A 95,249-nucleotide genomic window follows, 5' to 3' on the forward strand; every position below is an offset into this window, starting at 1 on the left:
CAACCCACCCAGCCCAGCTCAAGCCCCCTGCCCTACCTCGCCCCCGTCCCCCGTCCCCCGTCTCCCGACACACCCGCGCCCCGCTCCAGGGGGACGGAGCGGGGCGTCGGTGGCGAGCGGGGACGGCGGTGTCGGTTACCGCCGCGGTGCGGTTACCAGTCGCTCTTGGACGAGGACGTGGCGGAACCACTGAACCTGCGCACCAGATAGATGACGCCCGCGATGAGGGCCACCGCGATGAGGACCTTGAACAGGAGGCCGATCAGGAATCCGACCGCGCTGGCGATCAGCCCGCCGAAGACGACGAGCAGAACCACGGGCACCACGACCCAGGTCACCCACCACGGAAGCCCCGCGAATATTCCCTTACCTGCCACTGCTCTGCCCTGCTTTCTGTGTCCGCGGCGGGCCCGGCGCGGCCTGCCGTGTACCGCGCCGGATCCTTGCCGTCGTCAACCGCTGCTGTGTGTACTGCTACTGCCGTATCCGGAACTGCCGTTGACCGGAGATGGTCCGCTTCGCCCTTCCCGGTGCGGAGTGTGTGGTGCCGCTCCGTGTGGGGTCGGGCTCTGCGTCCCCCTTCACTCACGATGCTAGGGGTGGTGGGGGGCGTGTGGGGGCTTCGTATCCCTGGGGGATCCCTGAACCGACCCTTACGGGTTCCGGGTGGCGACCCTCAGCTTTCCGGGGGAGAGAACACCACCATGACCCTCAGGTCCTCGCTGATGTGGTGGAACTTGTGGGGCACCCCGGCGGGGACGTAGACCACGCTGCCACGGGCGACGGACTGGGTTTCGGTGCCGACCGTGATCGCGGCGCGGCCGCTGACCACCAGGTACACCTCGTCCTGGTGGTGCGGCTGCTGGGGGTCGGCGTCGCCGGCGTCGAGCGCGTACAGCCCGACGGACATGTTGCGTTCCTTGAGGAACTGCAGATACGCACCGTTGTGGGCGGCTCGTTCCGCCTCCAGCTCATCCAGTCGGAAAGCCTTCACGTCCTACCCCTCAGTCATCCAGGACTCGTCTGCGACGATCTCACCATGAAGAACTTCTTGGTCAAGACGATCGCCAACGCCGCGGCGCTTGCCGTGGCCGTCTTCCTGCTGAAGCCGGACATCTCGCTGACCGGCGACAGCACCGGTCATCAGGCGCTGACCCTGATACTGGTCGCGCTGATCTTCGGAGTGGTGAACTTCGTCGTCAAGCCGATCGTGAAGCTGCTGTCGTTCCCGCTGTTCATCCTGACGCTCGGCCTGATCACGCTGGTCGTCAACGCGCTGATGCTGATGCTGACGTCCTGGCTCGCCGGGACGCTCGACCTCGCGTTCCACGTCGACGGTTTCTGGACCGCGGTGCTCGGCGGCGTGATCGTGTCGATCGTCTCCTGGGCCATGCACATCATGCTGCCCGACGAGGACTGACCGGCGCCGTGTCCCGTACGCCCCGTCGCCCGTTCCGCGTCTGCTTCGTCTGCACCGGGAACATCTGCCGTTCGCCGATGGCCGAGTCCGTCTTCCGTGCCGAGGTGGCCGCGGCCGGGCTCGGGGACCGCGTCGTGGTGGACAGCGCCGGTGTCGACGGCTGGCACGAGGGCGAGGGCGCCGATCCGCGTACCGTCGGCGTGCTGACCGCCGCCGGTTATCCGGCGGAGCACCGTGCCCGCCGCTTCGACGCCTCGTGGTTCGCCGACCGCGACCTGGTGATCGCGCTGGACGGCGGCCATCTGCGGGCGCTGCGCCGGATGGCGCCCGGCCCCGACGACGCCGCCAAGGTCCGGCTGCTGCGTTCCTACGATCCCGCCGGGCCCGCCCCGGAGGAGCTCGACGTCCCCGATCCGTACTTCGGCGGCCCGGCGGATTTCGCGGGCTGTCTGGAGCAGGTCGAGGCGGCGTGCGCGGGTCTGCTGGCGGCGGTCTCCGACGCCGTGACCGGGGGAGCGCCGACGGTGCCGCTCCCCGGGGACGGCACCCCTTCTCCCCCAGAGGAGCGCTCATGACCGGTGACGGCACCCGCGCCGTCCGCGCCGGGCTTCCCGAGCCCGTCGCCCACGAACCGTCCCTGCCCGGGCCGGTGTTCGCGGCCCATTTCCATCTGCCCGGCGACGTCGGCGGCCCGTACACCTACGGCCGGGACGGCAATCCGACGTGGACGCGGCTGGAGGAGGCCATCGGCGCACTCGAATCGCCGCACGCCCCCGCGCAGACCGTGACGTTCGCGTCCGGGATGGCCGCGATCAGCGCGGTGCTCTTCTCGCAGCTGAAGTCCGGGGACGCGGTGGTACTGCCGTCGGACGGCTATCAGTTGCTGCCCGCGGTCCGGTCCCGGCTGGAGAGTTACGGGATCGAGGTCCGGACCGCGCCGACGGCGCACGATGCGCAGCTCGACGTCCTGGAGGGCGCCCGGCTGCTGTGGCTGGAGACGCCGTCCAACCCGGGTCTGGACGTGTGTGACGTCCGGCGGCTGGTGGCGGCGGCGCACGAGCGCGGCGCGCTGGTGGCCGTCGACAACACCCTCGCCACTCCGTTGGGGCAGCGTCCGTTGGAGCTGGGTGCGGACTTCTCGGTGGCCAGCGGCACCAAGGCGCTCTCCGGGCACGGCGACGTACTGCTCGGCTATGTGACCACCCACCGGGCGGAGCTCGCGGACGCGGTGCGGCTGTGGCGGAAGACGGTCGGTGCGATTCCGGGGCCGATGGAGAGCTGGTTGGCGCACCGTTCGCTGGCGACGCTCGCGCTCCGGGTGCGGCAGCAGTCGGCGGGTGCGCTGGCGCTGGCGGAGTCGCTGGGCGGGCGGGCGGAGGTCTCCGGGGTGCGCCATCCCGGGCTGCCGTCCGATCCGTCGCACGCGTTGGCCGTGGCGCAGATGCGGCCGGGGCGGTTCGGCTCCGTGGTGTCGTTCACGCTGCCGGACCGGGCGCACGCGGAGCGGTTCCTGGCGGCGCTGACGCTGGTGGACGATGCGACGAGTTTCGGGAGTGTGCGGTCGACCGCCGAGCGCCGGGCCCGCTGGGGCGGGGACGCGGTGGCGGAGGGCTTCATCCGTTTCTCGGTGGGGGTCGAGGACCCGGACGATCTGATCGCGGACGTCCACCGGGCGCTGGACGCGGCGCTGCGCGACGCCTGACGCGGGGCCCGCGCCGCCGTCACCGGGTGGGCGGGGTCTGCGTCGTCCGGTGGTCACGGTCGGTGGCGGTGTGGACGGCGGGGACGGCGGCGGTGGCTCATCCCCGACGGGGGTGCGGAACCGGGGGCTCCGGTGGGGTTTCGGTCGCCGGTGAGTGCGGCATCTGTCCTCTATGACCGTACGGCCAGTCGTCAAACGGACCGCCCGGGCGATTCTGCTCGACGGCGCGGATCTCATCCTGATCAAGCGCACCAAGCCGGGTCGCGCCCCTTACTGGATCACTCCCGGTGGTGGTGTCGAGCCCACGGACGCCACGGTGACCGACGCGCTCCACCGGGAGTTGGACGAGGAGTTGGGCGCGAAGGTCAAGGACGTCGTGCCGGTGTTCGTGGACACCGTCGAGCACATCGGCGACAGCGGTGTGGACGGCGTGAAGGTGCAGCATTTCTTCGTCTGCCGGCTGGACACCATGGATCTCTCCCGGCGGCACGGCCCGGAGGTCGAGGAGCCCTGCGGGGAGTACGAGATCGTGCGGGTGCCGTTCACCCGGGTGGGGATCGCCTCCGTCGAGGTCGTCCCGCTCTCCCTGCGGCACTATCTGGACGGCAACATCGAGGGCGTACGCGCGATGCACGCCCCTGACCTGGGGTGATCCGGCGCCGGGCGGAGCCTGCGCGTACGGGTGCGACGGCGGAGGACGAGGGGCGTGCGGGAGTACCCGCGCGCCCCTCGTCCTCCCGGGGCCGGGGGCTCAGCCGAACCAGCCGCGGAACTCCGGGTCCTCGGCGGGGCGCCGCTGGCGGGCGCGGGCCAGGACCCGTTCGACCTCGCCCTGGAAGCCCTGGTTGAGCGCCTCGACGATGCCGTCGGGCTCGCCGCGCAGCCGGGGTCCCGGGGTGTCCTCGTGGCGACCGCCGCGCAGATGCTCCTGATCGTGGCCGGGGCGGCGGAACGGCGGGCGGACGGGGGCCTCGGCCGCCGCGCCGAAGAAGTCGCCGCCCTTGCGCCGCTGGTCGTCGGTGCCCCAGGCGCGTGCGCCGCGCTCCTGCCGGGGCACCTTCTGGAGGTGGGGTATGTGCTTGGCGCAGTGGATGTACGCCTCCTCGACCTCGACGGCCACCCACAGCTGGGCGCGCCGCCCGGGGACGGGGTCGACGGGCAGCCAGGGGTACTGCTGCCGCATCTCCTCGTCGAGGACCACCCGGGCCCGGCCGTTGATGTGCAGGCCGATCCGGTCCCGGAGGAAGTCGACCATCAGCAGGCCCAGGCGGGGGTTCTCCGAGAGGTTGCCGACCGAGGCCATGACGCCGTTGCCGCGGTACTCGGGGTAGGCGAGGTGGCGGTTGCCGAGCACCTGGACGAAGCCGGGCGGTCCGGCCCGGAACGACGAGTCGCATTCGCCGTGCCGGTCCGCGGTGGCCAGGAAGAACATCTCCTGCCGGGCCACGAACTCCTGCATCGCGCCGTTGAGGTGGTCGAGGACCTGGTCTCTGTAGAAGCGGTCGGCCCGCTCCGTCGTTCCCAGCCGCTGCTGGACGAGGTGCTCCCCGTCGCTGCCCGGACGCGCGTCGTGCATGCCGTGTCCCTCCCGTGAACCGCCGGGTTCACCCTGTACTGCCAAGACCTCACTCCCCCGCCGGGACCAGTTCGTCGACGGAGTCGTGCCGGATGCGGTCGGTCGGGACACCGGCCCCCACCAGCGCCGCCACACCGCTGCGGATCAGTCCGGGCGGGCCGGACAGATACGCGTCGAACTCCCGCCACGGGCCGTACTGCCGTACCGCGTCCGGCAGTTCACCGGTGACGCCGTTGGCCCGGCCGACCGCCGGACCGGTGGAGACGACCGGACGGACCTGCAACCACGGGTAGGAGGACTCCAGCCGCAGCATGGTCTCCATGTCGTAGAGGTCGTGGTCGCTGCGGGCGCCGTAGAAGACCTCGACGCGGCGCCGGACGCCATGGGTGGCGACGTCCTCGATGAGCGCCTTGATGGGCGCGATGCCGGTGCCGCCGCCCACGCACAGCAGGCCGTTGCGGGTGGTGTGGTCGACGGTCATGGAGCCCACGGGTCCGCCGAGGCGCAGGACGTCGCCGGGGCGGGCGCGGTGCACCAGCGCGTTGGAGACCCAACCGGCCGGGACGGCCTTGACGTGGAAGGAGAGCAGACCGTCCGAACGGGGCGCCGAGGCGAAGGAGTAGTGCCGCCACACCCGCGGCCACCAGGGCGTTTCCAGGCTGGTGTACTGCCCGGCGCGGAACGGGTACGGCTGGTCGGGGCGGACGGTGACCACCGCGATGTCGGGGGTGCGCAGCTCGTGGGAGACCACCTCGGCCTGCCACCAGGCGGGCGCGACCGCTTCGTCCTCGGCCGCCGCGTCGATCATGATCTGGGAGATCGCGGTGTACGCGCGCACCCACGCGGCCTCGGTCTCCGGGCCCCAGCTCAGCGTCGCGTACCGGGCGAGCGCGCCCAGCAGGCTCTCGCCGACGGCCGGATAGTGGTCGGGCAGCGTGCCGTACTTGCGGTGGCCGCGGCCGAGGTGCGAGAGGTACGCGGTGAGCCGGTCGCTGTCGTCGATGTGCCGGGCGGCGGTGAGCAGCGCCTTGAAGAGCCGGTCGCGCTGGGTGTCCATCGCGGCGGGGAACAGCGCCCGCAGATCGGGGTGCTGGACGAAGAGCATCGCGTAGAAGTACGACGTCACCTTGTCGGAGACCGGTTCGATCTCGGTCAGCGTGCGCCGGATCAGCGCCGCGTCGGCGGACTCCGGCGCGTCGGGGGAGGCGGCGGTGACGAGGGACTCCAGGGCGGCCGGAGAACCCTGCGGCACGGCGGCGGGCGCGGGCTCCACCGGGGGCGCGGGGGCCGCGGGGGCGGGGGTCGCCGGTGCCGGGGCCGCCGGTGCCGGGGCCGCCGGTGCCGGGGCCGCCGGTGCCGGGGCCGCCGGTGCCGGTACGGCCTGGGCCTGGGCGGTGGGGGCCGGGGCGGCCGGGGCCGGTCTTGTCGCGGCGGGTGGCGGTGCGGCCGGGGCGGGGCTCGCCGGAGCCGTCGGGTCCGGGGCGGCGTCCTGGGCCGAAGGGGCGGCCGGGCGGTTGCCGAAGGCGGAGAACGGCGCGGGCTCGGGCGGCGCGAAGGGGGCGGCGGCGGGCCGTGCGGTGGCGGCGTCCGGCCCGGGGGCGGTGCTGCGGGCGGCGGCGTTGCCTACCGGGCGGACCGGGGTCGGCCGACGTTCGGGTATGCGCTCCTGACGGGCGGCGGGCGTCTGCTCGGGCACCCGCAGCCCCGGCCCGTCGAACGGGGTGTCGTGACGGTCGGCGAACCAGTCCGGCCCGGAGACGTGGCCGCGCCCCGCGGCAGGTGCGGGTCCGCCGTCGTCCGGCTCGGGTCCGCGGTCGTGGCCGTGGGAGCCGTCGTCGGGGATGCCGCCGGGGTGCGGGGTGGTGCCGTCGTCCTCCCGGGCGGGTGCGGCGCCCGGTCGCTCCTGGTGTTCGTCGGAGGACTCCTGCGACGGTTTCGCCGGAGTGAACCAACCCCAATCGCCACTGCTGCCTCCGGAAGAGCCGTTATCGGCCGTCGCGGTGGTCGGAGCGTCCATGGTTTGCCTCGCCTCGAACGTCTTTCGCTTGTCGTCGCACTTTCCGTCGGCCGGAACGTGCCTGAATTCCCCCAGCCTGCCCCGGAATTCTTCAACGCCCCACGTCATTCCGGCAATGCCCGCCAAGGCGGACAAAATTCACATCTCCGCTATAACGCCAGCAGACGCCCTCCACGCGCCTCAATCTCCCGCTCCGCCGGAACGGACAGATGCCCAGAAGTCCGGATACCGTGGGTCACCTCACCGCCGGACCGCGTCGCTTCAGCGCCCGTCAGGCAGGCACACACGCCGCCCCGCCGCCGAACCGCCCCGACCATACCGGCAGTAGTTGAAACCACAAGTCCCCTTCCGCACCAGATCTCTGCACCACACCCGCGCACCCTCCACACGCCGCATCCGATATCCGCGGTTCCCGCCGGAGGGAAAAATTCATCCTGTGCAACGGACGAATCCGGCGGGAAATCCCGAATTACCAAGAGGTGGCGACGAGTTCATATGCTTCCCGGAGATCGCGCCCGGTGTACGCCCATGTGGCGAGGCCGCTGACATGGTGATCGGCGTTGACCGCGACCGATGTCGGCACCGCCGCGAACAGCGCGCTGTCCGACATCGAATCGCCGTACGCCACGCAGTCCGCGCGGGTCAGTCCGTACCGTGCGCACAGTTCGTCGGCTATCTCGACCTTCGCCGCCGTCGTGAGAATGCCCGCCGGATCCACCTGCTCCCGGATCGGCACCGCGGGCCAGCGCGAGCCGCGCGCCACGTCGACGCCCCACTCCAGCAGCCGCTCCACGAAGAAGCCCGGCGAGAGCGAGATCACGGCGCACCGCTCGCCGCGCGCCCGGATGTCCGCCCAGACCTCCCGGATACCGGCCAGCCACGGCGCTCCGTCGAACGCCGCCGCCACCAGCGGCTCCGTCAGCCCCTCCGCCCACAGGTCGCACGCCCGCTGCGCGAACTCCGACGGCACCAGTTCCCCGGCCGCGAACGCGCGCTCCAACTCGGCGATCTCCCGGTCGAGCCCGAGCAGCCGGGAGATCTCCACGGCGGCGGCCGATCCGTGGAGCAACGTCCCGTCCATGTCGAACAGATGTAGCTTGCCCATGCCGCGGAGCCTAGGCGCTCCACCCCGCCCCGCGACGCCCCCCGTACCCCTACTTCTCCCCCATCCCGACCCCTACTCGCCGGTACGCGTATCCGGCCCTCCCCAGGGGCGGAGGCTACGGAGCCTCGATCTCCGGGAAAACTCCGGGGCGCCGACGGGACGATCCCGGAGACGGTGTCAGGGACCGGATCAGGGATCGGCCGAGGACGGGCCCCTATACCGGGCCCTGAACTCCGGGCGCCGAACCGGCCTCCACAGGCCGCCCCGAGCCCTCTTCCCCACACCTCCCCGGCCCGTCCACAACGCCAACGGCCCCCTCCCCCTCCTTTCCCCGCACTCCTTTTCCCCCGTGACCTACTCTGCTCCGCACACCCCCGAGGAGGTCTTCGATGACGCAGCCGGTGCCCCGCACACCGCAGACCGATCCCGTGGCGGAGCCGGCCCCGGACTGCCCGACGCCCACTCCCCGAGGTCTCGCCCAGCGCTGGTGCGCGCTGTCCGCACTGCACGGCCGCACCGAGTCGTACATCGAACGCGCGCTACAGGCCGCCCACCGCCTCAGCGTCCGGGAGTTCTCGGTGCTCACCGTCCTGAGCGAGCAGCACGACGGACCGGGCGGCCATCTGCGGATGCATCAGGTCGCGGACGCGGTCGTGCTCAGCCAGAGCGCGACGACCCGGCTGGTCACCCGCCTGGAGGAGCGTGACCTGCTCTCCCGGTACCTCTGCGCCGACGACCGCCGCGGCATCTACACCGACGTCACCGCCGACGGCCTCGCCCTCCTCGCGCAGGCCCGCCCCACCCACGACACCGCCCTGAGCGAGGCGCTCGCCGCAGCCGCGCTCCGCCCGGAGCTGGCCCCCTTGGTACGCGCCGTCGAAACGCTCGCCCCGACGGGCTGACGGAACACCGATACGGGCCGGTGGCGCCCACGAACGGGCGGCGGCACCGGACCACCACCGCGCCCCGGAAACGGACAACTCCGTCCCGGGGAAAGCCGTTTCCCCTCTCCGTCCCAGGGAAAGCCGCTTCCGCTCTCCGCCCCATGCCGCCGTGCGGCCTCCCGTAGGGTCGCGCACATGAGCGATATCGAGATCCGCCGCGCGACCGAAGCCGATCTCCCGGACATCGTCGCGATGCTCGCCGACGACCCGCTGGGCGCCACCCGCGAGTCCCCGGACGACCTGGCCCCGTACCGCGCCGCGTACGAGGTCCTCGCCACGGACCCGCATCAGCACCTGATCGTCGCCGACCGCGACGGCCACGCCGTCGGCACCCTCCAGCTCACCGTCGTCCCCGGGCTCTCCCGGCGCGGCGCCACCCGGTCGATCGTCGAGGGCGTCCGCGTCCACGCCGATGAGCGGGGCAGCGGTCTCGGCACCCGGCTGATCGAGTGGGCCGTCGACCACTCCCGCGACCTCGGCTGCCACCTCGTCCAGCTCACCTCGGACGCCACCCGCGTCGACGCCCACCGCTTCTACGAACGGCTCGGCTTCGAGGCTTCCCACCTGGGCTTCAAGCGTCAGCTCTGACGACGCGAGCCGCCCCGCTCACCCCTGGGACCGGCCCGATGCCCCGTCGCCGGTCCGCTCCCGTGCCCGCCGCGCACGGTGCGCCTTCTGCCGACACGCCCCGCCGCAGTACCGCGCCGGTCGGCCCGTACGCGCCACCGCCACCGGCGCACCACAGACGCCGCACTCCGTAGCGTGACGTCTGCGCGGACCGGCCGGAAGTTTCGTTACGGTCCGGGTCGCCCTGAGGGCGTCGCACGCCAGTTCCGTCATCCGCCCCGGAACACCGGCCGCATCCCCCTCCGCCACCCGCCGCCGCTCCATCGCCAGGCACCCCACCAGCAGCGTCCGCACATCGCTGATCACGACATCCGCCCGTACGACACCGGCGTCCTGGGCCCGTCGCAGCAGGACCTCGAAGGCTGCGACGAACTCCCGCCCAGCCTCCGCCGCCCCGTCCGCACCATCCGGCCCGGCCGCCTCCAGCGCCTCGCCCAGGGCCCGGTTCTCCGTGGCCAGCCGCACCACGGAGGCGAAGAACCGGAAGAACACCGCGCCCGGTTCCGTGACGTCCGACAGGTCCCGCGCGGTGTCGGCGAAGAGCCGGAGACGGTCGGTCACCGCCGCCGCGAACAGCTTCTCCTTCGACGGGAAATGGCGGTGGACGGTGCCCGCACCCACCCCCGCACGCCGCGCGATCTCGTCGAGCGTGACCGCCAACCCGCCCTCGGCAAAGGCGGATCGGGCCGCCTGAAGCACCAGCGCACGGTTGCGCCGCGCATCCGCCCGCGCGGCTCCCGAGCCTCCGCCAGACATCCGCATCCACCTCCGGACTCAGCCCGCACACCGCGGATTCAGCCCCTATTTTAAACGGGTCGATCAGCCCGTTTTATGGATAGCCGCAAAACCTGTCCGCGACGGAGCGCCGGACGGACCTGAAGCGCAAAACGAGAAGCGGAGAGAAAAAGCGGGCGCCGGACGAGAGCCCTGAGCGGCCACGGACGAAATCCGCGAACCGAGGAGATGAGGAGCGGAGGACGGGGAACAGAGGGCCTGGAACGGCGGGCGGAGAGGAGGAGGGACGCAGAAGACGTACGCGCGTGGGGGAGCGCGATACGAGGTGGAGGAGTCCGCAGAGCAGAGCAGAGCGGAGACGGGGAGAGGGGGCCCGTAGAGAAGCTCCGACACATGCCGACGCGTCAGCCATCCTCGGCGTGGCCCCTGGAAGGACCTCGGACCTCGCGCCCCGCCCTTCGTATCCCGCCCACATCGCCACCCCACCCCGACCGCGCATCGCTCCCTTGCGGCCACTCCGAGAAGACTCCCTCTCTCCTCTACCCCTCCCTCAATCCCGCTCAACTCACTTCTCTCGCACGGAAGTTGTAGCCACCACCCGCCAACTCCCTTGCAGCACAAAGGGGTGGGGCCGTGTTTCACGTGAAACACGGCCCCACCCCTCGGGGTTCACCGTCGGTCGGCGCCTCGCGGGGAGGCGCTGCCGCTCCGCGTCAGCTGCCGAGCACCTCGCGCCAGGCGGACTCGGCGGCCTCGGTCGCCGCAGCGGTGTCGGGCGTCACGCCGTGGGCCTTCAGCCCGGCGGCCAGCGCCGCCAGCGAGGACCGCACCACGGAGAGGTCCGCGGCCCGGCCGTAGTGGTTCACCCGGATCATCTCCGTGGCGAGCGTCCCCGCCGCGGCCTGGACCGGGACCGTGCCGTCGGCCGTCAGCGCGGCCGCGACCACCTCGCGGGCGTCCAGCCCGTCCGGCGTCCGGAGCGTGGTCGCCGCCGGGGCCGCGTCCTCGTCACGGGTCACGTACGGGGTGAGCCCACCCAGTGCGCGGACGCCCGCCCGGGTGGCGGCGGACGCCGCGCGGTGCCGGGCGATGACCGTGTCCAGCGTCTCGGCGTCGACCCGGTCGACGGCCTGCTCCAGGGCGAGCATCTCCAACTGGGCCGGAGCGTGCGGGAGTGCGGTGCGACCGCCGTCGATCCAGCGGTGCTTCCAGTCCAGCAGCGAGAGGTACGAGCGCCGGGGCGCCTGCGGGTTGGCCTCGATCTGCTCCCAGGCGCGGGCGCTGACCGACACCGCGGAGACGCCCGCCGGGCCCGCCAGCGCCTTCTGCCCGCCGATCACACAGAGGTCCACGCCCCACTCGTCGGTGAGCAGCGGCTCGGCGCCCACCGACGCCACCGCGTCCAGCATCAGCAGCGCGCCGTGCTCCCGCACCACGGCGCCGATCTCCGCCACCGGGTTGGTGTTGCCGGTCGCCGCCTCCGCGTGCACCAGGCTGACAAAGCTGATCTCCGGGTGCTCCCGCAGCGCCTCCGCGACCTGCTCCGGGGTGACCGCACCGGTGAACGGCGCGGTCACCGTCACCACCTCGGCGCCGCAGGACCGCAGCCAGCCGCCGAAGGTCTCGCCGTACGGGCCGGTGATGATGTTGAGCGCCGTGCTGCCGGGCCGTACCGCCGAGCGGATGCATGCCTCCAGCGGCAGCAGCGCCTCCCCCTGTGTCGCCACGACATCGCAGCGGGTCCGCATCAGCGCGGCGACCTTGTCCTCGATCCGCGCGAAGCGGGCCGCGTCGAGCGGCGGCAGATCCAGCAGAACCGGGGCTTCGGCATTCGCAGTCACGGCAGTCACAGTGGCCTTCCAGCGGTAGCGAGCCGCACGGTGGCGCGGCTCCTGACGTCTCGCTCGACTGTACGTCCGGGCCCGCCGCCCCCGCCGTACGGGCCCGTAACGCCTGGTGGAGGCCCATCCGCGCGCTGGACGGACCCCGCCGACCGGCAGGGGTCAGACCCGCCAGCCCGCCGGATCCACGCCGCCCGGCACCGGTGCCTGCGGGTCGTACGGGCCCCGGGTGAGGACGAAGGTCCCCAGGTCGAGATGGCTGACGGAGCCGTCGGCGTCGCGCACCACGCGCAGCGTCTCGCCCGCGTAGTAGCCGTCGAGACCGGTCCAGGTGCCGTCCGGTTCCACGTGAAACCGTGAGGCGCGGCCGGTGCCGGAGAGCGGCGACAGCTCCAGCCACCGCGCCTCGCGCAGCCGCAGCGCGAACGGGTTGGCTCCCCAGTACCAGGGGCCGGTGAGCGCCAGCAGCTCCTCGTCCAGCGGTCCGGTCAGCGGCCGCCACGGCTCCGGGATGCGCGGTTCACGGTCGGCCACCGCCTCCAGCAGACCGGTGGCGATCCCCGAGACGGACGGTCCGTGGGTGCAGTTGGCCAGTGCGACGGCGGCGAGGTCCTGGTCCGGGTCGCACCACAGGGAGGCGAGGAAGCCGGGCATCGACCCGTTGTGTCCGGCCAGCAGCCGCCCGCCGGGCGCCCGTGCCGTCCCGTCCGGTGCCGTACGGGGGCTCGTCCGCGCCAGTTGCAGGCCCAGGCCGTACCCCGCGCCCCAGCTGTTTCCCTCCGGCGGCACCGCGGGCACCCGCATCTCCGCGAGGCTCGCCGCGGACAGCACCCGCTCGTCGCCGCGCAGCAGGAACGCCGCCCACCGGCACAGATCCTCCACCGTGGACCACAGCTGACCCGCCGGACCCATCAGCCCGGTGTCGTGCGCCGGTTCCGGCAGCAGCGCATCGGCCCACGGGTGCACCGCCCAGCCGCGCGCATACGGCTCCCGGGGCCGCGTCGCCGTCTCCTTCATACCCAGCGGCTCCAGCACCTCCGCGCGCAGCACGTCGTCCCAGGTACGGCCGTCCCGGTAGCGTTCGACGAGCGCACCCAGCAGCGCGTAGCCGAGGTTGGAGTAGTGGTGGCGGACCCCGGCCGGCAGACGCTGCGGGCGGTCGCCGAAGAGGTCCGCGGGCTCGGGGCGCAGCGTGCCCGCGGTCCGCTCCCACCAGGGGCCGCGCGGCTCGGCGGCGAGCCCGGACCGGTGTGCCAGCAGTTGCCCGATCGTCGCGTCGGGCGCCTCGGTCCCGTCGAGATGACGCCCCAGCGGATCGTCCAGCCGCAGTGCGCCCTCGTCGCGCAGCCGCAGCACCAGTACCGCGACAAAGGTCTTCGTCAGCGAGCCGATGCGGTACTGCACGGTGCCGTGCGCCACGGGCGGATCCGCCGCGCGTACCCCGCTCCACACCATGCGGCCGCCCCGCACCACCGCCCCGACCACGGACGGCGCCCGCCCTTCCCGCTGCCCGACCGCGAGCCGGTACGCCAACTCCCGCCGGGTCTCCGGCAACAGCCCGGCGAACTCCTCGTCCCCGGGACGGGCCGATGCGGCCCCGCCTCCCGGCGTGTGGACGGACTCAGGACCCGAACCCTCGCACGGCACGGTGGACATGCTCCTCCTCGACAGCGGCCGACGGCGGCCCCGACCCGGCCCGCCGTCGCCCACTCTCCCCCACCGCACCTGCTCAAGAACACCCCGGAAGTGTCGGCCTGACCGGTCATCCGTCCCGCGTGACCAGCCCCGATACGTCGTCCCAGGCACGGTCGGGCCGCTCGCCACGGCCCGTTGCCGTGACCCTGAACCGGGCCGTGCCGTCCTCCTGTAGGTTCTCAATTTCGATGTCCTACGAAGACGCCGTGACCTCGGGGTTCTCTCGCTGTCTCACGTCGTGTCAGGCGCTGTCGGTCTCAGATCCGTGCATTTCCTACCGGCGCCCGCGTATGTCCGTCAGACAGTCGGCCGACGAGCGCTGAGACTCAACCTGCCCCGGCGCGTCATCTGGGGACCGCCCCGTTCCGGGGTGCACGGTCGCGCAGGACAAGCAGGGTCCAGCCGCGACCGGCTGGATCGAGTGGTCTCGTCGCGGCGGTGAAGAGTTCGGCGGCCCTGCGGTAGGAAAGCCGTCCTCGGCCGGTCACCGGGCAGCGGTCAGCTACCGGTGTGGCGGCGGGGGCCCTTCGGTCGGTAACGAACACCGGCCCCGCGGTGCGCCCGGCCAGCAGCATGGGCAGCAGGCGCGCCGTGCCCCGTTCCCAGCTCAGGGATGCTGCCGCGCGCGCCCGGGTGCGGCGACCAGGCAGGTCGAGGTCGTCGATGTTGAGGGCAAGCACCTGTTCGACGGGGGCTCTCGACTCGTGGAGGAGGTGCCACAGAGTCAACTCCCGGAGCGGAGACCGCAAGGCGAGGGCGGCGCGGGCCCGATCCGGGTCTGCGGCAGTCGCCCTCGCAGCCGCGGACGCACCAGAAGGGTTCGGTGCTGGTCCAGGACACAACGTCGGCGGTGTCAATCCGGCGGCCGGGTCTGCGGTGATCCAGCCCTCTGCCAGCCACCATGCCGTAGCGGCTCGAAGACAGGCCAGTTCGCGGGCGAGTGTGCGTGGTTCCGCAGTGGCAGCACGGTCGGCCAGTGCCCGTTGCAGCCGCTCCGGGGCCTTCGGGTCGTCGAGCAGGGCAAGAGGAACGACGGGCGGATGGGCCCCCCGGCGCTCGCGACCGGTCGGAGCCCGGCGATCGACCAATGGCCAGGACCACCCGAGCAGCGAGATGCGGTAGACGCGGCGGGAGGCACTGCCGAGGACGGCCGCGGCGAGATAGCGATCGACAGCGGCGCTGTACTCGACCGCCGCCGGGCGAGGTGTTCCCACTCCGTCGGTTTGGTGCTGACTCATGCTGGCCATCCGCAGTAAATGAGTTCCATGGAGTCTGCCCTATCCTTCTGCCGCTGAGCCTACCACCAGGCATGTTGCAGTAAATACGAGCCATTTACTGCGCCAATAACCCGGAAGAGAAATTACCTTTGGAAGACTCAGATATATTTCTCGGAAACGCTTGCAGGAAATAGACTGACGGAGGAAAAGTGCGGAGCCATGACGCTTCGCACTCGCCCGCCCGCTGCCTCCAAGCCCTGGACAGCCACTCACCGCCTGCGCACACTGCGGTACTCCCGGTTCCGCCGCTTCCTCATCGGCCAGAGCACGTCGCTACTCGGTACCGGGATGAACACGATCGGTACGACCTTCGCCGTGCTGCAGATGCCTGGCGGCGGGGTCGACGCCGTCGGCGTGGTAATGGCGGCGCGGATCCTCGCGGTGCTGGTCGTACTGCTGCTCGGCGGTGTGTTCACCGATCGGCTCGGAGCCCGTGCGGTCATGCTGACAGCGGATCTGCTCCGGTTCACCGCTCAGGGCGCGCTGGCCGTACTGCTACTCACCCATAGCGCGAGGGTCTGGGAAGTGATCGTGCTGGCAGCGGTCCTCGGAATCGGTGAGGGAGGGTTCAGCCCGGGCCTGACGGCTCTGGTGCCCGGCCTCGTTCCTGCAGATGACCTTGCGGACGCCAACGCGCTGCTGCAGATCACCCAGGCTGTGACCTCGGTCGCAGGCCCAGGTCTGGCCGGTCTGCTCATCGCTGTTTCTGATGCGGGCACCGTGGTCGCTGTCGACGCGGTCAGCTACGGCGTGAGCGTCCTGGCCTTGGCCGGGCTGCCCCTGTCGCAGTTGACCACGCCTCGCCATGGATTGTTCACCGACCTGGGACGCGGCTGGAAGGAGTTCACCTCCCGCACGTGGTTGTGGGTCACGACCCTCCACATCAGCCTCTTCAACTTCGTCCTCTGGGCACCGTTCCTGGTGCTGGGCCCGACTCTTGCCCAGCAGCGGCTCGGCGGTGCCAGTTCCTGGGGGCTGGTGCTGGCCCTGTACGGCATCGGCTCAATCGGCAGCGGCCTGGCACTGCTCGGCAGGAACCCCAGCCGGGCACTCGTCTGGTCCGTGGCCGCATCCGCGGGCTGGGCACTCCCGGCAGCAGCGTTGGCGGCGCGATTGCCGCTGGGCTGGGTGGCCACGGCCGCACTCCTCGCAGGGGCTGGTGCAGCGGTTTGCAACACCCTCGTGACGACCGTGATCCAGCGTGCGATCCCCGCCGAGGTCCGCGGACGAGTCAGTGCCTTCGACAGCCTGGGCGCCTTCGCCCTGGGGCCGCTCGGGCTGGCGCTGGCCGGGCCGGTGTCGGGTGTCGTAGGGGCAGAGCAGCTCCTCGGGCTCGGTGTGTTGTGGCAGCTGACTGCGGTCGGGGTGGTATTGGCGTTCCCGTCCGTTCGACGGCACGGCGCAAGGTGACGGGGGGGGTGCGACCGAGCGCGGTCGCGGGCTCGGAGGGCAGCGTCGTGGCTTGCTCCACGAAGGGCCGCACTCCCAACCGGGTAGTGCGACGTCCGGTCTGGGCCAGCGCCGCATCCCGCCTGGCGTCGCCCTCACTGAACAGGCCCTTGTCCGCGAGGCCGACACCGATCATCAGCAAGGTCACGGGAAATCGGAGAACAACAGCTCCTTCAAAGACAGCCGCCGGACACAGCCATGCCCGTCCTTGAGGACCACCTCGTTTCCCCCGGTTGTCGCCGCCAACTCGACCACTTCTACGGTCTCTCCGTCGTAGCGGAATCGCGTACCGAATCCGACGCGAACCCCGGGCCCTGCTCATGCCGCCCGCCGCAGCGTGCATGACGGGCCGAGTGGCTGGTCGAGATCGGTAACAAGACTCTGCGTCCAGCAGGGCGGCGCTGAACAGCCAGTCCCTGCGGTAACCCGCCAGGAATCGGACATTCTCCGGCTCCACCGTCGGAGGCTCGCTCCAGACCTCGTACTTCCATCCGCGCGCCTCCACCGCCTGCCGGGTCCAATCGAAGGCGAACGCGACCTCGGGCTTGGACACGCGGTGCAGTGGCTTGACGTCAACGATCACCGGCACCTGGTCGGTGAGCAGGAGACAGTCCGGGATGTGCTTGCGGACCTTCCCTTCCGGCACGGTCTGAAGCAGGAACGGCTGAGCCACGATGCGTGGTCTGTACGACCAGACTGCCCGCCCGGCCCCTTACGTCTGCGCCATGTCCACGAAGCGTGAGTAGTGGCCCTGGAACGCCACCGTGATGGTGGCCGTCGGGCCGTTTCGGTGCTTGGCGACGATCAGGTCCGCCTCACCGGCGCGGGGGGACTCCTTCTCGTAGGCGTCCTCGCGGTGCAGCAGGATGACCATGTCCGCGTCCTGCTCGATGGAGCCGGATTCACGCAGGTCGGAGACCATCGGCTTCTTGTCGGTGCGCTGCTCGGGGCCACGGTTCAGCTGGGAGAGGGCGATGACCGGGAGCTCCAGCTCCTTGGCGAGCAGCTTCAGGTTTCGGGACATGTCCGAGACCTCCTGCTGACGGCTCTCGGCGCGCTTGGAGCCGCCCGACTGCATCAGCTGGAGGTAGTCGATGACCACCAGCTTCAGTTCGTTGCGCTGCTTGAGGCGGCGGCACTTCGCGCGGATCTCCATCATGGAGAGGTTCGGCGAGTCGTCGATGTAGAGCGGCGCGGCGGACACGTCCGGCATCCGGCGGGCCAGCCGCGTCCAGTCCTCGTCGGTCATCGAGCCGGACCGCATGTGGTGCAGCGCCACCCGCGCCTCGGCGGAGAGCAGACGCATCGCGATCTCGTTGCGCCCCATTTCCAGGGAGAAGATCACGCTCGGCAGATTGCTCTTGATCGAGCAGGCGCGGGCGAAGTCCAGCGCGAGCGTCGACTTACCCATCGCGGGACGCGCGGCGATGACGATCATCTGGCCCGGGTGCAGGCCGTTGGTCAGCGCGTCGAGGTCGGTGAAGCCGGTGGGGACGCCGGTCATCTGGCCCTGGCGGGAGCCGATCGCCTCGATCTCGTCGAGCGCGCCTTCCATGATGTCGCCGAGCGGGAGGTAGTCCTCGCTGGTCCGCTGCTCGGTGACGGCGTAGATCTCCGCCTGGGCGCTGTTGACGATCTCGTCGACGTCGCCGTCCGCCGCGTATCCCATCTGCGTGATGCGGGTACCCGCCTCGACCAGGCGGCGCAGCACCGCCCGCTCGTGGACGATCTCGGCGTAGTACTCGGCGTTGGCCGCCGTGGGGACGGACTGCACCAGGGTGTGCAGATAGGAGGCGCCGCCGACGCGGGCGATCTCGCCGCGCTTGGTCAGCTCCGCGGCGATGGTGATCGGGTCGGCCGGCTCGCCCTTGGCGTAGAGGTCGAGGATGGCCTGGTAGACCAGCTCGTGGGCGGGGCGGTAGAAGTCCTCGCCTTTGAGGACCTCGACGACGTCGGCGATGGCATCCTTGGACAGCAGCATGCCGCCGAGGACGGACTGCTCGGCGTCCAGGTCCTGCGGCGGGACGCGCTCGAAGCCGCCGGACCAGGAGCCGCTCTCCTCGTCGCGCTCGGAGCGGTCGCCACGGCCACGGCCCTTGCCGTCGCGGCGGAAGCGGCCGGTCGGCAGCCGGTCCCCCGGACCGGAGTCCGCCCAGGGGTCGTCCATGGGCTCTGCCACGCTCACCCCGGCACCTCCTCCCGTCCGCGGCGCGGACCTCGCCGTGCCTCTTCCTTCTTACGGCACGGCTCCGACAATTGAGACGCCCGACTCCGGTTACGGCGCGTCGAGTTCGCTGGACACTCGGGCCGAAAACAGGTGGCGGGCGCCGGTCAACGGTAGGCCCGTACGCACCGTCCGCCAATCTGGTTATCCACAGGCGGTGTGGATGAGTGGCCCTCAGCTGTGGAGAACTCCCCCGTTCCTGTGCACGGCCTGGGGGAAACCACTGTGGACAAGCACACAATCAACCCGATCGCACCCCTGCGACCTGCGGATTCACCATCCATAGGCTGTGGGGGAGAAAAACTTCGACAACCTGTTCATGATCGACGCCGCAGACGTGTGCCCCCTCACCCCGTCCAGCGAAAAGTAAGGATCACTATCGCCTTGCATCTATTACCTGTGGAAGATTAGATTGTGCGCATGACACAGGCTCCCGCGACGCCACGGCGCTCCGTCCGCCGCCACGACCGCGAGATCATCGCACTCGCCCTGCCTGCCTTCGGCGCCCTCGTCGCGGAACCCCTGTTCGTGATGGTCGACAGCGCCGTCATCGGCCACCTCGGCACCCCGCAGCTCGCCGGTCTCGGCGTCGCCGCCGCACTGCTGACCACCGCCGTCTCCATCTTCGTCTTCCTCGCCTACGCCACCACCGCCGCGGTCGCCCGCCGGGTCGGCGCCGGTGATCTGCCCGCCGCCATACGGCAGGGCATGGACGGCATCTGGCTGGCCCTCCTCCTCGGCGCCGCCGTCATCGCCGCCGTCCTGCCCACCGCCCCCGCGCTCGTCGAACTGTTCGGCGCCTCCGGCACCGCCGCCCCGTACGCCACCACCTACCTGCGGATCAGCGCCCTCGGCATCCCCGCGATGCTCGTCGTACTGGCCGCCACCGGCGTCCTCCGCGGTCTCCAGGACACCCGCACCCCGCTCTACGTCGCCATCGGCGGTTTCACGGCCAACGCCGTCCTCAACATCGGCCTGGTCTACGGCGCCGGGCTCGGCATCGCCGGTTCGGCCTGGGGCACGGTCATCGCCCAGTGCGCCATGGCCGCCGTCTACCTCGCCGTGGTGGTCCGCGGCGCCCGTCGGCACGGCGCCTCGCTCCGCCCCGACGCCGCCGGGATCCGGGCCAGCGCCCAGGCGGGCGTGCCGCTCCTCGTCCGTACCCTCTCGCTCCGCGCCGTCCTCATGATCGCCACCGCGGTCGCCGCCCGGCTGGGCGATGCCGAGGTCGCCGCCCACCAGATCGTCCTCACCCTCTGGTCGCTGCTCGCCTTCGCCCTGGACGCCATCGCCATCGCAGGTCAGGCCATCATCGGCCGCTACCTCGGCTCGGGCGACGAGGCAGGCGCCAGGGCCGCCTGCCGCCGCATGGTGCAGTGGGGCATCGCCTCCGGCGTCGTCCTCGGCATCCTCGTCGCCGCCGCCCGCCCGCTGTTCATCCCGCTGTTCACCAGCGATCCCGCGGTACGCGGACCGCTGCTCACCACTCTTCTGGTCGTCGCCCTCACCCAGCCCGTCTCCGGCATCGTCTTCATCCTCGACGGTGTGCTGATGGGCGCCGGGGACGGCCCGTATCTGGCCGGGGCGATGCTGGTGACGCTCGCGCTGTTCGCCCCTGCGGCGCTGGCCGTCCCGGCGCTCGGCGGCGGGCTCACCGCACTGTGGTGGGCGATGGCCCTGATGATGACCGTCCGGATGCTCACCCTCTGGCTCCGGGCACGCTCCGGCCGGTGGATTGTGACCGGCGCCTTCCGCTGAACCACTACCGATCTTCGGAGCGTTGCCGATAATGACGGAGTGCGCCCGCTTGCCTGGAAATCGCTGCTCCCCCTGACGCTCGTGGTCATCGGGGCAGGCGTCCTCACGGGTTATGCGACCGAGGAGCCTCCACCGCCCCTCGCCGCGCCGAACGGCTTCGGGAAGTCCGGCACCGGTGACGAGCCGCCCCAGGACCAGGACCCCGCGGCGACCGCCCCCGCGTCCGACGGCAGCGCCTACACCCCGCGCCGTACGGAGGAGAACGCCCGGATCGGCGCGGTCTTCGAGAAGGACGACAGCGGCAACCACTTCTGCACCGCCAGCGTGGTGCAGAGCCCCGGACGGAACATGCTGGTCACCGCCGCGCACTGCGCCTTCGACCCGGAGACCGGAAAGCCCGTCGACGATCTCGTCTTCGCCCCGGACTACCGCGACGGCGACGAGCCCACCGGCCTGTGGAAGGTCCGGAAGGTCTTCGTCGACCACCGCTGGGCCTCCTCCGACGATGAGGACCTCGACGTCGCCTTCCTCACCCTCGACGGCAAGGGCGACAAGCAGATCCAGGACGTCCTCGGCGGCAACACCCTCGGCATAGACCGCGGCTTCGACAACGAGGTCAAGGTCACCGGCTATCCCAGCAGCCGGGACACCCCCATTTCCTGCCAGAACCGCACCACGAAGTACAGCAGCACACAGATGCGCATCCAGTGCGACGACTTCGCGGGCGGCACCAGCGGCAGCCCCTGGCTCGCCGACTACGACCCCAAGAGCCAGACCGGCACCGTCATCGGCGTCCTCGGCGGCCACCTCGGCGGCGGGGACGAGGACGACGTCTCGTACGCCGCCTACTTCGACGACGACATCGCCGCCCTCTACCGGCGCGCCCAGGCGGGCGACTGAGCCGCCCCGGACACGGCGAAGGGCCGCACCCCGTTCCCGGGATGCGGCCCTTCGGCGTTTACTGCCCAGCTCAGGCGGCGACGACCTCGACGCCGACCTTCGCGGTGACCTCGGCGTGCAGACGCACGGAGATCTGGTGCGCGCCCAGGGTCTTGATCGGCGAGCCGATCTCGACGCGACGCTTGTCGATGTCCGGACCACCGGCAGCCTTGACCGCCGAGGCGATGTCGGCCGGGGTGACGGAGCCGAACAGACGGCCGGCCTCGCCGGCGCGGACCGCGAGCTTCACCTTGACGCCCTCGAGCTGGCCCTTGACCTCGTTGGCCTGCTCGATCGTGGCGATCTCGCGGATCTTGCGACCGCGACGGATCTGCTCGACGTCCTTCTCGCCGCCCTTGGTCCAGCGGATCGCGAAACCACGCGGGACCAGGTAGTTGCGGGCGTACCCGTCCTTGACGTCAACGACGTCGCCGGCGGTGCCGAGGCCGGAGACCTCGTGGGTGAGGATGATCTTCATGTTTCGGTCACCCTTCCCTTATCGCGCGGTGGACGTGTAGGGCAGCAGCGCCATCTCACGGCTGTTCTTCACGGCCGTGGCGACGTCGCGCTGGTGCTGGGTGCAGTTGCCGGTGACTCGGCGGGCACGGATCTTGCCGCGGTCGGAAATGAACTTCCGCAGCAGGTTCGTGTCCTTGTAGTCGACGTAGGAGATCTTCTCCTTGCAGAACACGCAAACCTTCTTCTTAGGCTTGCGAGCAGGCGGCTTCGCCATTGTCTCTCTCCAGTGAGTTCAAGAAGTTTGTGCTGACGCCCTGAGGCCGCGGGCCGTAACTCCGCAACGTTTCACGTGAAACGTCGCGGACGGCCGCACGGACCTAGAAGGGCGGCTCGTCCGAGTAGCCGCCGCCGGAGCCACCGCCCCAGCCACCGCCGCCGCCACCCTGCTGGCCGCCGCCGGAGGGGCCGCCGGTCGCCCACGGGTCGTCGGCGGGAGCCCCGCCGCCGCCCTGCTGCTGGCCGCCGCCGGGGCCGCCGCCCCAGCCGCCGCCACCCTGGCCACCGCCGCCGCCCTGCGGACCGCCGCCGAAGCCGCCGCCCTGGCCACCGCGACCGCTGGTCTTGGTGACCTTGGCCGTGGCGTTGCGCAGGCTCGCGCCGACCTCGTCGACATCGAGCTCGTAGACCGTGCGCTTCACGCCCTCGCGGTCCTCGTACGACCGCTGCTTGAGGCGGCCCTGCACGATCACGCGGGTGCCCCGCGTGAGGGACTCGGCGACGTTCTCCGCCGCCTGACGCCACACCGAGCAGGTCAGGAACAGGCTCTCGCCGTCCTTCCACTCATTGGTCTGACGGTCGAAGGTGCGGGGAGTGGACGCGACGCGGAACTTCGCGACCGCCGCACCGGACGGGGTGAAGCGCAGCTCGGGGTCGTCGACAAGATTGCCGACGACCGTGATGACGGTCTCGCCTGCCATTAGGGGAACCTCTCGGCGGGTGTGCTGCTGGCTGCTGGTGTTGCTGCTACTCGGACCCGGTTACCGCTGACGCCGAAGCGTTCAGTGGGTCTCGGGACGGAGGACCTTGGTCCGGAGGACCGACTCGTTCAGGTTCATCTGACGGTCGAGCTCCTTGACAACCGCAGGCTCGGCCTGCAGGTCGATGACCGAGTAGATGCCCTCGGGCTTCTTGTTGATCTCGTACGAGAGACGACGACGGCCCCAGGTGTCGACCTTCTCGACCTTGCCGTTGCCCTCACGGACGACGGAAAGGAAGTTCTCGATCAGGGGAGAGACAGCGCGCTCCTCCAGATCGGGGTCGAGGATGACCATCACCTCGTAGTGACGCATGTGGAACCCACCTCCTTTGGACTCAGCGGCCACGGTCGTTCCGTGGCAGGAGGGTCGTGATGCGTTCCGCGCCTGCCCTGCCGGGATATCCGGACAGAGATGGGCGCAGACCGTACAGCGTACCCGCTGCCATGCTTCCGGTTGAAATCCGACCGCGAATCCCCGCAATCTGGAACACATCGGGTGTGAGCGGCGCGACACCGCGCCGCCTCTCATGGGAGGTGCCGCATGGCACAGGCAGTAAGGACCCAGCGCAACCGGCTCGCGTTCCTCAACAGCGACGGCAGGTCACATCCCGTCGAGAACACGCTGGCCACCGTCACCCTGGTGCTCGGCGCCATCGCCGTGTTCACCACCCTCGCGCCCGGACTGCACCTGGTCAGCTCCTGGGTCGGCATCGTCGGCATCGCCACGGGGCTCTGGAGCCAGTTCGTCTCGTCGACGACCGGTGAGCGCTTCATGACGATCATCGGCCTCGGCGCCTCGGCCGTCGGCCTCTACATCGGCATCGCCCACGGCGGACCCTTCGGCGGCCTCTTCTGACCCCGCCGGACCGCTCCGTACCCGAGGCGGCGCCCCGCGCGGGGCGCCGCCTCGGCCCTGGCCCGCGGCCCCTCCGCCGCCCGGCGGGGCGGGTACCGACGCGGCTCCCGTACGCCTGAACGGGATGCTCCCCAGTAGGCTTCGGCGCGAGAGCCGGAGCCCCGACCCTGGGGACACACCTGCCGAGGAGCGCCCCGCATGAGCCTGACCCTGAGGACCATCAGCCGAGAGCAGCATCTGGCGTACATCCAGAATCTGCCCGCGGCCAGCCACTGCCAGGTCCCGGCGTGGGCGGATGTGAAGACCGAGTGGCGCTCGGAGAACCTCGGCTGGTTCGACAGGAACGGCGAGCTGGTCGGTGTGGGCCTGGTCCTCTACCGCCAGCTCCCCAAGATCAAGCGGTACCTCGCCTACCTGCCCGAGGGCCCGGTCATCAACTGGTACGCCCCCAACCTGGAGGACTGGCTCCAGCCCATGCTGGCGCACCTCAAGCAGCAGGGCGCGTTCTCCGTGAAGATGGGCCCGCCGGTGATCATCCGCCGCTGGGACGCCCCCGCGATCAAGGCCGGTATCCAGGACCCGGACGTCAAGCGACTGCGGGACGTCGAGGCGACGCACATCGAGCCGCGCGCCTTCGAGGTCGCCGACCGGCTGCGCAAGATGGGCTGGCAGCAGGGCGAGGACGGCGGCGCCGGTTTCGGTGACGTCCAGCCCCGCTACGTCTACCAGGTGCCGCTCGCCAACCGTTCGCTGGAGGAGGTCCACAAGGGCTTCAACCAGCTCTGGCGCCGCAACATCAAGAAGGCCGACAAGGCCGGTGTCGAGGTCGTCCAGGGCAGCTACGAGGACCTGGCCGAGTGGCAGCGGCTCTACGAGATCACCGCGGAGCGCGACAAGTTCCGTCCGCGCCCGCTCGGCTACTTCCAGCGCATGTGGACGGCCCTCAACTCCGAGGACCCCAACCGTATGCGGCTCTACTTCGCCCGTCACAACGGCGTGAACCTCTCGGCCGCGACGATGCTGGTGGTCGGCGGACACGTCTGGTACTCCTACGGCGCCTCCGACAACATCGGCCGCGAGGTGCGCCCGTCCAACGCCATGCAGTGGCGGATGCTGCGGGACGCCTACGCGCTCGGCGCGACCGTGTACGACCTGCGCGGCATCAGCGACTCGCTGGACGAGAACGACCACCTCTTCGGTCTGATCCAGTTCAAGGTCGGCACCGGCGGCCAGGCGGCGGAGTACCTCGGCGAGTGGGACTTCCCGCTCAACAAGCTGCTCCACAAGGCGCTCGACATGTATATGTCGCGCCGCTGACCCTCCTGCGTACGTCCTTCCGTCACACCACGCCACAAGAAAGGTCCCGGGCCCGGCCATGGCGCTCACCCTCTACGTCGACACCGCGCGCTGGCGGGCGCATCACCAGAGCGTTCTCCAGCAGTTCCCCGGGATCGTCCCGGTCTGCAAGGGCAACGGCTACGGCTTCGGCCACGAACGCCTCGCCGACGAGGCAGCCCGCCTCGGGGCCGACATCCTCGCCGTGGGGACGACCTACGAAGCGGCCCGGATCAAGGACTTCTTCAGCGGTGACCTCCTCGTCCTGACGCCGTTCCGCCACGGCGAGGAGCCGGTGCCGCTGCCCGACCGCGCGATCCGTTCGGTCTCCTCGGTCGAGGGGGTGGGCGGCCTGGTGGGCGCCCGCGTCGTCATCGAGGTCATGAGCAGCATGAAGCGGCACGGCGTCACGCCGGAGGACCTGCCCAAGCTGGCCGCCGCGATCGAGGACGTCCGGCTGGAGGGCTTCGCCATCCACCTGCCGCTGGACCGTACCGACGGCTCCGACGCCGTCGAGGAGGTCATCGGCTGGATGGACCGGCTGCGGGCCGCCCGCCTCCCGCTGCACACCATGTTCGTCAGCCACCTCAAGGCCGAGGAGCTGGCCCGGCTGCAGCAGCAGTTCCCGCAGACCCGCTTCCGCGCGCGGATCGGTACCCGGCTCTGGCTCGGCGACCACGAGGCCACCGAGTACCGCGGTTCGGTCCTCGACGTCACCCGCGTCGCCAAGGGCGAGCGCTTCGGCTACCGCCAGCAGAAGGCCGCGTCCGACGGCTATCTGGTGGTCGTGGCCGGTGGCACCTCGCACGGCGTCGGCCTGGAGTCGCCCAAGGCGCTGCACGGGGTGATGCCGCGGGCCAAGGGCGTGGCGCGGGCCGGTCTGGCGACGGTCAACCGCAACCTCGCCCCGTACGTCTGGTCCGGGAAGCAGCGCTGGTTCGCGGAGCCGCCGCACATGCAGGTGTCGATCCTCTTCGTCCCGAGCGATGCGCCCGCGCCGCAGGTCGGCGAGGAGTTGGTGGCGCATCTGCGGCACACCACGACGCAGTTCGACCGGATCGTCGACCGCTGATCCGGGGCCACGGCCCGTACGACGAAGGCCCGGCGCCGCGGTATCCCCGCGGCGCCGGGCCTTCGCCCGTTCCGGCGTCCGGTCACTCCCGTACGGCGCCCCAGCGCACCCGCGGGGTGGCCTCGAAGTGCACGGCGGGGCGGGGGAGCGGGCGTCGGCCCAGGACGAAGACGTCGGGTGCCCGGTCGAGGACGCCGCCGGACGGGTCGTCCTCGCCGCCCTGCCGGACCACGTCACGCTCCGGCAGCAGCACATCGCGGACGACGACAGCGCAGAGGTAGAGCGTGCCCAGCAGATGCACCAGAATCGCCAGCTGGTAGCCCTCCGGCGGCAGCCCCTGGTGCTTGTCGCCGCTGCCCGTGTAGGCGAGGTACATCCAGATCCCCAGGTAGTACAGGACCTCGCACCCCTGCCAGACCAGGAAGTCCCGCCACCGCGGTCGGGCCAGCGCCGCCAGCGGGATCAGCCACAGCACGTACTGCGGGGAGTACACCTTGTTCGTCAGGATGAAGAGCGCGACGACGAGGAAGGCGAGCTGCGCGAAGCGCGGGCGGCGCGGCGCGTAGAGGGTGAGCAGGGCGAGACCGCCGCAGCCGAGGAGCATCAGCAGCGTGGCGTAGAGGTTGGCGTTCTCCAGCGGGTTGCCGGTGCGCTGGGAGATCAGCAGCCAGACGGAGCCGAAGTCGATCGGCCGCTCCTGGCTGAAGGTGTAGAACTTCGCCCATCCCTCGCGGAGGTGGAAGCCGCTCGCGTCGTACGCGAACATCACCGGCAGGTTCACCACCAGCCAGGAGATTACGGCGCCGGTCAGACACCGTCCGTAGGCGCGCCAGGTGCCGGCCCGCCAGCAGAGCACCAGCAGGGGGCCGAGGAGGAGGACGGGGTAGAGCTTGGCGGCGGTCGCCAGCCCGATGAGCAGTCCGGCGCGGAGCGGGTGGCTGCGGGACCACAGGAGCATGCCCGCGGCGGTGAGCGCGACGGCGAGCAGGTCCCAGTTGATCGTGGCGGTCAGCGCCAGCGCGGGTGCCAGCGCGACGAGCAGTCCGTCCCAGGGGCGGTTGCGGTGCGTACGGGCCACGCAGACGACGAGGACGGCGGCGCAGACCATCAGCATCCCGGCGTTGACCAGCCAGTAGATCTGTTCGCGCTGGACGATCTCGCCGCCGTTCGGGGTCATCCAGGAGGCGACCTCCATGAACAGCCCGGTCAGGACGGGGTACTCCAGGTACTCCATGTCGCCGGGCAGCCGGTCAAAGTAGGGGATGAGCCCGTCGGCGAAGCCGCGCCCCGAGAAGAGGTGGGGGATGTCGGAGTAGCAGGCGTGGACGTACTGGGTGGTGGCGCCGAAGAACCAGCCGCCGTTGTAGCAGGGGAGCTTCTGGACCATCCCGAGCGCGAACATGCCGAGGGCGACGAGCACGATCACCCGGACCGGGGTGAGCCTGCTCGTACCGGGCAGCGCCCGGCGGCCGAGCGGGCCACCGAGCAGCTCGCTGCCGGCTGCCGCGACCTCGTCCCGCTGTGTGGGCCGTACGGACTCGTCCCCGCGCACGCTCGTCATGGGCCCATCCTGCCGCACGCCCCTGTGCGGAACGCGGCGAAGCCCCCGCCCGGTCGAGCCGGGTCGGGGGCTTCGCGAGGCGCTGTTTCACGTGAAACGGCCGTGGGTTCGGCTGCCGTGGCGGCGCGCTGTTTCACGTGAAACGAGGTGGGTCAGGGCTGCTCCCCGCTGGGTCCGCCGAGCCAGCCGCCACCACCGGGACCGTTGCCGCCGGTCGGATCCGGCGACGTTGTGTCGCCGCCGGTGTCGCCGCCCGGTCCCCCGCCGGGACCGCCACCGGGTCCACCGCCGGGTCCGCCACCGGCGCCGCCGTCGTTCTGGCAGCCGATGTCCCAGTCGGCGCACGTCTCCGTGGCCGTGGGCGTCGGCGAGTGGGTCGGCGTCTCGGAGTGCGAAGGCTTCTCCGAGGGCGTCTGGGACGGCGTCTCCGACGGCTGCATGGTCGGCGTCGGGGACGGCATGCCCGCCTCGTCGAAGCGCTGGCCGATGGGCGTGGCCGCCGGGAAGTCCTGCACCGGTGTGCCCTGCAGCGCCTGGATCATGTACTGCGTCCAGACCTCGGTGGGCAGCGCACCACCATGGATCGAGTCGAAGCCACCGACGCCGTTCATGGAGAGCTGGCGGGGGTTCTTCGGGTCCTCACGGAACATCGAGATCGCGGTCGACAGCTGCGGGGTGTACCCCACGAACCACGCCGACTTGTTCTCGTCGGTGGTACCGGTCTTGCCCGCCGCGGGACGGCCCAGCTTCGTCGCCTCCACCTTGGCCGTACCGTTCGTGATGACGTTCTCCAGCACCTTGGTGACGTTGTTGGCGATGTCCGGGTCGATCGCCGGTTCCCTTGAGGGTGCCTCGATGCCGTCCACCGACTCGCCGTGGTGCTTCACCTCGGTGACCGAGTACGGCTCCACCTTGGTGCCCGACTTCGCGAACGTCGCATAGGCGTTGGCCATACGGATCGCGCTGGGCGTCGAGGTGCCGAGGGCGAACGAGGGGTTGAGGGACCTGTCGAAGCTCGCGTCCGAGATACCCGCGGCGCGTGCCATGTCCCGCACCTTGCTCATCCCGACGTCCATGCCGAGCTGCACGAACGGGGTGTTGACCGACTGCTCCATCGCCTTCATGAGGGTGATGTAGCCCCAGGCGTGTTCGCTCTCGTTCTTCTGGTAGAAGGGCGAGTTGTCCTTCGACAGATAGTCGGAGCCGTCGGCGTTCTTCACCTTGAGGTGGTCGTTGCCGTTGTAGCGGCTGTCCGGTGAGAGCGGTTGGCCGTTGCTGTGTTGCGTGCCGTACTTCATCGCCGCCGCGAGGACGAACGGCTTCCAGGTCGAGCCGACCGGCACACCGAAGGTGTCGGCGTTGTTGCTGAAGTGGCCCTTGTCGTAGCCCTCACCGCCGTATATGGCGACGATCTTGCCCGTGCCGGGCTCCACCGAGGCGCCACCGAACTGGACGTACTTGTCCTTCTCGCGCTTCTCCGGGTCGATGTAGCGCTTGTCGACCTTCTTGACCGAGTTGGCCAGCGCGGTGACCTTCTTCTTGTCGAAGGTCGTGTAGATCTGGTAGCCGCCCTTGTCGAACGCCGCCTGGCTGAGGTGGGTGTTCTTCAGGACGTACTTCTTGGCCGTGTCCATCAGATAGCCGATCTGACCGTTCTTGCTGGCAGAGGGCTTCAGCGGCTTCGGCATGGGGAACTTCGTGTACTTGGCCCGCTCCGCCTTGGACATCCGGCCGACCTTGACCTCCCGGTCGAGCACCCACGACCAGCGCTCCTTGGCCCGCTTGGTGTTCGCCTGCGGGCTGGCGCCCGGAACGGAACCGCCCGCGGGGTCGTAGAGCTCGGGGCCCTTGAGCACGGTCACCAGCAGGGCTGCCTCGTCCGGCTTCAGATCGCGGGCGTCCTTGCCGTAGTACGCCTGGGCCGCCGCCTGGATGCCGTAGGAGCTGCGCCCGAAGTAGCTGGTGTTGAAGTAGCCCTGGAGGATCTCGGGCTTCTTCATCTTCGTGACGACCTTGATGGAGATGAAGAGCTCTTTGAACTTACGGGTGAGCGTCTGGTCCTGGCTCAGCATGGCGTTCTTGACGTACTGCTGAGTGATCGTCGAACCGCTCTGGGTCTCCTCGCCCTTGGCCATCTTGACCAGGGCGCGGACGATGCCCATGGGGTCGACGCCGGAGTCCTCCTCGAAGGACTCGTTCTCCGCGGAGATGGCGGCGTTCTGCAGCGACACCGGAATGTCGCTGATCGGGACGATCTGCCGGTTGGTCTCGCCGTCGCGGGCCATGACGTCGCCGTTGGCCCAGTAGTAGATGTTGTTCTCCTGGCGGGCCGCAAGGCTCTCCTTGGGCACCTCCACCAGCCACAGGGCGATACCGGCGATCCCGACTATGACGCCCACGAAGCCGACGCACAGCGCCGTGACCTGCTTCCAGGACGGCACGAAGCGGCGCCAACCGCTGCGCCCGGCCCGCGGGTAGTCGATGAACCGCTTCTTGGCGGGACCTTTTCCGCCACGGCCACGACCGCCGCCCGCACCACCCGCGCCGTCCGCGCCACCACCGCGACGCCCCCTGCCACCGCCGCGTCCGCCGCCGGACCCCGCCGCGTCGTCCGCCCGTCGGCGACCGCCGCGCTGAGCCGCACGACGCGCTTCCGCCCGCCCGCCGGGAGGCCGCTCCTGACCGTGCGCTGCGGAATGGGATGTGGAGCCGGAAGCAGCGCCACGGGGCGCCGCGCGACGCCCCGTTGATTGCTGCGCGGCACGTCGGGCCGCGGCGCGACCGCCACCTTGCGGCTGTGGCGGTTTGCGACGGTGCTCGCTCATGGAACGGATACTCCTCGGGCAGGCGCGCTATCTCGTCGCCTGAAGGCGGTGGTTGTCTTCAGGTCCCCCCGATGCACGGCCCGTTCCTGACGCGCGGGCCGCACTACACCGAGCACGGGGACGCCAGTTATCGGCCCACGGTTCCCGGCAGTCTGCATGCCGCACAGACTACGCACGGCCAAATCCTGCCCACCGTCTAAATTCACTCCAAATCAGGCAGGTTGGACCCTATGAATCGGTGATGTGACGCCGTTCACCGCACCGTTGCTTGTCCCGTCCCACCGGGCGTTCTATCGTCTGGATGTATCGAGTCGATACATCAGCACGACATAAAGAGTGCGCGAGGTCGAGGAGGCGGAGGATGAGCAGACGCTCCGGCGTCCTCGAATTCGCCGTTCTGGGCCTGCTGCGCGAGTCCCCGATGCACGGCTACGAGTTGCGTAAGCGGCTCAACACTTCACTCGGGGTTTTCCGCGCGTTCAGCTACGGCACCCTCTACCCCTGCCTCAAGGCGCTGGTCGCGAACGGCTGGCTCATGGAGGAGCCCGGCGGACCGCCCGAGGGCGTGCCCGCCACGGCTCTGACCGGACGCCGGGCCAAGATCGTCTACCGCTTGACCACGGCGGGGAAGGAGCACTTCGAGGAGCTGCTCTCGCACTCCGGCCCGGACGCGTGGGAGGACGAGCACTTCGGCGTCCGCTTCGCGTTCTTCGGCCAGACGTCGCGGGACGTCCGTATGCGGGTGCTGGAAGGGCGGCGCAGTCGGCTGGAGGAACGTCTCGAAAGGATGCGTACCTCCCTGGCCCGCAGCCGGGAACGGCTGGACGACTACACCCTCGAACTCCAGCGCCACGGCATGGAATCCGTGGAGCGCGAGGTCCGTTGGCTGAACGGACTCATCGAGAGCGAGCGCACCGGGCGCGATCGGCATACGCCCGGGACCGCTGAGCGGGACAAGCAGGATCGGTCAGGAGAGACGGACGGCCTGCCCCGGCACCGGGACGGTTCCCGGCCGGATCCGTCCGATGACACCACCACATGAGGTCCTGTCCGGCAGGACCTCAGCGAGAACACAGGGAGCAACCGGAATGGGTTCGGTTCGCGTAGCCATCGTCGGCGTGGGCAACTGCGCCGCCTCGCTGGTACAGGGCGTCGAGTTCTACAAGGACGCCGATCCGGAGAGCCGTGTGCCCGGCCTCATGCATGTGCAGTTCGGCGACTACCACGTCCGGGACATCGAGTTCGTGGCCGCCTTCGACGTCGACGCCAAGAAGGTCGGCCTGGATCTCGCGGACGCCATCGGCGCCAGCGAGAACAACACCATCAAGATCTGCGACGTGCCGAACGCCGGTGTGACGGTCCAGCGCGGCCACACCCTCGACGGCCTGGGCAAGTACTACCGCATGACGATCGAGGAGTCGGAGCAGGCTCCGGTCGACATCGTCCAGGTCCTCAAGGACAAGCAGGTCGACGTCCTGGTCTGCTACCTCCCTGTCGGCTCCGAGGAGGCGGCGAAGTACTACGCGCAGTGCGCCATCGACGCCAAGGTCGCCTTCGTCAACGCCCTCCCGGTCTTCATCGCCGGTACCAAGGAGTGGGCGGACAAGTTCACCGAGGCCGGTGTCCCGATCGTCGGTGACGACATCAAGTCGCAGGTCGGCGCCACCATCACGCACCGCGTCATGGCCAAGCTCTTCGAGGACCGGGGCGTCATCCTGGACCGCACGATGCAGCTGAACGTCGGCGGCAACATGGACTTCAAGAACATGCTGGAGCGGGAGCGGCTGGAGTCCAAGAAGATCTCCAAGACGCAGGCCGTCACCTCGCAGATCAGGGACCGTGAGCTGGGCGAGGACAACGTCCACATCGGCCCCTCGGACTTCGTGGCCTGGCTCGACGACCGCAAGTGGGCGTATGTCCGCCTCGAGGGCCGGGCGTTCGGCGACGTCCCGCTGAACCTCGAGTACAAGCTGGAGGTCTGGGACTCCCCGAACTCCGCGGGCGTCATCATCGACGCGCTCCGCGCCGCGAAGATCGCCAAGGACCGCGGCATCGGCGGCCCGGTCCTCTCCGCCTCCTCGTACTTCATGAAGTCGCCGCCCGTGCAGTACTTCGACGACGAGGCGCGCGCCAACGTCGAGAAGTTCATCAAGGGCGAGGTCGAGCGCTGACGCTCCCCTCATCGCCACGCTCCGCGGGCCTCCGGGTATCTCTCCCGGGGGCCCGCGGGCTGTGTGAGGCTGTGCCTCATGCATGTTGTGCGCGACCTCCGCGTATTACTCCGGCTACGTGACTTCCGTTCGCTCCTTGCCGCACGGCTGCTGTCCCAGGCCGCCGACGGGGTGTTCCAGGTCGCGCTCGCCACCTACGTGGTCTTCTCGCCGGAGAAGCAGACCTCACCGGCGGCCATCGCCTCCGCCATGGCGATCCTGCTGCTGCCGTACTCGCTCCTCGGCCCGTTCACCGGCGTGCTGCTCGACCGCTGGCGGCGCCGTCAGGTCCTGCTCCACGGCAATCTGCTGCGCACCCTGCTGGCCATGGCGACGGCGGCGCTGATCGTGTCGGACGTCCCCGACTGGCTCTTCTACGCCTCGGCCCTCTCGGTGACCGCGGTGAACCGGTTCGTCCTGGCCGGGCTCTCGGCCGCGCTGCCCCGGGTGGTCGACGGTGGGGCACAGCTGGTCATGGCCAACTCCCTTGCCCCGACGGCCGGTACGCTCGCCGCGACGGCGGGCGGCGGGCTCGCCTTCGCAGTCCGGCTGGCCGGACCGCACGTGGACGTGTTCGTCATACTGCTGGCCGCGGCCCTCTACTTCTGTTCGGCACTCACCGCGCTGCGGATGACACCACAGCTGCTCGGCCCCGATCTCACCGCCCGCCCACCGCATCTGCGGCAAGCCCTGCTGAGCACCGTGCGGGGCCTCGCGGAGGGGCTGCGCCATCTCGCCGAACGGCGCACCCCGGCCCGGGCGCTGGCCGCGATGACCCTCATCCGCTTCTGCTACGGAGCGCTGACGGTCATGGTCCTGATGCTGTGCCGGTACGCGTGGGCCGCGACCGAGTCCGAGGGCCTGGCCCTGCTCGGGGTCACCGTGCTGGTGTCGGGCGCGGGCTTCTTCATGGCCGCCGTCGTCACGCCGTGGGCGGTGGCACGCTTCGGCGCGTTCGGCTGGATCGCCTGCTGTGCCGCCATGGGCGCGGTGCTGGGGCCGACGCTCGGTCTGTTCTTCACGCCGGGGCCGATGCTGGTCGCCGCCTTCGTGCTCGGGGTCGGCACCCAAGGAACCAAGATCTCCACGGACACGGTCGTCCAGGCCACCGTCGACGACGCGTTCCGCGGCCGGATCTTCGCCGTCTACGACGTGCTGTTCAACATCGCCTTCGTCGGTGCCGCCGCGGTCGCCGCCCTCGTGCTGCCGCCGGACGGCAGGTCCGGCGTGCTGCTGCTCATGGTGACCGTGATCTACACATGCGTCGCCGTGACGGTGGTGCGCCTGAGGCGCGGGTAGGCACCGCTCCCCCGCAGGGTGGCGGCCGGACACCGCAGCCGGGCGCGCGGACCGGATACCTTACGGACGTCCTTCACCAGCCTGTACACATCAAAATTCGGGGGAGTTCCATGACCATGCCGCCTCAGGGCCCGAACCCGTACGGCCAGGCGCCGTACGGACAGCATCCCTATCCCCAGGCGCCGTACGGCCAGGCCCCCTACCCCCAGGCACCGCAACCGCCCCAGGCTCCCTACGGTCAGCCGCAGCCCGGGTACGCCCACCCGCAGCAGCCACCGGCTCCGTACGGCTATCAGCAGCCGCAGCCGGGGTACCCCGCGCCGCCGCAGCAGCCCTCTGCGCAGGGCGGTGGTCCCGTGCCGCCGCCGCAGCCCGCCAGGAAAAGGTCCCCCAAGACGATCCTGAAGGGCATCGGCGTCGTCATCGCGCTGATCGCCTTCGCCTTCTTCTGGATCACCAGCCTGGACGACGCGGACAGCGCCGAGGCCGGTGACTGCGTCAAGAAGTCCGAGAGCTCGCTCGACGACGGCCTCAAGGTCGTGGACTGCGGCACCCCGGAGGCCCAGTACAAGGTGACCGAAGTGCACAACGACACCTCCGACCCCTCCGTCTGCCCTGCGGGGCAGTCGGCGTACTCCAAGTCCGTGGAGCGTCGTAAGCGCGCCGACACCCACATGGTGCTCTGTCTGACCCCGACGAAGTAGAGCGAACCGGGCCCGGCGGACACGCCGTGGGGCGGTGTTTCACGTGAAACACCGCCCCACACCTCATCCACCACGTTTCACGTGAAACATGACGGCCCGCCGGTTGCCCGGCCCACCGACCGTCTGTTTCACGTGAAACATCAGCCCTGCGTGGCCCACCACTCCTTGAGCGCGGCGATCGCGTCCTCGCGCTCCATCGGGCCGTGCTCCAGCCGGATCTCCAGCATCTGCTTGTACGCCTTGCCGACGGCCGGGCCCGGGGCGATGTCCAGGATCTGCATGATCTCGTTGCCGTCCAGGTCGGGCCGGATCGCCTCCAGCTCCTCCTGCTCCTGGAGGCGCGCGATGCGCTCCTCCAGACCGTCGTACGCCCGCGACAGGGCATTCGCCTTGCGCTTGTTCCGCGTCGTGCAGTCCGAGCGGGTGAGCTTGTGCAGCCGGGTCAGCTGCGGGCCCGCGTCACGGACGTAGCGGCGGACCGCGGAGTCCGTCCACTCGCCGGTTCCGTAGCCGTGGAAGCGCAGATGCAGCTCCACCAGCCGCGAGACGTCCTTCACCAGGTCGTTCGAGTACTTCAGCGCGGTCATGCGCTTCTTGGTCATCTTGGCGCCGACCACCTCGTGGTGGTGGAACGAGACCCGGCCGTCGTTCTCGAACCGGCGGGTCCTCGGCTTCCCGATGTCGTGCAGCAGTGCCGCCAGCCGCAGGACCAGGTCCGGCCCGTCCTCCTCCAGGTCGATCGCCTGCTCCAGGACCGTGAGCGTGTGCTCGTAGACGTCCTTGTGGCGGTGATGCTCGTCACGCTCCAGCCGGAGCGCGGGCAGCTCGGGCAGCACCCGCTCGGCGATCCCCGAGTCGACCAGCAGCCTGAGGCCCTTGCGCGGGTGGGGCGCCAGGATCAGCTTGTTCAGCTCGTCCCGGACGCGCTCCGCGGACACGATCTCGATCCGCCCCGCCATCGCCTTCATCGCCGCCACGACGTCGGGGGCGACCTCGAAGTCCAGCTGAGCGGCGAACCGGGCCGCGCGCATCATCCGCAGCGGGTCGTCCGAGAAGGAGTCCTGCGGGGTGCCGGGCGTCCGCAGGACCCGGGCCGCCAGGTCCTCCAGACCGCCGTGCGGGTCGATGAACTCCTTCTGCGGGAGGAAGACGGCCATGGCGTTCACCGTGAAGTCCCGGCGGACCAGGTCTTCCTCGATGGAGTCGCCGTAGGACACCTCCGGCTTGCGCGAGGTGCGGTCGTACGCCTCCGAGCGGTACGTCGTGACCTCGATGTCGAAGGAGCTCTTCTTGCAGCCGACCGTGCCGAACGCGATGCCGACCTCCCACACCGCGTCGGCCCACGGGCGGACGATCTTCAGAACGTCCTCGGGGCGCGCGTCCGTGGTGAAGTCCAGGTCGTTGCCGAGCCGGCCCAGGAGCGCGTCCCGCACCGAACCGCCGACCAGGGCAAGCGTGAACCCGGCCTCCTGGAATCGGCGGGCCAGGTCGTCCGCCACGGGGGAGACCCGCAGCAGCTCGCTCACGGCACGGCGCTGCACCTGGCTCAGCGCGTTCGTCGACTGCGCAGACCGCTCGGACTGCGGGGCGGGGATGTCATTGTTGGCGTTCGGCACAACTGAAAAGGGTACGTGCCCGTGCCACGCCCGGCGTCCCGCCGTCGGGGGCGACGCCGTGACCGGCCCGGCCCGTGATCTTGTGGCGCACACCATGGCACGACGCCACTGCGCACCTCGTTACCATGCGTGGACGCACATTCCAACGACCACTGACGACGACGAGGGACGGGCGAGCGCGTGGCCGATGCGGCAAGGTTCCGGTGGACTGAACGGCCGCGCGGGCGCCGGCTACGACGCGGCGCCGCGCTGTTCACCGGGGTGCCCCTGCTCATGGGCCTGGTGCAGCTCCCGCTGGCCCCGGCCGCGCACGCCGCCACCGGGCCGCGCACCGTCGACGTCAGCATCGACTCGCTGACCCCGCAGGCGCCCGGCAAGGGCGACACCGTCACCGTCTCCGGCACCGTGACCAACGAGAGCCGGACCACGGTCACCGACGCCCATGTCGCCGTCCGGCGCGGCCCGGCGCTCAACGGACGCAGCGCGCTCGACGCCGCCGCCCGGCGCACCGGCTTCTCCCCGGCCGAGGACGGGCCGGAGGTCAAGGGGCACACCGCCGACATCGACCCGCTGCGGCCCGGCATCAGCCGCTCCTTCTCGCTCCGCGTCCCGGTCAAGGACCTCGACCTCGGCGACGGCGGCGTCTACCAGCTCGGCGTCTCCCTCTCCGGCCGCCCGCAGGGCCAGTACGAGCAGGTGCTCGGCATGGAGCGGACCTTCCTGCCCTGGCAGGAAGGCGACTCGGGGAAGAAGACGCAGCTCACCTACATGTGGCCGCTGATCTCCTCCACCCATCTCACGGCCCAGACCGACGCCGACGCGCAGCAGACACCGGTCTTCCGTGACGACGATCTCGCCTCGGAGATCAAGCCCGGTGGCCGACTGCAGCAGATGGTCGCGCTCGGCAAGGACCTCCCGGTGACGTTCGTCATCGACCCGGACCTCCTCGCGACGGTCGAGGCGATGACGAAGCCGTACAAGGTGCACGGCCCCGACGGCCCCGCGGGCAAGAACCAGGCCGTCGCCAAGCAGTGGCTGAACGACCTCACGGAGGCGGTGAAGACCCACGAGGTCGTCGCGCTCCCGTTCGCCGATCCGGACCTCGCCTCCCTCGCCCACCAGGGCAAGAACGTGCCCAGCGCGCTCGGCCACCTCGGCCCGGCCACGGAGCTGGCGTCCACGACCGTCGACACGATCCTGGATGTGAAGCCGCGCACGGACTTCGCCTGGCCCGTCAACGGCGCGATCGACTCCTCGATCGTGGACGTCGCCACCTCCGCCGGTGCCCACAACGTCATCACCCGCAGCGACAGCCTGCGCGAGTCCGACCAGCTGACCTACACGCCCACCGCGGCCCGGCCGATCGGCGGCGGCAACACCGCCGTGGTCGCGGACGCGGGGCTGTCCACCGCCTTCGAGGGTGATCTGACCCAGAGCGGCCGGGCCACCCGCGCGGTCCAGTCGTTCCTCGCCCAGACCCGGCTGATCGGCCTGCAGGACCCCGGACGGCAGCGCAGCATCGTCGTCGCGCCGCAGCGGATGCCGTCCACCAGCCAGGCGCAGGCCATGGCCGCGGCGCTGCGGACGCTGGAGGCCACCGACTGGACGCAGCCGCTGGACCTCAGCGACGCCGCCAACGCCGAGCCCGACGGAGCGGCCGCCCGGCACGTCCCGAGCCGCGCCGCGTACCCGTCGTCGCTGCGCCGCCAGGAGATGCCCACCGAGGCGTTCCGCCAGATCCAGGAGACCCAGGCGGCGCTGGACGAGTTCCGGGTGAATCTGGACCGTCCCGAGCGCGTCGTGACGCCGTTCGGCAACGCGATCATGCGGGGCATGTCGACGCAGTGGCGCGGCAACCGCGCCGGAGCGGCCGCGTTCCGCGGCTCGGTGCGGGACTACCTCACCGAGCTGACGCGGAAGGTCCACCTGATCCAGAAGTCGAACGCCACGCTCTCCGGGCGCAGCGCGACGATCCCGGTGACGGTGCAGAACAACCTCCTCCAGGGTGTCGAGGGCATGACGCTGAAGCTGACGTCCTCGCAGCCGAACCGGCTGAGCGCGGGCGAGCCGCAGCGCATCAAGGTGGACGGCGGGCACAGCCAGTCCTTCAAGTTCGACACCACGGCGAACGCCAACGGTCCGGTCCGGGTGAACGCCCAGCTCTACACCGCGGACGGAAAGCCGTACGGTCAGCCGATGACGTTCGTCGTGAACGTCACGGAGATCACCGCGACGGTCATGCTCGTCATCGCGGGCGGTGTGCTGCTGCTGGTCCTGGCCGGTGTGCGGATCTACCTCCAGCGCAAGCGGGCGGCCGCCCGGAAGACGGGCGAGGGCCCGCAGGGCGGAGCGGGTCCGGACGACACCGACGGGCCCGGGGGTCCGGCCGGTCCGGACGGCCGCAACGGCACGGACGCGACCGACGACACGAGCGGCGAGGACGCCGGGCAGCCGAGTGACCCCACGCCGGACACCGGTTCGGGAAACTCCGGTCCGTCCGGCTCGGGTGAGAAAGTGGACCGTTGATATTTGGCGGGGCCGGAGGGCCGGCGACGGATGAGGTGGGGCAGCGATGAACGCGCCGTTTGACGGTGACCGCGGCCGGGGCGCCGAGGGCGACCCTGCGGGGCCGGTCCCACCGGCCCCGCAGGAGCCGTACGGCCTGAACGGCCGGAGCCCCTACGCGCAGGACGGCCCCCGCTACGAGGCGCCCCAGGGGCATGCCCCGGGGTACCCGGGCGGCGCGGTGCAGCCGCCGTCGGGCGCACCTGCCGAACCGTTCCCGCCGCAGCCCGCGGCCCCGTACGCCCCCGAGCAGCAGGGCTGGGGCGCTCCCGCGCCGACCGGTCCCGCGGGCCCGCCCGCCCCGGCGCCGTACGCCGACGCGGCGGAGACGGTGCAGTTCCCGGGGGTGGGCGACGGGTTCGGGCAGGAGGCGGAGCAGCAGCCGGAGTCCGACGCGTTCGCGCATCTCTTCCGTGATCAGCAGCCGTACGAGCCCCGCCGTCCGGTGGCGGCGGAGCCCGGCCCGGCGGCGCTGGTGCCCGAGACGGCGCCCGCCCCGGAGCCCCCGGCGCCCGAGCCGGAGCCGGTCGCGGCCGCCGGGAAGCAGCCCGGGGGCCGCGCCTCCGGTCTGCTCAAGTCCAGCGCCGTGATGGCCGCCGGAACGATGGTCTCCCGCCTCACCGGCTTCGTCCGCTCCGCGCTGATCGTCGCCGCGCTCGGTGGCGCGGTGCTGGGTGACTCCTGGCAGGTGGCGTACCAGCTGCCGACGATGATCTTCATCCTGACCATCGGCGGCGGTCTGAACTCCGTCTTCGTCCCGCAGCTGGTGCGCGCGATGAAGGAGGACGACGACGGCGGCGAGGCGTACGCCAACCGGCTGCTGACGCTGGTCATCGTCATCCTGGGCGCGCTCACGGTCCTGGCGGTCGTCGCGGCGCCGTTGCTCGTGAAACTTGTCTCGTTCGACATCTCACGCGATCCGGCGGCCAACGAGGTCGCCGTCGCGTTCACCCGCTACTGCGTGCCCACGATCTTCTTCATGGGGCTGCACGTCGTGATGGGGCAGATCCTCAACGCGCGCGGCCGGTTCGGCGCGATGATGTGGACCCCCGTCCTCAACAACATCGTCATGATCGCCACGTTCGGGCTCTTCATCTGGGTCTACGGCACCGCCAAGACCTCCGGCATCGGCGTCACCACCATCCCCGACGAGGGCATCCGCCTGCTGGGCATCGGCACCCTGCTCGGTCTCGTGGTGCAGGCGCTGGCGATGATCCCGTACCTGCGGGACGCGGACTTCACGTTCCGGCTGCGGTTCGACTGGCGCGGGCACGGGCTCGGCAAGGCCGCCAAGCTCGCGAAGTGGACGGTCCTGTTCGTCCTCGCCAACCAGGCGGGCGTCCTGGTCGTCACCCAGCTCTCCACCTGGGCCGGGAACACCGCGGACGGCCAGGGCCACCCCGGCACCGGCTTCATCTCGTACGCCAGCGCCCAGCTGATCTGGAACATGCCGCAGGCGATCATCACGGTTTCCGTGATGGCGGCGCTGCTGCCGCGGCTGGCCCGGTCGGCGGCCGACGGCGACACCGGCGCGGTCCGGGACGACATGTCCCAGGGCCTGCGGACCTCGGCCGTCGCCATCGTCCCGATCTCGTTCGGCTTCCTGGCCCTCGGCGTCCCGCTGTGCACCCTGGTCTACGGCTCGTCCGGCGCGGGCGTCCCGATGGGCTACATGCTGATGGCCTTCGGTATCGGCCTCATCCCGTTCTCGGTGCAGTACGTGATCCTGCGGGCCTTCTACGCCTACGAGGACACCCGGACGCCCTTCTACAACACCGTGATCGTCGCGGCGGTCAACGCCGCCGCCTCGGCCGCCTGCTTCCTGATCCTGCCCGCCCGCTGGGCGGTGATCGGCATGGCCGCCGCGTACGGCATCGCCTACATGATCGGCGTCGTGGTCGCCTGGCGTCGGCTGAGCCGCCGGATGAACGGTGACCTGGACAGCGCCCGTATCGTGCGCACGTACGCCCGTCTGGCGGGCGCAAGCATTCCCGCAACCGTCATCGCCGGTGCGGCGGTGTACGGCATCATGCAGGGACTGGGCAGTGGATTCCTCGGGTCGCTGGCCGCGCTGATCGTGGGTGCGGTCGCCCTCCTGGGGGTCTTCTACGTGGCCGCGCGGAAGATGCGCATCGAAGAGATGACGGCGCTGGTCGGCATGGTCCGGGCCAAGCTGGGGCGCTGAGGCACAACCATCGACCGCCACCGCGTGTCGTGCATAGTGGCGGACTGTGGGCACAATTGTCGTGGCTCATTGAGCCTGCAACGGATGGGGAGGCAGGAACGACGGTGGCGGAACGGAGCACGGCTGCCGTCGACGTGGCCGACACGAGCGGTGACCAACCGCTGGCCGCCAAGGCGGAGAAGGCCACGGACGACGGTGCGAAGCCCGACAAGGCGTCCGACGCGGAGAAGGAAGCCGTCGGCACCGATGACGCGGCCGCAGCAGCCGACGCACAACCTTCCGAGCTGCACAGCGGCCACAAGCTCGCCAAGCGCTACCGCTTGGAGGAGTGCGTCACCCGGCTGGAGGGATTCAGCAGCTGGCGTGCGGTCGACGAGAAGCTGCGCCGCGCCGTCGGGGTGCACATCCTGCCCGCCGACCACCCACGGGCCCGCCCGGTGCTGTCGGCGGCCCGTTCCGCGGCGCTCCTCGGCGATCCGCGCTTCGTGCAGATCCTCGACGCCGTCGAGGAGAACGACCTCGTCTACGTCGTCCACGAGTGGCTGCCCGACGCCACCGATCTGGCCACCGTCCTCGCCGCGGGTCCCCTGGAGCCGCACGACGCCTACCAGCTCGTCAGCCAGGTCTCCCAGGCGATGGCCGCCGCCCACCGCGAGGGCCTGTCGCATCTGCGGATCAACCCCGGGTCGGTGCTCCGCACGGAGTCCGGGCAGTACCGCATCCGCGGCCTCGCGATCATGGCGGCGCTGCGCGGACTCACCTGCGACGAGCCGCAGCGCTCGGACACGGAGGCGATCGGCGCGCTGCTCTACGCCGCGCTGACCCAGCGCTGGCCGTACGAGAACGACGCCTACGGCATGTCCGGTCTGCCCAAGGGCGTCGGACTGATCGCTCCCGACCAAGTGCGGGCCGGTGTCCACCGCGGTCTGTCCGAGCTGGCCATGCGCGCGCTGGTCAACGACGGGGCCACCGCGTCCCGCCAGGAACAGCCGTGCACCACCCCGGACGAGCTGGCCAAGGCGGTGGCGGCGATGCCCCGCATCCGGCCCCCGGAGACGGCGTTCACCACCCCGCCGCCGTACCAGCGGACCCAGTACCAGCAGGGCAGCTACGGCCAGCCGGCGCGCAACCACCAGATGAACCGCGCCACCCAGCCCGTGCCCACGCCGCCGCCCCCGCTGCAGAGCCGCACCGGCAAGGCGCTGAAGTGGTGTGTCTCCGCGCTGCTCATCGCGGCGCTGGGGCTGGGCAGCTGGCAGCTGGCGGACACCCTGCTCAAGCAGGAGAACGACACCTCCGGCAGCGGGACCCCGCAGGCCAACTCGCACCACAACACCAAGCCGAACGGCAAGCCGCTCAAGATCGAGGACGCCGCCGAGTACTACCCGGACGGGCGCCCGCAACATCCCGATCAGGTGCGCAACACCTTCGACAAGGACTCCAGCACCTACTGGCGGAGCATGAGCTACCGCGACGGTCCCGACATGAACCCGCACTTCAAGCAGGGCGTCGGCATCGTCTACGACCTCGGCTCGGAGCAGCGGGTCGGTGGTGCGTCGATCGATCTGCACTACGCGGGCCCGCACACCAAGATCACGCTCTACGCGGCGCCGTCCCTGTCGCCGTCCACCCCGCTCGGTTCCATGAAGCGCATCGGGGGTGCGGACACCTCGGAGACCGTCGCGAAGGTCAGCCTCGACTCCCCGGCGAAGGCGCGCTACGTCTTGGTGTGGATGACGGCGATGCCCTACGCGCCGGGCGACGACTTCAGCGGCGCGGGCTACAAGCAGGCCATCCGGGAGATCTCCTTCACCGGCTGAGCAGGGTCCTCATCAGAAGATCCCTTAGGCATCACAGGGGCCCGGTCGATCCGTCGACCGGGCCCCTGCGCTCTCCGCCCGCCGGACGGATCGACCGGTACCACCGGTTATCCCCCGCATTCCGGAACAAGCCCGGTTTTCCCCGCGCACGAATACCGCATTTCTCCCCCTTTACCGCAAGCCACCGCGGCGCGGGCTCATTTGCGCTGGTCAGTGGCCTTCTTGTGAGGCCGTGCACCCGCCGTTTCATTTACTTTCGCCAGGCGGCGGGCTTCAATGGGGCGGGGGAAAGAGCACCTGTGGGAGGGCCGTGCGCGCCGAAGATGACGAAGCAGCCACGTCGAACGACGCCGAGCTTCTTGCGCTGCACGTCAAGGGTGATCCCGATGCCTTCGGGGAAATCGTCCGACGCCACCGTGACCGGCTCTGGGCCGTCGCGATCCGCACCCTCGGCGACCGCGAAGAGGCCGCCGATGCCGTACAGGACGCGCTGGTCTCCGCGTATCGGGCCGCCCACACCTTCCGCGGGCAATCAGCCGTCACCACGTGGCTGCACCGCATCACGGTGAACGCCTGCCTGGACCGGGCCCGCAAGGCGGCCTCCCGGCGGACGTCGCCCGTCGCCGAGACCGATCAGCTGGATCAGCTCCTGGAGCCGCAGGAGTCGGCCGAGGTACCGGCGGAGCGCCAGGACCTCCACCGCGAGTTGCTCGGCGCGCTGCGTACCCTTCCGGAGGAACAACGCGCCGCGCTCGTCCTCGTCGACATGCAGGGCTACCCCGTCGCGGAAGCGGCGGCCGTCCTCGATGTGCCCACGGGCACGGTGAAGAGCCGCTGCGCACGCGGTCGGGCCCGTCTGCTGCCGCTGGTCCGGCATCTCAGGGCCGACGACGGAAACGGAACGGCGGGAACGGCAAGGAACCAGGAGCCGGGGGGATCCGTCCCACCGACACCAGGACCGAACGACACAGGTGCCGTGAAGGGCGGAGGTGGGCGAGCGTGACGTCGACAACCGGCACGGATGAGCACCCGGAGGTCGCGGAGATCTCCGACCTGGCGGAGGGCCTGCTTTCACCGGCCCGTACCGCCGAGGTCCGCGCACACCTGGCGTCGTGCGCACTCTGCGAGGACGTCTTCGCCTCCCTGGAGGAGATCCGGGGCCTGCTCGGTACGCTGCCCGGCCCGGTGTCCATGCCCGCCGAGGTGGCCGGGCGTATCGACGCCGCTCTCGCGGCCGAGGCGCTGCTGAACGCCGCGCCGGAGCCCGCTGTTTCACGTGAAACGTCCGACGGTCCAACGACGGCTTCCGTTGCCGGATCCCTTCCCGAGCCCCGTGAAACCCCTGACCCGGTCGGCGATGTTTCACGTGAAACAGTCGCGGACACCGCCGATGTTTCACGTGAAACAGAGGCCACGCCTCCCTCCCCGGGCGCCGATCGGCCCGCCGGACGCCCCCGCGGCGCCACCGGCCCCGGGCGGCGTACCCCGGGCGGCCGCGCCCCCCGGTCCCGCCGCTGGCCCCGCGTCCTGCTGGGCACTGCCGCTGCCGCCGCTCTGATCGGGGTGGGCGGGATCGTCGTACAGAGCTCCTCGACCGAGACCGGCGACGACGGTGGGTCGGACCGGCAGACCACGGCGACGGACAAGGGCACCGCCACCCCCGGGGAGCTGTCCTCCGCGACGCTCGCCACGCAGGTCCACAAGCTCCTCGCCACCAAGGGCGCGCAGAAGGTCCCGGAGATCGGCACCCGCAGCGAACCGGAGACCCCGATGCGCGGCGGGAACGCCACCGTGCCGTCCTGCGTCAGCAAGGGCATCGGCCGCCCCGAGGCCCCGCTCGCCGCCCGGCAGGACACGTACGAGGGCAAGAACGTCTATCTCGTCGTTCTCTCGATGCCCGCCGACCCGAAGCGCGTCACCGCCTACGTGGTCGACGCCTCCTGCATCTCCGCCACGCCACCGGCGCCCGGGGATGTTCTGCTGAGCCGTTCCTACCTCCGGGACTGATCGGCCTCTGTGCGCTGCGGCACGCCGGGAATGCTCGGCCCGTAGGATCCGTTGGGTGGGGTGAGAGTTCCCAGAGCCCCAGCAAGCAGTCGGCAGAGACAAGGAAGACACCCGTGAGCGACGTCCGTAACGTGATCATCATCGGCTCCGGGCCCGCGGGATACACCGCTGCGCTCTACACCGCCCGTGCTTCCCTGAAGCCGTTGGTGTTCGAAGGTGCCGTCACCGCCGGCGGTGCGCTGATGAACACCACCGACGTGGAGAACTTCCCCGGTTTCCGGGACGGCATCATGGGCCCCGACCTCATGGACAACATGCGGGCCCAGGCCGAGCGTTTCGGCGCCGAGCTGGTGCCGGACGACATCGTCGCCGTTGATCTCTCCGGAGAGATCAAGACCGTCACCGACACCGCCGGTACGGTGCACCGCGCGAAGGCCGTCATCGTCACGACCGGCTCGCAGCACCGCAAGCTGGGCCTGCCCCGTGAGGACGAGCTCTCCGGTCGCGGCGTCTCGTGGTGCGCCACCTGCGACGGGTTCTTCTTCAAGGACCAGGACATCGCCGTGATCGGCGGCGGCGACACCGCGATGGAGGAGGCCACCTTCCTCTCCCGGTTCGCCAAGTCCGTGACGATCGTGCACCGCCGCGACACCCTGCGGGCGAGCAAGGCGATGCAGGAGCGCGCCTTCGCCGACCCGAAGATCAAGTTCGTGTGGGACAGCGAGGTCGCCGAGATCCAGGGCGAGAACAAGCTCTCCGGCCTGACGCTGCGCAACCTCAAGACCGACGAGACCTCCGAGCTCCCGGTCACCGGCCTGTTCATCGCGATCGGCCACGACCCCCGCACCGAGCTGTTCAAGGAGCAGCTGAAGCTCGACGACGAGGGCTACCTCAAGGTCGACGCCCCCAGCACCCGCACCAACCTGCAGGGCGTCTTCGCCGCCGGTGACGTGGTGGACCACACCTACCGCCAGGCGATCACCGCCGCCGGTACCGGCTGCTCCGCCGCGCTCGACGCCGAGCGTTTCCTCGCGGCGCTCGCCGACGGCGACGCCACCCCCGAGCCCGAGAAGACCGCGGCCGTCTGAGCCTGCGGTTCCCGACTTTCCACCACCCCTGAAGCAGAAGGAGACTGCCATGGCCGGCGCCACGGTTACCGTTACGGATGCCAACTTCGAAGAGGTCGTCCTCAAGAGCGACAAGCCCGTTCTCGTGGACTTCTGGGCCACCTGGTGCGGCCCGTGCCGTCAGGTTGCCCCGTCGCTGGAGGCCATCGCCGCCGAGCACGACGAGATCGTCATCGCCAAGCTGAACACCGACGAGAACCCGGCCACCACCGCCAAGTACGGCGTCATGTCGATCCCGACCATGAACGTCTACCAGGGCGGCGAGGTCGTGAAGACCATCGTCGGCGCCAAGCCGAAGGCCGGTATCGAGCGCGAGCTGTCGGACTTCCTCGTCTGAGCGAGACACCCCGATGTTTCACGGGAAACGGGCCTGCCCCTGCGGGGCGGGCCCGTTTCTCATACGGTCGCGTTCACAACGGCCGTAGTGCGGGCTCCTTCTGCACCGCCCCCAGCAGCCGGTCGAGCGCCAGCTCCACGTCTTCCTTCCAGGACAGCGTCGACCTCAGCTCCAACCGCAGCCGCGGGTACCGGGAGTGCGGACGTACGGTCTTGAAGCCGACGGCCAGGAGATGGTCGGCGGGCAGAACACACGCCGGTTCGGACCACTGGGCGTCACCGAAAGCCTCGATGGCCTTGAAGCCCCGCCGGATCAGGTCCTTCGCCACCGTCTGCACCATCACCCGGCCCAGCCCCTGCCGCTGAAAGCCGGGCACCAACCGGGCGGTCAGCAACTGCACCGCATCGGCGGACACCGGGCTCGTGGGGAACGCCATCGCACGCGGGACATACGCGGGCGGCGCATAGAGCACGAAGCCGGCCGGAACGTCGTCCACGTAGACCACACGCCCGCACGACCCCCAGTCCAGCAGGACGGCGGAGAGCCAGGCTTCCTTCTCCGGACCGGCGCGGCCCGCCGCCACCGCGGCGTCCCCGCTGACCGGGTCCAGCTCCCAGAAGACACAGGAGCGACAGGGCTTGGGGATGTCCGCAAGGTTGTCCAGGGTGAGCGGTACGAGCCGACGGCCCATGGCGCCAGATCCTCACTTCTCTCGCCCGCCGCACGCGGCCGCCCTCCGCACCGTCGGCGCCCGGCGAACCGCGGCGCCGCCCCGGCAGCCGGGCCGGACCCGACGGCGAGCGGTTCCGTGCGGCTCACCGATCGCATGGCCCGCTCACCGATGTGAGGGCACAGGGTGTGTGAGCCACTCCGCTCGCATCGTATCCAGCCTTCCGTGACGGGAGTACCGCGAGAACGCAAAGGGCGGGCCGTGTCCCGGCATCCCTCCGTTACACGGCCCGCCCTTTCGGCGGCGGTCAGCTCACTTCTTGCTGTCGTTCTCCTGGGAGGCGCCGAGCACGGGGCCTTCGCCCGGGGCGAGGGTGCCCAGGATGCGCTCCAGATCGTCCATGGAGGCGAACTCCACGACGATCTTCCCCTTCTTCTGACCGAGGTCGACCTTCACCCGGGTCTCGAAACGGTCCGACAGCCGGGAGGCAAGACCGGTGAGCGCGGGGGAGACCCGGGCACCGGCCCGGGGGCCCTTCGCCTTCGCTTTGGCAGCCGGTTCCGATGCCTGGAGCGCCACGATCTCCTCGGTGGCACGGACCGACAGCCCCTCCGCGACGATCCGCCGGGCGATCTCGTCCTGTACCTCGGCGTCATCGACCGAGAGCAGCGCCCGGGCATGCCCCGCGGAGAGCACCCCCGCCGCGACCCTTCGCTGCACGGACGCGGAGAGCTTCAGGAGCCGCAGCGTGTTGGTGACCTGCGGGCGGGAGCGCCCGATCCGGTCCGCCAGCTGGTCATGTGTGCAGGCGAAGTCCTTCAGCAGCTGGTCGTAGGCCGCGGCCTCTTCCAGCGGGTTGAGCTGTGCCCGGTGCAGGTTCTCCAGGAGCGCGTCGAGCAGCAGCTTCTCGTCGTCCGTGGCCCGGACGATGGCGGGGATCTTCGCCAGCCCCGCCTCGCGGCACGCCCGCCACCGGCGCTCGCCCATGATGAGCTCGTACCGGCCGGGCGACGCCTGCCGCACCACAACCGGCTGCAGCAGACCCACCTCGCGGATGGAGGTGACCAGCTCCGCCAGCGCGTCCTCGTCGAACACCTCACGCGGCTGGCGGGGGTTCGGCGTGATCGCATCCAGCTCCAACTCGGCGAAGTACGCACCCGCGACCTCCGCACCCGCCGCCGGAGCCCCCGCGGAAGGCTCGGCTGTTTCACGTGAAACAGCCGCCGTCGGCAGCGCGGCCACCTTGGCCGCCGCCACTCCCCGTTCCGGCGCCAGCACCGGAACCGCCGACGGCGATGTCGCACCGCGACCCACCGCCGTACCACCCTGCTCGGCGCTCTGCGGCGCTGCGGGAATCAGTGCACCGAGCCCACGGCCCAGTCCCCTACGTCGTTCGCTCACTGCGTCCCCTCCGGCGTACCGTGCTGCGGTTCATAGTTCACACTCAGTTCCTGTGCCGCGGTACCACCCGCGCCGCGCAGGGCAATCTCTCTCGCCGCCTCCAGATAGGAGAGCGAGCCGCTGGATCCCGGGGCGTAGGTGAGCACCGTCTGGCCGTAGCTGGGCGCTTCGGAGATACGCACCGATCGCGGGATGCTCGTGCGGAGCACCTCTTTCCCGAAGTGGCTGCGCACCTCCTCGGCAACCTGGGAGGCGAGCCGCGTACGGCCGTCGTACATCGTGAGCAGGATGGTCGAGACATGGAGCTTGGGGTTGAGATGGCCCCGCACCAGTTCGACGTTGCGCAGCAGCTGCCCCAGCCCCTCCAGCGCGTAGTACTCGCACTGGATCGGGATCAGTACCTCGGCTCCGGCCACCAGCGCGTTCACGGTGAGCAGGCCGAGCGAGGGCGGACAGTCGATGAGGACGTAGTCCAGCGGCTGTTCGTACGCCTGGATCGCGCGGAGCAACCGGCTCTCCCGCGCCACGAGGGAGACCAGCTCGATCTCGGCACCGGCCAGATCGATGGTCGCCGGAGCGCAGAACAGGCCCTCGACATCGGGAACCGGCTGCACCACGTCCGACAGCGGCTTGCTGTCCACCAGGACGTCGTAGATGGAGGGCACTTCGGCGTGGTGGTCGATCCCGAGTGCGGTGGAGGCGTTGCCCTGCGGGTCGAGGTCGATGACCAGGACGCGCGCTCCGTGCAGCGCCAGCGACGCCGCCAGATTCACGGTCGTCGTGGTCTTGCCCACGCCGCCCTTCTGGTTGGCGACCACCATGACGCGTGTCTGCTCCGGGCGGGGCAGTGCCTCGCCCGAGCGGCCAACTGCCTGCACCGCCAGCTGAGCTGCACGACCGATCGGGGTGTCGTCCATCGGGGACGGCGTTTCACGTGAAACATCCTCCCCGAGCGACTCGCTGCGGGGACCGGGGACCGGATCGGTCATCGGTCCCGCGATATTGGCGTCGGACCGCAAGGATTCACTCTCCTCGACATCAGGCTCACAGTCCTCTGAGCCTGCCATGCTTTCGGTACCACGAACCAGTGAGGTCCGCTCTCCTGTGGATGAACCCACGTCTGTGGACACCTTCGTGCCCCGTGTGGGTTTTCGGTCCCGCGGCTCGGCTGAGGCTTGCCCACGCACGAGGATCCCTTGCAGCAGAGAACGACGTTTCACGTGAAACACGATGCCAGCGCCACGCCCGAATAGGACGCGACACTCCGCCTTGCCTCATTTGCCTGGACCGCGCGGTGGGCGCCCCTCGACGATCGAGGATGCGCCCACCGGTGCAATGACGGCTCCGCCGCGGTCGGATCAGCGGCGGCGCCCCCGCGACGCACGGCTGGGACGGGCCGCCTTGGCGCGCTTCGCGGCGAACCGCACACCGCCGGGGCTCTCCCCGACCTCGACCCGGACCACGGTCGACAGCGGATCCACCACGCCCTCGCCGACGTGCACCACCGAGGTCTCCACCACACCCAGCTTGCTCAGGGCCGCCCGGGCGCTCTTCAGCTCCTCCTCCGCGGTGTCCCCCTTGAGCGCCAGCATCTGACCGTACGGACGCAGCAGCGGCACACCCCAGCCCGCCAGCCGGTCCAGCGGTGCCACCGCACGCGCGGTCACCACATGCACCTGCGGCAGCTTGCCCATGACCTCCTCGGCCCGTCCGCGGACGACCGTCACATGGTCCAGGCCCAGCAGCTCGACGACCTCCTGGAGGAAGTTCGTCCGCCGCAGCAGCGGCTCCAGCAGCGTGATCTTGAGGTCCGGGCGGACCAGGGCCAGCGGGATGCCGGGCAGGCCCGCGCCCGAGCCGACGTCGCAGACCGAGACGCCCTCGGGGACGACCTCGGAGAGCACCGCACAGTTCAGCAGGTGCCGCTCCCACAGCCGTGGCACCTCTCGGGGGCCGATCAGGCCCCGGGTCACACCGGCGTCGGCGAGCAGTTCGCCGTACCGCACGGCCTCCGCAAAGCGCTCACCGAATACCTCCCGCGCCTCTTTCGGCGCGGGAGGGAGCTCCGCTGCTGCCTCCGTCACGGGAACCGCCCTTCCTCTGGACTGCTGCTGGTGCTGCCGGAACCGGGGTTTTCCCCGGGATAACACAGAAGGCTGACAAGATTTGGCCCCGCCTGGCGTGCAGACGGGGCCAACGACACGGGGGTGGGGAGGGTCAGGCCGGAAGGACGACCACGCGCCGCTGCGGCTCCTCGCCCTCGGACTCGCTGCGCAGCCCCGCCGCCGCCACGGCGTCGTGGACGACCTTGCGCTCGAACGGCGTCATCGGGTCCAGCTTCACGGGCCGACCGGTCTCCTTCGCCTCGTCCGCCGCCTTGGCGCCCAGCTCGGCCAGCTCCTCGCGCTTCCGCGCCCGGAACCCGCCGATGTCAAGCATCAGACGGCTGCGGTCACCGGTCTCCCGGTGCACGGCGAGGCGGGTCAGCTCCTGGAGCGCCTCCAGCACCTCGCCGTCGCGACCCACCAGCTTCTGCAGATCGCGGCTGGTCGAGTCGCTGATGATCGACACGGCGGCGCGGTCGGCCTCGACGTCCATGTCGATGTCGCCGTCGAGGTCGGCGATGTCCAGCAGACCCTCGAGGTAGTCGGCCGCGATCTCGCCTTCCTGCTCCAGGCGGGTCAGGGTGTCGGTGCCCTTGGCGGCAGGGGTCGTGTCCGTCACGAAAGGACTCCTCTTACTTCTTGGACGGGTGCTTGGGGCGCTGCTGGCCCTTGCGCTGTCCGGACTTGGTGGTACGGGATCCGGAGGAGCTGCCCTTCTCGGCAGCGCCGCCCTTCCCCTTGCCGCTCTCGGTGGACGTGCTGCCCTGCGGGGACTTCTTCTCGGGCGACTGCTTCTCCTCGTCGCCCTGTGCACCCGACTGCGAGCTGGCCCGGGTGCGGGAACCGGCGGGACGCGCGGCGGCGGGACCGGCGGGCGCCTGACGCTTGGACTTCGGCTGGCGCTTGGGCTGCTGGCGGTTCTGGCGCGCCTCCTCGGCAGCCTTCTTCGCCTCGACCTCGGCCGGGTCCTCGACAACCTTGCCCTTGGCCCGCAGCCGCTCCTGACGCTCCTGGAACGCCTTGCTGCCGGGGGTGGGGTTCCGGCGGATGACGAACATCTGCTGGCCCATGGTCCACACGTTGGTGGTCAGCCAGTAGACGAGGACACCGACGGGGAAGTTGATACCGAAGACGGCGAACATGATCGGGAAGACGTACATCAGCATCTTCTGCTGCTGCATGAACGGCGTCTTCACCGTCAGGTCGACGTTCTTCGTCATCAGCTGGCGCTGCGTGTAGAACTGCGACGCCGACATCAGGACGATCATGATGACGGTGACGACGCGGACGTCCGTCAGGGAGGCGCCGAGCGCCTCGACCTTCTGCGCGGAGTCCATGAACTTCACGGACAGCGGGGCACCGAAGATGTGCGCCTGCTGGGCGCTCTCCAGCAGCGGCTGGTCGATGACGCCGACGACCTTGTTCTGCGCGATGTGGTTCAGAACCTGGTACAGCGAGATGAAGAACGGCGACTGGGCCAGGATCGGGAGACAGCTCGAGAGCGGGTTGGTGCCCGACTCCTTGTAGAGCTTCATCATCTCTTCGGACTGGCGCTGCTTGTCGCTCTTGTAACGCTCCTGGATCGCCTTCATCTTCGGCTGGAGCGCCTGCATGTTCCGCGTCGCCTTGATCTGCTTCACGAAGAGCGGGATCAGGCAGATACGGATCAGCACCACCAGCGAGACGATGGACAGACCCCACGCCGCGCCACTGTTCTTGTCGAAGATCAGGCTGTAGAACGAGTGGAACTGGACGATGATCCAGGAAACGGCGTAATAGAGGGGATTCAGGATCGTGTCCACGAATCAGGCTCCTTGGGCATTGGGCTGAGTCTCGGGCTGGGCGACGACGGGCTCAGAGGCGGTGGGCCCGCCCAGGCGGCTCCTCAGCCGCTGATGCCACACCGGACGCTTCCGGGGAGGTACGTGGTCGACACCACCGAGCGACCACGGGTTGCAACGCAGAATGCGCCAGGCGGTCAGCGCAGTCCCTTTCACCGCGCCATGCCGGTCGATGGCGGTGTAGCCATAGTGCGAACACGACGGGTAGTACTTGCAGACCGGGCCCAGCAAGGGGCTGATGGTCCACTGATACAGCTTGATCAACAGCAGCAGCGGGTACTTCACTGTGCGCTCCCTCCCGGTCCCCGGTCGGGGATCCGAGGGTCGCCCCCCTTGGGATGGCAGCCGCGCGGCGCCTCGCCCAGCAGCCGCTTCAGGGCGGCGTCCAGGTCGCGGGCCAGCTGTTCGTGGTCCGCCTCACCCGCGCCGGGCAGTGCCCGTACCACAACCAGGCTACCGGCGGGCAGGAGGGACAGCCGATCACGCAGAAGATGACGGAGTCGGCGCTTGACCTTGTTGCGGACGGTTGCGCCCCCAACGGCCTTGCTGACGACGAAACCCGCACGCGCGGGGGAAACGTGTTCCCCCGCTGCGTGCGGGTCCGTTGCACCGCTACGTAGATGAACGACAAGGAGCGGGCGCCCGGCCCTGCGTCCCCGGCGTACCGCGGTCGCGAAGTCCTCGCGCCGCCTCAGCCGATGTTCGGTAGGCAGCACGTCATGGACCTAGGGTCTGGCTGCTCAGGCCGACAGGCGGGCGCGACCCTTGCCACGGCGGGAGGCCAGGATGGCGCGACCGGCGCGGGTCCGCATGCGCAGACGGAAGCCGTGGGTCTTCGCACGACGGCGGTTGTTCGGCTGGAAGGTGCGCTTGCTCACTCGGGGGCTCCAGGAATGCTTGTTGCCTCTTGCGAGACAGATGTGGGGCGTCGACTGGCTGTCACCGTGCGCCCACGAGTAGCTCGCAACGCCCAAGTGCACCGCTTCTTGACCACTTGATGCGGTCTTTGCCCATCGGAGGCAGGCGGCAGCAGCCATCGACAACTCGACCTGGTCACGGTACGCGCGACTACGCCATCCGGTCAAACCACCAGCCGATCACCCCGGACCGGGGCCGACCGGGACACACTATGCACAGCCTGTGGACAACAACTTGAATCCCCAGGCCCGGCCTGACTACCGTGGCTGAACTCCGATTACTTCCCGCCCGTCCTGAGAATCACACATTCGTGGGACTGCTGAGAGAGCGTGTTCCGTGGCTGATGTACCTGCCGATCTTGCCGCAGTGTGGCCGCGTGTACTCGACCACCTCCTACGGGCGGACGCCGACGGCCTCAAGCCCAAGGACCAGGACTGGCTGAAGCGCACGCAGCCGCTGGCGCTGGTCGCCGACACCGCGCTGCTCGCCGTCCCCAACGAATTTGCCAAGGGCGTGCTCGAAGGCCGGCTGGCGCCGCTGATCGGCGAGGCCCTCAGCCATGAGTGCGGCCGCCCGATCCGGATCGCGATCACCGTCGACGACTCCTCCGAGGAGCCCGCGGCGCCCGCCCCGCAGCCGCAGGCCCCTCAGCATCCGCAGCAGGGCCAGCACCCGCCGCACCAGCCGCCGCACGAGTCGTACGAGGGGTACGACGGACGGCAGAGCTACCCGCGGCAGGGCGACGATCTGCACATCCGGCCCGCCTACCCGGACTACTCCCCGCACCAGCAGCCCCGGCACGAGCCCGGCTCCTGGCCGCAGCACTCCTCCGCGCTGCCGCCCGCGCCCGGTCCGCGCGAGGACTACGGCTGGCAGCAGCAGCGCCTCGGCTTCCCCGAGCGGGATCCGTACGGCACGCCGCCGCCCGCCCACGTACAGCAGCAGGGCGACTACCGCGGGCAGGCGCCCGAGCATCCCCGGGCGCAGCGCTCCGAGGGGCGTGACCCCTATGACCCGCAGGCGCAGCGGCGGGACGCCGCCGAGCACCAGTCCGGGCGCCACGCCGGTCCCGGTTCGTCGCTGCCCGCGCCCAGCGGTGCGCCCGGTCCGCTCGCGGCGCAGCCTGCGCCCGCGACCGGCCCCGGGGAGCCGACCGCCCGGCTGAATCCGAAGTACCTCTTCGACACCTTCGTCATCGGGGCGTCGAACCGCTTCGCGCACGCCGCGGCGGTCGCCGTCGCGGAGGCTCCGGCCAAGGCGTACAACCCGCTGTTCATCTACGGCGAGTCCGGGCTCGGCAAGACGCATCTGCTGCACGCGATCGGGCACTACGCGCGGAGCCTGTATCCGGGGACCCGGGTGCGGTACGTGAGCTCGGAGGAGTTCACCAACGAGTTCATCAACTCCATCCGCGACGGCAAGGCGGACGCGTTCCGCAAGCGCTACCGCGACATGGACATCCTGCTCGTCGACGACATCCAGTTCCTGGCGAGCAAGGAGTCGACGCAGGAGGAGTTCTTCCACACCTTCAACACGCTGCACAACGCCAACAAGCAGATCGTGCTCTCCTCGGACCGGCCGCCCAAGCAGCTGGTGACCCTGGAGGACCGGCTCCGTAACCGCTTCGAGTGGGGGCTGATCACGGACGTCCAGCCGCCCGAGCTGGAGACCCGGATCGCGATCCTGCGGAAGAAGGCGGTGCAGGAGCAGCTGAACGCGCCGCCCGAGGTGCTGGAGTTCATCGCGTCCCGGATCTCGCGCAACATCCGCGAGCTGGAGGGCGCGCTGATCCGGGTGACGGCGTTCGCGTCGCTCAACCGGCAGCCGGTCGACCTCGGGCTCACCGAGATCGTGCTGAAGGACCTGATCCCCGGCGGTGAGGACGCCGCGCCGGAGATCACCGCGACGGCGATCATGGCGTCGACGGCGGACTACTTCGGGCTGACCGTCGACGACCTGTGCGGCTCCTCGCGCAGCCGGGTGCTGGTGACGGCCCGGCAGATCGCGATGTATCTGTGCCGGGAGCTGACGGATCTGTCGCTGCCGAAGATCGGCGCGCAGTTCGGCGGGCGGGACCATACGACGGTGATGCACGCCGACCGCAAGATCCGGGCGCTGATGGCGGAGCGCCGGTCCATCTACAACCAGGTCACCGAGCTGACCAACCGCATCAAGAACGGCTGACGCGGCGCCGGTGGTGGTGCGCCCAGGGCGCTCCGGGAGATCCCGGGGCGCCCTCCGTGCTTCCGGGGCCGCCGCACCGGCCCGGGCGGCCTCTCTGTCCTCTTCCCTGCTTCTTCTGCGGCTCTCCCCGTGCCCCTTGCCTGTGCCTCTTCCGTCCTCGTACCCGCCCGCGTCCGGGGGCGCCGCGGGGTGGTCCGGCTTCGCTGTGCGGCGTTCTGCGGTGGCGGTGCGGCCGTCCCCCGGTGGGGTGGAGAGGCGCCGAAAGGGGGCCGGGGAGGGGGTCCGAGCCCGTCGGTGGGGGTTCCAAACCTGTGGAGGACGCCCGGCTCTGTTCGATTCCGGGGGAGGACACGGCCTCTCTCCACAGATTGGGGGAAAATCTTCCGTCCACACCCTGGGGACTGGAAAGTTATCCCTGTGCTGTCCACAGGCCGGGCTTCTGACGGATCATCGGGCGAGGTCAGGTGGGTGTGGATTTGTGGCAAACCGTAATCCACAGGCTGTGGACAGAGCGTCCGTCCACAGGGGGCCGTTCGGGTTGTCCACCGGCTGCCCACAGGCTGGGGGCGGTTGTCCCCAGCTTCTCCACACCCCTGTCCACTGTTCGGCAACGCGACACCGGCTCTCACCGTCCCGAGTGAAAGCGGTCACATCGACACCGGGGGTTGGGCTGTGGGGAACGTGGGTAAAACTGGGGACGGCGCTGGGGAGAAGTCGCCTTCCCCTGTGCATGGGGTGTGCAGAACTTTCGGCGGTCCACAGATCCGCCCGGTTATCCACGACCGCCACCCACAGGCCCGGTGGATAAAAAATCCGCGTTGACCTGCGAAAAGGCAGTTGTCCACGGTTTCCACAGGCCCTACTACTACGACCACGGATATCTACCGGGGAACTCGTTCGGAAACGGGGCCTGTGCACAACTCGCGCTCGGAGCGCCGACCGCCCGCCGAGCGGACTTGACCCCGAGCAGCAACGGCTGTCGGTGGCGTACGTCAGACTGGAATCCGGCAACTCAGCCGACGACGAAAGCCAGCAGGGCGAGAGCCAGCAACAGCAGGAGGCGGTTTCCGGTGAAGATCCGGGTGGAGCGCGATGTACTCGCGGAGGCAGTGGCCTGGGCGGCCAAGAGCCTCCCGGCCCGTCCGCCGGTGCCCGTCCTCGCGGGCCTGCTGCTGAAGTCGGAGGACGGCAAGCTGTCGCTCTCCGGCTTCGACTACGAGGTCTCGGCGCGGGTCTCGGTCGAGGCGGAGGTCGAGGAGGAGGGCACCGTCCTCGTCTCCGGCCGTCTGCTCGCCGACATCTGCCGGGCGCTCCCCAACCGCCCGGTGGAGATCTCCACCGACGGTGTCCGCGTCACCGTCGTCTGCGGCTCGTCCCGCTTCACCCTCCACACCCTGCCGGTGGAGGAGTACCCGGCCCTGCCGACGATGCCCACCGCCACCGGCACCGTCCCCGGTGAGGTCTTCGCCGCCGCCGCCGCGCAGGTGGCCATCGCCGCCGGTCGTGACGACACCCTGCCGGTGCTCACCGGTGTGCGGATCGAGATCGAGGGCGACACCGTCACGCTGGCCTCCACCGACCGGTACCGCTTCGCCGTCCGCGAGTTCCTGTGGAAGCCGGAGAACCCGGACGCCTCCGCCGTCGCGCTGGTCCCCGCCAAGACGCTCCAGGACACCGCCAAGTCGCTGAGCAGCGGTGACACCGTCACGCTGGCGCTGTCCGGCTCGGGTGCGGGCGAGGGCCTCATCGGCTTCGAGGGCGCCGGGCGCCGGACGACGACGCGGCTGCTCGAAGGCGATCTGCCGAAGTACCGCACGCTCTTCCCGACCGAGTTCAACTCCGTCGCGGTGATCGAGACCGCGCCGTTCGTCGAGGCGGTCAAGCGTGTGGCGCTGGTGGCCGAGCGGAACACCCCGGTGCGGCTCAGCTTCGAGCAGGGCGTGCTGATCCTGGAGGCAGGCTCCAGCGACGATGCACAGGCTGTGGAGCGCGTCGACGCCGACCTGGAGGGCGACGACATCTCGATCGCCTTCAACCCCGGCTTCCTGCTGGAGGGCCTGTCGGCGATCGACTCCCCGGTCGCGCAGCTCTCCTTCACCACGTCCACCAAGCCCGCGCTGCTCAGCGGCCGTCCCGCCAAGGACGCCGAGGCGGACGAGACGTACAAGTACCTGATCATGCCGGTGCGGCTCTCCGGCTGACGGTCGCGTTCCAGGGCCGACCGGGGCTCCCGGTCGGCCTTCCGCGTCCCCGGGCGGGCGCCGCCGATGAGCGCTCGGGCCCACAGGTGTGCACGCACCACCCGGCGTAGGCTCGGACTCGGGTACGAACAGCAACGACTACGTGCAAATGAGGGTCTCTGATGGAGCTCGGTCTCGTCGGTCTCGGCAAGATGGGCGGCAACATGCGCGAGCGCATCCGCCGCGCCGGCCACACCGTCGTCGGATACGACCGCAACCCCGATCTCGCGGATGTCCACAGCCTGGAAGAGCTTGTGGGCAAGCTCAAGGGTCCGCGGGTCGTGTGGGTCATGGTCCCGGCCGGTGACGCCACCCAGGCGACCATCGACGCGCTCGGTGAGCTGCTGTCCGAGGGCGACATCGTCGTCGACGGCGGCAACTCCCGCTGGACCGACGACGAGAAGCACGCCGAGGAGCTGGCGGCCAAGGGCATCGGCTTCGTCGACTGCGGTGTCTCCGGTGGCGTCTGGGGCCTGGAGAACGGCTACGCGCTGATGTACGGCGGCTCCGCCGAGGACGTCGCCACGGTGCAGCCGATCTTCGACGCGCTCAAGCCCGAGGGCGAGTTCGGCTCCGTGCACGCAGGCAAGGTCGGCGCCGGGCACTTCGCGAAGATGGTCCACAACGGCATCGAGTACGCGATGATGCAGGCGTACGCCGAGGGCTGGGAGCTGCTGGAGAAGGTCGACTCCGTCACCGATGTGCGTGAGGTCTTCCGCTCCTGGCAGGAGGGGACGGTCATCCGTTCCTGGCTGCTCGACCTCGCGGTCAACGCCCTCGACGACGACGAGCACCTGGACAAGCTGCGGGGCTACGCCGCCGACTCCGGTGAGGGCCGCTGGACGGTCGAGGCGGCGATCGACAACGCCGTGCCGCTGCCCGCGATCACCGCGTCGCTGTTCGCCCGCTTCGCCTCCCGTCAGGAGGACTCGCCGCAGATGAAGATGATCGCGGCGCTGCGTAACCAGTTCGGCGGCCACGCCGTCGAGAACAAGAAGTAACCAGCAGGTCCGCAGCCGCGGGAGGTCGGCGCAGCTCCATGCACGTCACGCATCTGTCGCTCGCCGACTTCCGCTCGTACGCCCGGGTCGAGGTTCCGCTCGAACCGGGCGTCACGGCGTTCGTCGGCCCCAACGGCCAGGGCAAGACCAACCTCGTCGAGGCGGTCGGCTATCTGGCGACGCTCGGCAGCCACCGGGTCTCCTCGGACGCGCCGCTGGTGCGGATGGGCGCCGAGCGCGCGATCGTCCGCGCCGCCGTCGCCCAGGGCGACCGGCAGCAGCTGATCGAGCTGGAGCTGAACCCGGGCCGCGCCAACCGCGCCCGGATCAACCGCTCCTCCCAGGTGAAGCCGCGCGATGTGCTCGGCATCGTCCGTACGGTGCTCTTCGCGCCGGAGGACCTCGCGCTGATCAAGGGCGACCCCGGGGAGCGGCGGCGGTTCCTGGACGAGCTGATCACCGCGCGGGCGCCGCGGATGGCCGGGGTGCGCGGCGACTACGACCGCGTCCTCAAGCAGCGCAACACCCTGCTGAAGTCCGCCGCCCTCGCCCGGCGCCACGGCGGCCGCACGATGGACCTCTCCACGCTGGACATCTGGGACCAGCACCTGGCGCGCGCCGGGGCGGAGCTGCTGGCGCAGCGCCTCGACCTGATCGCCGCGCTGCGCCCGCTGACCGACAAGGCGTACGGCCAACTGGCGCCCGGCGGCGGCCCGGTGGGCCTGGAGTACCGCGGTTCGGCGGGCGAGGCGATGGCCCGCGCGACCAACCGCGAGGAGCTGTACGGCGCGCTCCTGGAGGCGCTGGGCGAGGCGCGGAAGAACGAGATCGAGCGCGGGGTGACGCTGGTCGGCCCGCACCGTGACGATCTGCTGCTGAAGCTGGGCGAGCTGCCCGCGAAGGGGTACGCCAGCCACGGCGAGTCCTGGTCGTACGCGCTGGCGCTGCGGCTGGCCTCGTACGACCTGCTGCGGTCGGAGGGCGAGTCGCCGCAGGTGCCGGAGGGCGGCGGGCGGCGCAGCGGCGAGCCGGTGCTCGTCCTGGACGACGTCTTCGCCGAGCTGGACGCGCGGCGCCGGGAGCGGCTGGCGGAGCTGGTGGCGCCGGGCGAGCAGGTGCTGGTCACGGCGGCGGTCGAGGACGACGTACCGGGGGCGCTGGCCGGGCGGCGGTTCGCGGTGTCCGGCGGCACGGTCCGCGCGGAGACGCCGTGAGCGACGGGTCCGCGGAGGAGCCGAAGGCGCCGGAGCTGTCGGGTATCGATCTGGCCCGGCAGGCGCTGGTGGCGGCGAAGGAGCAGGCGCGGGCGCGGGGCGCCGCAGCCCAGCAGAAGAAGCAGGCGCGCCGCGGCGGGCTGCGCTCCGGGGCGCGCGCCGACGGCCGCGATCCGCTGCCGCTGGGCGCCGCGATCAACCGTCTGATCACCGAGCGCGGCTGGGAGACCCCGGCGGCGGTCGGCGGGGTGATGGGCCGCTGGCCGCAGCTGGTCGGCCCCGAGGTGGCGCAGCACTGCGAGCCGCAGCGGTACGACGAGGACGCCCGGGTGCTGACGGTGCAGTGCGACTCGACGGCGTGGGCGACGCAGCTGCGGCTGCTGGCGCCGCAGCTGGTGCGGCGGCTCAACCAGGACCTGGGCCAGGGCACCGTGAAGCTGATCAAGGTGCTGGGTCCGGGCGGTCCGGCGCGGCGGTACGGACCGCTGCGCGCGCCCGGCTCCACGGGCCCCGGGGACACGTACGGCTGAGGCGGTTCGCGCCGCCCGGGACGGTTGTACACAAGGGTTGTGGATGAGACTCCGCTCACGGTTGCGACCGGTTGACAGTCCGAAGCGCTGAGTGCCGGTTTGAACGTCCTCGGGCCCCGTTCCAGATATGGGGAGTCGGTGGACGTGAGTTCAGGGCGGCACATGCGGACTCAGGTACCCGCAAAGCCCCATGAGTGTCGGCGCCACCGGTACACTGGTACGTAATCCCGCCGGCTCGCGGGACACGTCGATCAAGACAGAACGACGCAGCCGCTCCCCTTCGACTCCGTGGGGTGTCCCCCACAGGCTGGGGAGGGCTCGTGCTGTGCCAGAAAGGGCGCTTCGTGGCCGACTCCGGCGACCTCAACGAGAACAACACGGCTTCCACCGACGAGGGGGTCCCGGCAGGCGCCGTGGACGACACCTCGGGCGAGAAGTCGTACGACGCCAGCGCGATCACCGTCCTGGAGGGCCTGGACGCGGTCCGCAAGCGACCCGGCATGTACATCGGCTCGACCGGCGAGCGTGGCCTGCACCACCTGGTGCAGGAGGTCGTCGACAACTCCGTCGACGAGGCGATGGCCGGGCACGCCGACACCATCGACGTCACGATCCTCGCCGACGGCGGGGTGCGCGTCGTCGACAACGGCCGTGGCATCCCGGTCGGCATCGTGCCGTCGGAGGGCAAGCCCGCCGTCGAGGTCGTGATGACCGTGCTGCACGCCGGTGGCAAGTTCGGCGGCGGCGGGTACGCGGTCTCCGGTGGTCTGCACGGTGTGGGTGTCTCCGTCGTGAACGCCCTGTCCCAGCGGGTCTCCGTCGAGGTCCGCACGGACGGTTACCGCTGGACCCAGGAGTACAAGCTCGGCGTGCCGACCGCCCCGCTGGCGCGGAACGAGGCGACCGACGAGACCGGCACCTCCGTCACCTTCTGGGCCGACGGCGACATCTTCGAGACCACGGTCTACAGCTTCGAGACGCTCTCGCGCCGCTTCCAGGAGATGGCGTTCCTCAACAAGGGCCTCTCGATTGCGCTGACCGACGAGCGCCCCGACCACGTGGACGAGGAGGGCAAGCCGCTCTCCGTCCGCTACCACTACGAGGGCGGCATCGTCGACTTCGTGAAGTACCTGAACTCCCGCAAGGGGGAGCTGGTGCATCCGACGGTCATCGACGTCGAGGCCGAGGACAAGGAGCGGCTCCTCTCGGCGGAGATCGCGATGCAGTGGAACACCCAGTACAGCGAGGGTGTCTACAGCTTCGCCAACACCATCCACACCCATGAGGGCGGCACCCACGAAGAGGGCTTCCGCGCGGCGCTGACGGGTCTGATCAACCGTTACGCCCGCGACAAGAAGCTGCTGCGCGAGAAGGACGACAACCTCACGGGTGAGGACATCCGCGAGGGTCTGACCGCGATCATCTCCGTCAAGCTCGGCGAGCCGCAGTTCGAGGGTCAGACGAAGACGAAGCTCGGCAACACCGAGGCGAAGACCTTCGTCCAGAAGGTCGTCCACGAGCACCTGACGGACTGGCTGGACCGCAACCCCAACGAGGCCGCGGACATCATCCGCAAGGGCATCCAGGCGGCCACCGCCCGCGTCGCGGCCCGTAAGGCGCGCGATCTGACCCGCCGCAAGGGGCTGCTGGAGACGGCGTCGCTGCCGGGCAAGCTCAGCGACTGCCAGTCGAACGACCCGACCAAGTGCGAGATCTTCATCGTCGAGGGTGACTCCGCCGGTGGCTCGGCCAAGTCCGGCCGTAACCCGGAGTACCAGGCGATCCTCCCGATCCGCGGCAAGATCCTCAACGTCGAGAAGGCCCGGGTCGACAAGATCCTCCAGAACAACGAGGTCCAGGCGCTGATCTCGGCGTTCGGCACCGGTGTGCACGAGGACTTCGACATCGAGAAGCTCCGCTACCACAAGATCATCTTGATGGCGGACGCCGACGTCGACGGTCAGCACATCAACACCCTGCTCCTCACCTTCCTCTTCCGCTTCATGCGGCCGCTGGTCGAGGCGGGTCACGTCTACCTCTCCCGCCCGCCGCTGTACAAGATCAAGTGGGGCCGGGACGACTTCGAGTACGCCTACTCCGACCCCGAGCGGGACGTGCTGATCGAGCGCGGCAAGCAGGCGGGCAAGCGCATCAAGGACGACTCCGTCCAGCGCTTCAAGGGTCTGGGTGAGATGAACGCCGAGGAGCTGCGCGTCACCACCATGGACGCCGACCACCGCGTGCTCGGCCAGGTCTCCCTGGACGACGCCGCCCGCGCCGACGATCTGTTCTCGGTGCTGATGGGCGAGGACGTCGAGGCGCGTCGCTCGTTCATCCAGCGCAACGCCAAGGACGTCCGCTTCCTCGACATCTGAGTCTGTCGGCCCCTCAACAGCCGCAGCGCGAAAGGACTTTGATCAACCATGGCCGACGAGACTCCCCCCGTCACCCCGGACGGCACCACCGCCGAGGGCGCACCCGCCGCCATCGAGGGCGTGGGTATGCGCGTAGAGCCGGTCGGGCTCGAGACGGAGATGCAGCGCTCCTACCTCGACTACGCGATGTCCGTCATCGTCTCGCGTGCGCTCCCCGACGTCCGCGACGGTCTCAAGCCGGTGCACCGCCGGGTGCTCTACGCGATGTACGACGGCGGGTACCGCCCCGAGAAGGGCTTCTACAAGTGCGCCCGCGTCGTCGGTGACGTCATGGGTACGTACCACCCGCACGGCGACTCCTCGATCTACGACGCGCTGGTCCGCCTGGCGCAGCCGTGGTCGATGCGGATGCCGCTGGTCGACTCCAACGGCAACTTCGGCTCCCCGGGCAACGACCCGGCGGCGGCCATGCGGTACACCGAGTGCAAGATGAAGCAGCTCTCCATGGAGATGCTGCGGGACATCGACGAGGAGACCGTCGATTTCCAGGACAACTACGACGGGCGTAACCAGGAGCCGACGGTCCTGCCGTCGCGCTTCCCGAACCTGCTGATCAACGGTTCGGCCGGTATCGCCGTCGGTATGGCCACCAACATCCCGCCGCACAACCTCCGCGAGGTCGCCGCCGGTGCCCAGTGGGCGCTGGAGAACCCCGAGGCGACGTCGGAGGAGCTGTTGGAGGCGCTCATCGAGCGCATCAAGGGCCCCGACTTCCCGACCGGCGCGCTGGTGGTGGGCCGTAAGGGCATCGAGGAGGCGTACCGCACCGGCCGTGGCTCGATCACGATGCGCGCGGTGGTGGCGGTCGAGGAGATCCAGAACCGCCAGTGCCTGGTCGTCACCGAGCTGCCCTACCAGGTCAACCCGGACAACCTCGCGCAGAAGATCGCCGACCTGGTCAAGGACGGCAAGATCGGCGGCATCGCGGACGTCCGTGACGAGACCTCGTCCCGTACGGGCCAGCGCCTGGTGATCGTCCTCAAGCGGGACGCGGTCGCCAAGGTCGTCCTCAACAACCTCTACAAGCACACCGACCTCCAGACCAACTTCGGCGCCAACATGCTGGCGCTGGTCGACGGGGTGCCGCGCACCCTCTCGCTGGACGCGTTCATCCGCCACTGGGTGACCCACCAGGTCGAGGTCATCGTCCGGCGGACCCGCTTCCGGCTGCGGAAGGCCGAGGAGCGGGCGCACATCCTGCGCGGTCTGCTCAAGGCGCTGGACGCGATCGACGAGGTCATCGCGCTGATCCGGCGCAGCGACACGGTCGATGTGGCGCGCGAGGGCCTGATGGGCCTGCTCTCCATCGACGAGATCCAGGCCAACGCGATCCTGGAGATGCAGCTGCGTCGGCTGGCCGCCCTGGAGCGCCAGAAGATCACCGCCGAGCACGACGAGCTCCAGCAGAAGATCAACGAGTACAAGGCGATCCTCGCCTCGCCGGAGAAGCAGCGGCAGATCATCAGCGAGGAACTGGCCGCGCTGGTCGAGAAGTTCGGCGACGACCGCCGCTCCAAGCTGGTGCCCTTCGAGGGCGACATGTCCATCGAGGACCTGATCGCCGAAGAGGACATCGTCGTCACCATCACGCGCGGCGGCTACGTCAAGCGCACCAAGACCGACGACTACCGCTCCCAGAAGCGCGGCGGCAAGGGCGTGCGCGGCACGAAGCTGAAGGAAGACGACATCGTCGACCACTTCTTCGTCTCGACCACCCACCACTGGCTGCTGTTCTTCACCAACAAGGGCCGCGTCTACCGCGCCAAGGCGTACGAACTCCCGGACGCCGGGCGGGACGCGCGCGGCCAGCACGTCGCCAACCTCCTGGCCTTCCAGCCGGACGAGCAGATCGCCCGCATCCTGGCGATCCGCGACTACGAGGCCGCGCCGTACCTGGTCCTCGCCACCAAGGCGGGCCTGGTGAAGAAGACCCCGCTGAAGGACTACGACTCGCCCCGCTCCGGCGGCGTCATCGCGATCAACCTCCGTGAGCTGGACAACGACGCCGACGGCACTTCCGACGAGCTGATCGGCGCCGAGCTGGTCTCCGGCGCGGACGATCTGCTGCTGATCAGCAAGAAGGCGCAGTCGATCCGCTTCACCGCCACGGACGAGGCGCTGCGCCCGATGGGCCGCGCCACCTCCGGTGTGAAGGGCATGAGCTTCCGCGAGGGCGACGAGCTGCTGTCGATGAACGTGGTGCGCGCGGGGACGTTCGTCTTCACCGCGACGGACGGCGGCTACGCCAAGCGCACCCCGGTCGACGAGTACCGCGTCCAGGGGCGCGGCGGTCTCGGCATCAAGGCGGCGAAGATCGTCGAGGACCGGGGTTCGCTGGTCGGCGCGCTGGTCGTCGAGGAGAGTGACGAGATTCTTGCGATCACCCTCGGCGGAGGCGTCATTCGTACGCGGGTCAACGAGGTCCGGGAGACCGGTCGTGACACGATGGGCGTCCAACTGATCAACCTGGGCAAGCGCGATGCCGTCGTGGGCATCGCACGGAACGCCGAGGCCGGGCGCGAAGCCGAAGAGGTCGACGGGGCCGACGAGCCTGACGGGACCGACGGGGCGACGGGTGCCGAGCCGGTGGCCGAGGGCGGGCAGCCCGCGGCGGAATAAGCACAAGGAGTAGGTCGTGAGTGGAGCCACGGGCGCTGCGGCGGGCGGACAGGGAGCCGGAAAGGGCACCTCGTCAGGACCCGCAACCGTGACGGAGAACAGCGCCCGTGGCTCCGGTATGTCCGGCAGCCCGCACCAGGGGGGAAGCGTGACCGACACCCGTCAGCCGTATCCGCAGCACCAGCAGCCGCAGCCCGAGGCGCAGCCGCCGCACAAGCCGTACGAGCCGCCGCGGGCGTACCCGGCGGACGGCGGCACCGGTTCGGTCCGGCTGCCGCGTACCGACGCCCGTACGGCGCCGCGCACCCGTAAGGCGCGGCTGCGGGTGGCGCGCACCGATCCGTGGTCGGTGATGAAGGTGAGCTTCCTGCTCTCCCTGGCGCTGGGCGTCTGCACCATCGTGGCCGTCTCCGTGCTGTGGATGGTGATGGACGCGATGGGCGTCTTCTCCACGGTCGGCACGGCGATCAGCGAGGCGAGCGGCTCCGCGGACGGCAAGGGCTTCGACCTCCAGTCGTTCCTGTCGCTGCCGCGGGTGCTGCTGTTCACCACCGTCATCGCGGTGATCGATGTGGTGCTGGCGACGGCGCTGGCGACCCTCGGTTCGTTCATCTACAACCTGTCGGCGGGCTTCGTCGGCGGCGTCGAGCTGACGCTCGCGGAGGACGAATGACCCGTCGGGGAGCGGGCCGTGCAGGCGGCCCGCTCCCCGATTTTGGGAACGCCTCTGAAGTGCGCTAATCTTCTGGTGCAGCGAACGAGCGGCTATAGCTCAGACGGTTAGAGCGCTTCCCTGATAAGGAAGAGGTCCCAGGTTCAAGTCCTGGTAGCCGCACCGCCCATCGGCCCGGCCGGAGATTTTCTCCGGCCGGGCCGATGTCGTTGTGCGGGTGCGTCAGTTGGTGTGGCGCGGGCGACTGTGGCCCGGTCGTCGCCCGGTGCGGAGGAGATAACCGATCGGTATCGGCCGGTGTGTATCATCGGCCCACATAGGTCCCCTACGTCAACGAAAGACGAGGTCGCGCGGTGAAGAAGCTTCTCCTGGTCGCACTGGCCGCCATCGGCGGGCTCCTCGTGTACCGCCAGATCCAGGCGGATCGCGCCGAGCAGGATCTGTGGACGGAGGCGACCGACTCCGTGCCCGCAGGTTCGGGTGTGTGAGACCAAACGCCCAGCACAGTTTGTACGGACCCCGGTTGCCGCTGGCTTCCGGGGTTTCGTGCGTCGGGAGGCGGGTGCGCACGGCCCCCGGGCGCGGACGCCGTGGTGCGGCCGTGGCTTCCCTCCCTTGCATTTGCCATAGCACATGATTGAGTTGCACCAGCAAAGCTACGTGGTGGGGTACCCGTACGGCGCGAGGGGGACGAGAGCATGGCACGACGGCTCCGACGGTGGCGGGCGGCGGCGCTGACCTGCGGACTGCTGCTGGCGGCGGGCGCGGCACCGGCACCGGCACAGGCCGCCCGTGCCGCCGCTCCGGCCGCGGGCGGCGGGACGGTGATGGTCCTCGACTCCTCCGCTTCGATGGCGAAGGACGCCGGCTCCGGCACCACCCGGATCGTCGCCGCCCGTAAGGCCGTCGGCGCCGTCGCCGACGCCCTGCCGGACGGCTACCCCACCGGCCTGCGGGTCTACGGCGCCGACAAGGCCGGTGGATGCGACGACACCCGGCTCGTACGGCCGGTCGCCCCGCTGGACCGCACCGGGCTCAAGCAGGCGGTCGCCGACGTCGAGCCCAAGGGGGACGCCCCGCTCGGCCGCTCGCTCCAGTCCGCCGCGGCCGATCTGCGGGCGCACGGCGGGAGTTCCGGCAGCCGGACGATCCTGCTGGTCTCGGACGGCGAGGACAGCTGCCGTACGCCCTCGCCCTGCGCGGTCGCCGCCGAGCTGGGCCGGTCCGACGGGAATCTGCGGATCGACACCGTCGGCTTCCAGGTCGCCGGGGCCGCCCGGCAACAACTGGAGTGCGTCGCCAAGGCCGGGAACGGGCGGTACTACGACGCCCCGGACGCCGGTTCGCTCGCCCGGCAGGTCCAGCGGGCCGGGCAACTCTCCGCCGACGGCTACCGCTTGAAGGGCGAGCGGGTGCGCGGCGAGCCCGCCCGGGACACCGCACCGCGGATCACACCCGGTCAGTACACCGACACCATCGGCCCGAACGAGAAGCGGTACTACGCCGTCGACCTGGACGGCTCCGCCACCGCCGACCTCTCGGCGACCGTGGCGCCCCGGCCCGGCTCCGCCGTCGACACCTCCGATGCGCTGCACACCGAGATCGCGTACGGCGCGGACGGGGTCTGCGACTCCGCGACGGAGCGGTTCGGGCAGCGTGAGGGCGCCACCACGCTCGCCTCCGGGCTCAGCCGGGTGCCGTCCGAGAGCGGCTACCGCAGCTGCGACAAGGCCGGGCGGTACTGGTTCGCGGTCGAGCGCAAGGCGGCGCCCGGTTCGGACGCCGCGCGGTGGCCGCTGGAGCTGACGTTTCACGTGGAACATCCGCTGCAGAAGGGCGTCACGCCCGCACAGTCGGCGCCGGAGTACGGCACCGGCGGCAAGGACGCGACGCTGCCCGCGAGCGCCCCGCAGGACGTCCACGGCGGCACCGGCTTCAACGACGCCCGGACGTTGAAGCAGGGCGTCTGGCGCGACCGGCTGCTGCCCGCACAGACCCTCTGGTACAAGGTGCCGGTCGGCTGGGGCCAGCAACTCCGCTACGACGTGCAGTTCGCCAACGAGCCGACGGTCAACGGCCGCGGCGTCCACTACTCCTACGCCGCCACCCAGGTCTACACACCGGACCGGGTGCCGGTGGGCACCGGCACCGGCGAGTTCACCCCGCGCAAGCTGTACGCCGGGAAGCCGACGTCGCTGCAGATGGGGACGGTGCCGGTGGCCTGGAGCAACCGCTACGAGTCCGGCACCCATGTCGTCCCGGTGCACCGCGCGGGCCACTTCTACCTCGCGGTGACGCTGGGCGCCGAGGCGGCCGAGATCGCCCGGAACCCGGAGATCGGGGTGGTGCTGCGGGTCGCCGTACTGGGCACCGCGAAGTCCGGCCCGGGGGCGGACGCGGGCCGGGCCACCCACACCGCGTCCGGCGACTCCGCGCCCGAGGACGACAACGCCGACGGCTCCGGCGGCGGTTGGAAGCCGGGCCCGGTGGTGGCCGGATGCTCCCTCGGCGTGGGTGTGCTGCTGCTGGCCTGGCTCGCGGCGGCCTATTTCCGCGCACGCCGGGGCCCCGTGGCGGACGGCGCCGGGCCGGTGGATCCGCGGACCTCGGGACAGCCGGTGCCGTCGGCAATTCCGGGGCAGGAACAGCAGGCACAGCGGCAGCAGGAGAACGCGGCGAAGGGGGAGCCATGGTGACGGGGTGTGCGGTACGGAGAGGTGCCGCTGCGTTGGCGGCGCTCTCGGCGGTGGCCTGGGCGCCGGGCGCGGTGGGCACGGCGTCCGCCGCCGACGGCACCGCGGACCTCACGAAGGTGCCCCGCTACACCACGGCGCCGGACGCCACCGCGGTCAAGGGCCGGGCCAGTGCCGCCGACGCCCCGGAGATCGGCAAGGGCACGTACACCGACTCCATCGAACGGGGGGAGCAGAAGTACTACACCGTCCCCCTGGACGCCCGGTCGACCGCGTACTTCTCCGTGGTCGCCGCCCCGCCGCCGGGCACCAAGGTCGAGGACCACACCGACCGGCTCAAGATCAGCGTCCAGGACGTCGACGGCACCATCTGCGACCGTGAGGCCGATCCGGCGTTCCGCGGGGACGGCACGGCCTACCCCATCGCCGACTACGCCATCCGCAGCGTCGACGGCGCCAACGCGCAGTGCCGGAACGCCGGGGCGTACTACCTCGTCATCACCCGGGAGGGCTCGGCGACGTCCGGACCGCAGGCGTGGCCCATCGAGATCACCCACCTCGCCGAACCGGGCCTCAAGGGCACCGCGCCGACCACCCCGGCTGACGGCGGCCCGTCCGCCACGCCCCCGCCGCCCGCCTCCGGCACCAAGCGCACGGCGCGCGGCGGCTCCGGTTTCCACAGTGCGGGCGCCGTGGGCACGGGCCTGTGGAAGGACCGCATCCGGCCCGGCGAGTCCCGCTTCTACCGGGTGCCGGTCGACTGGGGCCAGCGCCTCAACCTCAGCGCGGAGCTGCCCAACGCGGCCGACGGCACCGCCGAGGCCCTCTCCAAGGCGCTCGGGGTCACCGCGTACAACCCGGCGCGCGGTGTGATCGACGACGACACCTTCGTCCGCTACGACGGGCGGCCCGCCGCCGCCAAGCTCTTCACCGCGCCGGTGGCGTACGGCAACCGCTTCGCCGTCTCCGACGACATCCGCGCCATGCGGGTGGCCGGGTGGTACTACCTGGAGGTCACCCTCCACCCCGACGCCGCACGGTTCTTCCCGCGGGGCGCGGACCTCACGCTGCGGGTGGACGTCCGCGGCACGGCGCGGCCCGGGCCGGGGTACGCCGGGCCCGCCGGGGACTTCTCGGTGACGCCCGGCGACCACGAGACGGCGGAGAAGGGGCTCGCCGGGGAGGAGCCGGGCGGCGGGCGGCTGCGGACGCTGGGCTACGCCGGGATCGCCACCGGCGCGGTGCTGCTGGCCGCCCTCGGGACCTGGACGCTGCTGGCCCGCCGGACGGCCGCGGTCACGGCCCCCGTCCCCGCGCTGTCGCCGCAGGCGCACGCCGCGGAGCCCACCCGCTCCGGCCCGCGCGCCCCGGGCACGCCGCCGGGGCGGCGGTAGCGGTCAGGAGGCGGTGAGCGCCCAGATGCCGAAGGCGATGCAGAGCAGCGCGACGACGAGCACCGGGACCGCCACCTTGGCCGGTGGCCCGGGACGCCGCGCCGCCGCGGGCGCGGTCCGCTCCGGGACGCCGGACGGCACCGGTGGCGCGGCGGCGGGCGGCTGCGGCGAGGTGTAGGGCCGGGTCGCCGGAGGTTGCTGCCAGGAGCCCGCGGTCGGCCGGTACGTGCCCGAGGGCGGCGTGCCCGGCGGGGCCGCGGGGGCCGGGACGTGCGGGGCGGCCACCGGGACCGGCGGGGTGGCGGGCGGCAGCGGGATCTGCTGCGGCAGCGACTGCCCGGGCGGGGCGAGCACGAAGCTCCCGGTGTCGGACGCGGAGAGCGGCGCGCCGCCCGGCGCCCCGGCCGCGCCGCCGTCGCGCGGTGCGGTGAGCGGCCCGTCCGGCCCGAACCCCTCGGGCAGCGGACCTATGTGGTCGAAGACCTCGACCGCCTCGTCGTCGAGCCCCGCCTCGGGCAGCAGCTCCACGGCGGCCAGCAGCGCCTTCCGCGCCCCGGTGGCGGTACGGAACCGGGAGTCCGGGTCGGGGTGCAGCAGCGTCGCCAGCACCTGCCACAGCGGCTCCGGGACACCCTCGGGCGCGTGCGGGACGCCGTGCTCGGTGAAGTGCCGCACCAGGGCGTCGGCGTCCGGTTTGGTGCCGGTGATCAGATACAGCGCGACCAGGCCGACCGCGAACAGGTCGGCGGGGAAGTCCGGTTCGGCGCCGAGCATCTGCTCGGGCGCGAAGTACCCGGGCGTGCCGACCACGTAGTTGGTCTCGGTGAGCCGCGGCTCGCCCTTGCGCATGGCGATGCCGAAGTCGGAGAGGCGCAGATGCGGACGGCCGGTGCCGGTCGCCTCCAGCAGGATGTTCGCCGGTTTGATGTCGCGGTGCACCACGCCCTCGTCGTGCACCGCGGTCAGTCCGGCGAGCAGCTGGTCGAGCAGGGTGCAGACGTACCGCGGGGGCAGCGGGCCGTAGTCGCCGATGAGGTGGGCGAGCGAGCCGCCGTGCACCAGATCCATGGTGAACAGGACCTTGGCGTCGTCGGCGGCCCAGCTCGCCGGGGCGAGAACGTGCGGATGGTCGATCCGCAGCGCCTGTTCGCGGACGAACCGGAGCAGGGTGTGCGCATCGCTCTGCTGGAGCACCTTGGCGGCGACGTAGCGGCGCCGCCGGTGGTCCCAGGCACGCCAGACGGCGCCCACACCCCCGCGCCCGACCGGGTCGACCAGCTCGTACCGCCCGGCGAAGATCTCACCCATGGTGCCCCGTCGCTTTCTGACCTGTACGTACCCCGCGGTGACCGGCCCGCCGGACGGCTAGCTCTGGTGCGCCTCGTAGTGCGCGACCGCGTCCCCGGTACGGCCGGCACCGTAGACCCGGAGGAACTCTGCCAGCTCCGGGTGGGTGGCGGCGAGGGCGTTCGCCGCCTCGATGATCTCTCCCGCGTCCGAAACAGACCGGAGCAGCGACTGGATCTCGCGCACCACGCGCCGCACGGTGGTCGAGCCGGTCGACGAGACGGTCTGCGCGGTGTTGCTCAGCACCGAACCCCCGGCGGTCTTCTTGATCTCGTCCATCCGGTCGGTGGCCTCGGCGGCACTGACGCTGCCGTCGGCGACCTGACCGGCCAACTCCTGGAGCGCCTGGACCCGTTGGACCACGGCGGGGTTGCCTATCTTCGCCCGCTGACCGCTCATCAGCTGCGACAACATCGGCGCCGACAGACCGAGCACCCCCGCGAGTCGGGCCTGGTTGAGTCCCAGATCGTCGATGAGGCGGCGGAAGAGGGCGCCGAGCGGTTCCCCGTACCAATTCCGCTGCAGCTCCCGGGCCCGCGCGGTGGCTTCCTGCTGTGCTGCGTCCATGCCGTCTCCCCATCTCCCCGGTCGCGCTTCGCTGCCGCGAATCTTGCGAAGCATCCTACGGAGAGCGACGGTGCCGGGCGATACCCGGTCGGGAAAGCGCTCCTGCACCAGGTACCCTGGTCGGCGACGGGGCCTTAGCTCAGTTGGTAGAGCGCTGTCTTTGCATGGCAGATGTCAGGGGTTCGACTCCCCTAGGCTCCACCCCGTAAAACCCCTCCGAACTGCGGAAACGTAGATCGGAGGGGTTTTCTCATGGGCGCCCGGGGGGCCTGGTGCGCACCGCCGGTGGCGGTGGCCGGGGACCGCGTTCCACCGCCTGATCCCCACCGTTCCCCCACGGTTTCTGTACCTTTGGCCCATGCTTTTGGCCGCCTCTCCCACGGGCGGCGACCTTCTCGAACCCCGTACGGGAGGAACCGAGTTGACCGAGCAGGCAGTGGCGGAAGTACGTGAGACCTTCGACGCCGGAGCCGAGTTCGACCGGCAACTGGCGCAGCTGATCACGCTGGGGTACCCGGAGTCGGCCGGGCAGGACGCGGACGGATTCCGGGCGCGGGTGGCGCCGCTGCGGGAGCGGGCCGTGGCCGAGGCGTCCGCGGGGCCCGGGCCGGAGGGCGGCCGGGTGCCGTTCGTGCTGGTCGTACCGCGTGCGCTGGTGCCCGTCGAGGCGGCGATGGCGCGTACCACGCTGTCCGGCGGCCGTGAGCCCGGCTTCGTCGACGGCTCCTTCGAGCCCGGTGCGCTGGAGCGGTTCGTCTCCACCGCGCGGACCGGCGCCCCCGAGCAGGCGGTCTATCTGCTGTACGACGTCGAGCGGGGTGAGGAGTTCTGCGGCGCCGTGCCCCGCGACGCCCTGGAGACCCTCGAAGAGCGCGGCCGTACGCCGCTCACCGTCGAGGAGGGCGTCGCGCTCCTGACCCAGCATCCGCAGTTGCTGGTCAAGAACAAGTGCTTCTCCCTCGGCGGCTCGCGCTCCGGCGACCGCCGGGTGCCCGCGCTGTGGATCAGTCGGCGGGCGCCGAAACTGGGCTGGTGCTGGGAGGGCAACCCGCACACCTGGCTCGGCATGGCCTCCGCGGGCGCCCGCCGGACGGCCGGGTAGCTGCGGCCGTTTCACGTGAAACCTGCGCGGACCGGGCCGGGCGCCGCGGTGTGTTTCACGTGAAACGTGGTGGCCGACCCGGGGTGTGAAGGCGCGATGTTTCCCGTGAAACCACGCGGCCCCGGACGTTCGCGTGGCGTCTGCCCGGCGGCCGGTACGCGACGGTGCCCGCCACCCGGCAGGGGTGACGGGCACCGGCCGGTCCGGAGGCACGGCCGGGGTGCCGGGCCGGGCCCGTGCCGCTCCCGGCCGAGGAGCCGTGCCGTCGCGGCGGGCCGAGCGGGGGCGCGCGTCAGGCCGAGGCCCCGCCCGGGCCGTCGCCGCGCTCCGTGCCCTCGTCCTCGTCGTCGGTCCGGGCCGTGGCGCCGCTGCCGTCGACGGAGCTGAGCCGACCGCGTTCGTTCACCTCGGTGGGGGCGGGCGGCTCCACCAGCCAGTCCGGGTTGGCCTGCTTGTCCCACCACTTCCAGGCGGCGACGGCGCCCCCGGCCAGCAGCCCCACCACCAGCAGCCGCTTGGCGGCCTTCCCGGCCCGGGCCCGGCAGCGGTTCTTCCGCGCCAGCTTCTCGATCTCGGCGGCGCTCACCTCGCCGCGCAGCGCCGCGAGCGCCGCGGTGCCACGGGCGAACGCCTCGTCGCGGACGGGCTCGGCGGCCGCGCGGGCGGAGTGCACGGCGCTCTCCACCCGGGGCCCGGCGTAGTCCGCGGCCTGCCGGGCCGCACAGCGGGTGCGGTGGGCGGCGCGGCACGCCGCCGCGTCCACCTTCGGCGGCAGCGCGCCCCGGGCGTGCTCGATGCGCGGCACCAGATGGGTGTCGTAGTGGGCGCGGGCCTGCTGCGCGGCCTCCGACACCACGGGGGCCATCCGGGTGCGGGCCTGCTGCGCGGCCTCCGCCATCTTCGGCGCCACACGCGTCCGCGCCTCCTGGGCGAACTGCATCGCGGTGTCCCTGGCCGTACCGGCGTACGGAGCCACCACCTCAGCGGCGTGCCGCACGCTGTCCCTGGCCGAACCGGTCGCGGCGCGCACGCTGTCCTTGCGGGTCACTGGATCCTCCTCCTCGGTGGCGTGTCCGGGTCCGTGGGGGCTGCTCCCCCAGCTCTGCTGTCTCGCCTGTCCACCCGGTTGACGATCATGCCTGTTCGTCCGCCGTACGGCATGTACGCGCGGGCATCCGGGTCATGGCGGGAGCGTCGGTGACGGGGGTGTGCGCGTGCCCGCCGTCGGGGCCGTCCGCGCCGGGGCGGGGCGCGGCACGGGCCGCGCCCCGCGGCGGTCCGTGCGAGGATCGGAGCCCGATCAGCGAAGACTCATGGAAGGCAGATCCGTGGCTGAGCAGCTCTACGCCACCCTGAAGACCAACCAGGGCGACATCACCCTTCGGCTGCTGCCGAACCACGCCCCCAAGACGGTGAAGAACTTCGTCCAGCTCGCCGAGGGCGAGCGGGAGTGGACCAACCCGGCGACCGGCCAGAAGTCCACGGACAAGCTCTACGACGGCACCGTCTTCCACCGCGTGATCAGCGGCTTCATGATCCAGGGCGGCGACCCGCTCGGCAACGGCACCGGCGGCCCGGGGTACGAGTTCGCCGACGAGTTCCACCCCGACCTGGCCTTCACCAAGCCGTACCTGCTCGCCATGGCCAACGCCGGTCCGGGCACCAACGGCTCGCAGTTCTTCATCACCGTCGCGCCGACCGCCTGGCTGACCGGCAAGCACACCATCTTCGGTGAGGTCGCCGACGAGGCGGGCAAGAAGGTCGTGGACGCGATCGCCGCCGCCCAGACCAACCCGCGCACCGACCGCCCGGTGCAGGACGTCGTCATCGAGTCGGTCGTCATCGAGAACCGCGAAGGCTGACCAGGGCGCCGCCGCGCCCGCCGTCCCCGGGAACCTTGCGCCCCGTCCGGTCGTAGACCAGGCGGGGCGCCCCACGTGCTGGCCCGGTGGCGGGCGGGTGTGTTGTGATGACGCGTCCAGCCGCAGAGAGGACGACCGAGCGATGGACCAGGTGCCAGGCACCCCGCAGGAGCCGCAGGGTGCGGGCGGCGCGAGCGGCCTGCCGGGCTGCTACCGCCATCCCGACCGTGCGACGGGCGTCACCTGCACCCGCTGCGAGCGGCCGATCTGCCCCGAGTGCATGGTCAGCGCCTCGGTCGGCTTCCAGTGCCCGGAGTGCGTACGCAGCGGCAGCGGCACGGGCCACTCGGCGCACGCCACCACCCCGCGCACCCTCGCGGGCGGTGCCGTCGCCTCCGACCCCAAGCTGGTCACCAAGATCCTGCTGGGCCTCAACGTCGCCGTCTTCATCGCGGTCTACGCCTCCAGCGGGCTCGTCGGACGCCTCGACATGATCGGCCTGGCCTTCGACCCGCAGCACTACCAGCTCGTCGGGGTCGCCGAGGGGCAGTGGTACCGCCTGATCACCGCGGTCTTCCTGCACCAGGAGATCCCGCACATCGCGTTCAACATGCTCTCCCTGTGGTGGCTGGGCCCGCCCCTGGAAGCCGCACTCGGCCGACTGCGCTACACCGTGCTCTATCTGCTCGCCGGGTTGGGCGGCAGCGCGCTGTCGTATCTGCTCGCCGCGCAGAACCAGCCCTCGCTCGGTGCCTCCGGCGCGATCTTCGGTCTGCTGGGCGCCACCGCGGTGCTGCTGCGGCGGCTCAACTACGACATGAAGCCCGTGCTGATCCTGCTGGGCCTCAACCTCGTCTTCACCTTCCTGTGGCCGAATATCGCCTGGCAGGCGCATGTCGGCGGCCTGGTGGTGGGCGCGGCGGTGGCGTACGGCATGGTCCATGCGCCGCGCCAGCGCCGGACGCTGGTGCACACCCTGACGTGTGTCGCCGCACTGTTGGTGATCATCGCCGTGGTCGTGCTGCGCACGTTCCAGCTGACCGGTTGAGGGCCCGCGCGGGCCTGGGGGTAACGGCTCCGCGCGCGGCTGTTCCACGGTGTTGTCCACAGTGGGTGGCGGATCTTGTGCACCCTGTGGGGAACGCCCGTCCCGGATCGTACGAACCTGCGTTTCCCCAGTACGTAAGGGGGAAGCAGGTCACCGGGACGGGCGTGGCCGGTCACACCGGCGTCAACATCCCGAGAGGTTATCCACAGATCTTCTGAAGTTTTCCCCGGCTGTGGATAACTGTGTGGATGGCCTTGGGCAGGGCTTGTGTCACTTCCACTGCGTGGAGACGCCGAAGCCCACCGCGATGAAGCCGAATCCGCACACGATGTTCCAGTCGCCCATCGCCTTGACCGGCAGATCGGCCTCGGAGACGTAGTACAGCACGATCCAGGCGAGCCCGATCAGGAACATCGCCAGCATCACCGGGGCGACCCAGCCACGGCCGGAATTCATCTTCAGGCTGGTGGTCTTCGCCGGCGGCGGCGTGAAGTCGTCCTTCTTGCGGATCCGTGACTTCGGCACGAGGAACTCTCCTGTCGATGCGCTGCTCTCCCGCTCTCGACTCCTCTCGAGCGGGAGGTGCCCCCGTCCGCGCGGGCGTACGGGCGGGAGCCGGACGGATGCGCCGGGGAGCGGTTCGGCGCCCCGGGGCGTCCGTTAGCGTAGTGCTTCCGCGGCGTCGTAAGGAGCAAGGGTACGTTGAGCACTTCAGCTGACTCCTCCGGCCGCCCGGCCCGCCCGCGGCTGCGACCCGTGCGTCTGCTCACACTCACCGTCTTCGCGCTCGCGGGCCTGATGTTCTGGCTCAGCTTCGACACCGCACGCGGCACCGATCTGCGCTCCGACGACTCCATGCTCCGCCTTTCCGACCTCATCCAGCAACGGAGCCAGAAGAACGGCGCCCACGACGAACGCAACGCGGCACTCCGCGGGGACGTCGAGGCCCTCGCCCGGCGCGACAACGGCACCTCGCGCGCGGAGCAGACCAGGCTCAGAGCGCTGGAGGAGCGGGCGGGCACCGAGAAGCTGAAGGGTGAGGGCCTCTCGGTCACCCTCACCGACGCCCCGCCGAACGCCACCGCCAAGATCCCCGGCATCCCCGAACCGCAGCCCAACGACCTCGTCATCCACCAGCAGGACCTCCAAGCCGTGGTGAACGCGTTGTGGCGGGGCGGCGCCAAGGGCATCGAGGTCATGGACCAGCGGCTGATCTCCACCAGCGCGGTGCGCTGCGTCGGCAACACCCTGATCCTCCAGGGCCGCGTCTACTCCCCGCCCTACAAGATCACCGCCGTCGGTGACCGAGACGCCCTCAACCGCGCGCTGACCGAGGCGCCCGCGATCCAGAACTACCTCCAGTACGTCAACGCCTACGGGCTCGGCTGGAAAGTCGACCAGCGCGAGGCGGTGACTCTGCCCGGCTACTCCGGCACAGTGGAGCTCCACTACGCACAGCCGGTGCGGCCCTAGGGGCGCCTTCCCAGGGCCCGTGCGCCGGTGACGGCGACGGGAAGGGGCACGGCCGGTGACGGTGCGGTGGATCGTCCGGACACTCAGCGAGCTGTGCGTCACCACCGGCACGCTCATCGTGCTCTTCGTCTGCTACCTCCTCTTCTGGACCGGCGTACGCGCCGACAACGCCATGGACCAGGAGATCGGCCGCCTCCAGGAACGCTGGTCGGCCGCCGCGCCCGCACCCGGCGCGGCCCGCCCCGGACCGTCCACCGCCCCGGCGCCGTCCGGCGGCCCCCGCCCGTACGGGAGCGGCGCGGCGTTCGCCGTCATGTACATCCCCCGCCTCGGCGCCGACTGGTCCAAGCCGGTCCTCGAAGGCACCGGCACCGACGTGCTGCGGCGCGGCCTCGGGCACTACGCGGCCACCGCGCGCCTCGGTGCGGTCGGCAACTTCTCCGTCGCGGGGCACCGGCGCACGTACGGCGACCCGTTCAAGGACTTCCCGCTGCTGCGGCCCGGCGACGCGGTGGTGGTCTCCGACGGCACCACTTGGTTCACCTACCGCATCGACCGGCGGCCCTACCGCACACTGCCCGACGACATCGGCGTGATCGACCCCGTGCCCCGCGCCTCCGGCTACCGCGGACCCGGCCGCTATCTGACCCTGACCACCTGTGAGCCGGAGTGGGGACACAGCCACCGGCTCATCACCTGGGCACATCTGGACGCGACGCAGCCGGTCGTGGCGGGAAGGCCCCCGGCTTTGTCCGGCTGACCCACCCGGGCCCCTCCCCGCCCCGTAGTCTGGTGGGGCAATCGACACCGTTCATCGGCGAGTAGGGACAGCATGTACGGCTGGATCTGGCGGCATTTGCCGGGCAACACAGGGGTGAAGGCGCTGATTTCACTGGTGCTGGTGCTGGCGGTCGTCTTCGTGCTTTTCCAGTACGTCTTTCCGTGGGCGGAGCCGCTGCTCCCCTTCAATGACGTCACGGTCGATCAAGGGATGGCAGCCGTCCGATGAGTGCCCGCATTCTCGTCGTCGACAACTACGACAGCTTCGTCTTCAACCTCGTGCAGTACCTCTACCAACTCGGCGCCGAGTGCGAGGTGCTGCGCAACGACGAGGTCACCCCCGCCCATGCGCAGGACGGCTTCGACGGGGTGCTGCTGTCGCCCGGTCCGGGCGCGCCGGAAGAGGCCGGGGTCTGCATCGACATGGTCCGGCACTGCGCGGACACCGGCGTCCCGGTCTTCGGCGTCTGCCTGGGCATGCAGTCCATGGCCGTCGCCTACGGCGGCGTGGTCGGCCGCGCCCCCGAGCTGCTGCACGGCAAGACCTCGCTGGTCTCGCACGCGGGCGAGGGCGTCTTCAGCGGCCTGCCCTCGCCGTTCACGGCCACCCGCTACCACTCGCTCGCCGTCCAGGAGGGCACGGTGCCGGACGAGTTGACCGTCACCGCCTGGACCGACAACGGCATCGCGATGGGGCTGCGCCACCGTGAACTGCCCGTGGAGGGCGTCCAGTTCCACCCCGAGTCGGTGCTCACCGAGTGGGGCCACCGGATGCTCGCCAACTGGCTCGTCGACTGCGGTGACGCGGGAGCGGTGGAGCGCTCGACGGGGCTCGCCCCGGTGGTCGGCAAGGCCGGCGCGTGACCGCCACACGCCCCGAGCGTGACGGCACCCCCCACGATCCGTACGGCGGGGACGCGGCGTTCGAGGCGGCGGTGGGACAACTCAACGACCCGCTGATGGACCCGCTGCCGAAACCGGGCGGCCCGCCCGGCGGTGCGGACACCTCGCCCGATGAGGAGCCGCGCCCCACCGGCCCGGCGACCACCGGCGCCCCCGCACCCGGCGGCCCCGGCCCCCGGCTCACCGGCTCACCGGCGCCCGGCCACAACTCCCCGTGGTTCCGCCCGCGCCCGGCGACGGAGGAGGCACCGGCGGACGCCGCACCGCCCGCCCCTGCCCCCGCCACCGGATTCGGGCCCGAGACGCCAGCGGGCCGCCGCGCCGCCGCGGGCCCGGGCCAGGTCCCGGCGTTCGGCCCCGCGGGCGTCCGCCCCCAGGACCGGAGACCGCCCGCGCCCCCCGTACCGTCACCGGCCGCCGGACCGGTGGCCGACGACGAGACCATGGCGCTGCGCCAGGCGGAACGGACGGGGACCCCGGGCGGCGGCAGCTTCGACGGCGACGCCGTTTCACGTGAAACAGCGTCGGACCCGGCCTCGGTTTCACGTGAAACCGACGGGGATTCCGCCGAGGCTGTTTCACGTGAAACAGCGGACGCCCCGACCCCCGGCGGACGCGCCGCCCGCCGAAAGGCGGCCCAGCAGGCGGCGAAGCGCGGCGGTCGCCGCGGCAGACGTGGCGGCGCCGCGGCCACGAGCGCCCCGCCGACACCGCCGCCCGCGCCCACCTCCCGGCTGGAGGCCCGCCGCGCCGCCCGCGCCGCGAAGGAGAGCCTGAGCCTCATCGCCAGCCGCGCCATCGGCGAAGCGTTCATCACCCTCGGCGTGGTCATGCTGCTCTTCGTCACCTACCAGCTGTGGTGGACCAACGTCCTGGCCCATCAGGAGGCGGGCGGCGCCACCAGCACCCTGCAGCACCAGTGGCAGGAGGGCCACGGCGAGAAGAAGTCGCTGGTCCCGGGCGAGCGCTTCGCCATCATGTACATCCCGAAGCTGGACGTGAAGGCGCCGATCGCCGAGGGCATCGACAAGCACTCGGTGCTGGACCGGGGCATGGTCGGGCACTACGACAAGAGCAGCGGGATCAACACGGCGATGCCCTGGGACAAGAAGGGCAACTTCGCGGTGGCCGCCCACCGCAACACCCACGGCGAGCCGTTCCGCTACATCAACAAGCTCAACCCGGGCGACAAGGTCGTCGTGGAGACGCAGAGTACGTACTACACGTACGAGATGGAGAGCATCCTCCCGCAGACCAGCCCGCAGAACGTCAGCGTCATCCAACCGGTGCCGCGGGGGTCCGGTTTCAAGGCGCCGGGCCGCTACATCACGCTCACGACCTGCACCCCGGAATTCACCAGTACCTACCGGATGATCGTCTGGGGCAAGATGGTCGCGGCGCAGCCGCGGAGCAAGGGCGAACCGGATGCGCTCACGGGCTGACCGAAGGTAAGAGGGGTACTACGCGGTGACTGCCACGGGCCATGACGAGGACATCGAACGGTCCGCGCCGCCGAACCGACCACCACGCCGGATGCGCCGCTCCGTCGCCGCCGTGATCAGCGTGATCGGCGAACTGCTGATCACCGCCGGGCTGATCCTCGGCCTGTTCGTCGTGTACTCGCTGTGGTGGACCAACGTCCTCGCCGACCGCGCCGCCGACAAGCAGGGCGACGAGGTGCGCCGCCACTGGGCCGCACCCACGCCCAAGGGGCCGGGGAAGCTGGACACCAAGGACGGCATCGGCTTCCTGCACGTCCCGGCGATGAAGAACGGCGAGGTGCTGGTCAAGAAGGGCACCGGCGCCGAGATCCTCAACGAGGGCGTGGCCGGTTACTACACCAAGCCGATCGCGTCCGGGCTGCCGCAGGACAAGAAGGGCAACTTCACCCTCGCCGCCCACCGCGACGGCCACGGCGCGAAGTTCCACAACATCGACAAGCTCCACGAGGGCGACCCGATCGTCTTCGAGACCAAGGACACCTGGTACGTCTACAAGGTCTACGCGGTGCTCGACCAGACCTCGAAGTACAACGTCGACGTCCTCGACCGGGTCCCCAAGGAGTCCGGGAAGCAGCAGGCGGGCCGCTACATCACGCTGACGACCTGCACCCCGGTCTACACCTCGAACTACCGCTACATCGTCTGGGGCGAGCTGGAACGCACCGAGAAGGTCGACGCGGACCGCACCCCGCCGGAAGAACTGCGCTGACCCGGCGGGCCCCGCACGCGGACGGACGGCCCCACCGCACACGACAGAGCCCCGGCCCCCTCCAGAAGGGGGCCGGGGCTCACGTCATGGACGGACCGCCGGTGGATCAGCCGAACGGCCAGCCGCCGCCGTCGTCCCCGTGGTCACCGCCGCCACCGCCGATGGTGGTCAGCGTCACCGTCGTGGAGGCGGGGTCGGACGGGGTGTCGGCCCCCGGGTCCTGCTGCATGACCCGGGCGTTGTCGTCCTGGTTGCTGCCGTCCGCGAACTGGATGTTGGTGAATCCGGCGTCCTGCAGCATCTTCTTCGCGTCCTTCACCTTCTGACCGACCACACCGGGCACCGGCTTCTGCGCCGCCGCCTTGCCGACGGTCAGCGTGACCGTGGTGTTGACGTCGACCTCCGTCTGGCCCGCCGGATCCATGGCGGTGACCTTGCCGACCTGCGCCGGGTCGGACACCTCCTGCTCCTGCTTGGTGACCTGGAGCTGGAGATCCTTCAGCTGCTTCTCCGCCGCGGCGAAGTCGTTGCCCATGACATCGGGAACCTTCACCTTCGGGTTGGCCTTGGCGATCGTCAGCGTGATCGTGGTGTTCTTCGGCTTGCTGGCGCCCGGCTTCGGGTCCTGGTCGAGAACGGTGCCCGGGTCCTCGTCGGCGGCCTTCTGCGTGAGCTGGATGTTCTCGAAGCCCTTGGCCTTCAGCTCCGACCGCGCCTCGCTCTCGCTGAAGCCGCGCACGTTGGGGACCTGCACCTGCTTGGGGCCGCTGCACATCGTGACGTTGACCGTGCCGCCCTCGTCGATGGCGGCGCCCTCAGCCGGTTCCTGCTTGGTGATCTGGCCCTTGTCGACGTTCTCGCAGGCTTCGCTGCCGCTCTTGACGATCTTCAGATCGCCGTTGTTCCGGGCGGACTCCCTCGCCTGCGCCAGGGTGCTGCCGACGACGTTGGGCGCCGTCACCCCGCCCCCGGACGCCTTGCCGCTGAACATCGCCTTGCCGATGAAGATCGCACCGACCAGGACGAGGACACCGGCGACGGCCAGCAGAACCGTCGAGGTGTGGTTCTTCTTCGACGGACCGGAGGCACCGGCGCGACGGCCCGAGGGCCGCTCGTCGTAGCCGTAGCCACCGTCGTCGGGGTTCATCGGCGGCAGCATCGCGGTCTGCGCGCCCGGGTCCTGCGGCCGCAGCATCGTCGTGGGCTGGTCCTGGTCGAAACCGCCCGCGCCCATTGCCGAGGCGGCCGCGACCGGCTGGCCGTCCAGCGCCGCCTCGATGTCGGCGCGCATCTCGTCGGCCGACTGGTAGCGGTAGTCCGGATCCTTGGTCAGCGCCTTGAGGACGATGGCGTCCATCTCCGGCGTGATCTCGGGATCGAAGTTGCTGGGCTTCTGCGGCTCCTCGCGCACATGCTGGTACGCCACCGCGACCGGCGAGTCACCGATGAACGGCGGCCGGACGGTGAGCAGCTCGTAGAGGAGGCAGCCGGTGGAGTAGAGGTCGGAGCGGGCGTCGACCTGCTCGCCCTTGGCCTGCTCCGGGGAGAGGTACTGCGCCGTGCCGATGACCGCGGCGGTCTGCGTCATGGTCATCCCGGCGTCGCCCATCGCGCGGGCGATGCCGAAGTCCATGACCTTGACCTGGCCGGTGCGGTTGAGCATGACGTTGGCGGGCTTGATGTCACGGTGGACGATGCCGGCGCGGTGCGAGTACTCCAGCGCCTGGAGCACCCCGATGGTCATCTCCAGGGACCGCTCGGGCAGCAGCTTCCGCCCGGAGTGCAGCAGCTCCCGCAGCGTGGAACCGTCGACGTACTCCATGACGATGTACGGGATCGAGACACCGTCGACGTAGTCCTCGCCGGTGTCGTAGACCGCGACGATGGACGGGTGGTTCAGCGAGGCGGCCGACTGGGCCTCACGGCGGAACCGGGCCTGGAAGGACGGGTCGCGGGCGAGGTCCACCCGCAGCGTCTTCACCGCCACGGTGCGACCCAGGCGGCTGTCGTGGGCGAGGTACACCTCGGCCATGCCACCGCGGCCGAGCACCGAGCCCAGCTCGTACCGGCCGCCGAGGCGACGCGGCTCATCCATAAGCTTCTCCAGCCCTCTCCGTCAGTCCCGACCGCACCCGTGTGTGGTCCGGCGGTGTGCTGTCCGGGCATACCGTACCCGGCGCGTCACGCCGGTCCGGGCCGTAACCGCAACCTGATATCTGACCGGTACGGCCTTGCCCAGGAGTCACTTCTTGTCGCTGAGCACCGCTTCCATCACGCTCTTCGCGATCGGGGCGGCGAGCTTGCCACCCGCGATGTCACCGCGGAGTGTGTCGGACCCCTCAATGACGACGGCGACGGCGACCGGGGTGCCCTTGTCGGTCTTCGCGTAGGAGATGAACCACGCGTACGGGTTGTCCTTGTTGCCCTCACCGTGCTGCGCGGTACCGGTCTTGCCACCGACCGTCACGCCCGGGATCTGCGCGGAGGTGCCCGTACCGTTCTTGACGACGGTCTCCATCATGTCCTGGAGCTTCTGGGCGTTCTCCGGCTTGAGCGGCTGGCTCATCTCCTTGGGCGTGTGCTGCTCCACGACGTTGAGGTTGGGCGCGACCAGCTTGTCGACCATGTACGGCTGCATCAGCTTGCCGCCGTTGGCGATGGCCGCGGTGATCATGGCCATCTGGATCGGGGTGGCGCGGTTCGACGCCTGGCCGATGCCCGCCTGGGCGTTCTGCGGGCGGTTGTCCTCGGGGTAGATGCTCTCGGCGGCACGGACCGGGGTGTCGACCTTCGGGTTGTTGAACCCGAACTTCTCCGCCTCGGCCATCATCTTCTTGTTGCCGAGGTCGGCGCTGATCTTGCCGAAGACGGTGTTGCAGGACCAGCGCAGCGCCTCGCGGAGGCTGGCGTTCTTGCAGGGGATGTTGCCCTCGTTCGGCAGCGGGACGTGGTTGGTGTCCGGCAGGTACCAGGGCAGCGGCGAGTCCGTCGGGGCGTCGATGTCGGTGTAGAGACCGTTCTCCAGCGCCGCCGCCGCGGTGACGACCTTGAAGGTGGAGCCGGGCGGGTACGTCTGGCGCAGCGCGCGGTTCAGCGTCGGGTCGTCCGGGTCGTTCTTCTTCTGCAGCGCGTTGTACGCCTCGGAGTCCTTGTCGCTCATCCCGGCGAAGGTGGAGGGGTCGTACGACGGGGCGGTGGCCAGCGCGAGGATCGCGCCGGTCTCCGGGTTGAGCGCGGCGACCGCGCCCTTCTTGTTGCCCAGCCCCTCGAAGGCGGCCTTCTGCGCCTTGGCGTTGAGGGTGGTGACGACGTCACCACCCTCCTGCTTGCGGCCGGTCAGCATGTCGACGGTGCGGCTGAAGAAGAGCCGGTCGTCGGTGCCGGTCAGGATCTTGTCGTACAGCTTCTCCAGCTGGTTGGCGTCGAACGCCTGCGAGGCGTAGCCCGTGACCGGCGCCCACATCTTGCCGTTCTTGTACGTCCGCTTGTACTTGTAGTCGCCGACGCCGGTCGTCGTGGAGTCGGTGACCGGCTGGTCGCCGACGATGATGTCGCCGCGCGGGATGCTGTACCGCTCGATGGCGACACGGCGGTTGTTGGAGTCGTTCTTCAACTCGTCGGCCTGGACGAACTGCACCCAGTTGACGCGGACGAGCAGAGCGAGGACGAGCAGGCCGCAGAAGATCGCGACCCGGCGCAGGGGCTTGTTCACGGGCGGACCACCTGGGTCATCTCGGCATCGGTGGAGGGGGCGGGGGCCGGTGCGGGCCGCCGGGCGGTGTCGCTGATCCGCAGCAGGATCCCGACCAGCGCCCAGTTGGCGATGACGGACGAGCCACCCTGGGCGAGGAACGGCATCGTCATACCGGTCAGCGGGATCAGACCCGTCACACCACCGGCGACGACGAAGACCTGTAGCGCGAAGGCGCCGGACAGGCCGATGGCCAGCAGCTTGCCGAACGGGTCGCGGGCGGCGAGCGCGGTACGGATGCCCCGCTCGATGAGCAGGCCGTACAGCAGCAGGACGGCCATCAGACCGGCCAGCCCGGTCTCCTCACCGACGGTGGCGAGGATGTAGTCGCTCTTCGGCGCGATGCCGCCGATCAGCCGGGAGTAGCCCTGGCCGAGACCGGAGCCGAGGATGCCGCCGGAGCCGAAGGAGTACATCGCCTGCGCGGTCTCGGTGACACCGCCGTCGAGCAGCTCCAGCGGGTTGAGCCAGTTGTGGACACGGACCTGCACGTGCGACTCGAAGGTGGCCACCGCGACGGCGCCACCGGCGCTCAGCAGCAGACCGAAGACGATCCAGCTGGTGCGCTCGGTCGCGACGTACAGCATGATCACGAAGAGGCCGAAGAAGAGCAGCGAGGTACCGAGGTCGGTCTCGAAGACCAGGATCATCAGGCTCAGCGCCCAGATGACGAGGATCGGACCGAGGTCACGGCCGCGCGGCAGGTACAGCCCCATGAAACGGCGGCTGGCCAGCGCCAGCGCGTCCCGCTTCACCATCAGGTACCCGGCGAAGAACACCGCGATGATGATCTTCGCGAACTCACCGGGCTGCAGCGAACCGACGCCCGGCAGCGTGATCCAGATCCGCGCGCCGTAGCGGGGAGGGAAGAAGATCGGCGCGATCAGCAGCGCCAGCGCGAGCACCATCGAGATGTAGGTGTAGCGCTGCAGGACACGGTGGTCCTTGAGCAGGATCAGCACACCGAGGAAGAGGGCGACACCCAGCGTCGACCACATCAGCTGGCCGGGCGCCATCGGCCCGCCCAGATTCGTGGTGGTGATCTTCGGCTCCTGGTCGAGCCGCCAGATGAAGACCAGCCCGAGACCGTTGAGAAGGGTGGCGATCGGCAGCATCAGCGGGTCGGCGTACGGCGCCCACTTACGGACGACGAGGTGCGCGACGCCCGCCAGCAGCGCCAGCCCGAGGGCGTAGCCGAAGACCCCGGCGGGGATCTCCTGCTTCTTGGCGAGCCCGACGTTGATGTACGCGAAGACCGGGATGATCACTGCGAAGACGAGCAGCGCCAGCTCGGTGTTGCGGCGGCTCGGGGCTCCGATGGTGCCGATCGTGGTGGTGTTGGTGGTACTGCTCATACGTGTACGGCCCCCTACGCCCTCACTGCTGGGTGCTGCAATTCTTTTCCAGCTTCAACTGCTCCTCGGAGGGGGCCTGGCTGGTGATGTCGGCCGGGGGAGTCGACGGGGACACGAGCGCACCGGGGGTGCCGGTCGTCGCGCTCCGGTCGCCGGGGGTCGTGGGAGTGCCGGGAACACCGGGCTGGTGACCGGTCGTGCCGCCGGTCCGGCCGTGCTCCTGCTGCGCCTTCTCCCGGTCCTTCTTGGCCTTGGCGTCGGCGCGTTCGGCGGCCTCCCGCTGCTGCTTGCTCAGACAGGCGTGCGCCTGCTTGCCCAGCTCGGTGACCTTGAGGGTCGCCTCGTCGCGGTTGTCGGCCGGGATCGTCTCCTTGACCTGGTTCCGCTGGTACAGCGGTAGGTACTTGAGTTCGATCTCGGGGTGGTCCTGATCGACCTTGTTCAGCGAGATCCACGCGAGGTCCTGGCTCAGGCCCCGGTAGAGCGCGACATGGTCGTCCTTGGCGCCGACGAAGTACTGGGTCTGCGTCCAGCGGTAGCCCGCGTAGAGCCCGCCGCCGACGACGGCCAGGGCGAGCGCCGAGAACAGCGACCGCTTGATCCAGGTGCCGCGGCGCCGCGGCTTGACGAAGTCCTCGTCGGCGAAGGAACCGAACGAGCCTTGCGACTCACCGCCGGCCTCGCCGTCGCCGCTGCCGGGCGGGCCGAAGGCGCCGCCGGGGGACTGCGCCGGGACGTCCCGGCCGCGGCCCAGCTCGGCGGCGCGGGCCGCCGGGGTCTGCAGGGTGCTCGGGTCGTTGAGCTGGTTCTGGTTCTCGGCGACCGCGCCGACGATGACCGGGGTGTCGTTGAGCTGCCCGGCCAGCGCCTCGTTGCCGTCGACGTCGAGGACGTCGGCGACGATGCAGGTGATGTTGTCGGGACCGCCGCCGCGCAGCGCGAGCTGGATCAGCTCCTGGACCGTCTCGTGCGGACCGTGGTAGCTGGCGAGCGTCTCCTCCAGCGTCTGGTGGCTGACGACACCGGAGAGACCGTCGGAGCAGATCAGATAGCGGTCACCGGCGCGGACCTCGCGGATCGACAGATCCGGCTCCACGCGGTCACCGCTGCCCAGGGCCCGCATCAGCAGCGAGCGCTGCGGATGCGTGGTGGCCTCCTCCTCGGTGATCCGGCCCTCGTCGACGAGGCGCTGCACCCAGGTGTGGTCCTGCGTGATCTGGGTGAGCTGACCGTCGCGCAGCAGATAGGCGCGGGAGTCGCCGACGTGCACCAGACCCAGGCGCTGGCCCGTCCACAGCAGCGCGGTCAGGGTGGTGCCCATGCCGTCGAGCTGCGGGTCCTCCTCGACCATGACGCGCAACTGGTCGTTGGCGCGCTGCACGGCGGTGCCGAGGGAGGTGAGGATGTCGGAGCCGGGGACGTCGTCGTCGAGCTGGACGAGTGTGGAGATCACCTCGGACGAGGCGACCTCACCCGCGGCCTGACCGCCCATGCCGTCGGCGATGGCGAGCAGCCGCGGTCCCGCGTAACCCGAGTCCTCGTTGCCCTCCCGGATCATGCCCTTGTGCGATCCGGCGGCGAAGCGCAGGGAAAGACTCATGCGCACCTCACCTGTCGGCTCGGGGTACAGCCGGTCTCGTCGAGCCACACTGCCCACCCTCCGGTCGGGAGCACGCTCGGGCCCGTCGAGTGGACCGCCGCGGCTCGCTCGCTCCGCTCGCTCATAAGTCGTACTACTTCCGCAGCTCGATGACGGTCTTGCCGATGCGGATCGGGGCCCCGAGAGGGATCGGGGTCGGCGTCGTCAGGCGATTCCGGTCCAGGTAGGTGCCGTTGGTGGAACCGAGGTCCTCGACGATCCACTGGCCGTCACGGTCCGGGTAGATCCTGGCATGCCTGCTGGAGGCGTAGTCGTCGTCCAGGACGATCGTCGAATCGTGCGCCCGGCCCAGCGAGATGGTCTGGCCCTGGAGGGCGACGGTGGTCCCCTGCAGTGTGCCTTCGGAGACCACCAACTTGGTGGGCGCGCCCCGGCGCTGCCGGTTGTTGCCGCGCCCGCCCTCCTGGCGGCGCTGCTGCGGCGGCGCGGCCTGCTGCCGCTGGCCGCGTGCTTCCTGGCCGCCCCTACGGGCGGCGCCGCGCTGTGTGACGCGCGTGCCGAACAGATCGCTGCGGATGACCTGGACGGCCACGATGACGAACAGCCACAGTACGGCGAGGAAACCCAACCGCATGACCGTGAGGGTCAGCTCTGACATTGCCCCCGCTTCACCCTTCGGCTTGCCGGTAAACGATGGTGGTACTGCCCACGACGATCCGCGAGCCGTCGCGGAGACTAGCGCGGGTGGTGTGCTGCCCGTCCACCACGATCCCGTTCGTGGAGCCCAGGTCCTGGACCGTGGGGGGCGTGCCGACGCGGATCTCGCAGTGCCGCCGGGAAACCCCGGGGTCGTCGATCCGGACGTCGGCGTCGGTGCTGCGGCCCAGTACGAGCGAGTTGCGCGAAATCTGGTGACGCGTGCCGTTGATCTCGATCCAGCGCCGGGTCTGCGCCTGCGGCTGCGGACCGGCGCCGGGCGGTGCCGTACGGGGCGGGGCACCCGGCGGCGGGGACGAGGGCATGGGGGGCGGGCCCACATGACCGCCGCCGTTGTGACCGCCCCGGGACGCCGACGAGCCGCGCCCGGCGGGCGCGGGCCCTCCCGGCTGCTCCTGGGACGTGCTGGAGGCGAGGGTGCGGCTGCGCACACGGTAGAGGCCGGTGTCGAGATCGTCGGCCTTCTCCAGGTGCACCTTGATGTTGCCCATGAAGGTGTAGCGCTGCTGCTTGGCGTAGTCGCGGACCATCCCGGACAGTTCGTCACCGAGCTGTCCGCTGTACGGGCTGAGCCGCTCGTAGTCGGGTGCGCTCAGCTCGACGATGAAGTCGTTGGGGACGACTGTGCGGTCGCGGTTCCAGATGGTCGCGTTGTTGTCGCATTCGCGCTGCAGCGCGCCGGCGATCTCGACGGGCTGCACCTCGGACTTGAACACCTTGGCGAAGGTGCCGTTGACGAGACCTTCGAGACGCTGCTCGAAGCGCTTCAGTACTCCCACGGGGCACCTCCTTCCTCAGTCTTCGACAGGGTCGTCCTGATACTGCTTACCGATCGTATCCACGCGCCGGGAAATCAGCTGGTTCCCCTTTCCCGCCCGGAGTGACGAGTGTCCCCCCTCACAGGGTTGCCTGTTGGGGCGTTGTGCCGTGCCCGTCGTCCGTGCACTGCGATGGTAGAGGTGCCCCGCGGACAGTGTCCCGCAACCGTTCACCTCGCTCCGTGCGGGGCCGGGTCCCGACGCCGGGTGGCCGGGACCGAGGGGGTGTGGTCTGCGGCGGAGCGTTCCGGGGGCCGTCGGGCGGCCGGGGACCGGGGATGCGGCCCGCCGCCGGCCGCCGGTGCACGGTGCGGCCCGGGCCCCGGGAAAGGGCAGGTGAAACCACCCGCCACGCCGTGCTAATGTTCTGCATGTCGCAAGGCGCTCCCCCCGAAACGGGAAAGAAAAACCCGGATCGCGTGAGAGAATCGAAACGACAACACCCATGCGCGGGTGGCGGAATAGGCAGACGCGCTGGATTCAGGTTCCAGTGCCCGAAAGGGCGTGGGGGTTCAACTCCCCCCTCGCGCACAGATGAGACCCCCGGTCTCCGGAGAAAATCCGGAGACCGGGGGTCTTTCGTTGTGCTTCTCACATCTTGCGCGCCAGGGGCGGGAGATCGCCTCCGGTCCGTCTTCGGTCTCCGTTCCGGCCCCGGGGTGACGCGGTGTGGCCGGTCGTCCCCGGGGCGTACGGAGGGGGAGAGGTCAGGCGGCGACGCGGGCCGCGGTCTCCCGGCCCTTCGCGGTGGCCTCGGCGAGCGCCTTCTCGCGGGACGCCTCGTAGAGCGGGATCAGGTCGCTCATCGCGGGGTTGGCGGGGGCCATGGTCAGCTCGGGGACGACGAAGGTGACGTCCAGGCCGAAGGCGTCGCCGAGGACGGTCTGCAGGTAGTTCTGCACGAAGTCGGAGCCCTCGCGGGGGGTGCCCGGGGCGTACGAGCCGCCGCGGCTGGCGACGACGGTGACGGGGGTGCCCTTGGCGGACGGCTCGGCACCGGCGGTGCGGCCCATGATGATCGTCTGGTCCAGCCACGCCTTGAGCGTCGAGGGGATCGTGAAGTTGTACATCGGGGCGCCTATGACGACGGCGTCGGCCTGCTCCAGCTCCTCGGCGAGGCGGGTGCGCAGGGCGAAGGCGGTCCGCTGCTCCGGGGTGTGGGTGGCCGGGTCGGAGAAGCCGGCCGCGGCGGCGGTGCCGTCGAGGTGGGGCAGCGGGTCGGCGGCGAGGTCGCGGTAGATGACGGTGCCCTCGGGGTGCTCGGCCTCCCAGGCGGCGCGGAAGGCGGCGGTCACGGCGCGGGACGCGGAGCCCTCCTCGGGGAAGACGGAGGAGTCGAGGTGGAGGAGTGTGGCCATGGTGATCGGTCCTTCGGTCGTGGCCGGACGCGGCACGGATAAGTGGTTGAACTTTGTACGTGACTATTCATAACACAGGTACTTACTTTTCCGCAGTACCCAACGCGAAGGGGATAGGCTGGAGCCATGGCGGATCGCGACGAGACGGCGTGCAGGCAGGTCGACGGCGGGATGACGCGCGTCTTCGAGCTGTTCGGGAAGCGCTGGACCGGCCTGATCGTGGCCACGCTGATGCCCGGACCGGTGCACTTCGCCGATCTGCGGCGGGCCATCCCCGGCATCAGCGAGCGGATGCTCTCCGACCGGCTCGCGGAGCTGACCGCCGCCGGTCTGGTGGTCCGCGAGGTGGACGCCGGGCCGCCGCTGCGCGTCGCCTACCGGCTGAGCGAGGCGGGGCTCGCCATGGAACCGGCGCTCCAGGAGCTGGCGCGGTGGGCCGAGACATATCTGGGCGAGGGCGGGCGGTGCCCGGAGCGCTTCCGCAAGTAGGAGGCGCCCCGAGGGTGGCCGTGGGCGGTCAGCCCTTCAGCTCCTGCGCGGCGTTGTAGCGGAGCAGATAGGACGCGAAGCGGTCGAGATCGGCCGCGTCCCAGTCGGCGAGCCGCTCGTGGAACGCCTGGCGGCGGCTGGTCATGGCGTTCGACAGCACCGCGGCGCCCGCCGGTGTGGGATGCAGCACCTGTACACGGTGGTCCTCCGGGTCCACCCGGCGCTCCACGAACCCCAGCTTCTCCAGTGCGGCGATCTGCCGGCTGACGGTGGACTTGTCCAGGAGGTAATGCGCCGCGAGGTCCGTCGCCCGGCATCCCTGCTGGTCGTCGAGGTGCGCCAGCAGGGTGTACGAGACCAGGGACAGCTCGGGATGGATACGGGCGGCGGTGGCGCGGGCGCGCCGGGCGAAGGCGGTGAGCTGCCGCTGGATGATCTCGACGGACGCGTCGCGCTGGGTCATGGATTGCCTTTCCGAGATGTAGTTGTATAGTACAACGTGAATTGGGTTGCATAAGCCAACCAATTCGCTGTGAGAGTTGCAAAAGCCATCCATCGGCTGCAGCTGACCCGTCCCCCGTGAGAAGGCATGCCCCATGAGTCCGGTCCGCTCCGACCACCACCCCGAACACGGACGTGAGCACCGCCGCAACCCGCACGCCGCCGGGCTGCGCCACGTACTGACGCACCTGATCACCCCGCTGCTGATGTGCATCGGGATGGGCCTGGCCTACCTCGGCGCGTTCGCCAACCCGGCACCGCACGACCTGCCGGTCGCCGTCGTCGGCTCCGGACCGAGCGCCCAACTGCTCGCCCAGTCGATCAACGACAAGGCCGCCGGAGAACTCCAGGTACGGACCGTCGCGCACCGCGCGGACGCCATGGCGGACCTCCGCCACCAGGACATCTTCGGCGCATACGTCCCCAACGGCGGCGCGGCCCACGGCGGACGGCACCAGGCACCCGAACTCCTCGTCGCCACCGCCGGATCCGACACCAGCGCCACCGTCGTCCAGAAGATCTTCACGCCGCTCGCCGCCGCACAGGGACAGCCGCTGAAGGTCACCGACATCGCCCCGACCGCCCAGGACGACCCCACCGGACAGGGCATCTTCTTCCTGCTCGTCGCGATCAGCATCGGCTCGTACGCCTCGGTCGCGGTGATCGGCGGCGCCGGAGCGGTCCTCCCGATGCGGCTGCGGGCCGCGCTGGTGGCCGGTACGTCCTTCGTGGTGAGCATCCTCGGCGTGCTCTTCGCCGGTCCCGTCTTCCACCTCGTCGACCACGGACTGTGGGGCCTGTGGGGCATGGCCTGGCTCTACTCGGCGGGGATCCTGCTGATCGGCGTCGGACTCCACACCTTCCTCAAGCGCTGGACCACGCTCGGCGTGATGGCCCTCTTCGTGATGCTCAACTTCACCTCCTCCGGCGGCATCTTCCGCCCCGAGATGCAGAACGGCTTCTTCGCCGCCCTGCACTCCTTCTGGAACGGCGCGGGCTTCGTCGAAGGCACCCGCAGCCACGTCTACTTCGACGGCTACGGGCTCGCCGGACACGTCTGGACCCTGATCGCCTGGCTGCTCGTCGGTGCCGTCATGATCACCGTCGCGGGTCTGGCGGAACGGCGCCGCACGGCCGCCGAGCAGGAGGCCGCCGCCCGCGCCACCGCGGTGGCCGCGGCAGCCGTGGCGGCCACCGTGACCGAGAGCGCACCGCGGACAGCGGGACACGGCGCCGACCGCGCGACCGCCGAACAGGACGCGGAGGAAGAGGAGATGGAGGAAGCGGTAGGGGTCTGAGCCGGAACGTCACCGCGGGCGCGTCGCCCCGGCGGTGGCGGAGGACGGCCGCTGAGGGCCGGAGGCGTCGGGGCGCCCCCGGCCCTCAGCCGTTCCTCCCGGCGCCCCCTCGGTGAACTGCGGTGGCGTGCGCAGGAGTTGCCTGTGGACGGCGGTGAGGAGCGCGGCGAACACGCAGCTCGGGACGGGTGCCGCGCAGGTACGACGGGGACCGGCGCGGAGAGACCGCGGGACGTTCCGGCCGGACTTTTCCACAGGGCCGCCACGCGATCTTCGCGATGGGTACCGTCATCTGCGACAGGCCGGACCGGGCACCACGCCCCACCGCCGGGCACCGCCCGGCACCGGCTCGGCAGGGCGACCGAAGAGGAGGTGACCACGGTGGTGCGAGTGCCGTACGTACCGGGTTTCGCACGGGCGGAGACCCAGGAACGAGCCGCGAAAGCCGCCGGACGGGCACTGCGGGAACACCTGCCACGCTCCGCACAGGCACCGCTCCCGCCCCCGGCCACCGACCGGCCGGACATGGTCACCGCGGTGGAGAGGAGCAACGCCGGACGGCTGCCCGAACTCACCCCGATCCGCGTGGGACGCATGGTCGCCAGCCCCTTCGCCTTCCTCCGCGGCTCCGCCGGACTGATGGCCCACGACCTGGTAGCGGCACCCGTCACGGGCATCGGTGCCCAGATCTGCGGCGACGCCCACGCCGCCAACTTCGGGCTCTACGGCGACGCCCGCGGCGGCCTCGTCATCGACCTCAACGACTTCGACGAAACCCTGCACGGCCCCTGGGAATGGGACCTCAAACGGCTCGCGACCTCACTCGTACTGGCCGGACGGGAAGCAGGCGCGACGGAGGACACCTGCCGCACCGCCGCCCGGGACGCGGCCGGAGCCTACCGCCGCACCCTGCGGCTGCTGGCGAAACTCCCCGCCACCGAGGCATGGAACGCCATCGCCGACGAACACCTCGTCTCCCACACCGACGCCCACGACCTCCTCGGCACCCTGGAACGCGTGGCGGCCAGAGCCCGCCACAACACCAGCGCCCGGTTCGCCGCCAAATCGACCGAGCGGACCCCCGACGGCGGACGGCGATTCGTGGACGCCCTCCCGGTGCTCAGACGCACCCCCGACGCGGAAGCCGCCGCCGTCATCTCCTCCCTCGGCGGCTACCTGAGAACGCTCCCCGAGGACCGGCTGCCGCTGCTGGCCCGCTACGCACCGCACGACGTGGCGTTCCGCGTCGTCGGCACCGGAAGCGTCGGACTCCGCTCGTACGTCGTGCTCCTCCTCGACCACCGGGGCGAGCCACTCGTCCTCCAGGTCAAGGAAGCCCGCAGCTCCGTGCTCGCACCCCAGGTGGCGAAAGCCGGATTCGAGGTCCCCGCAGTACGCCACGAAGGGCGCCGGGTGGTGCTCGGCCAACGCAGCATGCAGGTGGTGAGCGACCCCCTGCTCGGCTGGACCACCGCACACATACCGGCCCCCGGCACCGCCGGGGACACCCGCGGCACGGACACCGCCTTCCAGGTACGCCAGTTCCGCAACCGCAAGGGCAGCGTGGACCCGGCCGCACTCACCGGCGAGCAACTCGACGACTACGCCCGGATGACCGGCGCGCTGCTGGCCCGCGCCCACGCACACAGCGCCGACCCCCGCGTCCTCGCCGGATACTGCGGAAAGTCGGAGGCGCTGGACGACGCCCTGGCCGCCTTCGCGACGGCCTACGCCGACCGGACGGAAGCCGATCACGCGGAACTCTCCGCGGCGGTGGCGGGAGGACGGGTGGCGGCTGAGACGGGGGTTTGAGGGGGCGGGGGTGGGG

82 protein-coding genes, 3 tRNA genes and 1 pseudogene are annotated in these 95,249 nt (G+C 70.5%); 49 read left to right on the forward strand and 37 right to left on the reverse strand.

The window, feature by feature from the left end; genetic code table 11:
* Window positions 1-152: 152 nt before the first annotated feature.
* Window positions 153-377 (reverse strand): DUF5326 family protein, encoded by a 225-nt coding sequence (locus IF23_RS0120120; protein ID WP_030285594.1) that lies wholly within the window; start codon window positions 375-377, stop codon window positions 153-155.
* Between the two features lie 299 nt (window positions 378-676).
* Window positions 677-994 (reverse strand): cupin domain-containing protein, encoded by a 318-nt coding sequence (locus IF23_RS0120125; RefSeq protein ID WP_030285596.1) that lies wholly within the window; start codon window positions 992-994, stop codon window positions 677-679.
* A 45-nt stretch (window positions 995-1,039) separates the two neighbouring features.
* On the opposite strand from IF23_RS0120125, the gene IF23_RS0120130 reads away from it, so the two are divergent.
* The 4 genes from IF23_RS0120130 to IF23_RS0120145 all read left to right on the forward strand — a co-directional run bounded on the left by IF23_RS0120130 (window position 1,040) and on the right by IF23_RS0120145 (window position 3,774).
* Window positions 1,040-1,420 carry a phage holin family protein gene (locus IF23_RS0120130; protein ID WP_030285598.1) on the forward strand — a complete coding sequence of 127 codons (381 nt, stop codon included), beginning with the start codon at window positions 1,040-1,042 and terminating at the stop codon, window positions 1,418-1,420.
* Window positions 1,421-1,428: 8 nt separating this feature from the next.
* Window positions 1,429-1,995: a low molecular weight protein-tyrosine-phosphatase gene (locus IF23_RS0120135; protein WP_281179988.1), complete on the forward strand. Its 567-nt coding sequence runs from the start codon at window positions 1,429-1,431 to the stop codon at window positions 1,993-1,995.
* The gene (locus IF23_RS0120140) at window positions 1,992-3,122 is read left to right on the forward strand and encodes a cystathionine gamma-lyase (protein WP_030285602.1); all 1,131 of its coding nucleotides are present in this window, start codon (window positions 1,992-1,994) and stop codon (window positions 3,120-3,122) included. The genes IF23_RS0120135 and IF23_RS0120140 overlap by 4 nt, the downstream gene beginning before the upstream one ends.
* Window positions 3,123-3,294: 172 nt before the next feature.
* Window positions 3,295-3,774, forward strand: coding sequence for an NUDIX domain-containing protein (locus tag IF23_RS0120145; RefSeq protein ID WP_030285604.1), 480 nt, complete (start codon window positions 3,295-3,297; stop codon window positions 3,772-3,774).
* A gap of 99 nt (window positions 3,775-3,873) precedes the next feature.
* Here IF23_RS0120145 and IF23_RS0120150 read toward each other — a convergent pair whose 3' ends face one another.
* The 3 genes from IF23_RS0120150 to IF23_RS0120160 form a co-directional block, all read right to left on the reverse strand.
* Complete coding sequence (locus tag IF23_RS0120150) at window positions 3,874-4,698, reverse strand: pyridoxamine 5'-phosphate oxidase family protein (protein WP_051739740.1); 825 nt, start codon at window positions 4,696-4,698, stop codon at window positions 3,874-3,876.
* A gap of 49 nt (window positions 4,699-4,747) precedes the next feature.
* A complete protein-coding gene (locus IF23_RS0120155; protein ID WP_030285608.1) occupies window positions 4,748-6,715 on the reverse strand; it encodes a globin domain-containing protein in 1,968 nt (655 codons plus the stop codon).
* A 469-nt stretch (window positions 6,716-7,184) separates the two neighbouring features.
* Window positions 7,185-7,820 (reverse strand): HAD family hydrolase, encoded by a 636-nt coding sequence (locus IF23_RS0120160; RefSeq protein ID WP_030285610.1) that lies wholly within the window; start codon window positions 7,818-7,820, stop codon window positions 7,185-7,187.
* A gap of 389 nt (window positions 7,821-8,209) precedes the next feature.
* Here IF23_RS0120160 and IF23_RS0120165 point away from each other — a divergent pair, with 389 nt between their 5' ends.
* Window positions 8,210-8,722, forward strand: a complete 513-nt coding sequence (locus tag IF23_RS0120165) for a MarR family winged helix-turn-helix transcriptional regulator (RefSeq protein WP_030285612.1) — start codon at window positions 8,210-8,212, stop codon at window positions 8,720-8,722.
* Window positions 8,723-8,899: 177 nt separating this feature from the next.
* A complete protein-coding gene (locus tag IF23_RS0120170) occupies window positions 8,900-9,352 on the forward strand; it encodes a GNAT family N-acetyltransferase (protein WP_030285614.1) in 453 nt (150 codons plus the stop codon).
* A gap of 18 nt (window positions 9,353-9,370) precedes the next feature.
* Here IF23_RS0120170 and IF23_RS0120175 read toward each other — a convergent pair whose 3' ends face one another.
* The 3 genes from IF23_RS0120175 to IF23_RS0120185 all read right to left on the reverse strand — a co-directional run bounded on the left by IF23_RS0120175 (window position 9,371) and on the right by IF23_RS0120185 (window position 13,623).
* Window positions 9,371-10,147: a TetR/AcrR family transcriptional regulator gene (locus IF23_RS0120175; RefSeq protein WP_030285615.1), complete on the reverse strand. Its 777-nt coding sequence runs from the start codon at window positions 10,145-10,147 to the stop codon at window positions 9,371-9,373.
* A gap of 692 nt (window positions 10,148-10,839) precedes the next feature.
* Window positions 10,840-11,976, reverse strand: coding sequence for a pyridoxal-phosphate-dependent aminotransferase family protein (locus tag IF23_RS0120180; protein ID WP_030285617.1), 1,137 nt, complete (start codon window positions 11,974-11,976; stop codon window positions 10,840-10,842).
* A 153-nt stretch (window positions 11,977-12,129) separates the two neighbouring features.
* Complete coding sequence (locus tag IF23_RS0120185; protein WP_078654113.1) at window positions 12,130-13,623, reverse strand: serine hydrolase domain-containing protein; 1,494 nt, start codon at window positions 13,621-13,623, stop codon at window positions 12,130-12,132.
* A 1,475-nt stretch (window positions 13,624-15,098) separates the two neighbouring features.
* Between IF23_RS0120185 and IF23_RS0120190 the strand changes: the two genes are divergently transcribed.
* Window positions 15,099-16,349 carry an MFS transporter gene (locus IF23_RS0120190; protein WP_030285621.1) on the forward strand — a complete coding sequence of 417 codons (1,251 nt, stop codon included), beginning with the start codon at window positions 15,099-15,101 and terminating at the stop codon, window positions 16,347-16,349.
* Between the two features lie 751 nt (window positions 16,350-17,100).
* Here IF23_RS0120190 and dnaB read toward each other — a convergent pair.
* The gene (gene dnaB / locus IF23_RS0120200) at window positions 17,101-18,555 is read right to left on the reverse strand and encodes a replicative DNA helicase (RefSeq protein ID WP_030285623.1); all 1,455 of its coding nucleotides are present in this window, start codon (window positions 18,553-18,555) and stop codon (window positions 17,101-17,103) included.
* A 477-nt stretch (window positions 18,556-19,032) separates the two neighbouring features.
* Between dnaB and IF23_RS0120210 the strand changes: the two genes are divergently transcribed.
* On the forward strand, window positions 19,033-20,370 hold the full coding sequence (locus tag IF23_RS0120210; protein WP_030285625.1) for an MATE family efflux transporter: 1,338 nt from the start codon (window positions 19,033-19,035) through the stop codon (window positions 20,368-20,370).
* 39 nt (window positions 20,371-20,409) lie between these two features.
* Window positions 20,410-21,270 (forward strand): trypsin-like serine peptidase, encoded by an 861-nt coding sequence (locus IF23_RS0120215; RefSeq protein WP_030285627.1) that lies wholly within the window; start codon window positions 20,410-20,412, stop codon window positions 21,268-21,270.
* A gap of 70 nt (window positions 21,271-21,340) precedes the next feature.
* On the opposite strand, the gene rplI is transcribed toward IF23_RS0120215, so the two are convergent.
* The 4 genes from rplI to rpsF all read right to left on the reverse strand — a co-directional run bounded on the left by rplI (window position 21,341) and on the right by rpsF (window position 23,117).
* Window positions 21,341-21,787, reverse strand: a complete 447-nt coding sequence (gene rplI, locus IF23_RS0120220; protein WP_030285629.1) for a 50S ribosomal protein L9 — start codon at window positions 21,785-21,787, stop codon at window positions 21,341-21,343.
* Window positions 21,788-21,805: 18 nt separating this feature from the next.
* A complete protein-coding gene (rpsR, locus tag IF23_RS0120225) occupies window positions 21,806-22,042 on the reverse strand; it encodes a 30S ribosomal protein S18 (protein ID WP_003978893.1) in 237 nt (78 codons plus the stop codon).
* Between the two features lie 103 nt (window positions 22,043-22,145).
* Window positions 22,146-22,745, reverse strand: a complete 600-nt coding sequence (locus IF23_RS0120230) for a single-stranded DNA-binding protein (RefSeq protein WP_030285632.1) — start codon at window positions 22,743-22,745, stop codon at window positions 22,146-22,148.
* A gap of 81 nt (window positions 22,746-22,826) precedes the next feature.
* On the reverse strand, window positions 22,827-23,117 hold the full coding sequence (gene rpsF / locus IF23_RS0120235) for a 30S ribosomal protein S6 (protein ID WP_003978891.1): 291 nt from the start codon (window positions 23,115-23,117) through the stop codon (window positions 22,827-22,829).
* 228 nt (window positions 23,118-23,345) lie between these two features.
* On the opposite strand from rpsF, the gene IF23_RS0120240 reads away from it, so the two are divergent.
* The 3 genes from IF23_RS0120240 (at window position 23,346) to IF23_RS0120250 (ending at window position 26,067) form a co-directional block, all read left to right on the forward strand.
* The gene (locus IF23_RS0120240; protein WP_030285634.1) at window positions 23,346-23,660 is read left to right on the forward strand and encodes a hypothetical protein; all 315 of its coding nucleotides are present in this window, start codon (window positions 23,346-23,348) and stop codon (window positions 23,658-23,660) included.
* A 198-nt stretch (window positions 23,661-23,858) separates the two neighbouring features.
* Complete coding sequence (locus tag IF23_RS0120245; RefSeq protein WP_030285636.1) at window positions 23,859-24,977, forward strand: lipid II:glycine glycyltransferase FemX; 1,119 nt, start codon at window positions 23,859-23,861, stop codon at window positions 24,975-24,977.
* A gap of 58 nt (window positions 24,978-25,035) precedes the next feature.
* Window positions 25,036-26,067 (forward strand): alanine racemase, encoded by a 1,032-nt coding sequence (locus IF23_RS0120250; protein WP_030285639.1) that lies wholly within the window; start codon window positions 25,036-25,038, stop codon window positions 26,065-26,067.
* A gap of 82 nt (window positions 26,068-26,149) precedes the next feature.
* Here IF23_RS0120250 and IF23_RS0120255 read toward each other — a convergent pair whose 3' ends face one another.
* Complete coding sequence (locus tag IF23_RS0120255) at window positions 26,150-27,628, reverse strand: glycosyltransferase family 87 protein (RefSeq protein ID WP_030285641.1); 1,479 nt, start codon at window positions 27,626-27,628, stop codon at window positions 26,150-26,152.
* A 152-nt stretch (window positions 27,629-27,780) separates the two neighbouring features.
* A complete protein-coding gene (locus IF23_RS0120260) occupies window positions 27,781-30,453 on the reverse strand; it encodes a transglycosylase domain-containing protein (RefSeq protein WP_078654115.1) in 2,673 nt (890 codons plus the stop codon).
* Window positions 30,454-30,814: 361 nt separating this feature from the next.
* Here IF23_RS0120260 and IF23_RS0120265 point away from each other — a divergent pair, with 361 nt between their 5' ends.
* From IF23_RS0120265 to IF23_RS34490, 4 genes are all read left to right on the forward strand, one after another.
* Complete coding sequence (locus tag IF23_RS0120265) at window positions 30,815-31,495, forward strand: PadR family transcriptional regulator (protein WP_030285644.1); 681 nt, start codon at window positions 30,815-30,817, stop codon at window positions 31,493-31,495.
* 46 nt (window positions 31,496-31,541) lie between these two features.
* Entirely contained in the window at window positions 31,542-32,624 is a 1,083-nt protein-coding gene (locus IF23_RS0120270) for an inositol-3-phosphate synthase (RefSeq protein WP_030285646.1), read from the forward strand.
* A 78-nt stretch (window positions 32,625-32,702) separates the two neighbouring features.
* Window positions 32,703-33,962, forward strand: a complete 1,260-nt coding sequence (locus tag IF23_RS0120275; protein WP_030285648.1) for an MFS transporter — start codon at window positions 32,703-32,705, stop codon at window positions 33,960-33,962.
* Window positions 33,963-34,072: 110 nt separating this feature from the next.
* Window positions 34,073-34,666 carry an LppU/SCO3897 family protein gene (locus IF23_RS34490; RefSeq protein WP_169750016.1) on the forward strand — a complete coding sequence of 198 codons (594 nt, stop codon included), beginning with the start codon at window positions 34,073-34,075 and terminating at the stop codon, window positions 34,664-34,666.
* A 140-nt stretch (window positions 34,667-34,806) separates the two neighbouring features.
* On the opposite strand, the gene IF23_RS0120285 is transcribed toward IF23_RS34490, so the two are convergent.
* Window positions 34,807-36,282, reverse strand: a complete 1,476-nt coding sequence (locus IF23_RS0120285; protein ID WP_030285652.1) for a CCA tRNA nucleotidyltransferase — start codon at window positions 36,280-36,282, stop codon at window positions 34,807-34,809.
* 273 nt (window positions 36,283-36,555) lie between these two features.
* On the opposite strand from IF23_RS0120285, the gene IF23_RS0120290 reads away from it, so the two are divergent.
* The 7 genes from IF23_RS0120290 (at window position 36,556) to trxA (ending at window position 46,323) form a co-directional block, all read left to right on the forward strand.
* Entirely contained in the window at window positions 36,556-38,808 is a 2,253-nt protein-coding gene (locus IF23_RS0120290; RefSeq protein WP_037678862.1) for a DUF6049 family protein, read from the forward strand.
* A 46-nt stretch (window positions 38,809-38,854) separates the two neighbouring features.
* Window positions 38,855-41,032, forward strand: a complete 2,178-nt coding sequence (gene murJ / locus IF23_RS0120295) for a murein biosynthesis integral membrane protein MurJ (RefSeq protein ID WP_030285655.1) — start codon at window positions 38,855-38,857, stop codon at window positions 41,030-41,032.
* A 104-nt stretch (window positions 41,033-41,136) separates the two neighbouring features.
* Window positions 41,137-42,852: a protein kinase family protein gene (locus IF23_RS0120300; protein ID WP_030285656.1), complete on the forward strand. Its 1,716-nt coding sequence runs from the start codon at window positions 41,137-41,139 to the stop codon at window positions 42,850-42,852.
* A 310-nt stretch (window positions 42,853-43,162) separates the two neighbouring features.
* Entirely contained in the window at window positions 43,163-43,855 is a 693-nt protein-coding gene (gene sigM / locus IF23_RS0120305) for an RNA polymerase sigma factor SigM (protein ID WP_030285657.1), read from the forward strand.
* Window positions 43,852-44,859 carry an anti-sigma factor family protein gene (locus tag IF23_RS0120310; RefSeq protein WP_030285658.1) on the forward strand — a complete coding sequence of 336 codons (1,008 nt, stop codon included), beginning with the start codon at window positions 43,852-43,854 and terminating at the stop codon, window positions 44,857-44,859. Before sigM ends, IF23_RS0120310 begins: the two co-directional genes overlap by 4 nt.
* A 113-nt stretch (window positions 44,860-44,972) precedes the next feature.
* A complete protein-coding gene (gene trxB / locus IF23_RS0120315) occupies window positions 44,973-45,947 on the forward strand; it encodes a thioredoxin-disulfide reductase (RefSeq protein WP_030285659.1) in 975 nt (324 codons plus the stop codon).
* Window positions 45,948-45,996: 49 nt separating this feature from the next.
* On the forward strand, window positions 45,997-46,323 hold the full coding sequence (gene trxA / locus IF23_RS0120320; protein ID WP_030285660.1) for a thioredoxin: 327 nt from the start codon (window positions 45,997-45,999) through the stop codon (window positions 46,321-46,323).
* Window positions 46,324-46,396: 73 nt separating this feature from the next.
* Here trxA and IF23_RS0120325 read toward each other — a convergent pair whose 3' ends face one another.
* From IF23_RS0120325 to rpmH, 9 genes and pseudogenes are all read right to left on the reverse strand, one after another.
* Window positions 46,397-47,014: a GNAT family N-acetyltransferase gene (locus IF23_RS0120325; RefSeq protein ID WP_030285662.1), complete on the reverse strand. Its 618-nt coding sequence runs from the start codon at window positions 47,012-47,014 to the stop codon at window positions 46,397-46,399.
* 291 nt (window positions 47,015-47,305) lie between these two features.
* The gene (locus IF23_RS0120330) at window positions 47,306-48,394 is read right to left on the reverse strand and encodes a ParB/RepB/Spo0J family partition protein (RefSeq protein WP_030285663.1); all 1,089 of its coding nucleotides are present in this window, start codon (window positions 48,392-48,394) and stop codon (window positions 47,306-47,308) included.
* Entirely contained in the window at window positions 48,391-49,461 is a 1,071-nt protein-coding gene (locus IF23_RS0120335) for an AAA family ATPase (RefSeq protein ID WP_078654116.1), read from the reverse strand. The genes IF23_RS0120330 and IF23_RS0120335 overlap by 4 nt, the downstream gene beginning before the upstream one ends.
* A gap of 291 nt (window positions 49,462-49,752) precedes the next feature.
* The gene (gene rsmG, locus IF23_RS0120340) at window positions 49,753-50,478 is read right to left on the reverse strand and encodes a 16S rRNA (guanine(527)-N(7))-methyltransferase RsmG (RefSeq protein ID WP_030285667.1); all 726 of its coding nucleotides are present in this window, start codon (window positions 50,476-50,478) and stop codon (window positions 49,753-49,755) included.
* Window positions 50,479-50,611: 133 nt separating this feature from the next.
* Window positions 50,612-51,118: a Jag family protein gene (locus IF23_RS0120345; protein WP_030285668.1), complete on the reverse strand. Its 507-nt coding sequence runs from the start codon at window positions 51,116-51,118 to the stop codon at window positions 50,612-50,614.
* Window positions 51,119-51,131: 13 nt separating this feature from the next.
* On the reverse strand, window positions 51,132-52,301 hold the full coding sequence (gene yidC, locus IF23_RS0120350; protein ID WP_030285670.1) for a membrane protein insertase YidC: 1,170 nt from the start codon (window positions 52,299-52,301) through the stop codon (window positions 51,132-51,134).
* A 3-nt stretch (window positions 52,302-52,304) separates the two neighbouring features.
* Complete coding sequence (gene yidD, locus IF23_RS0120355) at window positions 52,305-52,625, reverse strand: membrane protein insertion efficiency factor YidD (RefSeq protein ID WP_030285673.1); 321 nt, start codon at window positions 52,623-52,625, stop codon at window positions 52,305-52,307.
* 62 nt (window positions 52,626-52,687) lie between these two features.
* A pseudogene (rnpA, locus tag IF23_RS32865) lies at window positions 52,688-53,056 on the reverse strand (ribonuclease P protein component); the annotation flags it as partial.
* Between the two features lie 24 nt (window positions 53,057-53,080).
* Window positions 53,081-53,218 (reverse strand): 50S ribosomal protein L34, encoded by a 138-nt coding sequence (gene rpmH, locus IF23_RS0120365; RefSeq protein ID WP_003949374.1) that lies wholly within the window; start codon window positions 53,216-53,218, stop codon window positions 53,081-53,083.
* 376 nt (window positions 53,219-53,594) lie between these two features.
* Here rpmH and dnaA point away from each other — a divergent pair, with 376 nt between their 5' ends.
* From dnaA to IF23_RS0120425, 12 genes are all read left to right on the forward strand, one after another.
* Window positions 53,595-55,442 carry a chromosomal replication initiator protein DnaA gene (gene dnaA, locus IF23_RS0120370; protein ID WP_078654118.1) on the forward strand — a complete coding sequence of 616 codons (1,848 nt, stop codon included), beginning with the start codon at window positions 53,595-53,597 and terminating at the stop codon, window positions 55,440-55,442.
* 1,070 nt (window positions 55,443-56,512) lie between these two features.
* The gene (gene dnaN, locus IF23_RS0120375; protein ID WP_030285679.1) at window positions 56,513-57,643 is read left to right on the forward strand and encodes a DNA polymerase III subunit beta; all 1,131 of its coding nucleotides are present in this window, start codon (window positions 56,513-56,515) and stop codon (window positions 57,641-57,643) included.
* Between the two features lie 161 nt (window positions 57,644-57,804).
* Window positions 57,805-58,683 (forward strand): phosphogluconate dehydrogenase (NAD(+)-dependent, decarboxylating), encoded by an 879-nt coding sequence (gnd, locus tag IF23_RS0120380; protein ID WP_030285681.1) that lies wholly within the window; start codon window positions 57,805-57,807, stop codon window positions 58,681-58,683.
* 38 nt (window positions 58,684-58,721) lie between these two features.
* Complete coding sequence (gene recF, locus IF23_RS0120385) at window positions 58,722-59,897, forward strand: DNA replication/repair protein RecF (protein ID WP_030285683.1); 1,176 nt, start codon at window positions 58,722-58,724, stop codon at window positions 59,895-59,897.
* Window positions 59,894-60,427 (forward strand): DciA family protein, encoded by a 534-nt coding sequence (locus tag IF23_RS0120390; RefSeq protein ID WP_030285685.1) that lies wholly within the window; start codon window positions 59,894-59,896, stop codon window positions 60,425-60,427. Before recF ends, IF23_RS0120390 begins: the two co-directional genes overlap by 4 nt.
* A 320-nt stretch (window positions 60,428-60,747) precedes the next feature.
* Window positions 60,748-62,802, forward strand: coding sequence for a DNA topoisomerase (ATP-hydrolyzing) subunit B (gene gyrB / locus IF23_RS0120395; protein ID WP_030285687.1), 2,055 nt, complete (start codon window positions 60,748-60,750; stop codon window positions 62,800-62,802).
* Between the two features lie 48 nt (window positions 62,803-62,850).
* Complete coding sequence (gene gyrA / locus IF23_RS0120400) at window positions 62,851-65,481, forward strand: DNA gyrase subunit A (RefSeq protein WP_030285689.1); 2,631 nt, start codon at window positions 62,851-62,853, stop codon at window positions 65,479-65,481.
* A 16-nt stretch (window positions 65,482-65,497) separates the two neighbouring features.
* The gene (locus IF23_RS0120405) at window positions 65,498-66,154 is read left to right on the forward strand and encodes a DUF3566 domain-containing protein (protein ID WP_030285690.1); all 657 of its coding nucleotides are present in this window, start codon (window positions 65,498-65,500) and stop codon (window positions 66,152-66,154) included.
* Between the two features lie 88 nt (window positions 66,155-66,242).
* Window positions 66,243-66,316: transfer RNA gene (locus IF23_RS0120410), tRNA-Ile, on the forward strand.
* Window positions 66,317-66,507: 191 nt separating this feature from the next.
* On the forward strand, window positions 66,508-66,642 hold the full coding sequence (locus IF23_RS32875) for a DLW-39 family protein (protein ID WP_003958712.1): 135 nt from the start codon (window positions 66,508-66,510) through the stop codon (window positions 66,640-66,642).
* A gap of 210 nt (window positions 66,643-66,852) precedes the next feature.
* Window positions 66,853-68,850: a vWA domain-containing protein gene (locus IF23_RS0120420; protein ID WP_078654119.1), complete on the forward strand. Its 1,998-nt coding sequence runs from the start codon at window positions 66,853-66,855 to the stop codon at window positions 68,848-68,850.
* Window positions 68,851-68,882: 32 nt separating this feature from the next.
* Window positions 68,883-70,241 (forward strand): hypothetical protein, encoded by a 1,359-nt coding sequence (locus IF23_RS0120425; protein ID WP_051739741.1) that lies wholly within the window; start codon window positions 68,883-68,885, stop codon window positions 70,239-70,241.
* A gap of 3 nt (window positions 70,242-70,244) precedes the next feature.
* On the opposite strand, the gene IF23_RS0120430 is transcribed toward IF23_RS0120425, so the two are convergent.
* Both IF23_RS0120430 and IF23_RS0120435 read right to left on the reverse strand, forming a co-directional pair.
* The gene (locus IF23_RS0120430) at window positions 70,245-71,549 is read right to left on the reverse strand and encodes a serine/threonine-protein kinase (protein ID WP_030285696.1); all 1,305 of its coding nucleotides are present in this window, start codon (window positions 71,547-71,549) and stop codon (window positions 70,245-70,247) included.
* 57 nt (window positions 71,550-71,606) lie between these two features.
* A complete protein-coding gene (locus IF23_RS0120435) occupies window positions 71,607-72,155 on the reverse strand; it encodes a helix-turn-helix domain-containing protein (RefSeq protein ID WP_030285698.1) in 549 nt (182 codons plus the stop codon).
* 128 nt (window positions 72,156-72,283) lie between these two features.
* On the opposite strand from IF23_RS0120435, the gene IF23_RS0120440 reads away from it, so the two are divergent.
* Window positions 72,284-72,356, forward strand: a tRNA-Ala gene (locus IF23_RS0120440).
* Window positions 72,357-72,576: 220 nt separating this feature from the next.
* Entirely contained in the window at window positions 72,577-73,257 is a 681-nt protein-coding gene (locus IF23_RS0120445; protein ID WP_245655040.1) for a DUF5701 family protein, read from the forward strand.
* 292 nt (window positions 73,258-73,549) lie between these two features.
* Here the strand turns inward: IF23_RS0120445 and IF23_RS0120450 are convergent, their stop codons facing one another.
* Window positions 73,550-74,305: a DUF5324 family protein gene (locus tag IF23_RS0120450; RefSeq protein WP_157848045.1), complete on the reverse strand. Its 756-nt coding sequence runs from the start codon at window positions 74,303-74,305 to the stop codon at window positions 73,550-73,552.
* Between the two features lie 280 nt (window positions 74,306-74,585).
* Between IF23_RS0120450 and IF23_RS0120455 the strand changes: the two genes are divergently transcribed.
* Together IF23_RS0120455 and IF23_RS0120460 are read left to right on the forward strand one after the other, a co-directional pair.
* Window positions 74,586-75,119 carry a peptidylprolyl isomerase gene (locus IF23_RS0120455; protein WP_030285703.1) on the forward strand — a complete coding sequence of 178 codons (534 nt, stop codon included), beginning with the start codon at window positions 74,586-74,588 and terminating at the stop codon, window positions 75,117-75,119.
* Between the two features lie 142 nt (window positions 75,120-75,261).
* A complete protein-coding gene (locus IF23_RS0120460) occupies window positions 75,262-76,167 on the forward strand; it encodes a rhomboid family intramembrane serine protease (protein ID WP_030285705.1) in 906 nt (301 codons plus the stop codon).
* Between the two features lie 270 nt (window positions 76,168-76,437).
* Here IF23_RS0120460 and crgA read toward each other — a convergent pair whose 3' ends face one another.
* Window positions 76,438-76,692, reverse strand: a complete 255-nt coding sequence (crgA, locus tag IF23_RS0120465) for a cell division protein CrgA (protein WP_030285707.1) — start codon at window positions 76,690-76,692, stop codon at window positions 76,438-76,440.
* Between the two features lie 177 nt (window positions 76,693-76,869).
* On the opposite strand from crgA, the gene IF23_RS0120470 reads away from it, so the two are divergent.
* From IF23_RS0120470 to IF23_RS0120495, 6 genes are all read left to right on the forward strand, one after another.
* The gene (locus IF23_RS0120470; RefSeq protein ID WP_030285709.1) at window positions 76,870-77,640 is read left to right on the forward strand and encodes a DUF881 domain-containing protein; all 771 of its coding nucleotides are present in this window, start codon (window positions 76,870-76,872) and stop codon (window positions 77,638-77,640) included.
* A gap of 55 nt (window positions 77,641-77,695) precedes the next feature.
* Window positions 77,696-78,400 carry a class E sortase gene (locus tag IF23_RS0120475; RefSeq protein WP_030285710.1) on the forward strand — a complete coding sequence of 235 codons (705 nt, stop codon included), beginning with the start codon at window positions 77,696-77,698 and terminating at the stop codon, window positions 78,398-78,400.
* Window positions 78,401-78,472: 72 nt separating this feature from the next.
* Window positions 78,473-78,649 carry a hypothetical protein gene (locus IF23_RS34495; protein ID WP_030285712.1) on the forward strand — a complete coding sequence of 59 codons (177 nt, stop codon included), beginning with the start codon at window positions 78,473-78,475 and terminating at the stop codon, window positions 78,647-78,649.
* The gene (locus IF23_RS0120485; RefSeq protein WP_030285714.1) at window positions 78,646-79,284 is read left to right on the forward strand and encodes an aminodeoxychorismate/anthranilate synthase component II; all 639 of its coding nucleotides are present in this window, start codon (window positions 78,646-78,648) and stop codon (window positions 79,282-79,284) included. The genes IF23_RS34495 and IF23_RS0120485 overlap by 4 nt, the downstream gene beginning before the upstream one ends.
* Window positions 79,281-80,765, forward strand: a complete 1,485-nt coding sequence (locus IF23_RS0120490; protein ID WP_030285716.1) for a class E sortase — start codon at window positions 79,281-79,283, stop codon at window positions 80,763-80,765. Before IF23_RS0120485 ends, IF23_RS0120490 begins: the two co-directional genes overlap by 4 nt.
* Before the next feature lie 25 nt (window positions 80,766-80,790).
* Window positions 80,791-81,534 (forward strand): class E sortase, encoded by a 744-nt coding sequence (locus IF23_RS0120495; protein ID WP_030285717.1) that lies wholly within the window; start codon window positions 80,791-80,793, stop codon window positions 81,532-81,534.
* A gap of 106 nt (window positions 81,535-81,640) precedes the next feature.
* On the opposite strand, the gene pknB is transcribed toward IF23_RS0120495, so the two are convergent.
* The 6 genes from pknB to IF23_RS0120525 form a co-directional block, all read right to left on the reverse strand.
* Entirely contained in the window at window positions 81,641-83,629 is a 1,989-nt protein-coding gene (pknB, locus tag IF23_RS0120500) for a Stk1 family PASTA domain-containing Ser/Thr kinase (RefSeq protein ID WP_030285719.1), read from the reverse strand.
* 147 nt (window positions 83,630-83,776) lie between these two features.
* Window positions 83,777-85,246: a peptidoglycan D,D-transpeptidase FtsI family protein gene (locus IF23_RS0120505; RefSeq protein WP_030285721.1), complete on the reverse strand. Its 1,470-nt coding sequence runs from the start codon at window positions 85,244-85,246 to the stop codon at window positions 83,777-83,779.
* Window positions 85,243-86,640 carry an FtsW/RodA/SpoVE family cell cycle protein gene (locus IF23_RS0120510; RefSeq protein ID WP_030285723.1) on the reverse strand — a complete coding sequence of 466 codons (1,398 nt, stop codon included), beginning with the start codon at window positions 86,638-86,640 and terminating at the stop codon, window positions 85,243-85,245. Before IF23_RS0120510 ends, IF23_RS0120505 begins: the two co-directional genes overlap by 4 nt.
* A 22-nt stretch (window positions 86,641-86,662) precedes the next feature.
* On the reverse strand, window positions 86,663-88,240 hold the full coding sequence (locus tag IF23_RS0120515; protein ID WP_078654121.1) for a Stp1/IreP family PP2C-type Ser/Thr phosphatase: 1,578 nt from the start codon (window positions 88,238-88,240) through the stop codon (window positions 86,663-86,665).
* 133 nt (window positions 88,241-88,373) lie between these two features.
* Window positions 88,374-88,898: an FHA domain-containing protein FhaB/FipA gene (locus IF23_RS0120520; RefSeq protein ID WP_030285727.1), complete on the reverse strand. Its 525-nt coding sequence runs from the start codon at window positions 88,896-88,898 to the stop codon at window positions 88,374-88,376.
* Window positions 88,899-88,908: 10 nt separating this feature from the next.
* Window positions 88,909-89,736, reverse strand: coding sequence for an FHA domain-containing protein (locus IF23_RS0120525; RefSeq protein ID WP_030285729.1), 828 nt, complete (start codon window positions 89,734-89,736; stop codon window positions 88,909-88,911).
* Between the two features lie 486 nt (window positions 89,737-90,222).
* On the opposite strand from IF23_RS0120525, the gene IF23_RS0120530 reads away from it, so the two are divergent.
* Window positions 90,223-90,306, forward strand: a tRNA-Leu gene (locus tag IF23_RS0120530).
* Between the two features lie 176 nt (window positions 90,307-90,482).
* Here IF23_RS0120530 and IF23_RS0120535 read toward each other — a convergent pair.
* Window positions 90,483-91,133, reverse strand: coding sequence for an FMN-dependent NADH-azoreductase (locus tag IF23_RS0120535; RefSeq protein WP_030285731.1), 651 nt, complete (start codon window positions 91,131-91,133; stop codon window positions 90,483-90,485).
* A gap of 126 nt (window positions 91,134-91,259) precedes the next feature.
* Between IF23_RS0120535 and IF23_RS0120540 the strand changes: the two genes are divergently transcribed.
* Complete coding sequence (locus tag IF23_RS0120540; RefSeq protein ID WP_030285733.1) at window positions 91,260-91,622, forward strand: winged helix-turn-helix transcriptional regulator; 363 nt, start codon at window positions 91,260-91,262, stop codon at window positions 91,620-91,622.
* Between the two features lie 28 nt (window positions 91,623-91,650).
* On the opposite strand, the gene IF23_RS0120545 is transcribed toward IF23_RS0120540, so the two are convergent.
* Window positions 91,651-92,085, reverse strand: a complete 435-nt coding sequence (locus tag IF23_RS0120545) for a MarR family winged helix-turn-helix transcriptional regulator (protein ID WP_030285734.1) — start codon at window positions 92,083-92,085, stop codon at window positions 91,651-91,653.
* 133 nt (window positions 92,086-92,218) lie between these two features.
* Between IF23_RS0120545 and IF23_RS0120550 the strand changes: the two genes are divergently transcribed.
* The gene (locus IF23_RS0120550) at window positions 92,219-93,421 is read left to right on the forward strand and encodes an ABC transporter permease (RefSeq protein WP_030285735.1); all 1,203 of its coding nucleotides are present in this window, start codon (window positions 92,219-92,221) and stop codon (window positions 93,419-93,421) included.
* A gap of 390 nt (window positions 93,422-93,811) precedes the next feature.
* The gene (locus IF23_RS0120555; protein WP_245655041.1) at window positions 93,812-95,233 is read left to right on the forward strand and encodes a DUF2252 domain-containing protein; all 1,422 of its coding nucleotides are present in this window, start codon (window positions 93,812-93,814) and stop codon (window positions 95,231-95,233) included.
* Window positions 95,234-95,249: the final 16 nt, after the last annotated feature.

Source organism: Streptomyces catenulae (genome assembly GCF_000718015.1).
GTDB lineage: Bacteria > Actinomycetota > Actinomycetes > Streptomycetales > Streptomycetaceae > Streptomyces > Streptomyces catenulae.

Excerpts from the sequence above, each read along its gene's own strand:
- IF23_RS0120130 (WP_030285598.1), top strand. The coding sequence starts at position 1,040 with ATGAAGAACTTCTTGGTCAAGACGATCGCCAACGCCGCGGCGCTTGCC.
- IF23_RS0120140 (WP_030285602.1), top strand. The coding sequence starts at position 1,992 with ATGACCGGTGACGGCACCCGCGCCGTCCGCGCCGGGCTTCCCGAGCCC.
- IF23_RS0120145 (WP_030285604.1), top strand. The coding sequence starts at position 3,295 with ATGACCGTACGGCCAGTCGTCAAACGGACCGCCCGGGCGATTCTGCTC.
- IF23_RS0120150 (WP_051739740.1), bottom strand. The coding sequence starts at position 4,698 with ATGCACGACGCGCGTCCGGGCAGCGACGGGGAGCACCTCGTCCAGCAG.
- IF23_RS0120155 (WP_030285608.1), bottom strand. The coding sequence starts at position 6,715 with ATGGACGCTCCGACCACCGCGACGGCCGATAACGGCTCTTCCGGAGGC.
- IF23_RS0120160 (WP_030285610.1), bottom strand. The coding sequence starts at position 7,820 with ATGGGCAAGCTACATCTGTTCGACATGGACGGGACGTTGCTCCACGGA.
- IF23_RS0120165 (WP_030285612.1), top strand. The coding sequence starts at position 8,210 with ATGACGCAGCCGGTGCCCCGCACACCGCAGACCGATCCCGTGGCGGAG.
- IF23_RS0120170 (WP_030285614.1), top strand. The coding sequence starts at position 8,900 with ATGAGCGATATCGAGATCCGCCGCGCGACCGAAGCCGATCTCCCGGAC.
- IF23_RS0120175 (WP_030285615.1), bottom strand. The coding sequence starts at position 10,147 with ATGTCTGGCGGAGGCTCGGGAGCCGCGCGGGCGGATGCGCGGCGCAAC.
- IF23_RS0120185 (WP_078654113.1), bottom strand. The coding sequence starts at position 13,623 with ATGTCCACCGTGCCGTGCGAGGGTTCGGGTCCTGAGTCCGTCCACACG.
- IF23_RS0120190 (WP_030285621.1), top strand. The coding sequence starts at position 15,099 with ATGACGCTTCGCACTCGCCCGCCCGCTGCCTCCAAGCCCTGGACAGCC.
- dnaB (WP_030285623.1), bottom strand. The coding sequence starts at position 18,555 with ATGGACGACCCCTGGGCGGACTCCGGTCCGGGGGACCGGCTGCCGACC.
- IF23_RS0120210 (WP_030285625.1), top strand. The coding sequence starts at position 19,033 with ATGACACAGGCTCCCGCGACGCCACGGCGCTCCGTCCGCCGCCACGAC.
- rplI (WP_030285629.1), bottom strand. The coding sequence starts at position 21,787 with ATGAAGATCATCCTCACCCACGAGGTCTCCGGCCTCGGCACCGCCGGC.
- rpsR (WP_003978893.1), bottom strand. The coding sequence starts at position 22,042 with ATGGCGAAGCCGCCTGCTCGCAAGCCTAAGAAGAAGGTTTGCGTGTTC.
- IF23_RS0120230 (WP_030285632.1), bottom strand. The coding sequence starts at position 22,745 with ATGGCAGGCGAGACCGTCATCACGGTCGTCGGCAATCTTGTCGACGAC.
- rpsF (WP_003978891.1), bottom strand. The coding sequence starts at position 23,117 with ATGCGTCACTACGAGGTGATGGTCATCCTCGACCCCGATCTGGAGGAG.
- IF23_RS0120240 (WP_030285634.1), top strand. The coding sequence starts at position 23,346 with ATGGCACAGGCAGTAAGGACCCAGCGCAACCGGCTCGCGTTCCTCAAC.
- IF23_RS0120245 (WP_030285636.1), top strand. The coding sequence starts at position 23,859 with ATGAGCCTGACCCTGAGGACCATCAGCCGAGAGCAGCATCTGGCGTAC.
- IF23_RS0120250 (WP_030285639.1), top strand. The coding sequence starts at position 25,036 with ATGGCGCTCACCCTCTACGTCGACACCGCGCGCTGGCGGGCGCATCAC.
- IF23_RS0120255 (WP_030285641.1), bottom strand. The coding sequence starts at position 27,628 with ATGACGAGCGTGCGCGGGGACGAGTCCGTACGGCCCACACAGCGGGAC.
- IF23_RS0120260 (WP_078654115.1), bottom strand. The coding sequence starts at position 30,453 with ATGAGCGAGCACCGTCGCAAACCGCCACAGCCGCAAGGTGGCGGTCGC.
- IF23_RS0120265 (WP_030285644.1), top strand. The coding sequence starts at position 30,815 with ATGAGCAGACGCTCCGGCGTCCTCGAATTCGCCGTTCTGGGCCTGCTG.
- IF23_RS0120270 (WP_030285646.1), top strand. The coding sequence starts at position 31,542 with ATGGGTTCGGTTCGCGTAGCCATCGTCGGCGTGGGCAACTGCGCCGCC.
- IF23_RS0120275 (WP_030285648.1), top strand. The coding sequence starts at position 32,703 with ATGCATGTTGTGCGCGACCTCCGCGTATTACTCCGGCTACGTGACTTC.
- IF23_RS34490 (WP_169750016.1), top strand. The coding sequence starts at position 34,073 with ATGACCATGCCGCCTCAGGGCCCGAACCCGTACGGCCAGGCGCCGTAC.
- IF23_RS0120290 (WP_037678862.1), top strand. The coding sequence starts at position 36,556 with ATGGGCCTGGTGCAGCTCCCGCTGGCCCCGGCCGCGCACGCCGCCACC.
- murJ (WP_030285655.1), top strand. The coding sequence starts at position 38,855 with ATGAACGCGCCGTTTGACGGTGACCGCGGCCGGGGCGCCGAGGGCGAC.
- trxA (WP_030285660.1), top strand. The coding sequence starts at position 45,997 with ATGGCCGGCGCCACGGTTACCGTTACGGATGCCAACTTCGAAGAGGTC.
- IF23_RS0120325 (WP_030285662.1), bottom strand. The coding sequence starts at position 47,014 with ATGGGCCGTCGGCTCGTACCGCTCACCCTGGACAACCTTGCGGACATC.
- IF23_RS0120335 (WP_078654116.1), bottom strand. The coding sequence starts at position 49,461 with ATGGCAGGCTCAGAGGACTGTGAGCCTGATGTCGAGGAGAGTGAATCC.
- gnd (WP_030285681.1), top strand. The coding sequence starts at position 57,805 with ATGGAGCTCGGTCTCGTCGGTCTCGGCAAGATGGGCGGCAACATGCGC.
- recF (WP_030285683.1), top strand. The coding sequence starts at position 58,722 with ATGCACGTCACGCATCTGTCGCTCGCCGACTTCCGCTCGTACGCCCGG.
- gyrA (WP_030285689.1), top strand. The coding sequence starts at position 62,851 with ATGGCCGACGAGACTCCCCCCGTCACCCCGGACGGCACCACCGCCGAG.
- IF23_RS0120420 (WP_078654119.1), top strand. The coding sequence starts at position 66,853 with ATGGCACGACGGCTCCGACGGTGGCGGGCGGCGGCGCTGACCTGCGGA.
- IF23_RS0120430 (WP_030285696.1), bottom strand. The coding sequence starts at position 71,549 with ATGGGTGAGATCTTCGCCGGGCGGTACGAGCTGGTCGACCCGGTCGGG.
- IF23_RS0120435 (WP_030285698.1), bottom strand. The coding sequence starts at position 72,155 with ATGGACGCAGCACAGCAGGAAGCCACCGCGCGGGCCCGGGAGCTGCAG.
- IF23_RS0120460 (WP_030285705.1), top strand. The coding sequence starts at position 75,262 with ATGGACCAGGTGCCAGGCACCCCGCAGGAGCCGCAGGGTGCGGGCGGC.
- IF23_RS34495 (WP_030285712.1), top strand. The coding sequence starts at position 78,473 with ATGTACGGCTGGATCTGGCGGCATTTGCCGGGCAACACAGGGGTGAAG.
- IF23_RS0120485 (WP_030285714.1), top strand. The coding sequence starts at position 78,646 with ATGAGTGCCCGCATTCTCGTCGTCGACAACTACGACAGCTTCGTCTTC.
- pknB (WP_030285719.1), bottom strand. The coding sequence starts at position 83,629 with ATGGATGAGCCGCGTCGCCTCGGCGGCCGGTACGAGCTGGGCTCGGTG.
- IF23_RS0120510 (WP_030285723.1), bottom strand. The coding sequence starts at position 86,640 with ATGAGCAGTACCACCAACACCACCACGATCGGCACCATCGGAGCCCCG.
- IF23_RS0120515 (WP_078654121.1), bottom strand. The coding sequence starts at position 88,240 with ATGAGTCTTTCCCTGCGCTTCGCCGCCGGATCGCACAAGGGCATGATC.
- IF23_RS0120520 (WP_030285727.1), bottom strand. The coding sequence starts at position 88,898 with ATGTCAGAGCTGACCCTCACGGTCATGCGGTTGGGTTTCCTCGCCGTA.
- IF23_RS0120535 (WP_030285731.1), bottom strand. The coding sequence starts at position 91,133 with ATGGCCACACTCCTCCACCTCGACTCCTCCGTCTTCCCCGAGGAGGGC.
- IF23_RS0120540 (WP_030285733.1), top strand. The coding sequence starts at position 91,260 with ATGGCGGATCGCGACGAGACGGCGTGCAGGCAGGTCGACGGCGGGATG.
- IF23_RS0120545 (WP_030285734.1), bottom strand. The coding sequence starts at position 92,085 with ATGACCCAGCGCGACGCGTCCGTCGAGATCATCCAGCGGCAGCTCACC.
- IF23_RS0120550 (WP_030285735.1), top strand. The coding sequence starts at position 92,219 with ATGAGTCCGGTCCGCTCCGACCACCACCCCGAACACGGACGTGAGCAC.